Annotated in this window: 119 protein-coding genes (2 of these 119 cut by a window edge); 43 read left to right on the top strand and 76 right to left on the bottom strand. The window is 63.0% G+C overall.

Annotated features, from left to right (window positions below; genetic code table 11):
- Nucleotides 1-320, bottom strand: partial view of a TrmH family RNA methyltransferase gene (locus NKH71_RS05255; protein ID WP_352894611.1) — the beginning only. Its footprint begins 478 nt before the window's first position; only the first 320 of its 798 coding nucleotides appear in the window; the start codon lies at nt 318-320; its stop codon lies off the left edge, out of view.
- A gap of 299 nt (nt 321-619) precedes the next feature.
- Between NKH71_RS05255 and NKH71_RS05250 the strand changes: the two genes are divergently transcribed.
- A complete protein-coding gene (locus tag NKH71_RS05250; protein WP_352787793.1) occupies nt 620-1624 on the top strand; it encodes a L,D-transpeptidase family protein in 1005 nt (334 codons plus the stop codon).
- An 80-nt stretch (nt 1625-1704) separates the two neighbouring features.
- Here the strand turns inward: NKH71_RS05250 and NKH71_RS05245 are convergent, their stop codons facing one another.
- The 4 genes from NKH71_RS05245 to NKH71_RS05230 all read right to left on the bottom strand — a co-directional run bounded on the left by NKH71_RS05245 (nt 1705) and on the right by NKH71_RS05230 (nt 4356).
- Nucleotides 1705-2043, bottom strand: coding sequence for an ArsR/SmtB family transcription factor (locus NKH71_RS05245; RefSeq protein WP_023719268.1), 339 nt, complete (start codon nt 2041-2043; stop codon nt 1705-1707).
- Nucleotides 2044-2216: 173 nt separating this feature from the next.
- A complete protein-coding gene (locus NKH71_RS05240; RefSeq protein WP_198030492.1) occupies nt 2217-3023 on the bottom strand; it encodes a HugZ family pyridoxamine 5'-phosphate oxidase in 807 nt (268 codons plus the stop codon).
- Complete coding sequence (locus NKH71_RS05235) at nt 2995-3756, bottom strand: 3-hydroxyacyl-CoA dehydrogenase (protein ID WP_352642757.1); 762 nt, start codon at nt 3754-3756, stop codon at nt 2995-2997. Before NKH71_RS05235 ends, NKH71_RS05240 begins: the two co-directional genes overlap by 29 nt.
- 63 nt (nt 3757-3819) lie before the next feature.
- A complete protein-coding gene (locus NKH71_RS05230; RefSeq protein ID WP_352482039.1) occupies nt 3820-4356 on the bottom strand; it encodes a GNAT family N-acetyltransferase in 537 nt (178 codons plus the stop codon).
- A gap of 235 nt (nt 4357-4591) precedes the next feature.
- Here NKH71_RS05230 and NKH71_RS05225 point away from each other — a divergent pair, with 235 nt between their 5' ends.
- Nucleotides 4592-5617: a glutathione S-transferase family protein gene (locus NKH71_RS05225; protein ID WP_352787790.1), complete on the top strand. Its 1026-nt coding sequence runs from the start codon at nt 4592-4594 to the stop codon at nt 5615-5617.
- Between the two features lie 10 nt (nt 5618-5627).
- Here NKH71_RS05225 and NKH71_RS05220 read toward each other — a convergent pair whose 3' ends face one another.
- Both NKH71_RS05220 and NKH71_RS05215 read right to left on the bottom strand, forming a co-directional pair.
- Nucleotides 5628-6101 carry an ABZJ_00895 family protein gene (locus NKH71_RS05220; RefSeq protein ID WP_280940419.1) on the bottom strand — a complete coding sequence of 158 codons (474 nt, stop codon included), beginning with the start codon at nt 6099-6101 and terminating at the stop codon, nt 5628-5630.
- A gap of 93 nt (nt 6102-6194) precedes the next feature.
- Nucleotides 6195-6692, bottom strand: a complete 498-nt coding sequence (locus NKH71_RS05215; RefSeq protein WP_023719262.1) for an NUDIX domain-containing protein — start codon at nt 6690-6692, stop codon at nt 6195-6197.
- Nucleotides 6693-6745: 53 nt separating this feature from the next.
- On the opposite strand from NKH71_RS05215, the gene NKH71_RS05210 reads away from it, so the two are divergent.
- Nucleotides 6746-7690, top strand: coding sequence for a metallophosphoesterase family protein (locus NKH71_RS05210; protein WP_352494797.1), 945 nt, complete (start codon nt 6746-6748; stop codon nt 7688-7690).
- 76 nt (nt 7691-7766) lie between these two features.
- Here the strand turns inward: NKH71_RS05210 and NKH71_RS05205 are convergent, their stop codons facing one another.
- From NKH71_RS05205 to leuA, 4 genes are all read right to left on the bottom strand, one after another.
- A complete protein-coding gene (locus tag NKH71_RS05205; RefSeq protein WP_352494772.1) occupies nt 7767-8384 on the bottom strand; it encodes a hypothetical protein in 618 nt (205 codons plus the stop codon).
- Nucleotides 8385-8517: 133 nt separating this feature from the next.
- A complete protein-coding gene (locus tag NKH71_RS05200) occupies nt 8518-9321 on the bottom strand; it encodes an alpha/beta fold hydrolase (protein WP_352494773.1) in 804 nt (267 codons plus the stop codon).
- Between the two features lie 185 nt (nt 9322-9506).
- On the bottom strand, nt 9507-11297 hold the full coding sequence (locus tag NKH71_RS05195) for a tetratricopeptide repeat protein (RefSeq protein WP_352894607.1): 1791 nt from the start codon (nt 11295-11297) through the stop codon (nt 9507-9509).
- Between the two features lie 142 nt (nt 11298-11439).
- The gene (gene leuA, locus NKH71_RS05190) at nt 11440-13116 is read right to left on the bottom strand and encodes a 2-isopropylmalate synthase (RefSeq protein WP_352787878.1); all 1677 of its coding nucleotides are present in this window, start codon (nt 13114-13116) and stop codon (nt 11440-11442) included.
- A 591-nt stretch (nt 13117-13707) separates the two neighbouring features.
- Here leuA and NKH71_RS05185 point away from each other — a divergent pair.
- Nucleotides 13708-14022 carry a nuclear transport factor 2 family protein gene (locus NKH71_RS05185; RefSeq protein ID WP_352494774.1) on the top strand — a complete coding sequence of 105 codons (315 nt, stop codon included), beginning with the start codon at nt 13708-13710 and terminating at the stop codon, nt 14020-14022.
- 19 nt (nt 14023-14041) lie between these two features.
- On the opposite strand, the gene NKH71_RS05180 is transcribed toward NKH71_RS05185, so the two are convergent.
- The 4 genes from NKH71_RS05180 to NKH71_RS05165 form a co-directional block, all read right to left on the bottom strand.
- Nucleotides 14042-15130 (bottom strand): AbrB family transcriptional regulator, encoded by a 1089-nt coding sequence (locus NKH71_RS05180; protein WP_352494775.1) that lies wholly within the window; start codon nt 15128-15130, stop codon nt 14042-14044.
- Nucleotides 15131-15400: 270 nt separating this feature from the next.
- Nucleotides 15401-15709 carry a putative quinol monooxygenase gene (locus NKH71_RS05175; protein WP_352494776.1) on the bottom strand — a complete coding sequence of 103 codons (309 nt, stop codon included), beginning with the start codon at nt 15707-15709 and terminating at the stop codon, nt 15401-15403.
- 49 nt (nt 15710-15758) lie between these two features.
- Nucleotides 15759-16556: an SDR family NAD(P)-dependent oxidoreductase gene (locus NKH71_RS05170; RefSeq protein ID WP_352787784.1), complete on the bottom strand. Its 798-nt coding sequence runs from the start codon at nt 16554-16556 to the stop codon at nt 15759-15761.
- Nucleotides 16557-16628: 72 nt separating this feature from the next.
- Nucleotides 16629-17081, bottom strand: coding sequence for a DsrE family protein (locus NKH71_RS05165; protein ID WP_352450551.1), 453 nt, complete (start codon nt 17079-17081; stop codon nt 16629-16631).
- Nucleotides 17082-17183: 102 nt separating this feature from the next.
- On the opposite strand from NKH71_RS05165, the gene NKH71_RS05160 reads away from it, so the two are divergent.
- Together NKH71_RS05160 and NKH71_RS05155 are read left to right on the top strand one after the other, a co-directional pair.
- Nucleotides 17184-18284: a hypothetical protein gene (locus tag NKH71_RS05160; protein WP_352787781.1), complete on the top strand. Its 1101-nt coding sequence runs from the start codon at nt 17184-17186 to the stop codon at nt 18282-18284.
- Nucleotides 18285-18308: 24 nt separating this feature from the next.
- Nucleotides 18309-18557 (top strand): antitoxin, encoded by a 249-nt coding sequence (locus NKH71_RS05155; RefSeq protein WP_023719250.1) that lies wholly within the window; start codon nt 18309-18311, stop codon nt 18555-18557.
- Between the two features lie 216 nt (nt 18558-18773).
- On the opposite strand, the gene NKH71_RS05150 is transcribed toward NKH71_RS05155, so the two are convergent.
- Together NKH71_RS05150 and NKH71_RS05145 are read right to left on the bottom strand one after the other, a co-directional pair.
- Complete coding sequence (locus NKH71_RS05150) at nt 18774-19703, bottom strand: cation diffusion facilitator family transporter (protein WP_023719249.1); 930 nt, start codon at nt 19701-19703, stop codon at nt 18774-18776.
- A 32-nt stretch (nt 19704-19735) separates the two neighbouring features.
- Entirely contained in the window at nt 19736-21925 is a 2190-nt protein-coding gene (locus tag NKH71_RS05145; RefSeq protein WP_352494779.1) for an anthranilate synthase, read from the bottom strand.
- A gap of 319 nt (nt 21926-22244) precedes the next feature.
- Here NKH71_RS05145 and NKH71_RS05140 point away from each other — a divergent pair, with 319 nt between their 5' ends.
- Complete coding sequence (locus NKH71_RS05140; RefSeq protein WP_023719246.1) at nt 22245-23015, top strand: isocitrate lyase/PEP mutase family protein; 771 nt, start codon at nt 22245-22247, stop codon at nt 23013-23015.
- Between the two features lie 14 nt (nt 23016-23029).
- Here the strand turns inward: NKH71_RS05140 and NKH71_RS05135 are convergent, their stop codons facing one another.
- The 3 genes from NKH71_RS05135 to NKH71_RS05125 all read right to left on the bottom strand — a co-directional run bounded on the left by NKH71_RS05135 (nt 23030) and on the right by NKH71_RS05125 (nt 26054).
- Entirely contained in the window at nt 23030-24079 is a 1050-nt protein-coding gene (locus NKH71_RS05135) for a M14 family metallopeptidase (RefSeq protein WP_023719245.1), read from the bottom strand.
- 140 nt (nt 24080-24219) lie between these two features.
- Nucleotides 24220-25596: an FAD-containing oxidoreductase gene (locus NKH71_RS05130; protein WP_352591699.1), complete on the bottom strand. Its 1377-nt coding sequence runs from the start codon at nt 25594-25596 to the stop codon at nt 24220-24222.
- Complete coding sequence (locus NKH71_RS05125) at nt 25593-26054, bottom strand: DUF4126 domain-containing protein (protein WP_352482058.1); 462 nt, start codon at nt 26052-26054, stop codon at nt 25593-25595. The genes NKH71_RS05130 and NKH71_RS05125 overlap by 4 nt, the downstream gene beginning before the upstream one ends.
- Before the next feature lie 146 nt (nt 26055-26200).
- Between NKH71_RS05125 and NKH71_RS05120 the strand changes: the two genes are divergently transcribed.
- The gene (locus tag NKH71_RS05120; protein ID WP_023719242.1) at nt 26201-26758 is read left to right on the top strand and encodes a sugar O-acetyltransferase; all 558 of its coding nucleotides are present in this window, start codon (nt 26201-26203) and stop codon (nt 26756-26758) included.
- A gap of 6 nt (nt 26759-26764) precedes the next feature.
- Here NKH71_RS05120 and NKH71_RS05115 read toward each other — a convergent pair whose 3' ends face one another.
- Entirely contained in the window at nt 26765-27751 is a 987-nt protein-coding gene (locus NKH71_RS05115) for a helix-turn-helix domain-containing protein (RefSeq protein WP_352894603.1), read from the bottom strand.
- A gap of 128 nt (nt 27752-27879) precedes the next feature.
- Between NKH71_RS05115 and NKH71_RS05110 the strand changes: the two genes are divergently transcribed.
- Nucleotides 27880-28527 (top strand): cysteine hydrolase family protein, encoded by a 648-nt coding sequence (locus NKH71_RS05110; RefSeq protein ID WP_352482061.1) that lies wholly within the window; start codon nt 27880-27882, stop codon nt 28525-28527.
- 71 nt (nt 28528-28598) lie between these two features.
- Here NKH71_RS05110 and NKH71_RS05105 read toward each other — a convergent pair whose 3' ends face one another.
- From NKH71_RS05105 to NKH71_RS05065, 9 genes are all read right to left on the bottom strand, one after another.
- Nucleotides 28599-30278 (bottom strand): formate--tetrahydrofolate ligase, encoded by a 1680-nt coding sequence (locus NKH71_RS05105; RefSeq protein ID WP_023719240.1) that lies wholly within the window; start codon nt 30276-30278, stop codon nt 28599-28601.
- 303 nt (nt 30279-30581) lie between these two features.
- On the bottom strand, nt 30582-31706 hold the full coding sequence (locus tag NKH71_RS05100; RefSeq protein WP_023719239.1) for a DUF2333 family protein: 1125 nt from the start codon (nt 31704-31706) through the stop codon (nt 30582-30584).
- A gap of 15 nt (nt 31707-31721) precedes the next feature.
- Nucleotides 31722-33026, bottom strand: coding sequence for a DUF6638 family protein (locus NKH71_RS05095; protein ID WP_023719238.1), 1305 nt, complete (start codon nt 33024-33026; stop codon nt 31722-31724).
- A 109-nt stretch (nt 33027-33135) separates the two neighbouring features.
- The gene (locus tag NKH71_RS05090) at nt 33136-33552 is read right to left on the bottom strand and encodes an endonuclease domain-containing protein (RefSeq protein WP_084642682.1); all 417 of its coding nucleotides are present in this window, start codon (nt 33550-33552) and stop codon (nt 33136-33138) included.
- 137 nt (nt 33553-33689) lie between these two features.
- Complete coding sequence (locus tag NKH71_RS05085; RefSeq protein ID WP_352591707.1) at nt 33690-35600, bottom strand: AAA family ATPase; 1911 nt, start codon at nt 35598-35600, stop codon at nt 33690-33692.
- A gap of 24 nt (nt 35601-35624) precedes the next feature.
- Nucleotides 35625-36770 (bottom strand): hypothetical protein, encoded by a 1146-nt coding sequence (locus tag NKH71_RS05080; RefSeq protein WP_352894600.1) that lies wholly within the window; start codon nt 36768-36770, stop codon nt 35625-35627.
- A gap of 35 nt (nt 36771-36805) precedes the next feature.
- Nucleotides 36806-37894 carry a hypothetical protein gene (locus tag NKH71_RS05075; RefSeq protein ID WP_352894599.1) on the bottom strand — a complete coding sequence of 363 codons (1089 nt, stop codon included), beginning with the start codon at nt 37892-37894 and terminating at the stop codon, nt 36806-36808.
- Nucleotides 37895-38099: 205 nt separating this feature from the next.
- Nucleotides 38100-38489 carry a c-type cytochrome gene (locus NKH71_RS05070; protein WP_352787766.1) on the bottom strand — a complete coding sequence of 130 codons (390 nt, stop codon included), beginning with the start codon at nt 38487-38489 and terminating at the stop codon, nt 38100-38102.
- A 120-nt stretch (nt 38490-38609) separates the two neighbouring features.
- A complete protein-coding gene (locus tag NKH71_RS05065) occupies nt 38610-39221 on the bottom strand; it encodes a thymidine kinase (RefSeq protein ID WP_023719232.1) in 612 nt (203 codons plus the stop codon).
- Nucleotides 39222-39314: 93 nt separating this feature from the next.
- Between NKH71_RS05065 and NKH71_RS05060 the strand changes: the two genes are divergently transcribed.
- From NKH71_RS05060 to choV, 4 genes are all read left to right on the top strand, one after another.
- Nucleotides 39315-39443, top strand: coding sequence for a hypothetical protein (locus NKH71_RS05060; protein ID WP_280940418.1), 129 nt, complete (start codon nt 39315-39317; stop codon nt 39441-39443).
- Between the two features lie 15 nt (nt 39444-39458).
- Nucleotides 39459-40394 (top strand): choline ABC transporter substrate-binding protein, encoded by a 936-nt coding sequence (choX, locus tag NKH71_RS05055; protein WP_352894596.1) that lies wholly within the window; start codon nt 39459-39461, stop codon nt 40392-40394.
- 117 nt (nt 40395-40511) lie between these two features.
- Nucleotides 40512-41366 carry a choline ABC transporter permease subunit gene (gene choW, locus NKH71_RS05050; protein ID WP_023719230.1) on the top strand — a complete coding sequence of 285 codons (855 nt, stop codon included), beginning with the start codon at nt 40512-40514 and terminating at the stop codon, nt 41364-41366.
- Nucleotides 41363-42544 (top strand): choline ABC transporter ATP-binding protein, encoded by a 1182-nt coding sequence (gene choV / locus NKH71_RS05045; RefSeq protein WP_023719229.1) that lies wholly within the window; start codon nt 41363-41365, stop codon nt 42542-42544. The genes choW and choV overlap by 4 nt, the downstream gene beginning before the upstream one ends.
- 235 nt (nt 42545-42779) lie before the next feature.
- Here the strand turns inward: choV and NKH71_RS05040 are convergent, their stop codons facing one another.
- Both NKH71_RS05040 and NKH71_RS05035 read right to left on the bottom strand, forming a co-directional pair.
- Nucleotides 42780-44189 (bottom strand): ATP-binding protein, encoded by a 1410-nt coding sequence (locus NKH71_RS05040; protein ID WP_352787763.1) that lies wholly within the window; start codon nt 44187-44189, stop codon nt 42780-42782.
- The gene (locus NKH71_RS05035) at nt 44186-44902 is read right to left on the bottom strand and encodes a response regulator (RefSeq protein ID WP_023719226.1); all 717 of its coding nucleotides are present in this window, start codon (nt 44900-44902) and stop codon (nt 44186-44188) included. The genes NKH71_RS05040 and NKH71_RS05035 overlap by 4 nt, the downstream gene beginning before the upstream one ends.
- Nucleotides 44903-45139: 237 nt before the next feature.
- Here NKH71_RS05035 and NKH71_RS05030 point away from each other — a divergent pair, with 237 nt between their 5' ends.
- From NKH71_RS05030 to clpS, 3 genes are all read left to right on the top strand, one after another.
- The gene (locus NKH71_RS05030) at nt 45140-45484 is read left to right on the top strand and encodes a hypothetical protein (protein ID WP_023719225.1); all 345 of its coding nucleotides are present in this window, start codon (nt 45140-45142) and stop codon (nt 45482-45484) included.
- A 36-nt stretch (nt 45485-45520) separates the two neighbouring features.
- Nucleotides 45521-45736, top strand: coding sequence for a hypothetical protein (locus tag NKH71_RS05025; RefSeq protein ID WP_023719224.1), 216 nt, complete (start codon nt 45521-45523; stop codon nt 45734-45736).
- Between the two features lie 254 nt (nt 45737-45990).
- On the top strand, nt 45991-46296 hold the full coding sequence (clpS, locus tag NKH71_RS05020) for an ATP-dependent Clp protease adapter ClpS (RefSeq protein ID WP_023719223.1): 306 nt from the start codon (nt 45991-45993) through the stop codon (nt 46294-46296).
- Between the two features lie 40 nt (nt 46297-46336).
- Here clpS and NKH71_RS05015 read toward each other — a convergent pair whose 3' ends face one another.
- Genes NKH71_RS05015 through NKH71_RS05000 form a run of 4 tightly spaced genes read right to left on the bottom strand, consistent with a single transcriptional unit; the run spans nt 46337 to nt 53165 of the window.
- Nucleotides 46337-48424, bottom strand: a complete 2088-nt coding sequence (locus NKH71_RS05015; protein WP_023719222.1) for a membrane protein — start codon at nt 48422-48424, stop codon at nt 46337-46339.
- 3 nt (nt 48425-48427) lie between these two features.
- Nucleotides 48428-51250: a DUF4159 domain-containing protein gene (locus NKH71_RS05010; RefSeq protein ID WP_352894592.1), complete on the bottom strand. Its 2823-nt coding sequence runs from the start codon at nt 51248-51250 to the stop codon at nt 48428-48430.
- Nucleotides 51247-52161 (bottom strand): DUF58 domain-containing protein, encoded by a 915-nt coding sequence (locus NKH71_RS05005; protein ID WP_352546818.1) that lies wholly within the window; start codon nt 52159-52161, stop codon nt 51247-51249. Before NKH71_RS05005 ends, NKH71_RS05010 begins: the two co-directional genes overlap by 4 nt.
- A complete protein-coding gene (locus NKH71_RS05000) occupies nt 52161-53165 on the bottom strand; it encodes an AAA family ATPase (RefSeq protein ID WP_023719219.1) in 1005 nt (334 codons plus the stop codon). Before NKH71_RS05000 ends, NKH71_RS05005 begins: the two co-directional genes overlap by 1 nt.
- 145 nt (nt 53166-53310) lie before the next feature.
- On the opposite strand from NKH71_RS05000, the gene NKH71_RS04995 reads away from it, so the two are divergent.
- The 3 genes from NKH71_RS04995 to NKH71_RS04985 are packed head-to-tail and all read left to right on the top strand — an operon-like array spanning nt 53311 to nt 55851.
- Nucleotides 53311-53940, top strand: a complete 630-nt coding sequence (locus NKH71_RS04995) for a DUF1285 domain-containing protein (protein ID WP_023719218.1) — start codon at nt 53311-53313, stop codon at nt 53938-53940.
- 13 nt (nt 53941-53953) lie between these two features.
- Entirely contained in the window at nt 53954-54586 is a 633-nt protein-coding gene (locus NKH71_RS04990; protein ID WP_023719217.1) for a CoA pyrophosphatase, read from the top strand.
- Entirely contained in the window at nt 54583-55851 is a 1269-nt protein-coding gene (locus tag NKH71_RS04985; protein ID WP_352482077.1) for a CCA tRNA nucleotidyltransferase, read from the top strand. Before NKH71_RS04990 ends, NKH71_RS04985 begins: the two co-directional genes overlap by 4 nt.
- A 3-nt stretch (nt 55852-55854) precedes the next feature.
- Here the strand turns inward: NKH71_RS04985 and NKH71_RS04980 are convergent, their stop codons facing one another.
- From NKH71_RS04980 to hemF, 3 genes are all read right to left on the bottom strand, one after another.
- A complete protein-coding gene (locus NKH71_RS04980; protein ID WP_023679490.1) occupies nt 55855-56040 on the bottom strand; it encodes a DUF1059 domain-containing protein in 186 nt (61 codons plus the stop codon).
- A gap of 286 nt (nt 56041-56326) precedes the next feature.
- On the bottom strand, nt 56327-56587 hold the full coding sequence (locus tag NKH71_RS04975; protein ID WP_023679489.1) for a DUF1344 domain-containing protein: 261 nt from the start codon (nt 56585-56587) through the stop codon (nt 56327-56329).
- 258 nt (nt 56588-56845) lie between these two features.
- Nucleotides 56846-57760, bottom strand: a complete 915-nt coding sequence (hemF, locus tag NKH71_RS04970) for an oxygen-dependent coproporphyrinogen oxidase (RefSeq protein ID WP_352787757.1) — start codon at nt 57758-57760, stop codon at nt 56846-56848.
- Nucleotides 57761-57865: 105 nt separating this feature from the next.
- On the opposite strand from hemF, the gene NKH71_RS04965 reads away from it, so the two are divergent.
- Nucleotides 57866-58123 carry a hypothetical protein gene (locus tag NKH71_RS04965; RefSeq protein ID WP_352787754.1) on the top strand — a complete coding sequence of 86 codons (258 nt, stop codon included), beginning with the start codon at nt 57866-57868 and terminating at the stop codon, nt 58121-58123.
- Here the strand turns inward: NKH71_RS04965 and soxR are convergent.
- Both soxR and NKH71_RS04955 read right to left on the bottom strand, forming a co-directional pair.
- On the bottom strand, nt 58120-58566 hold the full coding sequence (soxR, locus tag NKH71_RS04960) for a redox-sensitive transcriptional activator SoxR (protein WP_023719213.1): 447 nt from the start codon (nt 58564-58566) through the stop codon (nt 58120-58122). The two genes, NKH71_RS04965 and soxR, sit on opposite strands and share 4 nt — an antisense overlap.
- Before the next feature lie 170 nt (nt 58567-58736).
- A complete protein-coding gene (locus NKH71_RS04955) occupies nt 58737-59195 on the bottom strand; it encodes a tRNA (cytidine(34)-2'-O)-methyltransferase (RefSeq protein WP_023719212.1) in 459 nt (152 codons plus the stop codon).
- Between the two features lie 283 nt (nt 59196-59478).
- Here NKH71_RS04955 and NKH71_RS04950 point away from each other — a divergent pair, with 283 nt between their 5' ends.
- Genes NKH71_RS04950 through NKH71_RS04935 form a run of 4 tightly spaced genes read left to right on the top strand, consistent with a single transcriptional unit; the run spans nt 59479 to nt 64156 of the window.
- The gene (locus NKH71_RS04950; protein ID WP_352482080.1) at nt 59479-60021 is read left to right on the top strand and encodes a hypothetical protein; all 543 of its coding nucleotides are present in this window, start codon (nt 59479-59481) and stop codon (nt 60019-60021) included.
- A gap of 26 nt (nt 60022-60047) precedes the next feature.
- The gene (locus NKH71_RS04945) at nt 60048-61937 is read left to right on the top strand and encodes an ABC transporter ATP-binding protein (RefSeq protein ID WP_352482081.1); all 1890 of its coding nucleotides are present in this window, start codon (nt 60048-60050) and stop codon (nt 61935-61937) included.
- Entirely contained in the window at nt 61934-63817 is a 1884-nt protein-coding gene (locus NKH71_RS04940) for an ABC transporter ATP-binding protein (protein WP_352546823.1), read from the top strand. Before NKH71_RS04945 ends, NKH71_RS04940 begins: the two co-directional genes overlap by 4 nt.
- A gap of 24 nt (nt 63818-63841) precedes the next feature.
- On the top strand, nt 63842-64156 hold the full coding sequence (locus NKH71_RS04935; RefSeq protein WP_352846587.1) for a DUF6665 family protein: 315 nt from the start codon (nt 63842-63844) through the stop codon (nt 64154-64156).
- A gap of 27 nt (nt 64157-64183) precedes the next feature.
- Here the strand turns inward: NKH71_RS04935 and NKH71_RS04930 are convergent, their stop codons facing one another.
- Nucleotides 64184-64528, bottom strand: a complete 345-nt coding sequence (locus NKH71_RS04930; RefSeq protein ID WP_352787749.1) for a cupin domain-containing protein — start codon at nt 64526-64528, stop codon at nt 64184-64186.
- A 280-nt stretch (nt 64529-64808) separates the two neighbouring features.
- Here NKH71_RS04930 and petA point away from each other — a divergent pair, with 280 nt between their 5' ends.
- From petA to NKH71_RS04910, 4 genes are all read left to right on the top strand, one after another.
- The gene (petA, locus tag NKH71_RS04925) at nt 64809-65369 is read left to right on the top strand and encodes a ubiquinol-cytochrome c reductase iron-sulfur subunit (RefSeq protein ID WP_023719206.1); all 561 of its coding nucleotides are present in this window, start codon (nt 64809-64811) and stop codon (nt 65367-65369) included.
- A gap of 16 nt (nt 65370-65385) precedes the next feature.
- Nucleotides 65386-66687: a cytochrome b gene (locus tag NKH71_RS04920; RefSeq protein WP_352516104.1), complete on the top strand. Its 1302-nt coding sequence runs from the start codon at nt 65386-65388 to the stop codon at nt 66685-66687.
- An 89-nt stretch (nt 66688-66776) separates the two neighbouring features.
- Entirely contained in the window at nt 66777-67649 is an 873-nt protein-coding gene (locus NKH71_RS04915; RefSeq protein WP_023719204.1) for a cytochrome c1, read from the top strand.
- A 214-nt stretch (nt 67650-67863) separates the two neighbouring features.
- On the top strand, nt 67864-68409 hold the full coding sequence (locus NKH71_RS04910) for an adenine phosphoribosyltransferase (protein WP_023719203.1): 546 nt from the start codon (nt 67864-67866) through the stop codon (nt 68407-68409).
- A gap of 43 nt (nt 68410-68452) precedes the next feature.
- Here the strand turns inward: NKH71_RS04910 and NKH71_RS04905 are convergent, their stop codons facing one another.
- The 8 genes from NKH71_RS04905 to NKH71_RS04870 all read right to left on the bottom strand — a co-directional run bounded on the left by NKH71_RS04905 (nt 68453) and on the right by NKH71_RS04870 (nt 74599).
- Nucleotides 68453-68923 carry a MaoC family dehydratase gene (locus NKH71_RS04905; protein ID WP_023719202.1) on the bottom strand — a complete coding sequence of 157 codons (471 nt, stop codon included), beginning with the start codon at nt 68921-68923 and terminating at the stop codon, nt 68453-68455.
- Complete coding sequence (locus NKH71_RS04900) at nt 68920-69381, bottom strand: MaoC family dehydratase (protein WP_023719201.1); 462 nt, start codon at nt 69379-69381, stop codon at nt 68920-68922. Before NKH71_RS04900 ends, NKH71_RS04905 begins: the two co-directional genes overlap by 4 nt.
- Nucleotides 69382-69516: 135 nt before the next feature.
- A complete protein-coding gene (corA, locus tag NKH71_RS04895) occupies nt 69517-70491 on the bottom strand; it encodes a magnesium/cobalt transporter CorA (protein ID WP_023719200.1) in 975 nt (324 codons plus the stop codon).
- Between the two features lie 214 nt (nt 70492-70705).
- Nucleotides 70706-71809 (bottom strand): redox-regulated ATPase YchF, encoded by a 1104-nt coding sequence (gene ychF, locus NKH71_RS04890; RefSeq protein ID WP_023719199.1) that lies wholly within the window; start codon nt 71807-71809, stop codon nt 70706-70708.
- Nucleotides 71810-71886: 77 nt separating this feature from the next.
- Nucleotides 71887-72450, bottom strand: coding sequence for a hypothetical protein (locus tag NKH71_RS04885; protein WP_352894586.1), 564 nt, complete (start codon nt 72448-72450; stop codon nt 71887-71889).
- A 3-nt stretch (nt 72451-72453) separates the two neighbouring features.
- Nucleotides 72454-73179 (bottom strand): aminoacyl-tRNA hydrolase, encoded by a 726-nt coding sequence (pth, locus tag NKH71_RS04880; RefSeq protein WP_352496088.1) that lies wholly within the window; start codon nt 73177-73179, stop codon nt 72454-72456.
- 23 nt (nt 73180-73202) lie between these two features.
- Nucleotides 73203-73847, bottom strand: a complete 645-nt coding sequence (locus NKH71_RS04875) for a 50S ribosomal protein L25/general stress protein Ctc (protein WP_023719196.1) — start codon at nt 73845-73847, stop codon at nt 73203-73205.
- Between the two features lie 257 nt (nt 73848-74104).
- Nucleotides 74105-74599, bottom strand: a complete 495-nt coding sequence (locus NKH71_RS04870; protein WP_352787747.1) for a DUF2938 domain-containing protein — start codon at nt 74597-74599, stop codon at nt 74105-74107.
- A gap of 94 nt (nt 74600-74693) precedes the next feature.
- Here NKH71_RS04870 and NKH71_RS04865 point away from each other — a divergent pair, with 94 nt between their 5' ends.
- A complete protein-coding gene (locus NKH71_RS04865) occupies nt 74694-75371 on the top strand; it encodes an ArsR/SmtB family transcription factor (RefSeq protein WP_352787744.1) in 678 nt (225 codons plus the stop codon).
- Nucleotides 75372-75471: 100 nt separating this feature from the next.
- Here the strand turns inward: NKH71_RS04865 and NKH71_RS04860 are convergent, their stop codons facing one another.
- Nucleotides 75472-76713 (bottom strand): MFS transporter, encoded by a 1242-nt coding sequence (locus NKH71_RS04860; RefSeq protein ID WP_352482090.1) that lies wholly within the window; start codon nt 76711-76713, stop codon nt 75472-75474.
- 129 nt (nt 76714-76842) lie between these two features.
- Here NKH71_RS04860 and NKH71_RS04855 point away from each other — a divergent pair, with 129 nt between their 5' ends.
- Nucleotides 76843-77724 (top strand): AraC family transcriptional regulator, encoded by an 882-nt coding sequence (locus tag NKH71_RS04855; protein ID WP_023719192.1) that lies wholly within the window; start codon nt 76843-76845, stop codon nt 77722-77724.
- Between the two features lie 99 nt (nt 77725-77823).
- Here the strand turns inward: NKH71_RS04855 and NKH71_RS04850 are convergent, their stop codons facing one another.
- The 6 genes from NKH71_RS04850 to lgt form a co-directional block, all read right to left on the bottom strand.
- Nucleotides 77824-78759 (bottom strand): ribose-phosphate pyrophosphokinase, encoded by a 936-nt coding sequence (locus NKH71_RS04850; RefSeq protein WP_023678427.1) that lies wholly within the window; start codon nt 78757-78759, stop codon nt 77824-77826.
- Nucleotides 78760-79012: 253 nt separating this feature from the next.
- Nucleotides 79013-79633, bottom strand: a complete 621-nt coding sequence (locus NKH71_RS04845) for a hypothetical protein (protein WP_352591747.1) — start codon at nt 79631-79633, stop codon at nt 79013-79015.
- Nucleotides 79634-79687: 54 nt separating this feature from the next.
- Nucleotides 79688-80839 (bottom strand): M24 family metallopeptidase, encoded by a 1152-nt coding sequence (locus NKH71_RS04840; RefSeq protein WP_023678425.1) that lies wholly within the window; start codon nt 80837-80839, stop codon nt 79688-79690.
- The gene (gene pgeF, locus NKH71_RS04835) at nt 80839-81627 is read right to left on the bottom strand and encodes a peptidoglycan editing factor PgeF (RefSeq protein WP_352787741.1); all 789 of its coding nucleotides are present in this window, start codon (nt 81625-81627) and stop codon (nt 80839-80841) included. Before pgeF ends, NKH71_RS04840 begins: the two co-directional genes overlap by 1 nt.
- Nucleotides 81628-81796: 169 nt before the next feature.
- Nucleotides 81797-82885, bottom strand: coding sequence for a class I SAM-dependent methyltransferase (locus tag NKH71_RS04830; protein ID WP_023719189.1), 1089 nt, complete (start codon nt 82883-82885; stop codon nt 81797-81799).
- Nucleotides 82882-83733: a prolipoprotein diacylglyceryl transferase gene (lgt, locus tag NKH71_RS04825; protein ID WP_352483082.1), complete on the bottom strand. Its 852-nt coding sequence runs from the start codon at nt 83731-83733 to the stop codon at nt 82882-82884. The genes NKH71_RS04830 and lgt overlap by 4 nt, the downstream gene beginning before the upstream one ends.
- 130 nt (nt 83734-83863) lie before the next feature.
- Here lgt and NKH71_RS04820 point away from each other — a divergent pair, with 130 nt between their 5' ends.
- The 3 genes from NKH71_RS04820 (at nt 83864) to NKH71_RS04810 (ending at nt 85362) form a co-directional block, all read left to right on the top strand.
- Complete coding sequence (locus NKH71_RS04820; RefSeq protein ID WP_023719187.1) at nt 83864-84166, top strand: accessory factor UbiK family protein; 303 nt, start codon at nt 83864-83866, stop codon at nt 84164-84166.
- A gap of 329 nt (nt 84167-84495) precedes the next feature.
- A complete protein-coding gene (locus NKH71_RS04815) occupies nt 84496-84996 on the top strand; it encodes a type III secretion system chaperone family protein (protein WP_023678420.1) in 501 nt (166 codons plus the stop codon).
- Between the two features lie 6 nt (nt 84997-85002).
- A complete protein-coding gene (locus tag NKH71_RS04810; protein ID WP_352483084.1) occupies nt 85003-85362 on the top strand; it encodes a tRNA-binding protein in 360 nt (119 codons plus the stop codon).
- Between the two features lie 11 nt (nt 85363-85373).
- Here NKH71_RS04810 and NKH71_RS04805 read toward each other — a convergent pair whose 3' ends face one another.
- From NKH71_RS04805 to NKH71_RS04790, 4 genes are all read right to left on the bottom strand, one after another.
- On the bottom strand, nt 85374-86396 hold the full coding sequence (locus tag NKH71_RS04805) for a glycosyltransferase family 4 protein (RefSeq protein WP_352483085.1): 1023 nt from the start codon (nt 86394-86396) through the stop codon (nt 85374-85376).
- Between the two features lie 204 nt (nt 86397-86600).
- Complete coding sequence (locus tag NKH71_RS04800) at nt 86601-88016, bottom strand: ATP-binding protein (protein ID WP_023719184.1); 1416 nt, start codon at nt 88014-88016, stop codon at nt 86601-86603.
- A 51-nt stretch (nt 88017-88067) separates the two neighbouring features.
- On the bottom strand, nt 88068-88787 hold the full coding sequence (locus tag NKH71_RS04795) for a response regulator (RefSeq protein ID WP_023719183.1): 720 nt from the start codon (nt 88785-88787) through the stop codon (nt 88068-88070).
- The gene (locus NKH71_RS04790; RefSeq protein ID WP_023719182.1) at nt 88774-89301 is read right to left on the bottom strand and encodes a MarR family winged helix-turn-helix transcriptional regulator; all 528 of its coding nucleotides are present in this window, start codon (nt 89299-89301) and stop codon (nt 88774-88776) included. The genes NKH71_RS04795 and NKH71_RS04790 overlap by 14 nt, the downstream gene beginning before the upstream one ends.
- Nucleotides 89302-89550: 249 nt before the next feature.
- Between NKH71_RS04790 and NKH71_RS04785 the strand changes: the two genes are divergently transcribed.
- The 3 genes from NKH71_RS04785 to NKH71_RS04775 all read left to right on the top strand — a co-directional run bounded on the left by NKH71_RS04785 (nt 89551) and on the right by NKH71_RS04775 (nt 91727).
- The gene (locus NKH71_RS04785; RefSeq protein ID WP_352483089.1) at nt 89551-90444 is read left to right on the top strand and encodes a branched-chain amino acid aminotransferase; all 894 of its coding nucleotides are present in this window, start codon (nt 89551-89553) and stop codon (nt 90442-90444) included.
- A gap of 145 nt (nt 90445-90589) precedes the next feature.
- Nucleotides 90590-90904: a hypothetical protein gene (locus tag NKH71_RS04780; protein WP_023719180.1), complete on the top strand. Its 315-nt coding sequence runs from the start codon at nt 90590-90592 to the stop codon at nt 90902-90904.
- A 181-nt stretch (nt 90905-91085) separates the two neighbouring features.
- Complete coding sequence (locus tag NKH71_RS04775) at nt 91086-91727, top strand: MBL fold metallo-hydrolase (RefSeq protein WP_023719179.1); 642 nt, start codon at nt 91086-91088, stop codon at nt 91725-91727.
- Nucleotides 91728-91807: 80 nt separating this feature from the next.
- On the opposite strand, the gene NKH71_RS04770 is transcribed toward NKH71_RS04775, so the two are convergent.
- The 3 genes from NKH71_RS04770 to NKH71_RS04760 all read right to left on the bottom strand — a co-directional run bounded on the left by NKH71_RS04770 (nt 91808) and on the right by NKH71_RS04760 (nt 93063).
- Nucleotides 91808-92218 carry a BA14K family protein gene (locus NKH71_RS04770; protein WP_352815419.1) on the bottom strand — a complete coding sequence of 137 codons (411 nt, stop codon included), beginning with the start codon at nt 92216-92218 and terminating at the stop codon, nt 91808-91810.
- A gap of 190 nt (nt 92219-92408) precedes the next feature.
- Nucleotides 92409-92621, bottom strand: coding sequence for a cold-shock protein (locus NKH71_RS04765; protein ID WP_006202521.1), 213 nt, complete (start codon nt 92619-92621; stop codon nt 92409-92411).
- 229 nt (nt 92622-92850) lie between these two features.
- Complete coding sequence (locus tag NKH71_RS04760; protein ID WP_006202520.1) at nt 92851-93063, bottom strand: cold-shock protein; 213 nt, start codon at nt 93061-93063, stop codon at nt 92851-92853.
- A gap of 507 nt (nt 93064-93570) precedes the next feature.
- Between NKH71_RS04760 and NKH71_RS04755 the strand changes: the two genes are divergently transcribed.
- A complete protein-coding gene (locus NKH71_RS04755; RefSeq protein WP_352894579.1) occupies nt 93571-93969 on the top strand; it encodes a Kazal-type serine protease inhibitor family protein in 399 nt (132 codons plus the stop codon).
- Between the two features lie 10 nt (nt 93970-93979).
- Here the strand turns inward: NKH71_RS04755 and NKH71_RS04750 are convergent, their stop codons facing one another.
- The 4 genes from NKH71_RS04750 to NKH71_RS04735 are packed head-to-tail and all read right to left on the bottom strand — an operon-like array spanning nt 93980 to nt 94924.
- Nucleotides 93980-94204, bottom strand: a complete 225-nt coding sequence (locus tag NKH71_RS04750) for a hypothetical protein (RefSeq protein WP_292661267.1) — start codon at nt 94202-94204, stop codon at nt 93980-93982.
- Between the two features lie 35 nt (nt 94205-94239).
- Entirely contained in the window at nt 94240-94377 is a 138-nt protein-coding gene (locus NKH71_RS04745; RefSeq protein WP_023719175.1) for a hypothetical protein, read from the bottom strand.
- Between the two features lie 38 nt (nt 94378-94415).
- Nucleotides 94416-94661, bottom strand: coding sequence for a hypothetical protein (locus NKH71_RS04740; RefSeq protein WP_023719174.1), 246 nt, complete (start codon nt 94659-94661; stop codon nt 94416-94418).
- On the bottom strand, nt 94658-94924 hold the full coding sequence (locus NKH71_RS04735) for a hypothetical protein (protein WP_352815424.1): 267 nt from the start codon (nt 94922-94924) through the stop codon (nt 94658-94660). The genes NKH71_RS04740 and NKH71_RS04735 overlap by 4 nt, the downstream gene beginning before the upstream one ends.
- Nucleotides 94925-95258: 334 nt before the next feature.
- On the opposite strand from NKH71_RS04735, the gene NKH71_RS04730 reads away from it, so the two are divergent.
- The 3 genes from NKH71_RS04730 to NKH71_RS04720 all read left to right on the top strand — a co-directional run bounded on the left by NKH71_RS04730 (nt 95259) and on the right by NKH71_RS04720 (nt 97524).
- A complete protein-coding gene (locus tag NKH71_RS04730; RefSeq protein WP_023719172.1) occupies nt 95259-95441 on the top strand; it encodes a hypothetical protein in 183 nt (60 codons plus the stop codon).
- 9 nt (nt 95442-95450) lie between these two features.
- Nucleotides 95451-95717 carry a DUF1488 family protein gene (locus NKH71_RS04725; RefSeq protein WP_023719171.1) on the top strand — a complete coding sequence of 89 codons (267 nt, stop codon included), beginning with the start codon at nt 95451-95453 and terminating at the stop codon, nt 95715-95717.
- 172 nt (nt 95718-95889) lie between these two features.
- Nucleotides 95890-97524 (top strand): tetratricopeptide repeat-containing sulfotransferase family protein, encoded by a 1635-nt coding sequence (locus NKH71_RS04720; protein WP_352815426.1) that lies wholly within the window; start codon nt 95890-95892, stop codon nt 97522-97524.
- A 117-nt stretch (nt 97525-97641) separates the two neighbouring features.
- Here the strand turns inward: NKH71_RS04720 and NKH71_RS04715 are convergent, their stop codons facing one another.
- The 7 genes from NKH71_RS04715 to NKH71_RS04685 form a co-directional block, all read right to left on the bottom strand.
- Nucleotides 97642-97995: a DUF1428 domain-containing protein gene (locus tag NKH71_RS04715; RefSeq protein WP_352894576.1), complete on the bottom strand. Its 354-nt coding sequence runs from the start codon at nt 97993-97995 to the stop codon at nt 97642-97644.
- A gap of 71 nt (nt 97996-98066) precedes the next feature.
- The gene (locus tag NKH71_RS04710) at nt 98067-98495 is read right to left on the bottom strand and encodes a VOC family protein (RefSeq protein ID WP_352894575.1); all 429 of its coding nucleotides are present in this window, start codon (nt 98493-98495) and stop codon (nt 98067-98069) included.
- Nucleotides 98496-98623: 128 nt separating this feature from the next.
- Entirely contained in the window at nt 98624-98797 is a 174-nt protein-coding gene (locus NKH71_RS04705; RefSeq protein WP_023678401.1) for a hypothetical protein, read from the bottom strand.
- 104 nt (nt 98798-98901) lie between these two features.
- Complete coding sequence (locus tag NKH71_RS04700) at nt 98902-100431, bottom strand: ABC-F family ATP-binding cassette domain-containing protein (protein ID WP_352894572.1); 1530 nt, start codon at nt 100429-100431, stop codon at nt 98902-98904.
- Nucleotides 100432-100759: 328 nt separating this feature from the next.
- The gene (locus NKH71_RS04695; RefSeq protein ID WP_352894570.1) at nt 100760-101029 is read right to left on the bottom strand and encodes a hypothetical protein; all 270 of its coding nucleotides are present in this window, start codon (nt 101027-101029) and stop codon (nt 100760-100762) included.
- A gap of 241 nt (nt 101030-101270) precedes the next feature.
- On the bottom strand, nt 101271-104426 hold the full coding sequence (uvrB, locus tag NKH71_RS04690) for an excinuclease ABC subunit UvrB (RefSeq protein ID WP_352894568.1): 3156 nt from the start codon (nt 104424-104426) through the stop codon (nt 101271-101273).
- 113 nt (nt 104427-104539) lie between these two features.
- On the bottom strand, nt 104540-105793 hold the full coding sequence (locus NKH71_RS04685; RefSeq protein WP_352894566.1) for a hypothetical protein: 1254 nt from the start codon (nt 105791-105793) through the stop codon (nt 104540-104542).
- 142 nt (nt 105794-105935) lie between these two features.
- On the opposite strand from NKH71_RS04685, the gene NKH71_RS04680 reads away from it, so the two are divergent.
- A complete protein-coding gene (locus NKH71_RS04680; RefSeq protein ID WP_352894564.1) occupies nt 105936-106973 on the top strand; it encodes a CapA family protein in 1038 nt (345 codons plus the stop codon).
- A gap of 73 nt (nt 106974-107046) precedes the next feature.
- Nucleotides 107047-108018 (top strand): hypothetical protein, encoded by a 972-nt coding sequence (locus NKH71_RS04675; RefSeq protein WP_352640800.1) that lies wholly within the window; start codon nt 107047-107049, stop codon nt 108016-108018.
- Nucleotides 108019-108033: 15 nt separating this feature from the next.
- Here the strand turns inward: NKH71_RS04675 and NKH71_RS04670 are convergent, their stop codons facing one another.
- Complete coding sequence (locus tag NKH71_RS04670) at nt 108034-108531, bottom strand: YegJ family protein (protein WP_023719161.1); 498 nt, start codon at nt 108529-108531, stop codon at nt 108034-108036.
- Between the two features lie 118 nt (nt 108532-108649).
- Between NKH71_RS04670 and NKH71_RS04665 the strand changes: the two genes are divergently transcribed.
- Nucleotides 108650-109740, top strand: partial view of an FAD-binding oxidoreductase gene (locus NKH71_RS04665; protein WP_352483104.1) — the 5' portion only. Its footprint extends 532 nt past the window's final position; 1091 of the gene's 1623 nt are visible here — the first part of the coding sequence; the start codon lies at nt 108650-108652; the stop codon falls past the right edge of the window.

Below are 109740 nucleotides of genomic sequence, written 5' to 3'. Positions count from 1 at the left end.
ATGGCCGCACCTTTGCGGCCGATCGCCAATATGCCGCGATGCATGTGGAATCCGGCGATCCTGTCCATGATTTCGCTGGATGCGACATAGATCGGGAGCCCGGCAGGCGCCTTGCGGAGGACGTCATCGAGGCCGGCCAGCCGGTTTTCGAGTACCAGCACCGATTCTGTCTCGAAGCGCCGGGCGGCGAGCAGCGTGTCGAGCACCACCTTGCCTTCGGCGACGAAACGGCCTTGCCGGCCGGCAAGATCTCGCTCCCGGATGTCGAGATAGGCGGCGACGCGGGGATCCTGCGGGTCGTCTATGCGGATCGGATTCATGGCTTCCTCGGCCGACCATGGCATCGGCCGCGAATCGGGATTCGGTTTCGGAAGGCATGATGCCGGATCCGAAGCTCGGACCGTATCTCAGCGTCCAAATGGATGCACGCCGTTCGAACGGTCAAGCCCAATCACTGGACGCCGGGCCGAGGCCCCCTGGCGACGAGAAATACTTGATTCCGCGGCACGGCCCTTCGGCCAAGCCGCTTCAATTCAGAATTTCGATCGGGCGAAGGAACCACACAGGGCCATGCCGCGTCATAGAAGCGGGCTCCTGCTGCAGTCCTGGGAGGACATCGATGATCAGGCTCCTCCTCGTCTTCGCCGCCACGCTTGCCCTCGCATGCGGCGTGGCTCGCGCAGCCAAGCTCGATCCAGCCACCGTCAATCAGGCCCAATTCACTATCGGCGAACCGAAGGGTGTCGATCCGATGCTGCTGAAGGCGCAGATCCTTCTGGATCGCGCCCGCTTCTCGCCGGGCCTGATCGACGGTCGTCTTTCCCAGAACTTCGCCAAGGCCGTCGCCGCGTTTCAGGCGGCAAACGGACTTCCGCCCGACGGCAAGCTCGATCCACAGACCTGGAGCAAACTCATCGCAACCTCCGCCAGGCCGGTGCTGGTGACCTATGAGGTGATGCGCAAGGACGTGCGCGGACCTTTCACCAAGCGTATTCCGGCCCGCTTGGAGAGGATGGCCCGCTTGCGGCGGCTCGGTTACCGCAATGCGGTGGAGAAGTTGGCCGAGCGCTTCCATATCAGCGAACAATTGTTGAGAATGCTTAGTCCTGGCACCAGTCTCAGGAAACCAGGCAGGACGTTGGTGGTGCCTGATGTCGGCAGGGGCGACCCTGCCGCCGGGGTTGCCGCCGTCGAGATCGACAAGGGCGCTCGCCTGGTGCGTGTGCTCGACCGTGCCGGCAAATGGCTGGCGGTCTACCCCGCCTCGATTGGGAGCGATGAGAAACCGGCGCCAAGCGGCACGGCAGAGGTCAAGCGCGTGGTGCACAACCCTACCTATCACTACGATCCGGACTTCGCTTTCAAGGGGGTCAAGACCAAGCGGCCCTTCACCATCGCTGCCGGGCCGAACAATCCCGTGGGATTGGTCTGGATCGATCTCTCCATCGAAAGCTACGGCATCCACGGTACGCCCGAACCGGGCAAGATCGGCACGACCTTTTCGCATGGCTGCATCCGGTTGACCAATTGGGATGCCGAAGACCTTGCTTCCATGGTGCAGCCGGGCACGAAGGTCGAGTTCAAGGACGAGATTGCGCAGGCCGCCGACGAGCGCGCTGAGTAGCAGGCGGACTTGGCAGCAAAGCGGACTTGCCGGCCAAACGGACTTGGCGGGGCATCCTCCGCTCCGGCCGCCCCGGCCAATCAGGTCCCGGCGCGACGCAGCCGGTGAGCCATCTGCGACAGTTCACCTTCGCCGAAAATGCCGTCCAGCATGTGCAGCAGTTCGCGTACCGCGCCGGATTTGCAGGAATAATAGATCATTTGCCGGTCGCGACGGGTCTCGACAAGGTCGGAAGCCCTGAGCTTGGCCAGATGCTGCGACAAAGCGGATTGGCTGAGCGACACTTTCTCGGCTATGGCGCCGACCGACATTTCGCCCTCGGCCAGATAGCTCATGATCAACAAACGTTTTTCGTTGCCCATCAGCGTCAGAAACGCGGCCGCGGCTCCGGCGTTGGCGACTAGCTTGTTCGAGACCATAGATCCCCCATGCCTTCCTGCTCATCCGCCGCTATGGGGGCAATAGCGTCGGATTCCATAGACTTTCCCTATAGATGCACGCCAGCGATTCAGCGTCACTCGCAAAGGTAGAACATTTCGCTCAAATCTCAAGGCTTGCTTTCCATGCAAGCCGATTAACTGTGCGGCTGTGATCAATTTGCCGATCGGGCAGCCTTTGCCATGTCGACCAGGACAGGCCTGAGGTCGCGTGCCGCCTGCAGCGGATTGGGAAAAAAGACCCGGCAGACATTGTCGCCGGATACGAGATCCATCCCGTCGGCGTCGAAGCCGGTGACGATCCAGCCGTCGCGCTCGGCCCCGCCGAAATGACTTGCGTAGAGGGCAATCGCATCGAGATGGTCGGCGTTCATGTGGTCGAGTGCCGATTGCTCGCCGGCGGCAAGCTCTTCAACGATTGCTCCCGTCGCGACCAGATCGGCGCGTTCGAGCAGATAGGCCTTGCCGAAGCCGCCGTTCAGGCTGGCGCGCTCCGGTTCGAGCCGGAAGATCGAGAAGTCGCCGAGCCCGGCATAGAGCTTCGCCTTGGGATTGCGGTTGAGGTAGCGCCGCTCGGCGCGGGCGTGTTCGTTCGATCCGCGTTCGAGCCGTACGGCGCGGCAGACGAGCGTCAATCGCGGATGCGCCAGCGGATCGCCCTTGCCGGGTTCGCCGACGAGCAGCGAGCAGCGCGGGTCGGCAAGGATAGCGCCGGTATGGGCGGACAGCATCGACACCAGGATCAATGGCGTGCCGTCGATGTCGGTGGCGACACCGACCCTGCTGGCCAGCGGCGAACCGGTTCCTGGCTCGAGCACTGCCAGCGCGCCGAAACGGGCGCTGCGGATCAGCGTCTTTGCCAGCCTGATCGCCTCGGCGTCGGTCGCGCGGATCACGTCTTTCCTGGGTTCGTCCAAAGCACCACCGTCGCGTTTACTTCGGCGCCATGCGGATGGCGCCATCGAGGCGAATGGTCTCGCCGTTGAGCATCTGGTTCTCGATGATGTGCAAGGCAAGTGCGGCATATTCCGAAGGCTCGCCCAAACGGGAAGGGAAGGGCACTGCCGCACCGAGCGAATCCTGCACCTCCTGCGGCATGCCGGCCATCATCGGCGTCCTGAAGATGCCGGGCGCGATGGTGCAGACGCGAATGCCGGAGCGGGCGAGATCGCGCGCCACCGGCAGCGTCATGCCGACGACGCCGCTTTTGGATGCCGAATAGGCCGCCTGGCCGATCTGGCCGTCATAGGCGGCGACCGATGCGGTGTTGACGATGACGCCGCGCTCGCCGCCCTGCAGCGGCTCGAGCTTCGCGGTCCGGTCGGCAACCAGGCGGATCATGTTGAAGGTGCCGATCAGATTGACCTCGATCACCTTGCGGTATTGGTCGAGCGGATGTGGTCCGTCCTTGCCGATCGTCTTCATGCCGATAACGATGCCGGCGCAATTGACCAGGATGCGCGGCTCGCCGAGCGTCTCAGCCACTTCCGCGACAGCAGCGGCACCGCTTTCCGCGTCGCTCACATCGCATCGGACGGCAATGCCGCCGATGTCGGCCGCCACCTTGGCCGCCCGCTCGATGCCGAGATCGAGGACGGCAACCCTGGCGCCGCCGGCGGCAAGAGCGCGCGCCGTCGCCTCGCCAAGGCCGGAGCCGCCACCGGTGACGATCGCAATCTGGCCGTTCGGGTTCATCTCGACGTCCTCCTCCGAGCCCAGACTATTCTGCCAAGCCACCGTACGACAGCGCCGGCATGGTCACGCCATCGCCGCGATGTGCTCGCCAATCCTCGCCTGGTCGGCGTGGCAAACCTCGCCCACCAGCCTTGCCACTGCGCCCGGCACGATCTCGTGCGCCAAAAGCCGGTCGAGGTCGACCGGACGCGGCATCGAGATCTGCCCACGCGGCAGCCTCTTGAAACCGAGCGGACCGTAATAGGGTTCGTCGCCGACCAGCATCACGGCCGGCGCGCCGGCTTTGGCAGCGGCTTCGAGCGCGATTGCCACCAGCCGGCGGCCGATGCCGAGGTTCTTGAAGGCCGGCTGCACGGCGAGCGGCCCTAGCATCAGCGCGCGGCCGGCGCCCGCGGCGATGCGTGTCATCCGTACCGAGGCGACGACGGTTGCGCCGTCGACGGCCACGAAGGACAAAGCCCGTTCATGCGGGCCACCTTGGCGGATCCTGTAGGCAGCAAGCACGAAACGGCCCGGCCCGAAGGCTTCGTCATTGATGGCTTCGATTTCAGGATCATGCGCCGGAGTTTCCGGCAGGTATTTCACGTCGGCAAGGCTCATGGTCTTTGCGTTCCGGTATGCGAGGAAAGGTTTGCTGCAAGCGGCAGCGTTCGCCAGTCAGCGCTTCATCAAGCGCGGGCGCTCTTTCGTCGTCGGTCGAACCGGATCAGGGCAAAGTCGAACATGCGGATTGTCCGCTAGCACCAATTTTCAGCCGCCGCAATCGGCCGGTTGCGCTCGACGACGCAGCTGTTGACGATCTGTTCAGCGCTGGCGATTTCGGCAGGTCCATTTCATGCCCTACATCAGGCAGGAACGCGAAAGGACATTTCATGGGTTGCTAGTCGAAGGCCAATGGCAGGACCGCTGGTACGATACCGGGGAGAGCGGCGGCAAATTCGTGCGGGCGCAGTCGCAGTGGCGCGACTGGGTGACCCGCCACGGCTTCCCGGCCGAAGGGCGAAAACGTGGCTTCAAGGCCGAGCCCGGCCGCTATCACCTCTATGTCTCGCTCGCCTGCCCGTGGGCGCATCGGACGCTGATCTTTCGCGTGCTCAAAAAACTCGAGGACGTGATTTCCGTCTCGGTCGTCCATCATTTCATGGGCGCCGACGGCTGGACGTTCCTGGCCGAGGACGGCGCGACCGGCGACACGCTCTACGGCCTCGATTTCCTGCACCAGATCTACACCAGGGCCGATCCCGGCTATTCGGGCCGGGTCACCGTTCCCGTGCTGTGGGACAAACGCGAGCAGACCATCGTTTCCAACGAATCCTCCGAGATTATCCGCATGCTCAATTCGGCCTTCGACGAATGGGGCGATGCCAAGCTCGATTTCTATCCGCAACCGCTGCGCGGCGAGATCGATGCGGTCAATGCGCTGGTCTATCCCGCGGTCAACAACGGCGTTTATCGTGCCGGCTTCGCCACCACGCAGCCAGCCTACGAGGAGGCGTTCGGCGAATTGTTCTCCACGCTCGACATGCTGGAGGACCGTCTGTCAAGGCAGCGCTATCTCGTCGGCGGCCGCATCACCGAGGCGGATTGGCGGCTGTTCACGACACTGGTCCGCTTCGACCCGGTCTATGTCGGCCATTTCAAGTGCAATCTGCGCCGCATCGCCGACTATCCGAACCTGTCGAATTATCTGCGCGACCTCTACCAGGTGCCGGGCGTCGCCGGCACGGTGAATTTGCACCACATCAAGTCGCACTATTACGGCAGCCACGAGACCATCAACCCGACGCGCATCGTGCCGGTCGGGCCTGAGCTCGACTATGGCGCGCTGCACGACCGCAACAGGTTCAGGAAGGCGGCGTGAGACCGGCGCCCTAGCGGAAGGTTTCTGAGTCCATCTTTGCCCTTCTGACGAGATCAGCTTTCAATGTGGTATTTCCAAATCGATTGGAGTAGCCGAGCGACGTTGCCAGGAACGCCACGATGCCGCCGATCATGACGATCTGGACCGACATCTGGAGCGGGATTGCGCGAAACGATCCCGACAGCAGAAGCACGGCCATTCCCAAACCCATTTCTATCAGGCTTGAGAAGCCGACCATTTTCCAGAATTCAGTGCGAGTAAAAAGCCGAGCATGTCGCTTTATAAAAACGAAATATGTCACGAATGCCGCAAAAAGTTGTATTGCGAACTGGATGCCTCTTCCACTTTTTTCCAACCTGGATGGATCTATCCCAAGGACCATTGTCGAAATTAAGGCTGTAGCAAGAATTGTTGTCACAGTAATTACCGTGTAAAGTGAGATATATAGTACGATTCTAAGCCTGTCGTTTTGGCTATGTTTCATTTTTCTCTTATCGCCTAATATATATATTTCTCTCGGAGAACAATGGATGTTGCCGGCCTAAACCGAAGCAGCCAAAGCTGTTGGAGAGATGATCTACCAGTAAGGCGATGCCGAATTCCCCTCAAAAACTTCGGCAATCCGCCGCAGCGTCGCCGGTGTCGTGCCTTCCGGCAAGCGGTCGAGCGGAAAGAAGCCGGCTTCGGCGATCTCGCGGTCGGGCAGCTTGGGTGCTGGCTGATCGAACTCCTCGACCAGATAGAGACCGACATGATCGCGGCGGCTGGCGCGGCGGTTGAAATGCAGGGACTTCAGCACCGGCGGTCCGGTCAGCGCGATGTTGCCTTCCTCGAAGACTTCGCGCGTCAGCGCTTCGATCATCGTCTCGCCCAACTCGACGCCACCGCCGGGCAGGTGCCAGCCAGGGACATAGGTGTGGCGGATGAGGAAGATGGAATTGGAGGGGCGGTCGTGGATCAAGCCGCGCACGCCGAGCGTCATCGGCCGCCGCAGTACGAAGTACAGGTGAAACAGCCTTGCCCTGAAGCCTGGCCAGCCGGTCTGGCGCAGGGCTTGCTCCGGATCCGGCGTCATCGTCCGCGAAACCGTGAGTGGAAAGCCGCGCGCGCCTCGCCTATGAAGAAAAGATGTTCAGGCTCGCGCATATTTCCGATGTCCATCTGGGGCCGCTTCCCGATGTAACCTATCGCGATCTCGCCTCCAAGCGCGTGGTCGGTTACGTCAATTGGCAGCGTAACCGCCGCCGCCACATGCACGACGCCGTCATCGACACGATCGTCGCCGACATGAAGGCCAGCGGGCCGGACCATCTCGCCATCACCGGTGACCTGGTCAATCTGGCGCTCGACGGAGAGATCGAGATGGCCAAGCACTGGCTGGAGACGCTGGGCTCGCCGAATGACGTGTCGGTCGTGCCAGGAAATCATGATGCCTATGTGCCGGGCGCCTTCGACAAGACCTGCCGGTCCTGGGCAGCATGGATGACCGGCGACGGCGTCAATACGCCGGTCGACCGCAACACCTTTCCCTATCTGCGCGTGCGCGGCGATGCTGCGCTGATCGGCGTCTCCACGGCGCGCGCCACGGCTCCGTTCATGGCCAACGGCTTCTTTCTGGAAGGCCAGGCGGAAAGGCTGCGCGACATGCTCGACGCCACAGGCAAGCGCGGCCTGTTCCGGGTGATCATGATCCACCACCCGCCGGTGCGCGGCGCCGTTTCGCAGAACAAGCGGCTGTTTGGCATCTCGCGCTTCCACAAGGTTCTTCACCGGCACGGCGCCGAGCTTGTGCTGCACGGCCATTCGCATGTGCCGTCGCTCTTCTTCATCGGCGCCCGCAAGGCCAAAATCCCGGTGGTCGGGGTCGCCGCCGCCGGGCAGGCCCCCGGCAGTTCGCATGCGCCGGCGCAATACAATCTGCTCGACATCGACGGTGAAAAGGACAATTGGCGGATCAAGCTGACGCGCCGCGGCCTGACCGGGCCGGCATTGCCGCCCAGCGACCTGCAGACAATGGAGCTTGGCGTCGAGGCCGAGGCGTCGATGGCTAGAGTAATTCCAGGAAAAGTGTGAAACGGTTTTCCGTCCGGAATTGCGTCAAAACAAAGAGATAGAGCCGTTCAGCGTTTCCGTGAAACGCTGAATGGCTCTAGAAGCTGATTTTCATTGCGACGATGCGGTCCCAGAACAGCACGAGCGAAATCGCCAGGCCGACCAGGGCGCCGGCGGCGATCAGGCCCAGGCCCGAGAAGAAGGCCGACCAGCCGTTGCTGCGCGCAGGGACATGCAGCGGCGGCTCGGCCTCCGCCACCAGGGCGCGTTTCAGGCCGGCGACGGCCTGCTCGATGCCGCCTTCCATCATCCTCTGGCGTTCGACGACGCGCTCGGCGACATAGCGCGTCACCTGATCGGCAACGACCTTCATCTCGGTCGACTCGGCGAGCACGACGCGGCCGATGCGCGTGTCCTTGAGAAAGCGGTAGGTGCGGCGGTCGCGTCCCATGGCGACATGGCTGACGGCGTCGATCCACAGCCTTGGCTGCAGGCCGGACGAGACGGCGAAGTCGAAACTGTCCATGTCGGTGGGTACGTCGCCGAACACCGGCGCGAGTTCGGCGGCAAGCAGATCGAGCCGCATACGATGCGCCTCGCGCATGTCGACGACGACATCGTCGCGGTCGGCGAAGGCGTTCTTGACGTCGCGAATGGCATCGGACAGTTTTCGCGACTGATCGATCTGGGTGATGTTCTCGCCTGCGTCCTTCATCGGCGTAGCCTCGCGGGTTTGGTTAACACCGAATTAACACAGCCGCCAGCAAAATGCACTTGCGAGATCGATGGGTGGGCAAGGGTTCGCTGGAGCAGCACCAGCGCCGCCGCCGTGCCTGTGCGAAGACCGATCAGCTCGCCGCAGCGGCGAATCCCGGACGAAGCCGCCTGCCGCGGCGCCTCATATTGCGACGGACGGCTTCGACGATCAGGCCGGGCGCTTCCTCGACCAGCATATGGCCGGCTTCCAGCACGTGGTGCAGATGAAAACGCTTCGGCAGGCCGTCCGCTTGGCTGACAGGCAGCACCGCGTCGTCCGTCCCCCAAACCACCATCACCGGCATGTTCAGCGTTTCAAGCCGTTCGCTCGGGATGACACCTTGCCGATCATCCCTGGTCATTGCGGCTGCGAGCTCGACAAGTGTCCCCAACTGGCCGGGACGCTGGCGCATCTCGTTGAGGAGATCGACCCGGTGCTGCGGGGGCTGGCTTTGCGGTCCCGACATGGCGGCAAGGCAGGCGCGGATTTCGTCGGTGCCGGCAGCGGCGGCGTAGCGGCGCAGCAGCGGGCCATTGATCTCAGGACCAAGACCGCCCGGTGCCAGCAGCGTCAGCGAGGCCATTCTTTCGGGCTCGCTCAATGCCATCAGGGCGGCCACGGCGCCGCCCATCGAATGGCCGACGAGATGGGCCCGCTTTATCCCGCGTGCGGAAAGGTCCGCAAGGACGGCACTGGCTGCGATCCTGGCCGGACCGCCGCCCGGAAAATCGAACGACAAGCCATGACCCGGCAGATCATAGGCCAAGGTCCGCGCGCCCGGAGCCAGAGGCGCGACCACATCGCGCCAGTCGTCGTGGCAGCCACCGAAGCCATGCAGGAAGACAATCGTCGTCGGGCCGGTGCCCCGTTCGGCAGCGTAAAGGGATCGGGTCATGCAAACTTAATGGGTTTGTGCCGGGATCAGTCCGGATGCCGGGGGGATCAGTCTTTGTGCCGCGATTGGTCTTTATGCCGCGATGGGTTTGGGGCGGTTCAATCGTGTCTGAATTGCGCTTTGGCCGTGCGGATGGCCAGTAAAATTTTCGCGATCAGCTGACGTCGTTCGCGCGCCGGAAGACGTCAGCTGGCACCGCCAAGCCCGGCGGCGCGCAGGGCCTCTACCAGTCGGTTGGTCAGATCGGCGGGATATCTGCGCTCGACGAACGTTGCACGCGGATCGGCTGCGAATTTCGGGAATTTTGTGGTCAATTCCTGCAGCAGCCTGCTTGCCAGCTTTTCGCGGCCGGCAGCGTTGGCACCGATCAGCCGCGCCGCCAGATAATGCGATTTCATTTCCGTCGTTCGCAAGCCGTCGCTGGCAAGCGTCGCCTTGTTCATGTCGCCCATCATGAACTCTCCTGCGAACAGCCCGTAATCCCACCATGTCGGATGGGCGCTGGCGATATCCACCGCGTGAGCAAGGATCGGGGTGCCCTCGCTGTACCTGTCGGCGAAAACGAGCCCGTAGCCATAGGCGGCGGCCATTGCGAGATCGTAAGGATTGAGTTCGTAAGCCTTGCGCATCCAGCGGATCGATTCCTCGGAATTGCCGATGCGCGAATTGAGATAACCAAGGGCGCGGTGCGCATAGGGGCTGGTGGGGCCCATCTGGATGGCGCGATGGGCAAACATCATCGCCTTTTCCATCGTCGCGTCGGCGGGGTAGGGATAATGGTCGGTGACCGCCTCCAGATGCAAGGACGCGAGTTCCGAATAGACGAGCGACGACTTCGCCTCCCGGTTGGCAAGATCTTCGAGGCAGCGGTAGGCGGCTTCGTGCGTCTGCGCGTTCTGGTCGAGATAATATTTGCCGTTGAGCACCAGACACGCCGTCAGCCCGGTCTGGATGCCGCTCTGCTCGATGTAATTGTAGATCGTGCCCGAGGCGGGAAGAGCCGAGCTCAAAATGCCGGAGATTTGGTCCTCGATAGCGGTGTTTGCGCTGTCGCCGGCGGTCAGGTTGCGTGACAGCAGCACGCGGCCGGTCGCCACGCTCTGCAGCTCGAGCATAATGTCGCCGCTGCGCGGCCCGGGCAGGACATCGAACACGAAGCTGGCGGCGTCGGTAAGTGGATCGGGCGGGCTGTCGGCATCACGACCGATGAAGTTGATGGTATCGAAGCCGCTAAGGCCGGCGCGCAGTGATGCAGCGACACGGCGAGCCACGTCGCTGTCGGCCTTGATGGCAATGTAAACCTGGGGGAGGGTTTCAACCGGAGGCGCCGCTATGCTGCCGGTCGCCACCGCGGTCTCGACCGCCGTGTCGCCGCCGGTCAGCAACACCACGCTGCCCTGGCGAAGGATCAGCACACCCAGCATGAGGATGACCAGCGCGATCGCCAGCCAGAAGAACTGCAAATGGCGCTGCAGCGACGGTGCAGCGGGGCTGAGCGCTGGAACGCTCAGCAATGCAGCCGGATGTGCCCGGTTGCGGGCATCCTCCGAGGATCCAGGCGGGGCGCTCGTCGCCGCCTCCTCTGTCGCCGGCTGCGGCTTGCTCTCTGCCTCGGCCTCCGCCGGCAAGCGAATGGCATTGAGTTCGTAGGATGGAACATAGCCGCCGCGCGGAATGGCGATGCGGACCGGTTCGGCAACGCCCTCGTTGGCGAAGTACTGCTGCAGCAGCTCGCGCAGCCTGCCGGCCTGCACCCGCACCACCGCATCGGTCGACGGATCGAAATCGCCGTCCTTGCCAAAAACGTCCATCGCTATGGAGAAGCCCTTGAGCCGGTCGGCTTCGCCTGCCTGCTCGCGCTCGACCAGGTAGCGGAGCAGCTTGCGCGCGCGCTCGGATCGTCCGAACGTTTCGCTGGCCAGCAATCGCTCCAACGTTTCGCGCACTGCGGGGGCGGCAGGCGTGGTATGCTGCAAGTGTCGATCCCTTCGAATTCGGCACAGGTTGAGGTACGATCATATAGCGCTGGCGCCGCCTTACAAGCATGTGCTTATGGTGCGATAGCGTACCCACCGGATAAATATCCGGTGGCTGATGGCGCGGGCCTGGCAGTTTCGGCTAGCCGCCCTTCCGGCCGACGATGCGGTTGGCGGCCGAAACCACGGCTTCGAGCGAGGCGGCGACGATATTGGTGTTGATGCCGGCGCCGAACAGCTTGCCGCCCGGATGTTCCATCTCGACATAGGAAATGGCCGAGGCATTCGAGCCGCGCTGCATGGAATGCTCGGAATAATCGAGCACCGACATCGGCACCCCGACGTGGCGCGACAGCGCATCGACGAAGCCGTCGATCGGGCCAGTACCGGTGCCGGATATGGTCACCTCCTTGCCCCCGTCGAGGATCACCGCTTCGACCACGCGCCGGCCCTTGACCTCGGTGTCGGGGTAGGTGTGGTGGTCGAGGAACTTCAGCCGCGCGCCGGGCTGGTCGACATAGGTGTCGAGAAAGCGCTCGTAGATGCGCTTGGCCGGCACCTCCTTGCCTTCGGCGTCGGTGATCGCCTGGATGGCCTGGCTGAACTCGATCTGCAGGTTGCGCGGCAGGTTGAGGCCGTAATCCGCATGCAGCACATAGGCGATACCGCCCTTGCCGGACTGCGAGTTGATGCGGATGATGGCTTCGTAGCTGCGGCCGACATCGGCCGGGTCGATCGGCAGGTAGGGCACCTCCCAGTGCGGCGTGTTGGCCTTGCGCAGCGCCTTCATGCCCTTGTTGATGGCGTCCTGGTGCGAGCCGGAAAAGGCGGTGTAGACGAGCTCGCCAACATAGGGATGGCGCTCGGGGATCTTCAGCTGGTTGGAGTATTCGTAGACGTCCTTCATGCGGTTGATGTCGGAGCAGTCGAGCCCGGGATCGACGCCTTGCGTGTACATGTTGAGCGCCAGCGTGACGATGTCGACATTGCCGGTGCGCTCGCCATTGCCGAACAGCGTGCCTTCGACGCGGTCGGCGCCCGCCATCAGGCCGAGTTCGGTGGTGGCGATGCCGGTCCCGCGGTCGTTGTGCGGATGCAGCGAGATCAACAGGTTCTCGCGGTTGTCGAGATTGCGGCACATCCATTCGATGCGGTCGGCATAGACGTTGGGCGTCGACATCTCGACCGTGGAGGGCAGGTTGATGATCAGCTTGTTTTCCGCCGTCGGCTGGACGATTTCGGTGACGGCGTTGCAGATCTCCAGCGCCACTTCGAGCTCGGTGCCGGTAAAGCTTTCCGGCGAATATTCAAAACGATAGCCGCCGCCGGCCTTCGCCGCCATGTCGGTGATCATCTTGGCCGCATCGGTGGCGATCCGCTTGATGCCGGCGACGTCTTTCTCGAAGACGACGCGGCGCTGCAGCTCGCTCGTCGAATTGTAGAAATGGACGATCGGGTTGGTGGCACCCTTGAGCGCCTCGAAAGTGCGGGTGATCAGTTCCGGCCGGCACTGCACCAGCACCTGCAGCGAGACGTCGGCGGGCACGTTGCCTTGTTCGATGCACCAGCGGGCGAAATCGAAGTCGGTCTGCGAGGCCGACGGGAAGCCGATCTCGATCTCCTTGAAGCCCATGTCGAGCAGCAGGGCGAACATGCGCGCCTTGCGTTCCTGGCCCATCGGATCGATCAGCGCCTGGTTGCCGTCGCGCAGGTCGACCGAGCACCAGATCGGCGCCTTGTCGATCACTCTCGAAGGCCAGGTGCGATCGGCAAGGCCGACGGTCGGATAGGGCTGGTATTTGCGGGCGGCGTCCGGCATGCCCTTTACCGCAGGCTTGCTGATTTCCTCTACATTCAGACGGATATCTTCTCGTGCGTTCATCGTCATTTCTCCCGGCGGCTCGCGGATCCAGCTTCAGCCGGATTGGTGGCGAGCGGCGCCTTTACCAGAATTTCGTTCGCTTGATGTGACGTGCCAATTTGTGACTGGCCAAGGAGCGTGCGCGTGAGCGGCAATTCGACCGCCGGGCGCTCCTTCAGCGAACCCGGCGATCGCCGATAAGGCCGAGAAGCAGCAGGGTGGAGGCAAGCGCGCGAACGGTCTGGCCGGCAATGCCGGTCGGGCGGGACGCAAAAGAGGTGGCGCGCGGGCTCATGGCGGATTTCATACAGGAGCGGGCAAAGCGAGGCAAGTGGGAGCCTCGCCGTCGCAGAAGCTGCCGATCTCCCCCCGCAAGGGGGAGATTGGATGTCGCCTTGGTTTTCGCCAACATTCAAAGTTGAGGGTGGGGCAACTTTGTTCTTGCTTTGTGCCGGCAGCTATGCTACTAATCTGGCTATGGTGCTGATTGGCGCCGAGGACCCGCCGTCGAGGCGGGTTTTTTATTTCCGGCACCTCCCAGGAGGAAACATGACCACACCCGATCCGATCCGCCGCTTTGTCGAAGCCACCAATGCCGGCGATAGCGAAGCCTTCCTGGACAGTTTCACGCCCGACGCCTTCCTGAGCGACTGGGGCCGGTCGTTCAAGGGCCGCGAGCAGATTGCGCGCTGGAACCAGTCGGACAATATCGGCGTGCAATCCAGACTCCGCATCCTCGGCATCGCAGCGAAGGACGGCACCTACCGCGTTCGCATCGCCGTCGAAGGCAACGGTTTCAACGGCGACGGCGATATGGTCTTCACGCTGGACGGCGAGCGTATATCGGGCCTGGTGATCAGCTGACGCACTGCCCGGCTGGTCTTTACTCCCGCAGGCTTCTCGCCACCAGCCGCGCCACGCTTGGGCCGACCAGAAGCACGATCAGGAAGCGTGCCGATTGCAGCGCCATGACGAAGGAGATGTCGACATGCTGCGCGGCGGCGGCGATGATGGCGACGCTGTCCATGCCGCCGGGGCTGGTCGCCAGATAGGCGGTCAGCGGATCGATGCCGAGCAGGCGGCTGATCAGGAAGGCGAGGCCGCCGCAAAAGACGATCAGGGCAATGATCGAGCCGACGATCTGCGGCAGCGCGCGGGCCGCGTGGCGCAAGATGGCCCTGGTGAAATTCAGGCCGATGCTCCAGCCGATCATCGTATAGCTCAAGGCGAGCAGCCAGGGCGGCAGCTGCATGGTCACGCCGAGCCCGAGATGGATCACGGTGCCGAAAATGAAGGTGCCGAGGAAGAACGGCGACGGCAGCCTGAAAAGCTTTCCGGCGAGGCCGCCGACCAGCGCCACGCCGAATGTCGCGGCCAAGCCTTTCGGGTCGACCGGCGGAAACCAGACGATGGCCGGCACCTCGATGCCTGAGGTGTCGACCCAAAGCTTGGCCACCAGGGCCGCCGTCATCGAGACGCAGATGACGCGCAGATAGAGCATGAAGGCGACGAGGCGCTGGTCGGCGCCGAAGGCACCGGCCATCAGCACCATGGCGGTGGCGGCGCCCGGCGACGAACCCCAGACGGCGGTGGTGCCGGGCAGGATGCGCCAGCGGCTGATCAGCCAGCCAAGCAGGCTGGATGCCGCGACCGTCGCCATCACGACGCCGAGGAACAGCGGCCATTCCTTGTAGAAGACGGGAAAGATATCGGCCGAGATGGAACTGGCGACCAGGCAGCCGACGACCGCCTGGGCGGAGCCGAACAGAACCCGCGGCACGCGCACCGTGGCGCCGTTGGTGCCGGCAGCGATGGCAGCCAGCATCGGCCCGATCAGCAGTGCGGCGGGCAGGGCGGCGAGTTCCAGCGCGCCGGCAAACAGCACCGAGACCACCACCAGGACCGGCCACTGCCAGCCCTTGTGGATCCGCCCCAGGTGCTCGATGGCCGGCGGGTTCGGGGAAGAATCCATAGATCGGCTCTTAGACCGGTCGCGAAAAAATGCGAACCCTTTTTGCGGGGGAAAAGGGCTTGGGTGGTAATGGCACCAGCCATCCGTAGCGATCCTTCGCGCCCCCCTCTGTCCTGCCGGACATCTCCCCCTCTAGTGGGGAGATTGGATGTCACGTCGGCCTTCGCCAATCTCCAAAAAGAGAGCTGTCGGCGAAGCTGCCAATCTCCCCACTTGAGGGGGAGATGGCCGGCAGGCCAGAGGGGGGGCGCTGTCCCGCCGGCCTCTCCTCTATCCCGCCTTCACCGCCGGCAACCCAAACCCACCAACCGGACGCGTCTCCACCTGGAACTCGAAGCCGGCGATGATCGGCCGTGCCTTGGCGATTGCCGCCTGGACTTCGGGCAGCTGCAGCGAAGCTTTATGGCTTTCGGCGTCGGTCCACACTTCGGTCACCCAGATCGCGTCGGCGTCGGCCGGGTCGGTGGCGATGATGTAGTTCAGGCAGCCGGGCATGGCGCCGGTGCTGGCGAGCAGGACCTCCATGACCGCGTCGCGCTGGCCGCGCGTCGCCCGCATCTTGCCGATCAGTCCGTACATTCGCTTTGCTCCGTTGAGATTACGCAACCAGGAGTATGCAGTTCGCCGTCTACGGCATCAACTGGCCGCCATTCACCTCGATCACCTGGCCGGTGATGTAGCCGCTCAACAGAGCGGAGGAGAGGAACAGATAGGCGCCAACGCAGTCCTCGGCGGTGCCGGCGCGGCCCTGCGGGATGGTGGCGATCATGCCTTTCATCTGGTCGTCGGTCGAGTAGCGCTCGTGGAAAGGTGTCGCGATCGTGCCGGGCGCCACCGCGTTGACGCGGATGTTGAAACCGATCAGCTCCTTGGCCATGCCGCGCGTGACGTTGGAGACGAAGGCCTTGGCGGAGCCGTAAAGGCCGGCGCCGCCACCGGCGCCGTTGCGCGCGGCGATCGAGGAGGTGTTGACGATGAAGCCGCCCTGCCGCTTCAGCCATGGGATCGCCTTGCGCGAAGCTGTCAGCACGGAACGCGCGTTGAGGTCCATCACCGCGTCGTAATGCGCCTCGGTCTGCTCGGCATAGGGCACGCGGCCGAGCATGCCGCCGGCATTGTTGACGAGGCCGTCGAGCCGGCCGAAATGTTGCGCACTGTCCTCGACGACGCGCTCGACATCGGCGGGGATCGAGAAATCGCCCTGGGTCAGGAACAGGTCGCCGCCACCGTTGCGAATGGTCGCCGCCAGGTTTTCGGCAGCCACCCGGCTCGAATTGTAGTGCAGTGCGACGCGACATTTCTGCGCGGCGTAGGCAAGTGCAAGCGCCGCGCCGATGCCGGTCGACGCGCCGGTGACCAGCACCGCCTTTCCGGCAAGGTCGGGGATGACCAGAGAGGGGCTGACAAGGGTGGTGGTGGCTGGCACGTCTATTCCTCCGGGGGACTCGGCCTGCTCTTCGTAGGCCCTCGCAGTCCTCGCGTTCAAGTCCGTAAAAGCCTATGGCCTGAGATAGGCGTAGCCCTGGCGCTGCAATTCGGCGAGCTTGACGACACCGCCTCTGTCGGCGGCATGGAAGCCGTCGAGCAGGTCGGCCAGGCCGATATCCATGCCGTGCATGGTGTTGGCGCAAGCGTGCGGGCTGAGCCCATCCTGGACAAGGCCGGCGAAACGCCCGGAAATGGCCGCGGATATGCCCTTCGACTTGAAGGCGGCAAGTGCTGGGCCGTGCACGACAAGCGCGATGTCGACCTTGCCGTCGGTGCCTTCGAAGTGGTTCTTGATGTTGCCGAGCACGAAATTGACCTTGTCGAGATCGCTGAGGTGATAGGCGACCTTTTGCCTTTCCTCTTCGACGGCCTTGACTTCAATGGCTGCCGCCTTGGTGGGGCGCAGCCCGAAAAGCCCGGCGGCCCCGGCAAGACCGACGCGGAAAATATCGCGGCGTCGCATGGCTTCATCTCCCATTTAGCCGGCCCGCGCAAATTGCGTGGCCTCGGCCTCGATCCTAGCATAAATTGACGTCACGTCTTGTCGGGGCAATGGAGGGGTAGCATGACGTCGAGGACCATAACGGGGACCATTGTGGGCGCCGGGCTTGGGGCTGCCTTGCTTTCCGCCGTCGGCGGCGCTGCTTTCGCCGATGACACGCTCAAACTCACCGAGCTCAGCCCCGACGGCAAGGACGCCTGTTTCGGCCGCGTCTACGACGCCGCGCATCTCAAGTCGCATCCGCACCAGAAGGTGGCGCGCATCTTCTTCTATTACGGCCGCGATCCGGTCAGCCGGCCAAACGAGGAGCCAAGCACCGGCATCGATTCCTCCTACAATGGCTTCATGGCGACGACGGTACGCGGCGCCAAGGCGCCGGAATGGCTCGGCGGTTGGTGCAGCCATGAATCGGAGGACGGCAAAACCGGTCCGATCCCTTGCGGCATGGACTGCGATCGCACCATGGCTTCGCTGAAGGTCGACGACAAGGGCCGGCTGATCGTCTCGGACGTGCAGCCCGATCTTTATCTCGATGCCGGATCGGAAGACGAGCTCGGCAAGGCGGAGTACGAACGGCAGGCGTTGGGCAAGGACGACAACGGCTTCAGGCTCGATCCGATGCCGGCCGCGACCTGCAAGGCGGAGTTCGCCCGCATCGACCCGATCGATCCGGCACTTGGCCCGCCATTGCGCGAGCGGCTGAAGCCGGACCAGGCCTTCTGCTACGGGCGTGACTATGATGCCGCGCATCTCGGCTCGCATCCCGATCAGCTGACCCAGACGATCCGGGTTTTCCGCGGACCGGTCGAGCTGGCATCCTTCGCCAAGGGCGGCGACCTCGCCAATTGGCCGAGCGGCGCAGACATCGCCGTTTCGGTTACCACGCGGCAGAAATCGGCCAAGGTCACGCAGGTCTATAACTGCCAGGGCGAGGGCGACCAGTGGCGCTGCGCGGCGAGCGCGAAGACGGGTGGTGCCTCCTGCGATATCGCGCAAAAGGAGATTTTCCTCCGCCGCGGCGCCAACGGCACGATGATGCTGGCCAACCCAAACAGCGGCCTGCCGATCGTCGATCTGTGCTCGAAGGCGGCGGAAGGCGACACCAGCTCCGACGACAAGGTCTACCGGCTGGAGCCGATGCCGCAGGCCGCCTGCGGGCCTTGATCATGTGACGAGGAGGTGGATGCCATGCGCAAGACAAGGGTGTTTTGGTCCGGCCGCTCGCAGGCGGTGCGCTTGCCAAAGGAGTACCGTTTCGACACCAAAGAGGTTTTCATCAGCCGCCACGGCCAGAGCGTCATTATCGAGCCTCTTGCGCAGGACTGGGCTTGGCTGGACAGAGTGATCGGTCCGCTTGATGACGATTTCGCGGAGGCGGCTCTGGAAAGTCCGTCGGATCAGATCCTCGAATCCATGGCGCGCAGCGGCTCGGAATGAGGGCTACAGCGATCCTTCGCGCCCCCCTCTGTCCTGCCGGACATCTCCCCCACTTGGGGGGAGATCGGCAGCTTCCTCGCGTCACTCACTCCTGCGACTATGGCTATTGGCAAAAGCCGCGGTGACGGCCAATCTCCCCACTTGTGGGGGAGATGTCCGGCAGGACAGAGGGGGCGCGAAGGGTCACGACTGAGCGATTTTTCTGCGCGAATTGCTTCACGCGAACGGCACGGCCGTCGTGCCCTTGGGCAGTTTCGCTTCGTCGTCGGGCTCGACATGGATGATGACGCGAACCGAAGGAATCTCTGCCCGCAGCGCGTCCTCGATGCGGTCGCAGATGACGTGGCTGGCGCCGACCGACATGTCGGCGTCGACGACCAGATGGAACTCGATGAAGGTGGCGCGGCCGGCGATGCGCGTCTTCAGGTCGTGGACCTCGAGCGCGCCCTTGCAATTGGCAGAGATGATGTCGCGGATACGGATATGTTCCTGGGTGTCGACGGCGCGGTCCATCAGCCCGTTCATCGACGAGCCGATGACGTGCCAGCCCTGCCACAGGATGTTCAGCGCCACGATCACCGCAAGAGCCGGATCGAGAACCTGCCAGCCGGTCAGCACGGCGCCGACCAGGCCAATGAAGACACCGACCGAGGTCGCTACGTCGGTCATGATATGCCTGCCGTCGGCAACCAGCGCCGGTGATTTTTCACTCCGTCCGGTGCGGATCAGCGTCAAGGCCCAGACGGCGTTGATGACGGTTGCGACGCCGTTGACGGCAAGGCCGGTCCATGGCTGTTCGAGCGGGGCCGGATGCTGCCACGACCACCAGACCTCGTTGAGGATGAGCAGGGCGGCAAGCACGATCAGCACGCCTTCCAGGACGGCCGAGAAATACTCGGCCTTGTGGTGGCCGAACGGATGGTCCTGGTCGGCTGGCTTGTAGCTGACCTGGATCGCCCAATAGGCGGCGGCCGAGGCAATGACGTTGACGATCGATTCCAGCGCGTCCGAATAAAGCGCAACCGAACCGGTGACGTACCAGGCCACCAGCTTGAGGCCGAGCACGACGAAGGCGACGACGATCGACCAGAAAGCGAGGCTGGCGACCTTCTGCCTGGCGGCTGCTTTGATTTCTGCCGCGGTCACTGGGGAAGAAATCCCAACACTGAGCCCTCGAATTAAGCGGCCTTTTCCTTGGCCTTGCGCGGCAGGTGCGCGACGATGTTCTCGATGATGCGCATGCCGGCATTGTGGCCGAGCGTCATGATCGATTCCGGGTGGAACTGCACAGCGGCGATCGGCTCCTTGCGGTGCTCGAAGGCCATGATGATGCCGTCCTCGGTCTCGGCGGTGACGACAAAACCATCGGGCAGCCGCACCGGATCGGCGAAGATAGAATGATAGCGGCCGACCGTCACCTCCTTGGGCAGGCCGGAGAAGATGATGCCCGGCTTCGACACGCGGATGCGCGACGGCTTGCCATGCATCGGGATGTGCAATTGCCGCAGCTCGCCGCCATAGGCCTCGGCCAGCGCCTGCAGCCCAAGGCAGACGCCGAAGATCGGCAGGTCGCGCGCACGGGCTCGCTTGATGGTGGCGGCGCAGTCGAAGTCCTTCGGCGTGCCGGGGCCGGGCGACAGCACGACCAGGTTTGGCTTCAGCCGGTCGAAGACCTCGTCCGGCACCGGCGTGCGCACCGTCGAGACATTGGCGCCGGTCTGGCGGAAATAGTTGGCCAGCGTATGGACGAAGGAGTCCTCGTGGTCGACCAGCAGGATGTTGACGCCATCGCCGACCCGCGCGGTGCTGCGTTCGGTGCTGGCGGCATTGCCTGACTTGGCGTCGCGGATGGCGGAGATCATGGCGGATGCCTTCAGTTCGGTTTCGGCTTCTTCTTCTTCGGGTATGCTGTCGAAGAGCAGCGTGGCGCCGGCGCGCACCTCGGCAATGCCGTCCTTGATGCGGATGGTGCGAAGCGTCAGGCCGGTGTTCATGTCACCGTTGAAATTGACCATGCCGATCGCCCCGCCATACCAGGCGCGCGGGCTCTTCTCGTTCTGCTCGATGAAGCGCATGGCCCATAATTTCGGCGCGCCGGTGACGGTGACGGCCCAGGCATGCGACAGGAAGGCGTCGAAGGCGTCCATGCCTTCGCGCAGCCGTCCCTCAATGTGGTCGACGGTGTGGATCAGGCGCGAATACATCTCGATCTGGCGACGGCCGATGACGCGCACCGAGCCCGGCTCGCAGACCCTCGACTTGTCGTTGCGGTCGACATCCGAGCACATGGTGAGTTCGGACTCGTCCTTCTTGGAATTGAGCAGCTTGAGGATCTGCTCGCTATCGGAAATGGCATCGTCGCCGCGCTTGATAGTGCCGGAGATCGGGCAGGTCTCGACGCGGCGGCCGTTGACGCGAACGAACATTTCCGGCGAGGCGCCGATCAGATATTCGCCCTCGCCGAGATTGATGAAGAAGGAATAGGGCGAGGGATTGATGCTCTTCAGCTTGCGGGAAATCTCGGAGGGCTGGGTTTCGCAGCGTTCGTAGAACATCTGCCCCGGCACCACTTCGAACAGGTCGCCGCGCTCAAAGCTCTTCATCGCCTTGCGCACCAGCTTGGCATATTCGCCGGGCTCGTGGTCGCCGCGCGGCGGGATCCGGTCGGCGGTCCTGAACGGCTCGACGATTTCGTCGCGCGGCAGGCCTTCGGTCGAAAAGCCGTCGCCGGAATAGTCGTAGCGGTCGGTCCAGGCCTTGGTGGAATAGTGGTCGACGACGAGGATCTCGTCGGGCAGGAACAGCACGAGATCGCGCTGGCTTGGCTTGCGCTCGAGCTTGTAGTCGACCGGATCGAACTGGAAGGCGAGGTCGTAGCCGAAGGCGCCATAGAGGCCGAGATTGGCGTCTTCCTCGGTCTTGAACAAAGCAGTGATGGCGCGCAGCACGGTGAACACGGAGGGAACGCGGCTGCGTTCCTCTTCGGTGAAGACACGGCCGGGCTTGGCGACCTCGAGGCGGATGAGTTTGTTCGACGTCTCGGCGATCGTGACATCGTCAAGGCCGGCAAGCACCGTACCGATCACCGGCAAAAGCACCTCGCCACGGCGGTTCAGCGCCTCGATGCGCATGGCGCGGCCGCGTGCCGAGATCACCAGCGGCGGATCGATGATGGCGGTATCCCAGCGCGTATAACGGCCGGGATATTCGTAATTCGAGGAAAACACGGCGCCGCGGCGCGAATTCAGGCCATCGACATAGCCGTCGATCGCGCCCTCATATGGCCGGTCATGGCGCTGGCGGGTAATCGCCACGCCACCCGCGGTGACGAAGCGCTCGGCGCCATTCTCCAGAATTTTCGTCGTCATTGCCGTCTCCATCAGCGTCTTTGGGGCAACGGACCCGGGAATGGCTTGAAAAAACAAATGGCCGCCCGGACATTCCGCTGCGGCCACCTTCTATTGTCACGCGAACGCGTTCGAACAGGCCGCTGTCAGCGAGCCCACCACCAAATGGTCTTGATCGAACGCATATTCATGGCGAAATCCATAGCCGCGAAAAGCGGTATGCGCAACAGGTTTGAAAGTCTGTGGGGTGGCTGCTGCTTTCGCAACCCATGGCACATGGCCAAGACCGGCAGTCCTGCCTAGACTCTGCATCAAACAGCAGGAAGACGGGAAAACATCGATGACCGAGCAGATCGACCGCGCACGGACGTTCCATTCCCTCCATGTCAAGGGCAACCCGATTGTCCTCTACAATGCCTGGGACCCAGGCTCCGCCAAGATCATCGCGCAAGCAGGGGCCAAGGCCATCGCCACCGGAAGCTGGCCGGTCGCGGCCGCTTTCGGATTCGCCGATGGCGAGAAAATCCCGTTGGAACTGGCGCTCGAAAACATCAAACGCATCGTTGCGGCGGTGGATCTGCCGGTAACCATGGACCTCGAGGGCGGTTACGGGGTCGCTCCGGAGGTTGTCGCCCGCAGCGTGGGGCTCGCCGTGCAGGCTGGAGCCGTCGGCTTTAATTTCGAGGATCAGATTGTCGGCGGCAGTGGGCTGCACGACATCGCCATACAGGTGAGGCGGATCGAAGCCGCCGCGGCGGCCGTGAAGACCTCGGGTATTCCGGCCTTCATTAACGCCCGAACCGACATTTTCCTGAAGGCGAAACCGGATGCGCACGACAAGGCTCTCCTCGATCAGGCGATCGAGCGGGCGCACGCCTACGAAAGGGCCGGAGCGCATGGCTTCTTTGCGCCGGGGCTTGCCGATGAAGGCCTGATCGAGGCGCTCTGCCAGGCAACGGCATTGCCGGTCAACATCATTGCACTGGCGCATGTGCCGCCGCGCCAGAGGCTTGCCGAACTCGGCGTCGCCCGCGTGAGCCATGGTCCGGTGCCTTACCGGCAGATGGCCGAATGGCTGGAGTCCAAGGCGCGACAGGCGATTTCGGGGTAGCCTGGCGGGTTGCGTCAGTCCTCCAGCGTCCCCGACCTTGCATCGGCACTCTTCCTGTCGCCGACCAGCTTCAAGAGGTCCTCGCCGGCGCGAATTATGCGGCGCGAGCGGCGTGTCAGGATGAGGCCGGCCTGGGGCGCCAACACTTCCGTGCGGCCGTCGGGCTCACCCGGCGCGTGGACGATGGTGGCAAGGCGCGCACCCTTGGTGACGCGGTCGCTCGGCTTCACGTGGTAGAGGATCGCGCCCGAACGGGGCGCCGGCATCATCTCGATATTTTCGATCGGCGCGACGAGTCCTCCGAAGCTGCCAGACGCGGGCAGCGTCTGATCCCGGATGACGCCGCGCGCCACCAGCAGCCGGTAGAGCCCTTCGGCGTCGGCGCTGGCGAGGGCGCCGTCGACGTCGAGTATGCCGCGATATTCGACGGTGGTGGCGACGCGCCGATCGAGGCGCGCGACGTCGGCGGGAACGTTCTGATACGGCATGATCGAGGCGCCTTCGAAGGTGCCGTCGGGATCTTCGTGCCACAGCATCACCGCATCGACGCCCATAGCCGCCGCACAATCCGCCATGGCCGGCCACAGGCTGGTGTGGACGTAGAGGTAGGCGAGGCCTTCATCGTCGCAGTGCAGGTCGAGCACGATGTCGTGGCCGATGGAGAGCTGCAGCAGCCGCGTCTTCAGCCGCTGATCGACCGTGCCGTGCGCCGGCAGGAGCGTGAGGTCGGGCGCGGCGAGCCGCGGAAAGCCGCGATTGAAATTGGTGCGCGTCCCCAGATGGAAGCGGCCCTGATGGTCGCCATAGAGATATTGCGCGCGGCCGATCGGATTGGCCCAGGGCACGATGGTCATATTGCCGCTGATGCGGCCTTCGGCTTCCGCCCTGCTGAGCATCGGCATCAGCGCATCGATGGCAACGACGCCCGGCAATTCGCCGGCATGAAGTGCCGCCTGCAGATAGGCCGAAGGCGCTGTCTTGTCCGTTCCGGTGAAGCGGAAGACGGGGAATTCGTAGGAAACGCCCTCGCTGTCGCCGGCGATGCGTTCGATGGATTTCTGCATGGACTGTCTCCAGGAAACGAGACCGAACACATGCCCTTTCGCCAATACACTGTCGATTGGTCCAGCTTTTCGCGCTATGGGCGCACGGCTCTATCCGGGCTTGGCGCTCAAAGGATCGCGAGATAACGCCTGCGCCCGGCCTATGCCAGCGGCTTCAATTCCTGGGCGATGGTCGGCAGAAGCTCCGAGACGTTCGGGTGGATGTGCACCGCGCGCGCCAGCGTACTGACTGGCGCCTTGGCATACATCAGATCGAGCACGCAGTGCACTGCCTCGTCGCCACCCGGGCCGAGCACCGAACAGCCGAGGATTTCCTTGGTGTCGGCATCGACCAGGATCTTCATGAAGCCTTGCGTCTCACCTTTTTCGACGGCACGGCTGACGCGGGTCATTGGCCGCTGGCCGACAAGGGCGCGGCGGCCGGATTTCCTTACCGCGGCTTCGGTCATGCCGCAGCGGCCGAGTGGTGGGTCGATATAGAGCGCATAGGCCTCGATGCGGTCGCTGACCTTGCGCGGATCGTTGTCGAGCAGGTTGGCGGCGACAATCTCGTAGTCATTGTACGAGGTGTGGGTGAAGGCGCCCTTGCCGTTGCAGTCGCCCATCGCCCAGATGCCGGGCACGCTGGTGCGCAGCTGGTCGTCGACGACGATGAAGCCGCGTTTGTCGACCTCGACGCCGGCTTTGTCGAGGCCGAGATCGTCGGTATTTGGCGTGCGGCCCAGGGCCAGCAGCACATGCGAGCCGACCGCAGCCGCCTTGCCTGGCGAGAAGGTCACGGCGATTTCGTTGCCTCGCCTGGCGAAGCGGATATCGTCGGCGCCGAGATGGACGGCAATGGCTTCGTTTTCGAGGATCGACAAAATGGCGTCCGAGACGTCATCGTCCTCGCGGCCGATCAGGCGCGGGCTCTTTTCGATGACCGTGACTTCGGAACCGAAGCGGCGGAACATCTGCGCGAATTCGAGCGAGACATAGCTGCCGCCGACGACGATGAGATGGCGCGGCAGCACGTCGAGATCCATCATCGACGAATTGGTCAGGTAAGAAATGCCGTCGAGGCCGGGCAGGTCGGGCACCGAGGCGCGGCCGCCGGTGTTGAGGAAGATCTTTTCGGCGCTCAGCAGATCGTCGCCGACGCGCACCGTATTGGCGGTCACGAAGCGCGCATGGCCGCGATAGAGCGTGCATTTGTCCATGCCGGCAATCCAGTCTTCGAGATTGCCGCGGGCATCGTTCGAGACTTTGTCCTTGCGCGCCTTGATCGCCTTGTAGTTGACGCCGATGGGACCGGAGAGCGTCACACCGTAGTCCGCGGCGCAGCGGGCGAGATGCGCGGCATAGGCGCTTGCCACCATCGTTTTGGTCGGCGTGCAGCCGGTATTGACGCAAGTGCCGCCGACCAGCTTTCGCTCGATCAGCGCCACGCTCATGCCGGCCGCATTCAGCCGGCCGGCGAGCGGTGGGCCGGCCTGCCCGGCACCGACGATGATGGCGTCGAATGTCTTTGCCGTCATGCCACCGCCGCCACGATCAGAAGCCCGCCGACGATCGCCACCGCGTCCTCGATGAAGGCGGCGGGCGGGTCCTTGCCGAAGGCGGTGGCCAGGCGTTTACGCGCCTCGGCGCCGCCCAACGTGCCGATCACCGCGCCGACGGCGCCGGCGATCAGGCCGCCGATGGTGGCGCCGCCGGTGGCGCCGATCACCGCGCCGGTGAAAGCGCCCAAGACGATGCGCGTGCCGAATTGCTGCGGCACCTTGCGGCTCGGCGCCGATGGCAGCTGGTCGGTGACCAGTTCGGCGATGGCCAGGATGGTGAAGATGCCGACGGCGATCCAGTGACCCATGAAACTCGCCCAGGTGCCGGTGACCGGCAACCAGCCTAGCCAGGCGCCCCAGGCGACCGCGGCGGGCGCAGTCATGGCGCGAAGCCCGGCAACGATGCCAATCAGGAGTGCAAGAATGTACAGCATGATTGATCCCTCGATGGCCGGCTTGGGACAGGTCCGAGAGAGCAAGCTACCATAGGTCCGGTATTTGACCAGAGGTGGTGTCGCCGCCGGCGCTTCCGTATTTTCACCAGTTGTGCTTGGCAAAGATTGAGACTGGAGTTGCGGCCATGACGGGGAGCGAACGCACGAAAATGGCGGCGGGCGAGTGGTATTGCTGCCTCGACCCGGAACTGGAGGCGCTGCGGATCACGGCACGCGACGCGGTGTTCGAGCACAACAGCCTGCCACCACGACAGCGCGGCGATATCGGGCCTGCCTTGCGGGCGCTGCTCGGCGCTGCAGGCGAGGGCGCCCGGATCGAAGCGCCGTCCCACTGCGCTTATGGCTTCAACATCTTTCTCGGCGACCGCGTCTTCCTCAATGCCGGCTGCACCATTCTCGATACGGCGCAAGTCCGCATCGGCAAGGGAACGCTGCTCGGCCCGAATGTGCAGATCTATTGCGCCGAGCACCACAAGCAGGCTGCCGGGCGGCGGGCAGGGCTGGAGATCGCCAGGCCGGTCGAGATCGGCGACAATGTCTGGATCGGCGGCAGTGCCATCATCCTCGGCGGGGTCAGGATCGGTGATGGCGCCATCGTCGGCGCCGGTGCCGTGGTGACGCGCGACGTGGCGGCGAACACCACGGTGGTCGGCAATCCGGCACGGGTAATCAGGAGCGGGTGAGCCGGATCAGCGTGAAGCGCCGCGTCTATCCAAATCGACACTCCTCGAGAATTCGCGCCGGTATTGCACGGGCGAGGTTCTGAGCCGCGCTGCGAAATGCTGGCGCAGCGAGGTGGCGCTGCCGAAGCCGGCCTCGAAGGCAACCGTATCCATCGATTTTTCCGTTGCTTCCAGCAGCCGCTGCGCCAGTTGCACACGCTGGTCGGTCAGCCAGTCGCCGAAACTGGTGCCGATCGTTTTCTGGAAACGGCGCGTGAACGTCCGGCGAGTGAGGCCGGCGAGACCGGCAACGCTGTCCAGACTGTGCGGATCACTCAGGGTTTTGCGCACCGTTTCGAGAGCCTGGGTGAAGCGGTCCGCATTGCCGGTCCTGGCGATGGGACGTTCGATGAATTGCGCCTGCCCGCCCTGCCTGTGCGGAGAAAGCACGATCTGCCGGGCAAGGCGAAGCGCTGCCTCCGCGCCGTAACGAGCCCGTACGACGTGCAGGCAGCAGTCGAGCCCGGCGGCGACGCCGGCGGATGTCACGACATCGCCATTGTCGATGTAGAGCACTTCCGGTTCGACGAGAATGTCGGGATAGAGTTCCTGCAGCTGATCCGCGTAGGCCCAGTGCGTCGCGGCTCGCCGCCCTGAAAGCAATCCGGTCGCCGCGACAGCGAACGTTCCCAAGCACAGTCCGACAATCAGCGCGCCGCGCTCGTGCGCGCCAAGCAACGCCTCGATCAGTGTCGTCGGCGGTGAGATCCCGAGATCCTTCCAACTCGGCACGATGACGATGTCGGCATCATCGAGCGCTGAAAGCCCGTGCGGGACGCTGATGGTCAGCCCGGCATCAGTGCGGATCGGCCCGTTCTCAATCGCGCAGACCCGGAAGTCGAAGCGCGGCAGGCCGAGCGTCGTGCGATCCGCGCCGAACACGAGACATGGCACGGAGAGATGAAACGGGCTGATGCCATCGAAGGCGATGGCGGCAACGACAGGATCGGCCATGGGAGCTCCAGCAAAGGGTGACACCGATTGTCCCAATTCTTTCGAACAATGTCAATCGGGACACTTTTTGCGATCCGGCGCCGCGCTTATCGTCCACCCATCAATGCCAAACGGGAAAGGAAAACCCCATGTCGGACCCAGCCAAAGGCAAAGCTCCACGCCGCGCCCTCATCGTCATCGATGTTCAGAACGACTATGACGGCGGCAACCTCGCCATCCAGCATCCGCCGTTCCGCGAGAGCGTCGTCAATGTGGCGCGAGCGATGGACGCGGCCACCGAGGCAGGCGTCAAGGTGGTGGTCATCAAGCAGTTGGCACCGGAAACCTCATCGGTCTTCGCCAAGGGCAGCCATGGCGCCGAGTTGCACCCGGAAATCGCCAGGCGAAACCGCGACCACTACATCGAAAAGAACTTGCCCAGCGCCTTCACCGGCACGGATTTAGAGGAGTGGCTGCGCGCCAACTCTATCGATACGATCACGGTCATCGGCTACATGACGCATAATTGCGATCTGTCCACGGTCATCCATGCCGTGCATATGGGTTTTGAGGTCGAGTTCCTGTCGGACGCGACGGGGTCGTTGCCCTACGCCAACAGCGCCGGCTACGCTTCGGGCGAGGAAATCCATCGCGTCGTGACGATCGTATTGCAGTCGCGCTTCGCGGCCGTTCTCAAAACCGCCGAATGGATCGATTGCCTGAAGACCGGCGTGGTACCCCAGCACGACACACCCTATGCCTCCAACCAGCGCGCGCTGGCGCGAAGCGCGGCGTAGGAGACTATTGCGAGCAGGCAGAGGGGCGCCGCAGCGTTGCGGCGCCCTTTGCCGTTCGAGCGTTGATATCCTTAGAACAGGCCCTCGATCTGGCCCATTTCGTTCAGGAAGATCTTTTCCGAGGATGGCGCTTTGGGCAGACCGGGCATGGTCATCACCTCGCCGCAGATGATGACGACGAAGCCGGCGCCGGCAGACAGCCTGACCTCGCGCACCGGCACGGTGTGGCCGGTCGGCGCGCCGCGCAGATTCGGATCGGTGGAGAAGGAATATTGCGTCTTGGCCATGCAGACCGGCAAATGACCGTAGCCGGCGTGCTCCCAGGCGTGGAGCTGGTCGCGCACCGATTTGTCGGCGATCGCTTCGGAACCGCGATAGATGCGCTGGACGATGGTGTTGATCTTCTCGAACAGCGGCATGGCGTCGGGATAGAGCGGGGCAAATTGCGACGCGCCGGATTCGGCCAACGCCACGACTCTTTTGGCCAGTTCCTCGATGCCGGCCGATCCCTGAGCCCAGTGCTTGCACAGGATCGCCTCTTCGCCCATCGAGGCGACATAATCCTTCATCGCCTGGATCTCTGCCTCGGTGTCGGAGTAGAAATGGTTGATGGCGACCACGGCCGGCACACCGAACTGGCGGATGTTCTCGATGTGGCGGCCGAGATTCGCACATCCCTTCTTGACCGCCTCGACGTTCTCCTTGCCGAGTTCCTCCTTCTTGACGCCGCCATTCATCTTCATGGCGCGAACCGTGGCGACGATGACCGCCGCTGCCGGCCTCAGGCCGGCCTTGCGGCATTTGATGTCGAAGAACTTTTCGGCACCGAGATCGGCGCCGAAACCGGCTTCGGTGACGACGTAATCGGCAAGCTTCAGCGCCGTCGTGGTGGCAACGACGGAGTTGCAGCCATGCGCGATGTTGGCGAAGGGGCCGCCATGGACGAAAGCCGGGTTGTTCTCCAGCGTCTGCACGAGATTGGGCTGCATGGCGTCCTTCAAGAGTACGGCCATCGCGCCGTCGGCCTTGAGGTCGCGTGCATAGACGGCCGACTTGTCGCGGCGATAGGCAACGATGATGTCGCCGAGGCGCTTTTCGAGGTCCTTCAGGTCGGTCGACAGGCACAGGATGGCCATGACTTCCGAGGCGACTGTGATGTCGAAACCGCCCTCGCGCGGGAAACCGTTGGCGACGCCGCCGAGCGAACAGATGATCTCGCGCAGCGACCGGTCGTTCATGTCCATGACGCGGCGCCAGACGACACGGCGGGTGTCGATGCCGAGCTCGTTGCCCCAATAGATATGGTTGTCGATCAGCGCCGACAGCAGATTATGGGCGGTGGTGATGGCATGGAAATCGCCCGTGAAGTGGAGGTTCATGTCCTCCATAGGCACGACCTGCGCGTAGCCGCCACCGGCGGCACCGCCCTTGACGCCGAAATTCGGTCCGAGCGAAGCCTCGCGGATGCAGACGATGGCCTTCTTGCCGATGCGGTTGAGGCCATCGCCCAAGCCCACCGTCGTCGTCGTCTTGCCTTCGCCGGCCGGTGTCGGGTTGATGGCGGTGACGAGGATCAGCTTGCCGTCCTTGTTGCCCTTCACCGACTTGATGAACTCGGCCGAGATCTTCGCCTTGTCGTGGCCGTAGGGCAGAAGATGTTCGCTCGGAATGCCGATCTTCTGGCCGATCTCCTGGATCTGCTTCTTCCTGGCGCCGCGCGCGATCTCGATGTCGGACTTCACTTCGGCCATGACGGCTTCCCTCTGAATTGAACGGATTCGATTACTGTGGTCGCAAGCCCGGCACTGCAGGCGCGGGCATGTTCTACCCCTGTCGCTGCCGCGGCGTCAACTTTCATGCAACTATGTTTCCTACGAAGAAAGTGCCTCTGCGGTCGGCTGCCCTGCTACAGGTTCTTTTTTCGCGCCGGTCGCCGCGCCGTATAGAAGCCAGAGCAGGCGCGGTTCCGCCGTCTCAAAACAGCCGCGTAATACGCGAAAAGCGACAGAAGCAACGGCGCAAATTCACCAGCGCCGGCTGCGCGGAACGATCCGCTACTGCGTCAGCACGTTGCTGATCTCGACCATGTTCGAGCGGACCCTGAGTATGTAAAACCCCATCGTCGTCAGATGTGTCGGCAACAGCCAGCCGTCCTCGCGGCCATTGGCGATGATGAAGGGCTGGATGCGCAGCGCCGAGACGAATTGCGCGTCCATCGTATCCCACAGGTTCTGCAGGTGCTTTTCCTTGATGACGTCCTCGAAGTCGGCCTGCGCGCCCTTCATCAGCCCGTAATAGGCATAAAGCTGGCCATAGGCGAACCAGAAGCGGTCGTCGGCACGGGTGTCGAACCAGCCATTGTTGTGGTTTTCGGCACGCTCCTTGAGGATCGCCGAGGTCGAGCCGATGTCGGACGAGATGCGGTCGATATACTGCTTGAGATTGTCGGCGCGGGCATCGAACGTGGCCTGGCAGGCTGCCAGACGGGCGTTGAAGGAACGCAGCTTGCGCACCGCGTCGCGATAATAGCTCGGCGTCGGCGTCTTGGGACCAAACGGGTTCAAGCCGAAGTACCAGGTTTCCTCATCGAACTGCAGATTGCCGCGGGCGTCCTGCAGGTCGGCGTCGATCTGCGAGGTGGTGCGGACGCGGCCGAGATTGTCGGCAAGCTCGGTCGCCGTGCGCCGCACCGCCTGGTTGATGCCGCGCTGGAACGAAGCCTTGTTGTCCATGAACGGCGTGTGGTCCCAGTCGATGCCGAACAGGCCGAGCTTGTAGAGGATCATCGACGACACCCAGGCATTCTGGTTGACGTTGAAGTCGGTCAGGTCGGCCGCAACCTGGGCAATGGCTGAATTTCCGCAGGTCTTGGCCGTGTCGGTGCCGGCGCCTGCAGAGACCTGTTCACCGGCGGAGCTGTTGCGCTTTTCGAACGTGTATTTGTCGACGTAATTCGGGTCGAAATTGTTCCACCACTGGGTGGCGTAGAAGAAATTAATGTAGAGGCCGATCAGCACGACGACAGCCAGGCCGAGCACCGCCTTCAGGATCCAGCCGCGTTGCGTGTACCAGCGCCCCGCCCACAGGAACGGCCACAGGATCGCGCCGATGAGCAAGCCGATGCCGCGGCCAATCCACTGGAAAATCCGGGTGAAGAAATTCACGATCGGATCAAGCATGGCGATGTCACCCCCTCAGTCAGTCAAGCCGTAGAGGCGTGTGCGAAACGCCACCTTGTCCTTCAAATATGTGGTTTTCAGAACGTCCACAACATGCGATCGCCAAGCGTCGCTGAAGCCGTCATAATCCCTGTAGAAGCCCGGCTTGTTGAAGACGTAACGCGAGACGAAGTCCTGCGGCACGAAGTCCGAGATCAGCTGGTTGGTCAGCCAGGCGTCTTGATGGTCCGGCTTGGCGCGGATCACCAGGAAGCGCTGCTGCGGGAACACATCCTCTATCTTGAGATGGCCAAGTTGGGCGATCTCGCGCTTGGCGGCGTTGAGGAAGGGAAAATTGCCGTCCCTGGTGATCAGATCGGCGTGGCCGTGGATCCAGGTCTGCAGCCAGACCTTATCGACGTCGGTCAGATTGCGGTCGGGCTCGGCGTCGCGGATCAGGGCGCGCACCACCATTTCGGCGCGATGCTCGAGATAGCCGGAGGTTTCGATCCATGAGGCGCGAGGCAGCTCGATGCGGCCGGTCGAAGCGAGGAACTTGAACACCTTGTCGGCGTCATGGATCGAGAGATAGCTCACCTGCCACGGCCGCGAGCGGCGGAAGCCGGGCGCTGCCGGGTCGCTGATCACCGTCGTCACGTCCGGATCGACGAACACATAGAGCCCGCCGAAATGGCTGGTCCAATAGGCGTTGTGGCGGAAGATCACCTGGTCCGGCACCAGCGCATTCTCGCGGATGTCGCCGCAGACCTTCGCCAGCTCGACCATGTGTGCAAGCATGGCATTGTCGCGCCAGGCATCCGGTTCCTGCTTCAGCCGGTCGACCAGCTTGCCGAGCTCGGCGGCCTTGCCCAGCACGTCCTCGGCCGACAGCACCTTGAACTCGACCTGATTGATCGACAGCAGATCCTCGATGTCGTCGACCTTGGGGACTGAATCCTCGATCTCGCCGTAGATGACGTCCTTGATTGTCAGCGCATCGATGGCGCGCTGGTTCTTCGACATGAACTCGTACATCAGCAGCGAGGTGTTGGAGAAAGCCGTGTGCACCACCGGCAGGTCGATCTGCGACGGCGTCAGGATGATGAAGCGGCGGTTGACCTCGTTCGGATCGAGGTAGCTGTAGTCGCCGCATTCCTCGGCGACCTGCGGCGAAAAGCCGGTACGGTCGATCTCGAAGCTTTTCAGCTTGGTCGGCTTCAGCCCGAAGGCGACCATCGCCTTGTTGTAGCGCTGGATCAGATGCGGCTCGTCGACCGTCAGCAGCCGGCCGTAGATCAGCTCGTTGTCGCGTAGCAGGTCGGGTTTCTTGGCAGGACTCATGCGCGTAGTCCCAACGGATCTTGCGCTGGATGACCGAGCTCCAACGCTGACGCCCCCCTCTCCCCGTTCTTCACGGGGAGAGGGTAAGGGTGAGGGGCAGCGCAAACGGTCAAGGACATGTCTCTCCATAGCCTTTGGCGGCGACAAATCGAAGATCACGCGTTTCGATATGGCGTTCGAGGCGCCCTTCGATCGCAGCCACCACTGTTTCAAGGACTGCTTCCCGCTCCTTCAATACGTCTACGTTCCAAAAGCGAAGGATAGACCAGCCATCGGAGACGATGAAGCGATCTCGGATTCGATCATATTGGCTGCCGACATGCTGACTGCCATCGACTTCGACGACGAGCTGGCAGTCTCTGCAGGCGAAATCGACGAAGTAAGAGCCTATCGGCAACTGCCGTACGAATTTATGGCCGTTCAGTCTGCGGTCGCGCAACTCCAGCCAGAGCGCGGTTTCTGCATCGTTGTCGGATTGACGCAGGCGCCTTGCGCGCTTGGTTGTGTCTATTTCTGGCCCACGCATGCGCTGCCCCTCACCCTTACCCTCTCCCCGTGAAGAACGGGGAGAGGGGGGCGTCAGCGTTTGAGCCACGTCTTTCAGCGTTGCTGTGGGAGCTTATGCATCGCACCGGAAACAGTGCTATCCGGTGAGAAGGAAGATCACGCATTCCACATTCCCTTCTTCTTCAACTCCTCGATCTCGCGGACGGCACGCTCCCGCAGACGGGTGTCGCGGATCATCTTGGTCACCGCCGCATCGTCCGACTTGTCGGAATAGCGGAATTCGGAATCCGCATAGCGGTTGATCTCCTGCATGACCATGTCCATCGAGAACGGCCCTCGCAGTTCCTCGATCATCGCCTTCTTGTCGTCGTAGCTTTTGTGCATGAAGGCTTCCGGCTTCTCGAACCACTCGTCGGGCAATTCGATGTCCATGGCGCGCATCTTGATCGCGTCGGTGACGTTCTTGATGGCGCGTCCGGTGAAACGCGGCTCGGCATCCTTGATCAAGTGCAGATAGGTGCCGATATCGGCCATCGACTTCGGCGCGCCGTTCTCCTTCATGTAGCGCTCATAGACCTTCATCAGCCCGTCTTCCTGCGGCTTCTCATGCTCCTCGTAAGCCTCCATCACCGCGCGCTGGATTTCCTGAGCGGCATAGAGCTTGTGGTCGCCGAGCGGGATCTTGTGGTTCTTGCCGGCGAGCAGGACGAAGATGTCGATGTAGTCGTCGCGGCTCTGCGGGCCGTCGACCAGCCAGCGGGCGCCGGCGCGCTGGCGCAATGCGTCGTCAACGTTTTCGGGATAGTTGGAAAACATGCCGAACGAGCAATTGCCGCGCACCACGGTTGCCGCGCCGGCAAATGCGTCCATCAGCACACCGGTGATTTCCTGCTGGCCGGCCGAGGCGCGGTCGTCTGAGCGGCGTGCGGCGACCTGGTCGATATCGTCGATGGTGCCGAAGCCGATGACGCGCGGGTTCAGCACATTGTTGATGAACTGGCGGCAGTTCTGGCCGGACTTGCCCTGGTAGGAGGAGATCTGGTCGACGCCGAAATTTTCGTAGGCGAAGGGATAGCCGGCGACTTGGCAGTAGCCGTTGAGAAGGCCGGCGATCATCTGGATCAGCGTCGTCTTGCCGGTGCCGGGCGCGCCGTCGCCGATAAACGTGAACAGGAAGCCGCCAAGCTCGACGAATGGGTTCAGCTCGCGCTCGAAGTCGTACGCCATCAGCATCTTGGCGAGCTTTACCGACTGGTACTTGGCGATGTGGTTGCCGACGACCTCTTCCGGTTTCTTGAAGGTCATCACCAGCGGTTTTGCCCGCTTGCCAGGGGCGACGTCGAAACCATCGAGGGTAAAATCGTCGACGTCGATGCGGATATGGGCGTTCTCGAATGGGCCGATGCCGTCGAAGCGGCCCTTTCGCGCCAACAGCCCGTCGATGGCTACGCGGGCAAAGGCGCGGGCGCGGGTCATCAGGTCGGCGTCGTCCTTCGAACCTGCTATCGCCCTGTCGAGCCCGGCCACGATCGACTTCACCGCATCCTGCGGGGTGTCGAACAGAAAGTCCGGCTCGGGCGTGTCGTTCGGCGCCTCGCCGTCGCTGTCGATCAGCTGGAACAAATAGGAGGCGAGGCTGAAGGCGGAGATGTAGGCAGAGGCCGACAGCAGCTTCTTGAAGGTGGCAGCTTCGTCGCCTTCGAGCGGCGCGCGGGCGTTTTTCGCCTGCAGGCTTTCGAGGTCCGAGCCTTCGGCGAAGACATCCGATATGGCTAGCGCTATTGCCGCCCCGCGCCGAGCGCGAAACAACAGCATGTGCTGCGGTATGGTCAGCAATTGGTCGTCGGGATGGACGGCGGCGACGGTTTTGGCGAGCTCGACCTCGCGCGTGCGGCGAACCGAGCCGACCGAGACGGTCGAGACGAAGCGGCGGTTGGTGCCGGCAAGCGCTGTGCCGGACTCGCGCGATGGGTCTTCCAGCACGACGATGCGGGTGATGAAACTTTGCGCAGTGGCGCGGTGCTTTTCAATTGCCGCTTCCGGGATGGTGGTCAGGCCGGTGTCCATGGAAGATGCTCCGCGATTTGACGGTCAGACGTCGCTGATGACCTGCCCTTTGGACAGGATGTGGACCTTGTAGCCCGAAAAGATCTTCTGCGCCTCGCCGGCGGCATAGAGCGCCTGATAGGCCTCGTGCGGGATCAGCGCATGGTTCTCATAGCTCGACACGCCCTGGCGCGCGGCCTCGAGATCGTCGGTATTGATGAAGAATTCCTGCGTCGTCTTTTCGCTCGAGAACAGCCCCTTGCGGCCTGGCTTCTCGGCCTTGGAAAAGACCTCCTGGATGGTCCAGGTCAGCAGCCAGGCGTTTTCCGGCTTGCGCACCTTGGCCAGCACTTCGCTTACCGTCGAATTGTTGTCGGTAATCCCTGCAGAATAGAACGGGCCGAGCACGACGCGACGCAGCTGCTTGGGATGCAGCGGTTCGAAATCCTTGTCGAGGTTGACCGCGATGGTCGCCGGCGACAGCGTGTAGGCGGAATTCTTCTCGGTGAAATCGTCGAAACGGTGGGCGAGCTCGGGATTGAGCAAGCCGTCGACCGGCAGCGGAATGTCGACCCTCTCATTAAGCTTGCCGCCGGCGTCGACCAGCTGCCGGATCATGTCGTCGGAGGAATCCTCGACCGTCAGCATATAGACCAGCGGCAGGTTGGCGCTGCCGTCGAAGCAGGCCCAGTGGACCAGATAATAGGGCCGCAACGTCTTCGGATTGACCGAAACCTTGGCCGTCTGGGCCAGCGTGAACGGGCCAAAGGTGGTCTCGCTCTTGACGTCTTCGAGGTAGAGCCGCTCGGCCATCGACTTCTGCAGCGCTTCGGGGAATTCCTTGTGGCGCAGGATGAAGTCCGCCATTTCCTCGCGCAGCTCGTCGGCCAACGGGAGGTTGGCGAGGCGCGCATCGGCCTGGCGGCGGTCGTTTTCCAGCTCGAGCAGGTTCTGGAAGACCGGAAAACCGCTTTCGGCGCGCGAGATGCGGAACGTCTCGGTGAAGCCCAGCCGGTTGCGCCAACACGAGAACGACTTGTCGAGCCGCGCGATGTATTCGGCGACGATCTTGGCGACGATGCCATGCCGGTAGAGCGGCGAGCGATCGTCGCGCATGAACACTTCGAGGCCGCCAAGTGCCGCCGCGATCGCCGAGAAATAGCGCGCCGCCGCTTCGTTTTCGGGGGTCATGCTGCCAGCCCTTGGGAGCAGTGCACGTGCAGCAATTACGACTGCACGTAATTTGCCGAATTGTGCTTCTTCATCACATCGTCGAAGCGGCGGGCGAAGGCATCGTCGGCGAGCTTCTTGCGGCGCTGGATGTCGGCGGTGGCGACCATGTTCTTCTCGTGCATTTCAAGCAGATCGCCAATGTGCTTCTGCGAGGCAGCACCAATGCCAGCCATGGTCTCTTCGGCGGTGTTGTCGACCTGGCTGCCCAGCGTGTTGATCTTGTGGGCCACATCCTGTTGGGCGGCGGTCTTCAGCGAATCTTCCAGGGCCTTGTACAGCACGATGCGCTGCTCGGTATCGATGGTCAGCTTGTTGATCAGCGTCGATTGCGCCGCGATCTGGTTGTTGAGCGAATCGACGAAGGTCTGGAACATCGAGGTGTAGCGCTCCAGCGTCTGGCTTTCGGCCAGCAATTCCTGCTCCTTGGCCTGCTTCTCGTTGTATTCCGTGGCCAGTTTCGAACGCCCGCCTTCAAGCTGCGTGCGCTCCTTCTGGCTGGTCGAGGCGGCGATCTTGTTCTCGATGTCGAGCAGCATCGGGTTGAGCTCCTCGATGCGCTTCTGCACGGTCTCGAGATTGGACATGGTGGTCTTGCGGCGCTCGATCACCTGCGACAGGCTGGCCTCGGAGGTCTTGTAGCGCGTATCGAGAACCTGCTTCTGCGCCTTGAGGATGCCGACGATGGTGTCGGACTTCGCCAGCAGCTCCTGCAAATTGCCGGCCAGCGACATGTTGCGGACGCGGTCGGTGCGCATGCGCTGCTTGCGCTGGCTGGAGAAGACGCCGACGAAACTTTCCCAGCCGGTGTAGTTCTTCATGCTCTCGAATTCGGCGCCGAAGACGTTGGTGGCGTCCTCGAGGCCGATGATCAGGTCGGCGATATTGCCTTCCATCACCTTCTGCTGCTTCAACACATCCTCGATGCGGGCATTCTCGATGTCGAAATTGGCGTCGCCGATCTTCTCGTCGGCGGTGGCGAGCGTGTCGAGCACGGCACCGGACTGCTCAATCTTGGTGCGCATGTCCTGCACGACCTGCTTGGTCTTGGCAATCTCGGCATCGAAATTCTGCAATGTCGCCATTGGGGCCTCCCGCTTCGGCATCGGTTTCGTTTCGCAAACCGCCGCGAATATATGTGCCGGGTTTGGCGAATGAAAGACGGAAGACATGGGATTACAGGAAAACAAAGAATTTCGGGAGGCGACTGCAGGATAATCAAGCCATGATTACGCTGTAACGGTCAGGCACCGCTTCGACCTCGGCTGGACTTTTGCTTAGGAGCGACGCTCAGGGCTTGGGATCGGATTTGAGGTAGGCGATGACGTTGGCGATGTCATCGTCGCTGGTCAGGCCGGAGAAGGCCATTTTGTTGCCGGGGACCTTCTGCCGGGGCGCGCGCAGGTATTCGGCAAGGTTTGCTTCGTCCCAGACCACGCCGGCGGCGCCGGCATCCTTCATCGCCTGCGAGTAACGGCTAAGATAACTGTCCGCAGTGCCGGCGGTGCGGCCGACGACACCAAGCAGATGCGGGCCGACCTTGTCGCGGTCGCTCGTTGCCTCGTGACAGACCATGCATCTGTTGAAGACCTTCTTGCCGAGAGCAGCATCGCCGTCGGCATGCGCGGCAACGATGCCGGCAATGAGGAAAGCAGTTGCAGACGAAATTACTCGAAGCATGGGAACTCCCGACGGCTCTGGCAGTGGATCAAAATAGGCAGCACGCTCAACAAAGGCCGCAATGGCGCGATTGCGGAACGAATGTCAGCCGGGAGGTCGGATGAAAGCAATAGCGCTGGTTTAGGCTTTGGTGAAGCCGATGAAATCGTCTGGGGCGGCGCGGCCCATTTCCTCTTCCCAATGGCGGCGGCAGAGCGAGACATAGACGTCCTTGCCGATCGCCACTTGTTCGCCCTGTTTGGCCACCTTGCCGTCGGCGCCGAGGCGCACCACCATCGTCGCCTTGCGGCCGCAGCGGCAGATGGTGCGCACCTCGCGCAGGTCGTCGGCGATCGCCAGCAGGGCGCGCGAGCCGGAAAACAGCTTGCCTTGGAAATCGGTGCGCAGGCCGTAGCACATGACCGGGATGTTCAGCCGGTCGGCGATGCGGGCGAGTTGCCAGACCTGCTCCTCTTCGAGGAACTGCGCCTCATCGATAAAGACACAATGGACCGTGGCGTGGTCATGATGTTCGGCGACCCGGGCGAATAGGTCGTCGCCGTCGCGGAACATCTCGGCTTCCGTCTCCAGGCCGATACGCGACGAGATCAGCCCGGTATCGCCCTTGCGATAGTGGCCGGCGATGAACAGCATCGTCGTCATGCCGCGCTCGCGGTAATTATACGAGGCCTGCAACAACATCGTCGTCTTGCCGGCATTCATCGTTGCATAGTGGAAGTACAGCTTGGCCATGCCGTCCTTTTAAGCCGAGTTGCAACAAAGCGGGGAGGGGGAGCGCCTACATTCCACCGGGAAAAGACGACTTCCATCCGGAAAGCGGCGGGCGTGTCGTTGATCGACCAGCCTGCGCCGTTGATCGTGGTTGCCTTAGTGCTTGAAACCGCAGCAGAATGGTGTTTGGCTGACGGAACAAAGGTGGAGATAAAACCGCCACTTCGCTTCACCGAGAACTGAAATGGGAGAATTTTGATGTCGCGCATGAATTCATTCGTCGCCGGTCTCGGCCTGGCGGCTTTTCTATCCACGACTGCGGCCTTCGCCGGCGATCCGGAAAGCTGCAAGACGGTGCGCATGTCCGATGTCGGCTGGACCGACATCCAGGCGACAACCGGCATAGCCTCGGTGCTGCTCACCGCGCTCGGCTACGAGCCGCAGGTAATCCAGCTTTCGGTGCCGGTGACGATGGCGTCGCTGAAGAACAAGGACCTCGATGTCTTCCTCGGCAACTGGATGCCGTCGATGACCAACGACATCAAGGACTACACCGCAGAAGGCTCGATCGAGACCGTGAGCGAGAATTTGAGCGGTGCCGGCTACGGCATCGTCGTGCCGACCTATGTCGCCGACGCCGGCGTCAAAACGCTGACAGATCTCGGCAAGTTCAAGGACAAGTTCGACGGCAAGATCTACGGCATCGAGGCCGGCAATGACGGCAACCGCATCATCCTCGACATGATCAAGAACCCGGCCGACAATCTCGAAGGCTTCGAGCTGGTCGAATCCTCCGAAGCCGGCATGCTCACCCAGGCCGAGCAGTCGATCAAAAACAATGAATGGATCGCTTTCCTCGGCTGGACGCCGCATCCGGTGATGGGCGCCATGAAGATCACCTATCTCGACGGCATGGGCGACACTGGCTTCGGCGCCGCCGCCGTGCATACGATCGTGCGCAAGGGCTATACGACCGAGTGCCCGAATGCCGGCAAGTTCATCACCAACCTGAAGTTCAACCTGGACATGGAAGGCGAGATGATGGACGCGATCCTGAAGGGTGGCGACGCCAATACGGTCGCGACCGACTGGCTGAAGAAGCACCCGGACGCGGTTGCTCCCTGGATCGCCGGCGTCACCACCTTCGACGGCGGCGACGCGGCGGCAGCGGTGAAAACAGCGCTCGGAAGCTGACCTGACCGCTTGCACGACAAGACGAGGGGCAGCCACGGTAGAAATGGCTGCCCTTTTTCATATCCTGTGACAAGATGACCGTCCGGCAAAGGACGGCGCCGGCAGAAGAGGGGCTAGATGGATCCGATCTCCAAATTCCTGGTCAGCTACAAGATCCCCATTGGCGCGTGGGGGAAGGCGTTTTTCGGCTTTCTCACCGACAATTTCGACACCGTCTTCAGGGCTTTCTCCAACAGCCTCAACTTCCTGCTCGATGGCATCGTCGACGGGTTGCTGTTGCTGCCGCCGGTTCTGCTGATCGCCCTGATCGCTTTGCTCGCCTATTTCCTGCAGCGTTCGAAAGGCCTTGCTTTGGCGGTGTTCATCGGGTTGCTGTTCATCCTCAACCAGAACCTGTGGAAGCAGACAGTGGAGACGCTGGTGCTGGTCGTTGCCGCCGCCGCCGTCTCGATGGCCATTGGCGTGCCGCTCGGCATCTGGGCCGCGCACAAGCCGAAGATCTATCGCGTCATGCTGCCGGTGCTCGACCTGATGCAGACGCTGCCGACCTTCGTCTACCTGATCCCGGTGCTGACCCTGTTCGGCCTCGGCAACGCGCCCGGCCTGATCGTCACCATCATCTTCGTCATCCCGACCTCGGTTCGGCTCACCCATCTCGGCGTCACCTCGGTGCCGAAATCGATCGTCGAGGCGGGCGAAGCGTTCGGCGCCACCAAGCGCCAGCTGCTGTGGAAGGTCGAGCTGCCTTCGGCACTGCCGACCATCATGGCTGGGCTGACCCAATCGATCATGTTGTCGCTGTCGATGGTGGTGTTCGCCGCCCTGATCGGCGCCGGCGGCCTCGGCACAGAAATCAACCGGGCGCTCGGGTCGCGCCGGATCGACCTCGGGCTTGAGGCAGGTCTGGCCATCGTCGTGCTCGCCATCGTGCTTGATCGAATGACGCGCATCGGCGTGGGAGGCAAGAAATGACCGTCGCCGTCGATTTCAGGAATGTCGACATCGTCTTTGGCGCCGACCAGGCCGGTTCGCTGGCGCTGATCGACAGCGGCGCCACCCGTGCCGAGATCCTCGAACAGACCGGTAACGTGCTGGGCTGTGCCGGTGCCAGCCTCACCGTGCACGAGGGTGAGATTTCGGTGCTGATGGGCCTGTCCGGCTCCGGCAAATCGACGCTGCTCAGAGCCGTCAACCGGCTGAACGTCGTCTCGCGCGGCCAGGTGCTGGTCAAGGACGGCGATGGTACGGTCGACGTCGTCACCTGCGACGAGGCGACGCTTCGGCGGTTGCGGCAAAAGCAGGTGGCAATGGTGTTCCAGCAGTTCGGCCTGCTGCCTTGGCGCACAGTGGAGGAAAATGTCGGCCTTGGCCTCGAGCTCGCCGGCGTACCGGAAGCCGAGCGCAAGGAGCGGGTGAGCAAACAGCTGAAGCTGGTTCATCTCGACCAGTGGTCGAAGAAATACGCGCATGAGCTTTCCGGCGGCATGCAGCAGCGCGTCGGCCTGGCGCGCGCCTTCGCCACCGAGGCGCCGATCCTGCTGATGGACGAGCCGTTCTCGGCGCTCGATCCGCTGATCCGGACCAAGCTGCAGGACGAGCTGCTGCAGCTTCAGGCCGAACTGAAGAAGACCATCATCTTCGTCAGCCACGACCTCGAGGAGGCGCTGAAGATCGGCACCCACATCACCATCATGGAGGGCGGGCGCATCGTGCAGACCGGCGCGCCGGAAGACATCGTGCTGCGGCCTGCCAACGACTATGTCCGCGACTTCATCGCCAATGTGAACCCGCTCTCGGTGCTGACCGCCTGGAACGTCATGCGCGACCGCCGCGACCTCGAACATGGCGAAAACGGCTGGGTGTGGCTCGACCGCCGCAAGACGACGCGCTTCAAGATCGACGAGCATGGGCTGGTGGCGGCGGCCGAGCGCGACGGCAAGCCGGCGGTGTGGGTCTCCTGCGCCGACGTCGAGGCTCAGCCGGAGGAGACGGCGCAGGTGTTCTGGGCCAATCCCGGCACCTCGCTGAAGACGGTGATGCTGGCCATGCATCGCTCACAGACAGCACCCGTGGCGCTATTCGACGACCAATCGCGCTTCGTCGGCGCCATCGGCGTCAGGGATGTGCTGAGCGCGGTGTTGCGGCGGTAGTTTTTCTCCTTGGGGAGAGAACCAAGACCAACGCCGAGTTCTGTCGCGTCCCCCTCTGTCCTGCCGGACATCTCCCCCACTTGGGGGAGATCGGCGGTTTCGCAGACGGCTCTCACACTCCAACGTTTGTAGTTGGCGAAATCGGCGACGACAGCCAATCTCCCACCTGTGGGGGAGATGTCCGGCAGGACAGAGGGGGGCGCGAAGGAACGCCAGCTTAGCCCGATACCGCAAGCTAAACCGCCAGCGGCAGGCGCAGCTCCGTCAACAGGCCGCCATCGGGATGGTTGGACAGGCTGACTTCGCCGCCGGCGCCGCGGGCGATATTGCGGGCTATGGTCAGGCCGAGGCCGAGGCCGCCGGTCTGGCGGTTGCGCGACTGGTCCAGGCGTACGAACGAGCCGAACACGGCGTCGAGCTCGGCCTGCGGTATGCCCGGCCCCTCGTCGCGGATCGCCAGCGCGATGATCCTGTCCGATTGGCGCAGGTTGAGATGCGCCTTCTTGCCATAGGTCACCGCGTTCTGGACGAGATTGGTGACGCAGCGCCGGAGCGCGACTGGGCGCGCTATGCAGATCAGGCCGCGCGAGCGCGCATCGTCATTGTCGAACGAGACCTCTTCGAAGCCGTCGGCGACCGATTCGACGAGCGACCAGAAATCGATCCTCTCGCTCTTCTCCTCGGTCACCTCGAAAGTGGCGAAGTCGATGACCGAGCTGGCAATGCCTTCGATGTCGGCGAGGTCGTGCCCCAGTGCGGCGCGAATGGTCGAATTCCTGAGCAGTTCGAGGCGCAGCCGCATCCTGGTCAGTGGCGTGCGCAGGTCGTGCGCGAGCGCCGCAGCGAGGTGCTCGCGGTCCTCGACATAGGCGCGCAGCCTTGCCTGCATGGCATTGACCGCCTTCGCCGCGGTACGCACCTCGCGGCTGCCGCTCTCGGCGATCGGCGGGCTCTTCAGGTCCTCGCCGATCCGCTTCACCGCGGTCTCCATCATCCGGTAGGGCGCCGTCAGCCGGCGCAGCGACCAGATCGAGGAAGCCACCACCAGCCCGGCGATCAAGGCATAGAGTGGCAGGCTATCGAAGCTCAGTATCGGCCCGGCCGGCGTGTTCGGTTCGGTGAAGTTCAGCCATTGGCCGTCGGCAAAGCGAAGCGAAGCGGTCAGCTTGTCGCTCTGGGCGAAATCGGCGGCCAGCACCAGCAGGTCGCGCTCGACCTGGCCAATATCGGGACCTGCGACCGTCCCACCGGGAGCGTCGGCTTCGTGCGTTGCCGGGTCACGGCGGACCCGCGCGTCGGTGATGCCGAACTTCGATAGCCGACCGACCAATATGTCCTCCAATTCGGCCAGCTCGTCGTCGCCGGCTATCGACGAAGTGACGGCGGGCGTGCCGGAGACGGTGAGCGCGTAAGTGGCGTTGAACAGGCCGGAGGCCGTCGCCTTGCGCTGTTCCGGCGTAGCATCATGCATCAGCTGTACCAGCGAGAAGGCGCGGTCGTTGAGCCGGTAGAGATCGACGACTTCATTGGCGGCGGCACGGTCGCGCGAGACGATGTAAAGGGTCGCGATCTGGCTGATCAGCAGGCCGGCGATGACGATGAGCAGCACCCAGGCCGGCAGCGTTTGCGGCAGAATGCGTCTCATTCGGAGGTCGTCTCAGGCAGGAACTGATAGCCGCCGCTGCGCACCGTCAGGATCAGCTTCGGCGTTTTCGGGTCGTCCTCCATCTTGCGCCGCAGCCGGCTGACCAGAATGTCGACGCTGCGGTCGAAGCTGTAGCCGCTGTCGCCGCCGGACAGCTCGATGAGCTGCTCGCGGCTCAGTACGCGTTGCGCGCTCTTGACGAAGGTCTGCAGGAGATTGAATTCGGCCATCGTTAGCTCGATCCTGACGTCGCCGGGCGCCATCAACCGGCGGCGCGAACAGTCCATCGTCCAGCCGGCGAAATGGTAGATCTGCCGCGAAGCGGCACGTCGCGGTTCGGCGGTGCCATTACGCCTCAAGACGGCACGAATGCGTGCGAGCAGCTCGCGCGGATCGAAGGGTTTCGGCACGTAGTCGTCGGCGCCCATCTCCAGGCCGACGACGCGGTCGGTGGTCTCGGTGACCGCGGTCAGCATGATGATCGGTGTCGAATAATTGGCGCGCAACTCGCGGCAGAGCTCCAGGCCGCTCTTGCCGGGCAGCATGACGTCCAGAACGATCAGGTCGACCTGGGCGCGGCGCAGCACGGTCTCCATCTCGGTGCCGTCGGCGGCGACCGATGTATGCAGCCCTCGCTTCTGGAAAAATTCCTGAAGCAGGTCGCGAATGCCCTTGTCGTCGTCGACGATCAGTATGTGGGGGTCGGATTTCACAGGAAACCTGTCATTTGTGGATCGCCCAAGCGGTGCTTCGGCCGTCAGCCAGACGATAGAATTCAGGCCATAAGTTGGCCAGTGGAGATCGGCAGCTCGATCCGGGCCGCCTAGAAACAATCCAGAAACAAAATTCTACAATCCGGAAAAACTGCCGAAAAAAATCAAAGGCATAAGTGGTGCCGTGGCGGTCAGGTCATCGGCTGCGACACGCGTTACGGGATTACGGACAGACCAATGCAAAGGTTCTCGATCAGTCTGATGGGTGCGTTGCTTTCCATTTCGCTCGTCACGGCTGCGGTCGAACATGCCGATGCAAAGCTGGCCGATGCAAAGGCGGCCAATTCAAAGGCGGCCGATGCAAAGGTGGCGACCACCCGCAGCGAGCGTTGCATCGATCTGAACCGCCAGTTTGACGAAGCCCTCGAAACCCATGCCGCGGCAACGCAGGTCACCGCGGCGAAAGCACTTCAAAGAAAGGGAAACCGGTTCTGCGCCAACAAGAAACAGGCACAGGGAATCCGGATGCTCGCGAACGCTTTGAAGCTGCTTGGAGTGACACCGATCGATCCCGTTCAGTGACACTCAATCCGATCTGCACAAAAAGGAAGTGAAGCCATGAAAAAGTCCCTCCTCTCCGCCCTCGGTCTCGCCATCGCGCTGGCCCTCTCGATGCCGGTTCTCGGCGCCAGCAGCGCCAATGCCGCGACCACCACCCCGGCTGCGACGACAACGACGACCGCTGCGCCGGCCAAGGCCGTGAAGAAGGTCGCTGCCAAGAAGACCGTCAAGAAGCACAAGAAGCACGCGGTCAAGGCAGCTCCGAAGGCCTGATCAAGCGACATCTTCTGCCGTATGAGAAGACCGCTCCAGTTGCGATTTGCCTGGAGCGGTCATCTTTTGTTGGCGTGCAGACAGTACGGCCGGTCCCGGCCCACACCGCCGGTTGAACGCCAAACGGCAGTTCCCACATAGGACGGATTTGTGAACTGCGCTCGCCGGGAAGCCGATCGCGCGCGGTTGAATGGACGACCGGTTTTGCCCATGTCAAAATGACCGCAAAGCTGTCGTACGCAATTGCCGGACCAATGCCTGAAATCACGACAAAACCCCGTACCAGCACGAAGCCGAAGGTCGAACGGCCGAAGCTCTACAAGGTCATCCTGGTCAATGACGATTTCACGCCGCGCGAATTCGTCGTGACGGTGCTGAAGGCCGAGTTCAAGCTCAGTGAAGACCAGGCACATAGGGTTATGATCACCGCGCACCGGCGCGGCGTCTGTGTCGTTGCGGTCTTCACCAGGGATGTCGCCGAGACCAAGGCGGCGCGGGCAACCGATGCCGGCAAGGCCAAGGGCTACCCGCTGATGTTCACGACGGAGCCGGAGGAATAGAGCTCCTCCCTCGCCCCGTTTGCAGGGGGAGAGAAGGGAACTACCGTCCTTCGCGGTACCACATCGAGCCCATCGCCAGAAGCAGCAGGCCGAGGCCGAGGAAGCCGCCGAACAGCGGCACGCGCGAGACGGCCTTGAGCACGCTGTCGTCGGTGGTGCGCAGGCCGATCCAGTCGTTGCCGGAGGCAGCGCCCGAGGCACGAACCGGGACGATGGAGGGCAGCGTGACCGTGCTGGTGAGATTGCCAATCGCCGAGGCCGGCGCCAGCCGGCGAACGCTGCCGCCGGTTGCCTCAGCCGGTGGTTTGAGCCGGTTCTCGGTGGAGACGACGTCGGTGAATTCCGGCGCATTGACCGGTCCGACATGGGCCAATGCCGTCAGGTCGCCATTGCCGACCTGATAGAGACCGATTTCGCTGGTCTCGACGCTGCCGAGGAAGACGCCTGGCTCGGATTTCTCGAGCCTGACGATCAGTGCCTTGCCGGACGGCGTGATGACTTGCGCCGGGCCGGGGTCGTCGCTCATCGTCTGGCGGCGGATTTCCAGCACCATGCCGCGGCCGTCGGCGGTCAGCCGCTCCTCCTCGAGTTCGGGCTCCTTCATCAGCCAGTGGGCGATGCGCCGGTAGAGTTGGACATGCGGGCCGCCGCCCTCGAAGCCGCGCGCCCACAGCCAGCCCTGATCGGACAAAAGCATGCCGACGCGGCCTTCGCCCTTGCGGTCGAGCAGCAGCAGCGGCCGGTTGTCGGCGCCCTTCATCACCACCTCGCCCTCGGGGTTCTCGACGCCGATGGTGCGGAACCAGCGGCTCCAGTGCGGCGGCTCGGTCGCGGAGCCGTCGAGCCCGCGCGTTACCGGATGACGCTGGCCGGTATCGGTGAGGCGTGGGTAGAAGGCCTTGTCGATGACCTCGCCGGTCGGCATTGCCGGCAGCGCCGACATCAGCGGCGTGCGGGCGATCGAGCTTTCGCCGGCATATTCGGGGCCTGCCGCGATTAGCAGCGCGCCGCCTTTTTCGACATATTCGGAAATGTAGTCGTAATAGAGGATCGGCAGCACGTCGCGGTGCTGATAGCGGTCGAAGATGATCAGGTCGAAATCCTTGATCTTCTCGACGAACAGCTCGCGTGTCGGGAAGGCGATCAGCGACAACTCGTTGATCGGCGTGCCGTCCTGCTTTTCCGGTGGGCGCAGGATGGTGAAGTGCACGAGGTCGACCGAAGCGTCGGATTTCAGCAAATTGCGCCAGGTGCGCTCGCCGGCATGTGGTTCGCCGGACACGAGCAGCACGCGCAGATTTTCGCGGATGCCGTCGATCAGCGCGATGGCGCGGTTGTTGGTATCGGTGAGTTCGCCCGGTTCGTGGTCGATGGCGAGTTCGACGATGTTGCGCCCGGCGCTGGGAATGGTCACCTGCAGCGGCATCGCCTGGCCGATGTTGGCGTGCTCGACCGATACCTGCTCGCCGTTGACCGATACGCGGACATCGACCGGGCCGGTTTCGTTGTTGGTGGCGATGACGCGATAGGTCATGTCGAGCGGCTTGCCGACGAGGCCGAAGCGCGGCGCATTCTCGAAGCGGATGCGACGGTCCTTTTCATGGTCGTTGCCGGTAATCAGCGCATGCAAAGGGGCATTGAAGTCGGGTGCGCCAAGCGGCGCGTCATGCACCTCGCCGTCGGTGATCATGATGGCGCCGCCAATGCGCGACGGCGGCACGTCTCGGAAAGCATTTTCGAGCGAGGAAAACAACCGCGTCTCGGTGCGCTCGTCGGCGGCTTCGGACTTGCCGGCTTCGACGACACGGACGTCGAACTGCTTGAAGCGGCCGAGACGCTGCTGAAGCCCGGCCAAGGCCGCGTCGGTCTGCTTGGTGCGGTCGCCTATATCCTGGCTCTGGCTGCGATCGACGACGACGGCGACGATACTTTTCAGCGGCTCGCGCTCTTCGTCGAGGAATACCGGATTGAGCAACGCCGCAGCCAGCGCAATCAGGGCTGCCAGGCGGAAGATCGCGCCGCGCTGGCGAAACCAAAGGCCGACCAGCGCCAGCAGCAGCAGCGGCAACAGAACCACGGCGAGCAGCGGCCAAGTGATGAGCGGTTCGAAGGCGAGCGACCAATTCATGGTCTATTGCCCCAGCCGTTCGAGCAGCACCGGGACGTGCACCTGGTCGGATTTGTAGTTGCCGGTCAGCATGTACATCATGATGTTGACGCCGGCGCGCAGCGCATAGATGCGCTGCATCGGATCCGACGGCACGGTCGGCAATAGCGGGTCGCCATTCTCGTCGACCGCCCAGGCGCCGGCGAAATCATTGGCGGTGATCATGATCGGGGAAACGCCGTCGCCGGTGCGCACCGGGCGGTGCTCGGTGTTGCTGGCTTCGAGCGATGCCTCGACCCAAAGCGGGCTGCCGGCAAAGCGGCCGGGAAACTCTGGAAGGATGTAGAAGGATTTGGTCAGCACGTGGTCCGAAGGCACCGGTTCCAGCGGTGGCACGTTGAGGTTGCCGAGGATGTCGCGCAGCCGCTCCGTTGCGGGGCTGGTCGAATCCGCACCAATGCCGTTGGCGAACTGGTCGCGGGTGTCGAACAAGACCGTTCCGCCCTGCTGCATATAGGCGTCGATACGGGCGATGGCGGCCTCGCTCGGCATCGGGGCGGCGGGATCGATCGGCCAGTAGATCAGCGGGTAGAAGGACAGTTCGTCCTTCGAGATGTCGACGCCGGCCGGTGCTCCGGGTTCGAGCGCGGTTTTTTCGATGAGAAAGCGGGTCAGGCCTTCGAGCCCGGCGCGGCTGATCGAGTCGACACCCGGCTCGCCGGTCAGCACATAGGCGATCCGGGTCTTTGAAATGTCCCCGATCGCCTCCGTATCTCCCGGTTTGGCGTCGTCGGCACGCGCGACGTCCGCGTGGCCAATCAAGGCGCCGAGCGCAATCAGCAGGACGGCTGCCGTCGCCGCAGCACCGGGACGGCGCGGGCGGCGCGACAACAGGCCGCCCATCCAGAATACGGCAAGCGTGTCGAGCACCATCAGCACCAGGGTGGCCGTGACAAGCGGACCTTTGAGGTTGCGCTGCTCGTCGAAGGCATACTGGACGGTGGTGACCGGCACGGTGATCTCAGGCCGGGCCAGCGGCGTGAATGCGCTGTCGCCACCGAGCAGATTGTGAGCGAATACCCCCGTCTCGGAGCCGTAGAGGCCGGGCGGGTTTTCCAGCGTCACCGGCAGCGGGCCGGCGCCGGGCACCAGCGGCCTGGCGTCCGGCGTCGGCGGCACCAGCGTGCCGTCGGCGGCGATCATGCGATAAGGTGCCAGCGACGTGGCGGCGGCTTCGGCATTGGCGACCGCCGCTCCCTGGTTGCGCGACAGTTGCACGATGCGCCGCAGCATCTCGACGAAGCTGCCGGAGATCGGCAGGTTGGACCATGTCGCCTCGGGGGTGACGTGGAACAGCACGAGCGTACCCTTGTCCTTCTTCATCCCGGTCACCAGCGGCGTACCGTCGGCAAGGGTGGCCCAGGTGCGCTCGACGATATCGGGCGTCGGTTCGGCCAGCACCTGCCTGGTGACGGTGACCTCGGTGGGCGGCGCGAGGTCGGCGAAGGGGCCGGTTTTCGGGAATTCGGTGACCGGCTGCGGCGCCGTCCATGACAGCGCGCCGCCCAGCGAGCGCTCGCCTGTGCGGAGCCGGACCGGCAGCAGGTCGTCGTCATTGCCGGCAGCGGCGAGCCGCGAACCGGCAAAACGCACCAGCGTGCCGCCCTTGTCGACCCAGTCGACTAGCCTTTCCCGGGCCTGTTCCGGAATGGTGCCGACATCGGCCATGACGATCATCGCCGGTTTCTGATCGAGCAGTTGCGGGATGGCATCGGCGAGATCGACGCTGGACGGCTCGACGAGATCGGCGAAGGGCTGCAGGGCGCGGCGGATGTAGTAGAGCGGCGACAGCAGCGGTTGCGCCTGGTCGGCCTCGGCCTGCGACAGCAGCCCGACGCGGCGGCGTTTCGAGCTCTCATCGAGCACGCGGACGGCACCGGCCTGGCGTTCGCCATCGAGCGCGATGTAGGCGAAGTCGTTGCGGAGTTCGAACGGCACCGCCATCGTGGCGGTGGCGGTGGTTATGCCCGGGGCAAAGGTCAGCGTCGCGTCGGCGATGCGGCGGCCCTTGTCGTCGAAGGCGCCGGCCGTCACCTGTGCAGGTGCCGGATCGCCCGGTGCGCGGATGGCGGTCAGGGCGAAGCCGTCGACCTGGTTATCGGCGCCGGTCAGGCCGGTCAGCGACAGTCGGTCGGAGACGGCCCAGACGACGCGTGCTGCGTTCTTCGACAACAGCGTGTTGAAGGCGGCTTCGTCGCCTTGCGCCGCCAGGCCATCGGCGAGCACGGCAACGCTGGTGCCCGGCAGCGACTCCAGGGCTGATGCGACGCGGGCATAGACGGCGGGGCGGTCGGTCGGGATCGGGCGCGGCTTTGCCGCGCGCAGCCGGTTGAGCGCGGCAGCGGCATCGAAGGGACCGATCTCGGCATTCGGCTTCTCGGCGGTGAAAGCGATGAGCACCGGCACACCGTTCGAATTGGCATCGGCGATCAGCCGCTCGGCGGTGGCGACGCGCTTACCCCAGTCGGCGGCACTTGCCCAGTCATTGTCGATCATCAGCGCCAGGGCAGCGCCCTCGGCCGGCAGCTTTTCGCGCGGGTTGAAGACGGGCTCGGCAAGTGCTGCCACGATAAGCGCGGCCATCAGCAGCCTGAGCAACGTCAGCCACCACGGGCTCTGCTGCGGCGTTTCTTCGCGCCTCAGCACGCGGGCGAGAATCCTGAGCGGCGGAAACACCTCGGTTTGCGGCCTGGGCGGGGTCAGCCGCAGAAGCCACCAGATCACCGGCAGCGCCAGCAGGCCCCACAGCACCATCGGCGCCCCGAAGGAGAGCGGCAGCCAACTCATGCGCGAGCCCTCCCGGCAAAGGCGCCCTCGGCGGTCATCGCCATGTGGATGCGCACCAGCGCCTCGGAGGCAAGGCGGTCGGTATGATTGACGGTAAAGCTCCAGCCAAGCCGTTTGCACCACGCGGCCAGTTCCTGGCGGCGGGCGGCATAAAGCAGGCGATATTCTTCGCCCAGCATTTCGGCGCGGCCGGCGGTCAGCTTGTCGCCGGTCTCAGGATCGGTGAATTCGGTGCGCCCCGCATAGGGGAAGCTTTCCTCGGCCGGATCGGCGACCTCGATCAGATGGGCGCGCACGCCGTGGCGGGCGAGCACGTCCAGCCAGGCTATGGTGTCCTCAACCGGGTCGAGGAAATCGCTGACGATGACGATGTCGCAGAAGCGGCGGATGCCGGACAGGTCGGGCTTTGCCGGCAGGTCGGCGGCGTGCATCAGTTGCGCCGCGATGCGCTCGGCGCCATTGCGGGCGGTGAACGGGTCGGTCAGGCCCGGCCAGGCAATGCGCTCGCCGCTGCGCGACAAAAGCTCGGCCATGGCCAGCGCCAGCACCAGAGCGCGCGACTCCTTGGAAACGCTGGCTCCGGTCGATTTGTAGAGCATGGAAGGCGAGGGGTCGGCCCACAGCCACACCGTATGGGCGGCCTCCCATTCGCGGTCGCGGACATAGGTGTGGTCGTCGCGCGCCGAGCGGCGCCAGTCGATGCGCGAGGAATCGCCTTCGACATAGGGCCGGAACTGCCAAAAATTCTCGCCGATGCCGCGCTTGCGACGGCCATGCCAGCCGGCAATCACCGTGTTGACGATGCGGCGCGCCTCGACCAGCAGGTCCGGCACCAGGGAAGCCCGCAACCGGCCTCTGGCGAGCGCATCGCGCGTCGCTGTCGGTGCCTGCGCTTCACCGATGCGCGCCATCAAATCCCTTTCGCGAGCTTCGCCACGACGTCGCGTACCGTGGTGCCCTCGGCGCGGGCGGCGAAGGTCAGCGCCATGCGGTGCTGCAGCACCGGCTCGGCCAGTGCGCGGACATCGTCGACCGACGGCGCCAGCCGGCCGTCATAGAGGGCGCGGGCGCGGGCGCACAGCGTCAGCGCCTGACTGGCGCGCGGGCCCGGGCCCCAGGCGACGTGCTTGTCGGTATCGGCGTTGCCCTGGCCGGGACGCGCCGAGCGCACCAGCTTGAGGATCGCCTCGACGACGCTTTCAGGCACCGGCATGCGGCGGATGAGCGTCTGGATGTCCTTCAGCCGCGTCGGCTGCAGCACGTTTTCGGCCTTGGCATCCTCGATGCCGGTGGTTTCCAGCAGGATGCGGCGCTCCGCCTCGATCTCGGGGTAAAGGATGTCGACCTGCATCAGGAAGCGGTCGAGCTGAGCCTCGGGCAGCGGATAGGTGCCCTCCTGCTCCAGCGGGTTCTGCGTCGCCAGAACATGGAACGGCGCCGGCAGGTCATGGCGCACGCCGGCAATGGTGACGTGGTATTCCTGCATCGACTGCAGCAGCGCCGACTGGGTGCGCGGCGAGGCGCGGTTGATCTCGTCGGCCATCAGCAGTTGCGCGAAGATCGGTCCGGAAATGAAGCGGAACGAACGCTTGCCGAATTCATCCTGCTCCATCACCTCTGAGCCGAGAATGTCGGATGGCATCAGGTCGGGCGTGAACTGGATGCGGCGCGAATCGAGGCCGAGCACGATGCCCAGCGTTTCGACCAGCTTGGTCTTGGCAAGGCCGGGCACCCCGACCAGCAGTGCATGGCCGCCTGCCAGCAATGCCACGAGCGTGCGCTCGACGACGCTTTCCTGGCCGAAGATGACCCGGCCGACGCCGTCGCGGACCCTCGAAATGTCAGCCAGCGCCTTCTCGGCCTGCGCCACCATGTCCTTTTCGCTGATCGGGCTTTCCTTGATCATAACGCTCATGCAGCATCGATCCTTCTGGTTGGAAATACCGCTTGGCACCTTGGGGGCCGCAGAATGCCGCGATTCGGCCTCGCATGGCGCCTGCAAAGAACTTAAATCACAGACTTAGGCTGACAAGCGGAACAACAGTGACTATTTCGTGACCATGACAGAAGCCGCCGAGCATCGTGAAGAGAGCCTGACGGCCGCGACCGAGGCGCGTGGGCTAGAGGCGCTGGTCTCGCGCGCGACGCGCGCCGGCAAGGGGCCGGCGCCGGTGGAACGCTGGAATCCGGCATTTTGCGGCGATCTCGACATGGAGATCAAGCAGGACGGCACCTGGTTCTATCTGGGAACGCCGATCGGCCGGATGCCGCTGGTGCAGCTTTTCTCCTCGGTGCTGCGCAAGGACGACGACGGCAAGACCTATCTGGTGACGCCGGTGGAAAAGGTCGGCATCCGCGTCGCCGACGCGCCCTTCATCGCCGTCGAGATGGATGTGTCGGGCGCCGGCGACGGGCAAATCATCACCTTTCGTACCAATGTCGGCGATGTGGTCGAGGCTGGGGCGGAGCATCCGCTGCGATTCGTCGACGAGGACGAGACAGGTGGCCTGAAGCCCTATGTGCTGGTGCGCGGGCGGCTGGAAGCGCTGGTGGCGCGGCCAGTGATGTACGAGCTGGTCGAGCACGGCGAAGAGATCGACATCGGCGGCAAGACGATGTTTGCCGTCCGTTCCAAAGGCGAGGTCTATCCGATCATGCCGGCTGAGAAACTGAAACGGCTGAGCGCATGATGGACCGCCTATGATGGATCAGGTGACGCCGGTGCCATTTTCCGCCGCCGAGTTTCGCCAGCGCGTCGTGGCGCAGCCGCAGGCGCATGCCGGTGACGATTTTGGCGACCACCGCTTCAATCCGGGTCATCCCAGGCTGAAACTGGCCAAGGCGCTGCGCGATGCCGCCGTGCTGATCCCGGTGGTCGACCATGGCCACGAGGCCACGGTCCTTTTGACCCGGCGGGCGGAAAAGCTGCGCAACCATTCGGGGCAGGTGGCTTTCCCCGGCGGAACCATCGATCCAACCGATGTGAGCCCGGAAGCGGCGGCATTGCGCGAGACGTTCGAGGAGATCGGTCTCGATGGGGATCATATCGAGATCCTCGGCCGCATGCCGGACTACGTCTCCGGCAGCGGCTATCGCATCGCCCCGGTGCTCGGGATTGTGCGGCCCGGTTTCAGCCTGACGCTGAATTCCGACGAAGTCGATGCCGTCTTCGAGGTGCCGCTGGGCTTTCTGATGGACCCCGCCAACCACACCAGGGACAGCCGCATGTGGAACGACCTCGAATGGTTCTTTTACGAGATGCCCTATGGCGGCCAGCGCATCTGGGGCGTTACTGCGGGCATCATCCGAACGCTTTATGAAAGGCTCTATTCGTGAGCGATCCGGTGTCGATCGCGGGCAAGGCCGGCTGGCTCGACGAAAGCCACTTGCAGCGCCTCCTCGCCGCGCTGACCGACGGTGGCGAGGAGGCGCGTGTCGCCGGCGGTGCCGTGCGCAATGCGCTTATCGGACAGCCGGTTGCCGACATCGACATCGCCACCACCACAGTGCCCGAGGAAACCATCCGGCGCGCCGAGGCGGCAGGCTTCAAGACGGTGCCGACCGGCATCGAGCATGGCACCGTCACCGCGGTCGCCCACGGCAAGGCTTATGAAATCACCACGCTTCGTGCCGATATCGAAACCGACGGCCGCCGCGCCAAAGTGTCGTTCGGCCGCGACTGGAAAGCCGACGCGGAGCGGCGCGATTTCACCATCAATGCACTCTACGCCGAAGCTGACGGAACTGTCGTCGATCTGGTCGGCGGTATCGCCGATATCGAAGCGCGGCGGCTGCGCTTCATCGGCGATCCGGAAGCGCGCATCCGCGAGGATTATCTGCGCATCCTGCGTTTCTTCCGCTTTTTCGCCTGGTATGGGGACGGCAGGCCGGATGCCGAAGGGTTGAAGGCTTGCGCCCGGCTGAAGCAGGGGCTCGACCAGCTCTCGGTCGAGCGCGTCTGGTGGGAGTTGAAGAAATTGCTGTCAGCGCCAGATCCGTCGCGGGCGCTGCTGTGGATGCGCCAGGCCGGCGTTCTGACCGGCGTTTTGCCGGAAAGCGAGAAATGGGGCATTGATGCCATCCACGGGCTGACCAAGACCGAGAAGGATCTGGCCTGGGCGCCGGACCCGCTGCTCAGGCTGGAAGCCATCGTGCCGCCGGATGCCGCGCGCATGAAAACGCTTGCCGAGAGATTGAGGCTTTCCGTGAGCGAGGCAAGCCGCCTGCGGTACTGGGCGATGACCGCTGCCATCGATCCGAAAACAACCGAAGGAGAGTTGGCGAAAAAGCTCTATTCTGGCGACCGCCAAGGCTTTGTCGATCGGTTGCGGCTGTCGCTCGCTTCCGCTCGAGCCCGCGCGGTCGAAGACAATGACGCACTGCTCGAAGCCGGCGGCTTCTCGCGCCTGCTTGCCTTCGCCGCAAAATGGCAAAGCCCTGTTTTTCCGATCAAGGGCGCCGATCTGACGACACTTGGCGCCTCACCGGGGCCGAAGCTTGGTGCAACGTTGAAGAATCTTGAAAAGGAATGGGTCGAGTCCGGTTTTGCGCTTGATCGCGGCGCGCTGCTCAAGCGCGCCGCAGAGGCACTCCAATCCTAACCATCACGCTGCGTCGCGGACCTTTTCGATGCGCGAGCGGATCGCCTCGATCATCGTCTCGCGGATCACCGTCTCGCCATGCGTCTCGCGCAGATGCTCGACGGCACGACGCATGACCTCTGCCTCCTCCTCGGCGCGTGTGTGCCACTCGCAGCCGGGTACGAGCGACCCGCAATGGAATTCCTTCATCGGCTTCTCCTCATTTCCTCCTTGGAGCGCCGCGCAGCGCACTGACGCGGAAGCTCCAGACCTTTGATCTCGCGCATGATCTCGAAACCGGGTTCCGGCATTCGGGTTATACGCTGGCCAGCTAAGCATAACACGATCGAACGGTTTTGGTTGCCTTAGAGCGCCGCGCGTCCAAGCCGACAAGCGGCGTTCTAGTGTACGGGTTTGCGAAAAGGCGGAGCATCGCTGCTCCGCCCTCTACGCTACCTCCGAGGCAAGACGTTGTCTTGCTCCAGCGGGCAGGCCATCACTTCACGATCTTGACTGCCTCGGCAATTTTGTCCTTGCCGCTCATATCCCACGTGACGCGGACCTTTTCGCCGACCTTCAGGCCAGGATCCTTGAAGGTCTGGGGCAACGTAAAGGTGGCTCCGTTATCCAGAACTAGGCTCATCGCCGTTCCATCAAAGCTTTTGATCGTGCCGGTGGTGTGCTTGACCGCGGCGAATGCGGCGGTACCAGAGGCGAGAACGGCAGCAGCGGCTGCGGTCATAATAAGCTTGCGCATGGCATGCTCTCCTGGAAAATGCGGGCACCTGCTTGGGAGAGGTACCCCACTTAATCATGGGCCGTCCGGTCACGTCGGGTCGCAGCTCTCGGGGGGTAAGAACCGCCGGCGTTTCCCGGCCCGACGCGACAAATAGCCCAATATTTTCAATAGTATATTAGACGAAAAAGATATTTTCTGGCGCGCCTTGCGCCACATTCGCCGTCAAATTCTCGGGATTTGGACCCGATTGCGGCTCACGTCGCGCTCACCGAGATTTTACGGCCATTTCACCTCTGGCGGCAGGCTGGACAGGATCGAGGCGACATTGCCGCCGGTCTTCAGCCCGAAGATGGTGCCGCGATCGTGAAGCAAGTTGAATTCGACATAGCGGCCGCGGCGGATGAGCTGCTCGTCACGGTCGCCATCGGTCCAGTTGTCGTTGAAGTTGGCGCGCACCAGATGCCCGTAGACGACGAGAAAGGATCGCCCGACATCCTGGACGAAGTTGAAATCGGCGTCCCAGCCGCCTTTGTCCTCGCCCGAATGCAGCCAGTCGAAGAAGATACCGCCGGTGCCGCGTGGCTCGTCGCGGTGCGGCAGGTAAAAGTACTCGTCGCACCAGGCCTTGAATTTCGCGTAGTCGGCGATCGCCGCGTTCTTCTCGCAGGCAAATTGCATCGCCCTGTGGAAGGCGATCGTGTCGGGGTCGTCCTGGCTGCGGCGGCGGTCGAGCACCGGTGTCAGGTCGGCGCCGCCGCCGAACCACTGGCGCGAGGTGACGACCATGCGCGTGTTCATATGCACGGCCGGCACGTTGGGGTTCCACGGATGGGCGATCAGCGAAATGCCGCTCGCCCAGAAGGACGGGTCCTCTTCGGCGCCCGGCATCTGCTTCCTGAATTCGGGCGAGAACTCGCCATGGACGGTCGAGGTGTGGACGCCGACCTTCTCGAAGACGCGGCCGTGCATCATCGACATGATGCCGCCGCCGCCCTTGCCGGCATCGCGTTGCCACGGCGTCTTTTCGAAGCGACCGGGCGACCAGCTGGCCTGCGGCCCCTGCAGGTCCTGCTCGATCTGCTCGAAGCTGGCGCAGATGCGCTCGCGCAACGTCTCGAACCACAGCCGTGCCTTCGTCTTCTTCTGTTCGATGTCGGCTGGCAGCCCCGCCGGTATCTCGGGTCGTTGCAAATCCTGTCTCCGGTTGCGGGGCGTACCCCGACAAATGACTCGTCTTTTCCGGCCGCGATCCCTAATCTCTTAGGTGCAAGGGTCAAGTGTGAATGGAGGTCTTTCGTGCGCACCCCGGCAAGACCGCCGCTGGATGGCCTGAAGAAGAGGCTCGACCGTTCACGCGCCGAGAACGCGCGCATGCCGCGCGACGGATTTCTGCGCGAGACCTTCGTGCTGCCGCGCTCCGACGCTCGTCTCAAGGCGAAGGAATGGTTCGAGCGCTTTCCCAAGCAGGCCTATTGGACCGAGATCGAGAGCTGGTTTGAGCGGCCGGGCGACGTCATCGAATTCACCATCAGGCGGCTGCCGGGGGCGGATTAACGCTCGATCAACAGCCGTCTCGCTCCCGGCCCCCGGGTGCTCAGCCGGTCGCCCTTGTTCCGCAGCGGGCATTTGTCAATCGACATGCAGCCGCAGCCGATGCAGTCGGTCAGCCCGTCGCGCAGCTTCTTGAGCTGGGCAATCTTCTGGTCGAGCTCGTCGCGCCAGGCCGTCGACAGCAGATTCCAGTCCTCGCGCGTCGGCGTTCGGCCTTCAGGCAGTGATCGAAGTGCTGTGCCGATCTCGGCCAACGAAATGCCGACCTCCTGCGCCACCTTTATGATCGCCACACGCCTCAGCACGTCGCGGCCGTAGCGCCGCTGATTACCGGCGGTACGGTGGCTGCGGATCAGCCCGCGCGCTTCGTAGAAATGCAGCGCCGACACCGCGACGCCGCTGCGCATCGCCACCTGGCCGACTGTCAATTCCGTTGCCGCAGCCATCTCCGATTTTCCGCTTGACCTCAAGTTAAGTTGAGCTTGTAACGAAGAAATTCTGGATAGGCAAACCGCAGGAGAAGGCGATGTGCGCCTGGGTTAGAATGACAAGAGAGGGCGCAGTCGTCGACCAGAAAGCGGCCGTACTCGCCGCGCGCGCTGACGGTCTGCAAATCCTATCCAAGCTGCCGCATCGCCTCGCCAGCCACCATGGCGACGGAAAGCGCGACGTTGATGCTGCGCGCGGTGCCCTGCATCGGGATGGTCAGTCGCGCATCCGCCGCCTCGTGGACATGATCCGGAACGCCTGCGGATTCGCGGCCGAACAGAAGAACGTCGGCGCCGGTGAAGACGAAATCCGTATAGGCGCTCGCGGCTTTGGTCGACAGCAGCACCAGCCGCCGCGCTTCGCCTTTACGCCAGTCCTCGAAGGCGTGCCAGTCGACATGCCGGGTCAGCGCCGCCATTTCGAGATAGTCCATGCCGGCCCGTTTCAGCGCCCGGTCGGAGAGCGGGAAGCCGGTCGGTTCGATGATGTCGACCCCAAGGCCGAGGCAAGCGGCGAAGCGCAGGATAGTCCCGGTATTGCCGGCGATATCCGGCTGGTAGAGCGCAATGCGGAGACGGTCGTTCATTTCCGCGTCTTTCTAATAAGTGGCAGATCAGCCACAGAGCTCTCGCGGTTTTGGAAATTCCTGGACTGGCGGGTGGTCATTTTCTGCGAAGTCGGTTATACGGCCAGCATTGTCAACCCGAACCGATGAAGGGGTAATTCATGATGGCCATGCACATCCACCACCCCTCTCGTGGGCTTACCAGCCCGACGGCGGTTTCGGTACGACGATTCTCCTGAACTTCTAGACTTCAATCGCACCGATTCCCGCCGAAACCTTTTTCGGCCTTCGAAGGAATCCGGCGATGTTTTTTAAGCTGTCGAAGGGGCTGAACGCCCCACCTGAACGTGCTTCGACCGATATCACCCTTGCCGCGCGGCGCGTGCCCACGGTCCGGGTTGGTTCACCCTTCTATCTGCATCTTCAACTGGAGGACGGACCGATGTTCGATCCCTGTAGAATACCCGGCTCAAGAAGCCTGCACGAGCGCAAAACCGCGACTTGGGCGCTTTTAATCGGCGAGACCTACTCGTCGGCGGTTCACGCCGAGACCCGCCAGCGTCCGCATCGCGGCATGCTGCCGGACGTCGATTTCTCGCATGCCGTTCCGGACTATAGCCGGCCGTCGCTGGTGCGCCGGATCATCAGGCTCATCCGGCCTGGTGCAAAAACCGGCGCGAAAATCCGGATCGTCAAAACGTCGTCAGCATCGTCAAACGAAACTGTCGGCGAAAGGCCCGCGACAACCTATATAGCGCGAAGCAGGACCGGCGAGGCGGACGATTCCGTATCGCCGGTCCTTGACGCCATGCGGTCTGGGCACGTCGTCCGTTCCCGTGCCGCGTGAGCGGAAACAATATTGTGAGCATCACTATGTTTAGCTGGTTTGAAAAAAGGCTCGATCCGTTTCCGGCTGCGGAACCGGTCGAGCCGCCGAGGACGCTGATCGCCTTCTGCGTGCATTATACGCGCGGCGCGTGGCCCTACATCGCTCTCGATGCGGTGCTGGTGACGGCCATCGCGCTGGCTGAGGTGTGGATGTTCGGCTTCATGGGCCGGATCGTCGACTGGCTGTCGGCGCAGAATCGCGAGACGTTCCTGCAGACCGAAGGCTTGAAGCTGGCCGGCATGGCCTTCATCGTGGTTTTCGCGCTGCCGGCGACGGTCTGGTTCCATTCGCTCCTCAACCAGCAGACGCTGATGGGCAACTATCCGATGCGTATCCGCTGGCAGGTGCATCGCTATCTGCTCAAGCAGTCGATGAGCTTCTATCAGGACGAGTTCGCCGGACGCATCGCGACCAAGCTGATGCAGACTGCGCTCGCGGTGCGCGAATGCGTCATCAAGCTCATCGACGTGCTCAATTATATCGTCGTCTATTTTCTCGGCATGCTGTTCATCGTCGGCTCGGCAGACTGGCGGCTGGCGGCGCCGCTTGCCGTCTGGCTTGCCGGCTATGTCCTGCTCTTGCGCTATTTTATCCCGCGGCTGGGCAAGGTCGGTGAGGAGCAGGCCAATGCGCGCTCGACCATGACCGGCCGTGTCGTCGACAGCTACTCCAACATCCAGACGGTCAAGCTGTTCTCGCATGCGCGGCGCGAAGCGTCCTTCGCCCGGGAAGGCATGGCCGGCTTTCTCGATACCGTCTATCGGTCGATGCGGCTGGTGACGCAGCTCTACGGCCTGCTCTACATCCTGAATTCGCTGCTGTTGTTTTCGGTCACGGCGATCTCGCTGTGGCTGTGGCTCGGCCAGGCCGTGACGATCGGCGCCGTCGCCCTAGTCATCGGCCTCGTGCTTCGGCTGTGGGGCATGTCGCAATGGATCATGTGGGAGATGTCCACGCTGTTCGAGAATATCGGCACGGTGCAAGACGGCATCAGCTCGATCTCGCTGCCCCGCCTCGTCGAAGACAGGCCTGGGGCCAAGGATATTGCCGTGACCAAGGGCGAGATCCGTTTTGAGGACATCCGCTTCCACTACGGCAAGCAGAAGGGCGTGATCGAAAGCCTGTCGCTGACGGTGAAGCCGGGCGAGAAGGTCGGCATCGTCGGCCGTTCGGGTGCCGGCAAGTCGACGCTGGTCAATCTTCTGTTGCGCTTCTACGACCTTGAAAGCGGCAAGATCCTGATCGACGGCCAGGACATCGCGGCGGTGACGCAGGACTCGCTGCGCGCCCAGATCGGCATGGTCACGCAGGACACCTCGCTGCTGCATCGTTCGGTGCGCGAGAACATCCTCTATGGCCGGCCGGACGCCAGTGACGAGATGCTGGTCGAGGCGGCACGCCGCGCCGAAGCGCTTGATTTCATATCAGGGCTTTCGGACGCCGGTGGCCGCAAGAATTTCGACGCGCATGTCGGCGATCGCGGCGTCAAATTGTCCGGCGGCCAGCGGCAACGCATTGCCATTGCCCGCGTTATGCTGAAGGACGCGCCGATCCTCATTCTCGACGAGGCGACGTCCGCGCTCGATTCCGAGGCCGAGGCGGCCATCCAGGAGAACCTCTACAAACTGATGCAAGGCAAGACCGTCATCGCCATCGCGCACCGGCTGTCGACGATCGCCGCCATGGACCGGCTCGTCGTCATGGACAAGGGCCGCGTCATCGAAGAAGGTTCGCATGAGGAACTCGTTGCCAGCGGCGGGCTCTACGCCCAGCTCTGGCAGCGCCAGTCGGGCGGCTTCCTGCTCGACGACGGCCCCTCTGCCAACGATGCAGCCGCCAACGATGCACTCGCCAAGGGTGAAGCCGCCGAATGATGACTGCCATCTACCGCTGGTTCGAGAACTGGGTCTATCCGTTCCGGGAGCCCGCGGACCTTCGGCCACCTGCCGGCGTCAGGGGTTTCCTCTGGCACTATGTCGGGCAGGCGAAGATCGCTTTCTTCGCCATGCTGGTGATCGGCGGCATCGCGCCGTTGGTCGAGGCCGGACTGTTCTACTTCGTCGGGCGGCTGGTCGACATCCTCGACCAGCTTCCTGGCGAACGTAGCTGGCATGCCTTGTGGACTGCCGCCGGCCCCGAACTTGTCTTCATGATCGCCGTGGTGCTGGTCATCCGCACCATCGTCGTCGGCCTGTCGGCGCTGGTCGACGAGCAGACGATCACGCCGGGTTTCTATAATCTGGTGCGCTGGCAGGCGCATCGCCATGTGTCGCGCCAGTCCTACGCCTTCTTCCAGAACGATTTTGCCGGACGTATCGCGACCAAGGTCTGGCAGGCGGGGCAGGCGACCGGCGATCTGATGGAAAGCTTCATCGAGGTCGTCTGGTTCATGGTCGTCTATACGGTGACGACGCTGGCGCTGGTCGCCGGGCTCGATCTCAGGCTGGCGGTGCTGGTGGTGATCTGGATCTCAGCCTTCGGCCTGCTGGCCAGACGCTATTTGCCGGCGATCCGCAAGCATGCCGAGGCCACCGCCGAAGCCGGCTCGATGATCACCGGCCGCATCGTCGATTCCTATTCGAACGTGCAGACGCTGAAGCTGTTCTCGGCCGATGGCGACGACCGCTATATCAGGAACGGCTTCGACATCTATCTCGACGCGCTGCGCCCGTTCACCCGCCGGCTGACCGGCGTGCGCATGGCGCTGACCATGCTGTCGGGGATCATGATCACGGCGATCGCCTGCTTTGCCGTCTATCTCTGGGTCGAAGGCTCGATCACCGTCGGCGCCGTCGCCTTCACGCTGTCCTTGGTGCTGCGGCTGAACATGCTGCTCGGCCGGCTGATGATGCAGCTCAACAGTATTTTGCGGAACCTCGGCGTGCTGGAAAACTCGAAGGCGCTGATCTCGAAGCCGCTCGGCCTGACCGATGCGCCCGACGCGAAAGAGCTTCTCGTTGGCGGTGGGCGCATCGACGTCAGAAACGTCGAGTTCCATTACGGCAAGGGGTCCGGCGTGCTCAACGGCATCGACCTCGTGGTGCGGCCGGGTGAAAAGGTCGGACTGGTCGGGCCGTCCGGCGCAGGCAAGACGACGCTGGTCAACCTGATCCTGCGCCTCTACGACCTCGAGAGCGGCAAGATCACCATTGACGGGCAGGACGTCTCCAGGGTCACGCAGAATTCGCTGCGCGCTAATATCGGCGTCGTCAGCCAGGATACGGCACTTTTCCACCGTTCCTTGCGCGACAACATCAAGCTCGGCATGTCGGAAGCAACCGACGCCGAGGTGATCGCGGCAGCGGAGAAGGCCGAGGCGCAGGAGTTCATCCTCGGCCTGCGCGACAGTCGCGATCGTACTGGCTATGAAGCCTTTGTCGGCGAGCGCGGCGTCAAGCTCTCGGGCGGCCAGCGCCAGCGCGTGGCGATCGCCCGCGTCTTCCTCAAGGACGCACCGATCCTGGTGCTCGATGAGGCGACCTCGGCGCTCGATTCCGACATCGAGGCGGCAATCCAGGAGAATCTGGCAAGGCTGATGGAAGGCAAGACAGTCATCGCCATCGCGCACCGGCTGTCGACCATCGCGGCACTCGACCGGCTGGTGGTGCTCGACGAGGGCCGCATCGTCGAACAAGGCACGCATGACGAACTGGTTGCGCTCGACGGGCTCTATGCACGGCTGTGGAAACGGCAGTCCGGCGGCTTCCTGTTCAACGAAGAGAGCGCGTTGGCCGAGACCCGGCCGGCGGAGTAGTTTTCCATAGACCGGAGTGAAATCATGGCGGTGAGATTGCCATCGAATTTTGGACGGTCCGGCGCGCAGGAGAGCGCGTTGGATCTGCTTGGCCATGAAATCCTCGGCGAAAAGGCGGCAGCGCTCGGCCGCGCCGGCCGGCGCGTCGAGAAAACACTGACGAGGCTGCGCGAGAATGGCGACAGCGACGATCGACCCCGGCTGCTCAAGGACGCAGCCGACGCGGTGCACGGCTATTTCATCCAGCGCGAACTCTGCGGCCTGCGCAAGCACGACGCGGTGATCCGGGAATACAATATTCCCAAGGCCGTGCTGGCCAGGCTCGGCGCCAGCGTATGATCCAAACCGGAATCGGTTTGGGAGGCGTTATTCCAGCCACTCGGTGATGAAGCTGCCGTTCTCGTGTATGTCGGTGGTTTCCAGCGGGCCTGGCCCGAGATTGGTGAATTTGTGCGGCGTGTCCGGCGGTACGATCAGGATCTGGCCGGCCGTGGCCTCGATCTGCCGGTCGCCGACGGTGACCAGGCCGGTCCCGGTCCGGATGATAAAAATCTCGCAATAGGGATGGCTGTGCAGCCTGGGGCCGCCGCCGATCTCAGGCAGGTAGTTGAAGATCAGGCAGCTGTTGGAGCCGTAGGCGCCGCATTGCAACTCGTCCTGCCAGTGGTCGGGCGCCTCGGCCCATTTGTCGCGGTCTATAACATGCGCCATAGGGCGAGGATAAACCGCGCCAGCGCCCGCTGTCGAGGCGAACGCAGTCGTTTGGTTTTCCTGCGATTTTCCAATCATTCCATCGGGCAAATTACGTCCCCGCGACAATCTGCCCTTGTGCCTTCACCCGTCTGGACAAAAACAGGCTTCACGCATAAACCCAAGTCCCAAATGCCGGAGGAATTCGCTAGCCTGTTCGCCATGCGCTGTCGGGCCGGCGCGATTGAGCGGGAACAAGGCTCGGCCGCCGGCATGGAAGAGGCGAAAGGATCAGGCACCCGTGAGCGCAACCGACACCCAGGATCCCAACCGTCGTGATTTTCTCTACGTCGCCACCGGCATGGCCGCGGTGGTCGGCGCGGGCGCCGTCGCTTGGCCGTTCATCGATCAGATGCGTCCGGATGCCTCGACGCTGGCCCTTGCCTCGGTTGAGGTCGACGTCTCTTCGCTGACGCCAGGAATGTCGCTCGTTGTGAAGTGGCGGGGCAAGCCGGTGGTCGTGCGCAACCGCACTGAGCAAGAGATGAAGGACGGCGAGGCGGTCAATCTCGCCGAGCTCAAGGATCCAATTGCCCGCAATGCCAATTTGCCGGCCGACGCGCCGGCGACCGACGCCAACCGCACCACGCCGGGCAAGGAAGCGTGGATGGTGATGGTCCAGGTCTGCACCCATCTCGGCTGCATCCCGCTCGGCCAGGAAGGCGATTTCGGCGGCTGGTTCTGCCCGTGCCACGGTTCCGTATACGACACCGCCGGCCGCATCCGGAAGGGGCCGGCACCCGAGAACATGGCGGTACCGGTGTTCCAGTTTATTTCCGACACCAAGATCCGTATCGGCTGAGGCAAGGGATATTTCGATGAGCGAGGGACACTCGACCTATACGCCCAAGACCGGCATCGGACGCTGGTTCGATTCGCGCATGCCCCTGCCGCGGCTGGTCTATGACAGCTTCATCGCCTATCCGGTGCCGCGCAATTTGAATTATGCCTGGACCTTCGGCGGCATCCTCGCGCTCATGCTGGCGGCGCAGATCCTGACGGGTATCGTGCTGGCCATGCACTACGCGGCCGACAGCACTCTCGCCTTCGATTCGGTCGAGAAGATCATGCGCGACGTGAATTCGGGCTGGCTGCTGCGCTACCTGCATTCGAACGGCGCGTCGTTCTTCTTCGTCGCCGTCTACATCCATATCTTCCGTGGCCTCTACTACGGCTCCTACAAGGCGCCGCGCGAGCTGCTGTGGATCCTCGGCTGCATCATCTACCTGCTGATGATGGCGACCGGGTTCATGGGCTATGTGCTGCCTTGGGGCCAGATGAGCTTCTGGGGCGCCACCGTCATCACCGGCTTCTTCACCGCCATACCGCTGGTTGGCGACTGGATCCAGCAGCTTCTCCTCGGCGGCTTCGCGGTCGACAATCCGACGTTGAACCGCTTCTTTGCGCTGCATTACCTGCTGCCGTTCATGATCGCCGGCGTCGTCGTGCTGCACATCTGGGCGCTTCACGTCGTCGGCCAGAACAATCCGACCGGCATCGAGGTCAAATCGAAGACCGACACGCTCGCCTTCACGCCTTACGCGACCATCAAGGACGGGTTCGGCATGATCGTGTTCCTGTTCGTCTTCGCCTATTTCGTGTTCTACCTGCCGAACTATCTCGGCCATCCGGACAATTACACCGTGGCCAACCCGCTGAAGACGCCGGCCCACATCGTGCCGGAATGGTACTTCCTGCCGTTCTACGCGATCCTGCGCGCCATCACCTTCAATATCGGGCCCATCAACTCCAAACTCGGCGGCGTGCTCTGCATGTTCGGCGCGATTGTAATGCTGTTCCTGGTGCCGTGGCTCGACACCTCGAAGGTGCGCTCGGCTGTCTACCGGCCCTGGTACAAGCTGTTCTTCTGGCTGTTCATGGCCGACGCCATCCTGCTCGGCTGGCTGGGCTCGCAGCCGGCCGAGGGCAGCTATGTGTTCATGGCGCAGATGGCGACGCTGTTCTACTTCGCCTTCTTCCTGGTAGCGCTGCCGGTGCTTGGGCTGATCGAGACGCCGCGGCGGCTGCCGAATTCGATCACCGAGGCGGTGCTCGAGAAGAACAAGGGTGGCGGTGGACATCCTGCCGGCGCCACGGCCGCGCCGGAAACCAAAGGCTGAGCATGATCCCGAAAAGTGGAAACCGGTTTTCGGACAAGATCATGCTCGGGACGATGACCGCGCGTCAGAGAATCTCAAGGGGATATGGCATGAAGAAGATTCTCGCCTCGTTGGCGCTGCTTGGCCTTGTGGCCGCGGGCATTGGGGCCACAGGCACTGGAGCGAGCGCCCAGGAAGAGGCGCACAATGAGGCGGCGCCGACGCATTTCCCGATTGACGAACCGAAGGAAATGGACTGGAGCTTCGCCGGGCCATTCGGCACCTACGACAAGGCCCAGCTGCAGCGCGGGCTCAAGGTCTACAAGGAAGTCTGCTCGGCCTGCCATTCGATGAATTTGGTGGCGTTCCGTACGCTGGAAGGCCTTGGCTATTCGGATGCGCAGATCAAGACGCTGGCGGCCGAATATACGATCCATGACGGCCCGAACGATGCCGGCGACATGTTCGATCGTCCCGGCAAGCCGTCCGACCATTTTCCGCCGCCGTTCCCCAACGAGGAAGCGGCGGCGGCGGCCAATGGCGGTGCAGCACCGCCCGACATGTCGCTGCTGGCCAAGGCGCGCGGCGTCGAGCGCGGCTTCCCGCGCTTCGTGTTCGACATCTTTACGCAATATGCCCAGGGCGGCCCCGACTACATCCACTCGCTGCTGACCGGCTACGACCAACAGCCGCCGGCGGGCATGGTCATACCAGAAGGCACGCACTACAATCCGTACTTCCTGTCCGGCGTGTCGCTGAAGATGCCGAAGCCGCTCTCCGACGGCCAGGTTACCTATGATGACGGGGCGCCGCAGACGGTCGACCAGTATTCTCGCGACGTGTCGGCCTTCCTGATGTGGGCGGCAGAACCGCACCTCGAGGACCGCAAGAAGACCGGCTTTCGCGTACTGGTCTTCCTGCTGCTGTTCGGCGCACTGGTCTACCTGACCAAGCGCAAGGTGTGGGCCGGCGTGGCGCACTGAGCCCTGCGATATAAGAGAATGCGAGGGCGTCGAAAGGCGCCCTTTTCATTGCAGGCATGTCGATTCATCGCAGCCGGCGCTGAACAAGGCCCTTTGCCGGACAATTTTCCGTCAGGCGTCACATGGCGGTAGCCGGACTTGGCTGCACCGGGTTACGATTGGCCAATTCCTTTCACGTCTTTAGCCGAATCTGAATGGCCCGGAGAGCCGCTTGATGAAGTCCTCGCTCGAAGAGACGCTGCTTGCCGCGATCCGCACCATTCCGGATTATCCCAAGCCGGGCATCCTGTTTCGCGACATCACCACGCTGCTCGGCAATGCGCGGGCCTTCCGCCGCGCGATCGACGAACTGGTGCATCCCTATGCCGGCCTAAAGATCGACAAGATCGCCGGCATCGAGGCGCGCGGCTTCATCCTCGGCGGCGCCATCGCCCACCAGCTCTCAGCCGGCTTCGTGCCGATCCGCAAGAAGGGCAAGTTGCCTTACGAGACGGTGCGCGTCGCCTACAGCCTGGAATACGGGCTGGACGAGATGGAGATGCACAAGGACGGTGTTTCTCCGGGCGAGAAGGTAATCCTCGTCGACGATTTGATCGCCACCGGCGGCACGGCGGAGGCGGCCGTCAAGCTATTGCGGCAGATCGGCGCCGACATTCTCGCCGCCTGCTTCGTCATCGACCTGCCGGACCTTGGCGGCCGCGAGAGGTTAGAGGGGCTCGGCGTGCCGGTGAGGACGCTGATCGGGTTTGAGGGGCATTGAGCGTTTCTTCCTTCTCCCCCGTGGCAGAAGGGAAGAATTCCGCTCACCCCACCTTCACCAGCACGGCACTTTCGAATTCGATCACCTTGTCGCCCGTCGAATCGAAGGCCTCTGAGCGGAGCGTCAGCAGCCGCCAGCCCGGTCGCGAGGCAATGGGGCGGTGGGCCAGCGCCGTGCGGGTGAAAGTCACGGTTTCCCCGGCATAGACAGGTTTGGGCCATTTGAGGTTCTTGAAGCCGGGCGAGGGGCCGAATTCCGGCACCGGCCCGGGGCCGGGCCAGCGGGCGACCTCTGCCTCTATGCCAGCCTGGAGGTTCAATTTCATCCAGGTGGCGGCGGTGTGCCAGCCCGAGGCGCAGAGCCCGCCGAATATGCTGTTCCTCGCCGCCTCTTCATCGATGTGGAAAACTTGCGGATCGTATTTGCGGGCGAACGCCTTGATCGCCTCCGGTTCGAATCGATGCGAACCGAGCGTGACGGTGATACCGATGCAGAAGAATTCGTCGAGGCTCACGCACTGCCCTCGCGGGTGAGGAACATGACGGCGTTTTCGAGCTCGAAAACACCTTCGCCGCGCTGGTTGAATAACTCGCTGCGCATGGTCACCAGGCCAAGCCGGGGCTTCGATCTAGACAGGCGCTTGGCAAGGACGGTGGTGCTGCCGCTCAACAGGTCGCCGGCCAGGACCGGCCGTTTCCATTTGACCTGGTCGACGCCTGGCGCGCCCTGGGAGGTCGAGTCGAGCAGGAAGGCATCGCACAGCATGCGCATGAACATGGCGCAGGTGTGCCAACCCGAAGCCGCCAGCCCGCCGAGGATGCTGGCCTTACCCGCAGCCTCGTCGAGATGCATCGCCTGGGCATCGAACTCGCCGGCGAATTCTATGATTTCGGCGGCGCTTACCAGCTTGGTGCCGAGGTCGAGCGAAGCGCCCTCGACAAAATCCTCATAAGCCCAGGTCTTTGCGGTCATGGTCTGGAAATCCTGTTCAGGATTGTACGATCGCTGCGGGTCGGGGTCCCGGATGCAGGCAGCGCGGCATTTGGTCAAGCAATTTCTAGTGCGCCAGCCTGCGGCGCCCAAGCCGCAGCGGAGGTATTGATGACCCTACAGCCAGCCGCGGCGGCGGAAATACCAGAAGGGCAGGATTGCCGAAAGCACCATCATGCCGATGGCGAAGGGATAACCAAAGTGCCATTTGAGCTCGGGGATGATGTCGAAATTCATGCCGTAGATTGAAGCGACAAGCGTCGGCGGCAGGAAGATGACAGCGGCGACGGAGAAGATCTTGATGATGGCGTTCTGCTCGATCGAGATCATGCCGAGCGTCGCGTCGAGCAGGAAGCTGATCTTCTGCGACAGGAACGTGGCGTGGTCGGCGAGCGACAGCACATCGCGCGACAAGGTCTTGATGCGGGCGCGGGTATCCTTGCTCATCCTGGTCTGCGTGGAGGCATGGGCGAGGAAGCCGGCAAGGCGCTGCAGCGAGATCAGGCTGTCGCGGACCGAGGAGGCGAGATCCTCCTTGCGGCCAATGCCTTTCAACAGCTCCTGGAAGTCGCGGTTGCGCTTGGAAACCTTGGTCGAGCGTGCCTCGAAGATGTCGCGCGAGATCGCCTCGACGTCGCGGCCGGCGCGCTCCAGAATGTCGGCGAGGCGGTCGACGATCGCCTCCAGTAGTCCGATCAGGATGGTGTCGCCGCTGGTGCAACCGGTCGCCACCTTCTCGGCGCGCTGCGGAAAGGTCTTAAACGCCTTCGGTTCGTGGTACCGCACGGTGATCAGCCTGCTGCCGGCGAGCACGAAGGTAACCGGCGACATCAACGGATCGTCCACCTCGGTCTGCGCAGGCAGAATGGCGGTCATGAAGTAGGCGCCGTCCTCGACGTAGAGACGGCTCGAGATCTCGATCTCTTCCATCTCTTCGCGGGTCGGAACGGCGATGCCGAGCCAGGTCTCAATTGTCGTCTCTTCTTCCTTTGTCGGGTTGAAGAGGTCGACCCAGACCACAGTGTCGCTGTTCTGCAGGAGATCGTCGACCAGGCGCAGGCGATCATTGTCGACGACGAAGGCCTTGATCATCGCCGGGTCTCCCTTGCTGTTGCCAAAGAGCGTTCGTTGGAGGGGCGCGTCAGTCAGATCGCACGGACACGGGCAGGTGAGGCGCGAGGCCGGTGCAAAGGCCCCTTAGACCCCGCACGACGGCCCGTCAAGCAGCGCAAGAGGCACCGCGACCCCTGCTTTGAAGTTTGGCATCGAGCGGCGGCAATGGTGGCCGCTGGGCTCCCTCGCCTGGTTAGGTGTTGAACTTGAACAGCATGATGTCGCCGTCCTGGACGACATACTCCTTGCCTTCGTCGCGCGCCTTGCCGGCCTCCTTAGCCGCCACTTCGCCGCCCAGCCTGACGAAGTCGTCATAGGCGATGGTCTGGGCGCGGATGAAGCCGCGCTCGAAATCGGTGTGGATAACGCCTGCCGCCTGCGGCGCCCTGGCGCCCTTGTTCACGGTCCAGGCGCGTGTCTCCTTCGGCCCGACGGTAAAGTAGGTGATGAGCTGCAGCAGCTCGTAGCCGGCGCGGATGACCTTGTTCAAGCCGGGTTCGTCCAGGCCGAGCGTTGCCAGGAATTCCATTTCCTCTTCGTCCGAGAGCTGGGCGACCTCGGCCTCGATCGCCGCCGAAATCACAACGGTGCGGGCACCTTGCGCGGCCGCCATCTGCTCGACCGCCCTGGTATGGGCGTTGCCGATGGCGGCATCGGCTTCGGCGACGTTGCACACGTAAAGCACCGGGTGCGACGTCAAAAGGTTCAGTCCCTGCAGGATGCGCAGATCCTCAGCCGAGATGCCGTTGAGCAGGATGCGGGCGGGCTTGCCGGCCTGCAGTAGTTCAAGCGCCGCTTCCATCATGGGAAGTACGGTCGCTGCCTCCTTGTCCTTGCCGGCGGCACGCTTGCGGATCTGCACGATGCGGCGCTCGAGGCTGTCGAGGTCGGCAAGCATCAATTCGGTTTCGACGGTCTCGGCATCGGCGACAGGATCGATGCGGCCCTCGACATGGGTGATGTCGTCATCCTCGAAACAGCGCAGCACATGGACGATGGCGTCGACCTCGCGGATGTTGGCGAGGAACTGGTTGCCCAGCCCTTCACCCTTCGAGGCGCCGCGCACCAGGCCGGCAATGTCGACGAACGAGATGCGCGTCGGGATGATCTCCTTCGACTTGCCGATCGCGGCGATCTTCTGCAGGCGCGGGTCGGGCACCGCCACCTCGCCGGTGTTCGGCTCGATGGTGCAGAACGGATAATTGGCGGCCTGTGCCGCCGCCGTCCTGGTCAACGCATTGAAGAGCGTCGACTTGCCGACATTGGGCAAGCCAACGATGCCGCATTTGAAACCCATTTTTGTCTGGTCCTATCGGGAAATCGAAATTTGATCAGGGCTATGGGCGAAAGCGCCGACGATCGTCAAGGCGCAATTCAATTCAGACGCTGCGCGATGTCATCGGTGCCTATCGCCAACGCGTGAACGCCGGACCTGCTCAGTATTTGCAGAAGATGCCAGAACGCGTCGACATCCGCGGTTCCGAAATCGATCGTCAGTTGCCCCTCGAGCAATTGCGCACTGTGAATGATGCTTCCTACGGTCTCCGATGTTTCACGCTCGCCATCGATATCGAGCCAGCCGCGAAACCATTCGTCGAAGAGATCGCCGTCAAGCTCATTTACGGGGAATTTGAAATGAACCTCGTCCCACTTGAACGGTGAGATGAGGACATCCATTCCACCGATCCCGGCGTGAATATCCGGAGAGAATTTCACATAGGTATCGCTATTGATGAACTGCGGATTTGGCTGTCCGTCATTGCCGACGAAATCAACCGCGATGAGATTTCGATAGAAGGAATCGACGTTCGAAAACTTGACCTCGGTCGCATGCGATCCTTGGCCGTTGCGAGCAAGTTCGCCGGCAGCGGCGACGAAATAATCAACATACTTCTGCCTTACGCGGCGAACCAATTGCTGGACGTCATCCATATTCATGGCTCAGTCCTTGCCGCCAAAAAGCTTCTTCAGCATCGCCGCCATCGGGCCGGTTTCGGGCAGCTTGGCCGCTGGCTGCTGCGGCCGCGCCTGGCGGACATGGCTTTGCACCTTTGGCGCCTTGGGTGGCGGGCGGTCGTCGTCGCCCGTCGGCGTGAGCTTCTCGCGCAGCGCCAGCGTCACGCGATTCATGAACGAATTGTCGTCGCCCTTGGCAAGCAATCCGGCACCATCGGCGATTGCGTCGAGCAGCACGTCCAGCCATTCGCGGTCGCCCTTGGCGAAATCGCCGAGCACATGGCCGTGCACCATTTCCTTGACGCCGGGGTGGCCGACGCCGATGCGCACACGGCGAAAATCCTTGCCGACGTGCTGGTCGAGCGAGCGGATACCGTTGTGGCCGCCGGAACCGCCACCGACCTTGACCCGAACCTTGCCGGCGGCAAGGTCGATCTCGTCATAAAAGACAGTCAGCGCCGAAGGGCCGAGCTTATAGAAGCGCAAGGCTTCGCCGACCGATTGGCCGGACAGGTTCATGAAGGTCTGCGGCTTGATCAGGATCACCTTGTCGCCGGCAAGCGTGCCTTCGGCGATCAGCCCCTGGAATTTCTTCGACCAGGGCGAAAAGGAATGGCGGCGGGCGATCGCGTCCGCCGCCATGAAGCCGACATTGTGCCGGTTGTTGGCGTATTTCGCGCCCGGATTGCCGAGGCCTGCAAAGACAAGCATCGTCGCCTCCGGGCGGGAAGGGGTTACTTCTCTTCGGCGGCAGGAGCCGCTTCGGGCGCAGCCGCTTCAGTCGTCTCTTCTACGGCCTCCGGCTTCATCGCCGAGGAGCCGGCAATGGTCGCGATAGTGAAGTCACGGTCGGAGATCACCGGCTTGACGCCGGCCGGCAAGGTGACGGCCGAAATGTGGATCGAATCGCCAATATCGGTGCCGGTGAGATCGATGGTGATGAAATCCGGGATCGCATTGGCCGGGCAGTGGAATTCGACCTCGTGGCGCACGATGTTGAGCACGCCGCCGCGCTTGATGCCGGGCGACTTGTCTTCATTGATGAAGTGCACGGGCACGTCGACATTGACTTCGGTGTCCTTGCCGATGCGCAGGAAATCGACATGGACCGGGAAATCCTTGACCGGGTCGAGCTGGAAGTCCTTGGGCAGAACCTGGATCTTGTTGCCGTCGACATCGATCGTGGCGACCGTGGTCAGAAACCCGCCGCCATGGATCTTGTAGTAGATGTCCTTATAGGTCAGCGCAATCGCCAGGGGAGGCTGCTTGTCGCCGTAAATCACTGCAGGCACTTTACCGTTGCGGCGAACTGCACGGGCGGACCCCTTACCGACCTGTTCGCGCGCTTCGGCCTTGAGCTCGTAAGTATCGTGGCTCATGGCATTTCCTTTCGCGTTGTTCTGGAGCGTTCGCGGCCGGCAACGTGCCGGGCCGTAAACGTCGAAAGCCGCCAGGCCTGGATGTCCGAAAGCCGGCAGCCGCATGAGCGGACCTTTGTTCGGGATCATGCGGGAAGGCGGCCTTCCGCCGCGTTGCCTCCAAGGGTGTCTACGCGGGTGGCGGCTCTATAGCGGAAGGCGGCGCGAGGTGCAAGCGGGGCGGAAGGTGCCCAGGGACGGACCGTGTCCCATCAATGTCAGGCCGGAAACAGCAGTGCCGAAAGCAATGCTGCAATGTACAGTCCGACGCCAAAGGACAGATGGGTCATAAGGCTGCGCAGGCGCGCAGTGCGCGGATTGGGAACTTTCGAAGCCGCGATGCCGATCCCAAAAGCCGGTTGCATCACGAAGAACGGGGCGACGATGGTGCAGACGCCGACCAACAGGGCCGGAAGCACTGTCGGGTGCCGTGCCCAGTCGAGGCTCCACACTCCAATCAGCGCCGCGGCAAATACGATGCCGGTCGCGTAATGTGCGCTCCATCCAATGGCGGTTTCGCCGCGAACGCGAGCAGCTTGCGCGATATTCGCGTGCGCGAAACGGCCACGCGGAAAGTGTCCGATCCAGCGGCCGACCCAGGCGTAATCAAGCGATGGAATCGCGAGCATTCGCTTCAGAAACCATCCCCAAAGGTCCATCAGGGCTGTCGCGCCGATACCAATGACGGCCGCACGGACAACGAACTCCAACATTTTTGCTCTCCTGTTTCACCCGTCAGACATTAACCAATTAGAATCAATCATTCAACATATTGATTGATTGATTGATTAATGCTAGCCAAGTCATATGAAAAGCACGGACGTTCACCACCCGATCTTCGACGAAGTAGCGGATCTCGCCCGCACCTTGGGGCATGCCCACCGGCTGGTTCTGCTGCGTCACATTGCCGATGGCGAACTGGCCGTCGAGCAGCTGACGCAGCTTTCGGGGATCGCATTGGCGAATACGTCGCAGCATCTTCAACATCTCAAGCGAGCGGGCCTGGTGCAGACCCGGCGAGACGGAAAACGCGTTCTGTACCGGCTTGCAGATGGCCCAATCGAAAACGTGTTCGCGGCGCTGCGAAGCCTTGCAAACCATAGACGCGAGCAGATCCGTGAGTTTATCAACGACAGCATTAGCCAGCCGGACAGGCTGGAAAACATCTCGCGCGAGGAACTCGTGCGCCGCATGCGAAACGACGAAGTCGTGCTGCTCGATGTCAGGCCGCAGAACGAATTCGCGACGGGGCATTTGCCGGGTGCGATCAACATTCCCGCTGATGAGCTGGAGCAGCGGCTTGCGGAGCTTCCACGAGAGAAGGTCGTTGTCGCCTATTGTCGTGGGGTCCAGTGCGTTCTGTCGGCCGACGCTTTGGCAATCCTGAGGGCACGAGGCTGGGCCTCGCGCCGGTTCGAAGGCGGCTTGCCCGAGTGGGCAGCTGCAGGCCTGGGTGTAGAGGGAACGAACTACGAAAGCGGCTGACGGCCGCCAAATCGGCGTCGCCGGGCCTGGCCCAAATAACCGCAGGCGGCTGGACGGGCGCGTCGGAAGAGGGGATTCGCTTAGAAACCGAACCCGGGCTTCACCCGACCGTGGTCACCTTCCTCGCTTCCTTCATGTTAGGCAGAAAAACCGTCAGCAGCCCGAGTAGCGGCAAATACGAGCAGACCTGGAAGACGAAATCGATGCCTTTCATGTCGGCGACGACGCCAAGCACGGCGGCCGCGATGCCGCCCATGCCGAAGGCGAAGCCGAAAAAGATGCCGGCGATCATGCCGACCCGGCCGGGCACGAGTTCCTGCGCGAAGACGACGATGTTCGAGAAGGCCGAGGACAGGATCAGGCCAATCAGCACGGTGAGAACCATCGTCCACTCGAAATTGGCATAGGGCAGGGCCAGGGTGAAGGGCAGCACGCCGACGATCGAGAACCAGATCATCGCCTTCTGCCCGTAGCGGTCGCCGAACGGGCCGCCGAGCAGGATGCCCAGGGCCGAGGCGCCGAGGAACAGGAACAGCATGACTTGCGACATCTGGACTGAAACGCCGAATTTATGGATGGAATAGAAGGTATAATAGCTGGCAAGGCTGGAAATATAGGCGTTCTTGGTCAGTACCAGCAGCGTCAGCACCAGCAGCGCTCCCATCACCTTGCGGCGCGGGAAGGGCGAGACGAAGCCTGCCGCCTTGCGGGTGCTCTGCGCGGCACGCAGGCGGCTGTACCAGCCGCCGACCTGCCACAGCACGATGATGCCGATCAGCGAGCCGCCGGCGAACCAGGCGATGCTGGTCTGGCCGAAGGGCACGACGATGAAGGCTGCCAGCAGCGGCCCCATGGCCTGGCCGAAATTGCCGCCGACCTGGAACAGCGACTGTGCCAGGCCGAACCTGCCACCAGAGGCGAAGCGCGCGATGCGCGAGGATTCCGGGTGGAAGATCGCCGAGCCAATGCCAATCAGCGAGGCGCCGATGAGGAGCAGCGAGTAATGTCCAGCATAGGCCAGCACGACCAGGCCGATCAACGAAGAGGCCATGCCGTAGGGCAGCGAATACGGCATCGGCCGCTTGTCGGTAATCATGCCGATCACCGGCTGCAGCAAGGATGCCGTCACCTGGAAGGTGAAAGTCAAAAGGCCGATCTGCCAGAAATCGAGACCGTAATTGTCCTTCAGCAGCGGATAGATCGCCGACAGCAGCGACTGCATGATGTCGTTGATGCAATGGCAGAAGCTCACCGCCAGGATGACGGTGAAGGCCGTCGCCTGAGCTGAAATGTGGCTGGCCGCTGCCGGCTTGGCGTCGGCGGTTGCTGTGGTATCGGTCAAGGCAGGCTCCGTGGTCTTTTTGGCGGGCGCTCCCGCAGGCGGTCTTATGGGCCGGCTGCCTTATACGTTGCTTGTCATGCGACTTCTTTCGTGGTTTGGTCCAATAGTTTCGCAAGTGGGCCATAGCTGATGCCGCATGGCAGGGAAATGTTCAGAGCGGGCGATACCGATCTTGGGCTGTTGCATGAGCGTCGCTGGCAATGGCTGGAGCAGGCCGTCGGGCCGGCGGTGGCGCTGCCGACCGAATATCCGGACGGCTATCACGTGCCGCGGCACCATCACAGCCGCAGCCAGTTGCTGCACGCGCTGGTCGGTGTCGTGCTGGTGACGACGCGGCATGGGCGCTGGATGGTGCCCCCCGACCACGCGATGTGGATCCCAGCCGGCACCGAACACTCGGTTGAGATGCTGGGCGACGTCAGCATGCGCTCCGTCTATGTGATGCCGGAGGCCATTCCCGGCCTGCCGGACGGGTTGCGCGTCGTCGGCATCACCGACCTGATGCACAGCCTGATCGTGGAATCGGAAAAGCTGCCGCAGGGCGCCGAGCTGGAGGGGCGGGGCGGGCTGATCATGAAGCTCCTGCTGCACGAAATCCCGAACCTGCCGCAACGGCCACTCGGACTGCCGTTCCCGTCCGACGCAAGGCTGGCAGCGCTGTGCCGGCGCTTCGTCTCGGCACCGTCACCGCACGCGACGATCGATGAATGGGCCGCTATCGTCGGCATGAGCCGCCGCTCTTTCACCCGCGCCTTTCATCGCCAGACCGGATTGTCGCTGTCGACTTGGCGCCAGCAGGCCTGTCTGTTCGCGGCGCTGCCACGGCTGGCCGACGGCGAGCCGATCACAAGGGTGGCGCTCGATCTCGGCTATGACAGCGTGCCGGCGTTCATCACCATGTTCAAGCGCATGCTGGGAGCCTCGCCACGCGGTTACATGCGCGGCGCCCGTGATGCTGGTGAAGGTGTGCGGCGAATAAGCGGTCCGGCTCGGCCTGAGTCGCAGCCCTAAAGCGCGTCGCGTTCGACCGGTCTCATGCGACGCGCTTTAGGGTCTTGTTTTATGCATGTCGTTGTCGCAAAACCGCTGCTCACTTTTGCGCGACATGTATTAATCGAACAGGCTCGACACCGATTCCTCGGTTGCCGTGCGGGAGATCGCCTCGCCCATCAGTTCGGCGATGGAGATGACGCGGATATTGGCGGCGTCCAGCACTGCCTGGGTCGGCTGGATGGAATCGGTGATGACCAGTTCCTGCAGTTTCGAGGCGCCGATGCGGGCGATGGCGCCGCCGGACAAAACGCCATGGGTAGTATAGGCGGTGACACTGGTGGCGCCGTCGGCAAGCAGCGCATCGGCCGCATTGCATAGCGTGCCGCCCGAATCAATGATGTCGTCGATCAACAGGCAATCCTTGCCGCGCACGTCACCGATGACGTTCATGACTTCCGATTCGCCGGGGCGCTCGCGACGCTTGTCGACGATGGCCAACTGGGCATCGATGCGCTTGGCGAGGGCACGGGCGCGGACCACGCCGCCGACATCCGGCGACACCACCATGACATTGGCGAGCTGCTTGTATTTCGCCTTCACGTCACGCGCCATCACCGGCACGGAAAACAGATTGTCGGTCGGGATGTCGAAGAAGCCCTGAATTTGCCCGGCATGCAGATCCAGCGTCAGCACCCGGTTGACGCCCGCCCGCGTGATCATGTTGGCTACCAGCTTGGCCGAGATCGGTGTGCGGCCGGAGGCGCGGCGGTCCTGCCTGGCATAGCCGAAATAAGGAATAACCGCAGTGATACGCTTGGCCGAGGAGCGCATGAAGGCGTCGATCATGATGAGCAGTTCCATCAGATGATCGTTGGTCGGGAACGAGGTGGACTGCAGGATGAAGACGTCCTCGCCTCGCACGTTCTCCTGGATCTCGACGAAGATTTCCTGGTCAGCGAAGCGCCTGACGCTGGCCTTGCCCAGCGGAATGTTGAGGTAGCGGGCGACTGATTCGGCCAGCACCCTGTTGGAATTGCCCGCGAAGAGCTTCATGCACCGTTCCTGGCGAAGGATTGAGAGACTCCGATAGCACTCCAGCCTCTTAGTCGGGCTTTTAGCGGCCCGCGCCGGTATTGCAAGCGTCGTGAATGGGAATCCGCCGGCTAATCTCAATAATCGCTTACGGCTTGACGATGCGGCGATAGGTCCACTTCGATGCCGACAGAATCGGGATAGCTTCTATCTTTCAGTCTGAGCATGCTCTTTTCCGAAAACCGGATTCCACTTTTCGGAATCATGCTCCAGGTCAGCCGGCGCCGCCGCCAAGCCAGGTGGCGAACTGGTCGATTGTCTGGTCGGCAATCGCCTGCATGGTCGCCGGCGCGACCGCCGCCCAGCCTTCGCCGCCACCGACGGAGGGCGCCTTCTGCTGGCCGTTGATGCGATGCAGCCGGTTGCCGGCCGGGTCATAGATGTCCCAGACATAGATGACGGTGGTGTCCTTGCCTTCCGTCATAGTCGAGAAATAGCCCTTGAGCACGTGCGTTGGGGTCTGGTCGGTGCTGCCGGCCAAGGTGATGCCACGCTGCCTGGCGCGTGTCTGAAGCTCGGCGGTCAGCGGTGTCGCGGCTTCTACCGAGGCGCCGACGATCGGCGCCACCTGCAGCCGGGTTCGCGCAATGGCAGCGGCGCTTTTGGCGGGCGGCACGGCTGCTGCCGCCGGAGGCTGCGCTGTATCTGCAGTTGGCGCGGTGCCGGAAGACGGCGCCGCAGTTGAGGGGGGCGTTGCGGCGCCGCCGGCTCCGGGCAGGGATTGGGTCGATTGCGGGGCGATGGCCGAGGGTTCGAGAACGTCCTTCGCATTGGTGCAAGCCGCCAGCGCCAGCGCCGCGAGCAATGACACGGTCGTCACATGCGATCGTCTCATTAGCCTGAAAACTCCTTGGCGACGAACGCCCCTCACACTTTTTCCATTATGGATTCACTGCACGATCAAGTCGAGATCATGGCGGGACAGCGGCTTCGGCTGGGATTCGGTCGTCAGGTAGGTGCGGCCAAGGGTCATCGCCGTTTCGGTTTCGGAGTCCATGATGATCATATGGGCGAACAGCGTCATGTTCGGCGCAATCGGTTCGGGATTACCCTGATAGAACATCGGCATATCCATCCAGGACGGGGTGAAGCGGGCGCCGAGCGAATAACCGCAGGCATTGAGCCGGTGCTTGGTCAAATTGTGGGCTTCGAGCGTGCGGGCATGGGCGTCGAACACGTCGCCGAACGTATTACCAGGTGTCATCGCCTTCTCGACTGCAAGTAGCGCGGCGCGGGCGGCATCGAACAATTCCTGGTGGCGTTTCGATACCTTGCCGGTCAACACCGTGCGCATCATTGCCGCATGGTAGTGATGGAAGACACCGGCCCATTCGAGTGTCAGCTGGTCGTTCTTGGTGAGCTTGCGGCGACCGGCCTTGTAGCGGCAGAGCAGGGCGTCGACGCCCGAGCCGATGATGAACTCGTTGGCCGGATAATCGCCGCCGCCGGCAAAGATCGCGCCTTGCATGGCGGCGAGGATCAGCGCCTCATCGCCGCCCTGCTTGATCAGCGGCAGTGCTGCGTCCAGCGCGTCGTCGGCCAGATTTGCGGCTTTTTCCGCCTTGGCGATTTCGGCCGGGCTCTTGAACAGCCGCAGCCGGCTGACAATGCCAGAGGCATCTGCGATCTGCCCGAAGGTCTGCAACTGCTCGTCGAGGCGCCGGCCATTATATGCCGTCAGGCCGTGGGTGTCGTATTCGACGCCGATGCGGGCGCCGAGCAGGTCAAGCTCGTTGAGCAAATTGCGCAGGTCGACCGCCGGATTGGCGCCGTTGCGATCCGTCCACAAAACGATGTTGTCGATGATCGAGGTGTGGCGTGCCTGGCGCAAATCGGCCGAACGCGTCAGCAGTACCATCGAGCCGTCGGCCTTGACCACCAGGCACTGGAAAAAGCAGAAGCCGAACGTGTCGTAGCCGGTTAGCCAATACATGCTTTCCTGCGCAAACAGCAGGACGGCGTCGAGCTTCTTTTCGGCGATCTCGATCATCAGTCGATCGCGCCGCGCGTCGAATTCCGAGCGTTCGAAATGCAGCGCCATCAGTCAGTCTCCAAAACGATTGCCGAAACCTGCCGTCCGTAGTCGGGCTCGTTGCGATGCGTGCTGCGCCGATAGGAGTAGAAAAGCTCTTCCTCGGCATAGGTGCAGCGGCCGAGCCCTTCGGCATTGACGCCAGCCTTGGTCAGCCGGTCGACCGTGTAGCGGTTGAGATCGAACATCGCGTGTCCGGCATTTGCGGAGGGCGCGAAATAGCGGGCATTACCGGCATCGGCGTCGACGAAGCGCGCGACGAATTCCGGTCCGACTTCGTAATTCTGTGGGCCGATGGAAGGACCGAGCACTGCGACGATGCGGTCACGCCGGGCGCCGAGGCTTTCCATTGCCGCGATGGTGTTTTCCAGCACTCCCGTGAAAGCGCCTTTCCAGCCGGCATGGGCGGCTCCGATAATGCACGCCTCGGCGTCAGCGAAGAGGACCGGTCCGCAATCGGCGGTCGAGGCCCCGATGGCAATGCCCGGCCGGTCGGTGACGATGGCGTCGGCCTTGGGACGCTCGCCGGTAAAAGGTTCCCTGGCGATGACGACGTCCGGCGAATGAACCTGATGAGCAGTCAGCAGATGGCTTGCCGCCACGCCCATCCATTCGGCGACGCGGCGGCGATTCTCGCGCACCAGCGTCTGGTCGTCGCTCGATCCGGTGCCGATGTTGAGGCCCCGGTAGATGCCGCTGGAAATGCCGCCGACGCGTGTGAAGTAGCCGTGGCGGATGCCTTGCGCCGTTTCCAGCAAGGGCGACCGAACGGGATCCGGTTTGGTCTGATTCAGCATGGCGGCTTTGTTGTCCGTATGGGCGATTTCGTCAAGCGCGTTGAAGGCGGCGAGTTGAAGGTAGGCAAGTTGAAGGTAGGCGAGTTGAAGGCGGGCGCAGTTGAAGGCGAGTGCAGTTGATGTCGGGCGCAGCCGGAGAGGGGAGAGTGGTAGAGGCGACAGCGAAAAGTCAATCCGCGCTTGCGAACGGCGGAACGGCAATGCCGGGAGGAAGGATGGCAAGCACCTTGAAGAGCTCGCCCATGGCCTGCTGACCGGCGAGGCGCTCGACGTCGGCCGCGATCTTTTCACGAGCTGCCTCATCGGCATTGGCGCCGAGCCGGCCAGCTCGTTCGAGAAGCCCCATCTTGAGCAGGAATTCACCTTGCGTGGAGAGGTGGGCATCGAGGCTGTGTGCCCGAACGGTTGCAGCGAGGGCAGCGAAATCGACATGGGCGGTGAGGTCGGCCTCCCCCGGATTCGCCAGCACGTCCTCATGACCGTGCTTGCGCAAGGCCTGCAAGGTGTCGCCGATGCCGGGCTGGAGGTGACCGTAGTCGAGAAACAGGCCGGCGCCGCCAAATCCGGCAAGTCGCCCGGCGATGGCCGCCATCAGGGCGGCGCGGGCTGGCGCCACCTCGACGATCGCACCTTGCGGCGCATTCTCGGCATCCTCCGGCAGCAGCATCGGGTCGAGCGAGCCGGCGCCGACGAAAAAGCGAAGCTGGTTCGCATCGTCGAGACCGATCATCCGTTCGCGCCAGCCGGCTCCGGCGCGGACGAACTGGCGAATAGGCACCGCGTCAAACAGCTCGTTGCCAACAATCAGAAGCTGCCCCTGCGGTAGTGTGTCGATGGTTTCATTCCAGGCGATGGTGGCCGACGTCCCGGCAAGCGTCCGTTTCTGGACCTCGGTCAACCGCGGACTGGTCTCGATCAAGGCGAATGATGCGCTGGCGGTAAGCGTCGGATCGAGCCGCGAAAGCGTGCGCAGCATATCTCTCATCAGCGTGCCGCGGCCGGGGCCTATTTCGGCGATGGCGACCGGCGTCGGCCGGCCGATCGCCAGCCATGCCTGGTAGAGCCAGACGGCGACCAGCTCGCCAAACATCTGGCTGATCTCCGGCGCGGTGACGAAGTCGCCGGCGGCGCCGAACGGCTCGCGTGTCGTATAATAGCCGTCCTGCGGATCGAACAGGCAGAGCGCCATGTATTCGCTGATGGGGATCGGTCCCACCGCACCGATCAGCTCGGCGATGCGTGTCTTCAGCGGCGTCATGCGGGCTGCGGTTTTGTCACCGGCTTGGCTGTAGCCATCGCCCAGATGCCGGCCAGCACCATCGGCAGCGACAGCACCATGCCCATGGTGAGCCAGCTCGTGCCAAGGAGATAGCCGAGCTGCTGGTCGGGCTCGCGGAAGAATTCGACGAAGACGCGCGAGGCGCCATAGCCGGCAATGAAGGCGCCGCCGACGAAGCGCGGCGTCTTCAGCTTGAGCCGCGAATGAGTGAGAAAGCGCAGGACAAGGAACAACACCAGCCCTTCGAGCAGCGCCTCGTAGATCTGGCTCGGATGGCGTGCAAATGGGCCGCCATTGGGGAATTCGAATGCCCATGGAACGTCGGTCGGTCGGCCCCATAGTTCGGAATTGATGAAGTTTGCCAGGCGAACGAGGCCAAGCCCCACCGGCACGCCGGCGGCAACAACGTCGAACAGCGACCATGTGCGGATGCCACGCGCCCGGGAAAACAGCGTCATGGCGAGAATGACGCCGAGCAGGCCGCCATGAAACGACATGCCGCCCTGCCAGACGGCGACGACATCGAGCGGATTGGCGATGTAACGCGGCAGGTCGTAGAACAACACGTAGCCGGTGCGTCCGCCGAGCACCACGCCGATGGCCGCCCAGACGATGAAGTCGTCGAGATCCACGGGCTTCATCGGCAGGGTGCCGTCGGGCCAGAGTTTCGGGTTGGTGACGAGGCGCTTGGCATACCACCAGGCGAACAGGATGCCGACGATGTAGCCGACGCCGTACCAATGCACCGCCAGCGGTCCGATCCGGACGATGACCGGATCGATGTTGGGGAAGGGCAGGGCAGCCAGCGGCAGCAAATATTCGCTCAACAGGGTCTCCCGGTTCCGGTCACGTTCGGGCGCGGACCATGCGGCAGGGTTTTGGCAGGGTCAAGGCGAGCACATGCTTGCATTCCGCATCGTGCGCCACTACGTCAATTCGACCAAGCGAGGATTTGCCATGGCGACCGGACCGAACCGCATTCTCGATGAATTCGCCAAGCTGATGACCGACGCAGCCGGTGCCGCGCAAGGCGTGCGGCGCGAGGTGGAGACCGCCTTCAGGGGCCAGGCCGAGCGGATACTCAACTCCATGGACGTCGTGCAGCGCGAGGAATTCGAGGCCGCTCGCGACATGGCGGCGAAGGCCAGGGAAGAAAACACCCGCCTCGCTGCTCGCATCGAAGCGCTCGAGGCCAAGCTTGCCGAAATGACCGGTCAGGCAGCGCCTGCGGCTTCGGCAAAGCCGCGTGCAAAAAAATAATAAAAATATTCGTTAAACTTTTCCACAAAGCCGGATCGCAAAAAGCGCTTTGTCGTGAATCGCTTACCGGTACTGCGTGGATCTTTCCGACAGCGCCTTTCCACATGCGAATGACGCAGTGCGAAAAATTGGGCTGGTCACGCGACTCCCGATCAATAGACTGAATTTGTTGCATGATTCGGAGCAGGGTCATGCGCCGGGCGGTGGGGTCCGGTCCGGGGTCTTTGCGTTGACGAAGTCCTGGCCGTCCGAGTTCTAGGCAGAATTGTTCGAGTGTGCCTCTCCCGCGGAGCGTGTGGTGGCGCTCCCAGAACGACAGGAAGCATTTCATGGAACTTCTCGAACTCGAATTCTCCCGCGAAATCCATCCGGTGGATGTTATCGAGCAGGTGGCGCACAACAACGATTGGTCCTTCGAGCGGGCCGGCGATGACGAGATCTCGATCTCGGTCGCCGGAAGCTGGACCGACTACCACGTTTCATTCTCCTGGATGGAGGACTACGAGGCGCTGCACCTGGCCTGCGCTTTCGACATCAAGGTGCCTGAGGCGCGCGCGCTCGAGGTGATGCGGCTGCTTTCGCTGATCAACGAACAGATGCTGTTTGGGCATTTCGACCTCTGGGAGCAGGAAGGCGCCATCATGTTCCGCCAGTCGCTGCTGCTGGCCGGTGGGGTTGAGCCGTCGAGCCAGCAGGTCGAGGTGCTGCTGTCGTCGGCGCTGGAAGCCTGCGAATGCTATTTTCAGGCCTTCCAGTTCGTCGTCTGGTCGGGGACTTCGGCCAAGGACGCGCTGGCCGGCGTGCTGTTCGAAACCTACGGAAACGCCTGACCGTCGATGGGTTCGAGCAACGCGAGAAAAACCGAGATCAGCTTCGCCGATTTCGACCGCGTCGACATCCGCGCCGGCACGATCGTCGAGGCCGAGCCTTTTCCCGAGGCGCGCAAGCCGGCGATCAAGTTGAAAATCGATTTCGGTCCCGTGATCGGGGTGAAGAAATCCTCGGCCCAGATCACGAAATACTATACACCTGAAAGCCTGATCGGCCGGCAGGTGTTCGCGGTGGTCAATTTCCCGCCGCGTCAAATCGGGCCATTCATGTCGGAAGTGCTGACGCTCGGTTTTCCCGATGAAGAGGGCGCCGTCGTCCTCGGCGCGATCGAGCACAAGGTGCCGGACGGCGGCAGGTTATTCTAACTGCGCTTTGCTCAGGCGGCCAGTTTACGCGTGGTACCCAGCGCTTCTTCGACCGTTTCCATGAACATTTCGGCGCAGGCTTTCCAGCTGTAGCGCATAGCACGTTGCCGCGCCTCGGTGCGGTCGACGAGAAGCGCGGCGAGCGCTGCTTGCCGAAGGTCGTGCGAGACCGCGCCGCCGATGCTGTCACCGACGATATCGATAGGCCCGGTGACGGGATAGGCTGCGACCGGCGTGCCGCTGGCCAGCGCCTCGATAATGACGTTGCCGAATGTGTCGGTGCGGCTGGGGAAGACAAAGACGTCGGCCGAGGCGTAGATCTCGGCCAGTTCGTCGTTCGGGCGATGGCCGAGGAAATGGGCATCGGGATATCTGACCTTCAGCTTCGCCAATTCCGGCCCTTCGCCGACAATCACCCTGCTGCCGGGCAGGTCCAGATCGAGGAAGGCCGGCAGGTTCTTCTCGATCGCGACGCGGCCGACGCAGAGGAAGATCGGTCCCGGAAGCCCCAGGTCCTTTCTCTTATCCGGTCGAAAATGATCGGTATCGACGCCACGCGTCCATGGCCGAAGCTTGGTGAAGCCGCGTGCCGCAAGATCGTCGGCAAGCGACTGGGTGGCGACCAGCGTGCCCTGTCCTGAATTATGGAAATCGCGCAGCCAGCGATAGGCCCATGCTTCCGGCACCGGCAGACGCGCGCTCAGATATTCCGGAAAACGTGTGTGATAGCTGGTCGTGAACGGACGGCCGGCGTTGCGGCAGTAGCGCCGCGCCATAATGCCGAGCGGTCCTTCGGTGACGATATGGATGTGATCCGCCTTGCGTGCCTCGATCAGCTGCGCCACGCGGTGCGGCGTCGTCAGCGCCAGCCTGATGTCGGGATAGGTCGGCAGAGGCAAGGTGCGAAAGATGTTCGGCGTCAGGAAGTCCGTCTCGACATCGAAGGATTTCAGGGTCTCCGAGAGGCGCTCCAGCGTGTGGACGACGCCGTTGACTTGCGGGCGCCAGGCATCGGTGACCATCAGGATGCGCATGGCGGTCCCTTGGCGGAGAGCTTGATTGCTTTGCCGCGATGCCTGAACGGCGACCACGCCGCCGCTCTGGCCTCCCACCAGCGCACCCGGGCAGGCGCGGGGTCGAAATGAGGCCGCAGGGCCGAATCAATCAGGATCGCGCGCTTCATTGGCGCTCTTCACCATGGTTTCATGACGGGCGGATGAAGGCCGGCCTCGCTCCCGTCAAGCCGGAACCTTGATCACCGCCCGCAGGCCGCCGAGCGGGCTGCGTTCGAGGACGATGTCGCCGCCATGGCTGCGGGCAATGTCGCGTGCGATGGAAAGGCCAAGGCCGGTGCCGCTGGCGTCGAGGTTGCGGGCCTCGTCCAACCGCACGAAAGGCTTGAATACATCCTCCCGCTTTTCGGGCGGAATGCCCGGACCGTCATCGTCGATAGTGACGAGCAGCGAACCGCGTCCATGATTGGCATTGATCTCCACCGTCTTGGCATAGCGGAATGCATTGCCGACGACGTTGGACAGCAGCCGGGCAAAGGCATTGGGGCGCACATGGACATGCGGATCGCCGGCAAGCACGGTCGACAGCTTGCGCTTGCGCAGCGCGGCTTCCTCGCGAAGCTTGTCGAAGAAGGCTTCGAGGTCGAACCGGCCGGCGTCTTCCGATGCTTCGCCGCGTGCAAAGGCAAGGTAGCCTTCCAGCATCGACTGCATGTCGTCGATATCCTGGTCGAGTGCCTGGGTGTCGGCCGCCTTGGTCCCGGCCAGCGCCAATTGCAGCTTGAAGCGGGTGAGGATGGTCCTCAGATCGTGGCTGACGCCGCTCAGCATGGCGGTGCGCTGCTCGAGCTGGCGTTCGATGCGTTCGCGCATCTGGATGAAGGCAAAGCCGGCGCGGCGGACTTCCTCGGCGCCGCGCGGGCGAAAATCGCGAGGCATCGGCCGGCCTTTGCCGAAGCTCTCGGCCGCCTCGGCCAGCGTCAGAATCGGCCGGATCTGGTTGCGCAGGAAGGGAATGGCGATCATCAGCAGCACCAGTGAGGTGCCGACCATCCAGATCAGGAAAATATGGGTGTTCGATGCATAGGCCTGGCTGCGGCGCACGAAGACCCGCAGCACCTTGTTCTCGAGCTGGACGCGGACCTCGACGATATTTGAATTGCCGACCGTATCGATCCAGAACGGACGGTTGATCTGGCGGGTGATCTCGGACGAAAGGATCTCGTCGAGGATCGAGAAGAACGGCTTTGGCCCGGGTGGCGGCAGCGGGTCTGGCGGCAGGAGGTCGACCTTCAACTGCATGCGATCCTGGGCGATGCGGATGACGTTGGCGTAGTCGGCGTCGTGCGGATAGGTCTCTATCAGGTCGATGATGGCGGCGATGTCGCGCACCGTGGCCTGCGACAGGCGCTGCGTCACGGTCTGCCAATGGCGCTCCATGAAGACAAAGGCGACGACCGACTGCAGCATGATCATTGGCGCGATGACGATGATCAGCGAGCGGGCATAGAGCCGCTTCGGCATGTAAAGCGACACCAGGCGCCAGAAACGGTTCCAAGCGCGCGGCACGGCCTTGAGCGCCCGCGTCGCGCGGGCGCTCAAGCCGCCATCTTCCGGCCGTTCGAGTTGCGTGGTCGCCATTCGTCTTTTCGCTCACCGGCGGCCCAGCAAAGGACCGCTGTCGGCGGCATTCTATTCCACGCTGAGCCGATACCCAATACCGCGCACGGTCTGCAGCCAGACCGGATTGGACGGATCGCGTTCGATCTTGCGGCGCAGCCGGTTGATCTGGACGTCGATCGTGCGCTCGCCGACCTCGGACTCGTCGCCGACAAGCTCATGCCGCGGTATCGTTTCGCCGGCACGCGCAGCGAAGATCGCCAGGATTTCCTGCTCGCGGTCCGTCAGCTTGAGCGCCTCGCCGCCGCGCTTCAGCTCACGCCTGGCGATCTGGAAGGTATAGGGGCCGAAGACCAGCTGTTCGACCTTGGGCGTCGTCGCGGGGCCGCCGCGGCGCAAGATATTGTTGATTCGCAGGATCAGCTCGCGCGGGTCGAACGGTTTTGGCAGATAGTCGTCGGCGCCGGCCTCGAGCCCGGTGATCCGGCTGTCGGTTTCGGACAGTGCGGTGAGCATCAGGATCGGTACGTTCTTTTCCGCCCGCAGCGCCTTGGTGAGATCGACGCCGCTTTCACCCGGCATCATGACGTCGAGCACGATCAGATCGAAATCGAGGCCGGTGAGCTTGCGCCGCGCCTCGCCGGAATTTCCGGCAACGGTGACGCGAAAACCGTTTTCGGTCAGATACTGTTTCAGAAGATTGCGGATTCGGGTGTCGTCGTCGACCACCAGCAGATGCGGCGCGTCGTCTTCCGGTGCTGTCGGATGATCAACCCTCTCAATGGTCTCCATGGCTTTTCCCTGACATCTTTGCGGGCACAATGTCGATCTGCGCCCTTAGTTCCGGATTGACCATCGCCTCAAGGAACCGTTCGATAACGGCGCGTTCGGTGGCTCCGGAATCCTCCAATGCAGCATGGATGCGGCGCGACTGTGGCCGCGCCAGTGCCAGCGCCAGCGCACGGCCCTTGGCCGTCGGATAAAGCTCGCGCTGGCGGCGGTCGCGAGGGCCCTGCAATTGCACGATATGGTCGGTGTCGATCAGTTGCTTGAGCACGCGCGCCAGGCTCTGCTTGGTGATCTTGAGCACGTCGAGGAGCTCGGCGACCGTCAGGCCGGGCCGGCGATTGACAAAATGCAGAACCCGGTGATGAGCACGGCCAAAACCGTAGTCGGCCAGGATCTGGTCCGGATCGGAGGTAAAGTCGCGATAGGCGAAGAAGAACAACTCGATGATGGCGAAATCGATGCCATCCTCGTCGGTGATCGCCGTCCTGATCGGCTCTGCGGCTGCGTGGCTCGTCATCTTTTCTCCGTGTGAAGCAGGAAATTATGTCAGCACTATTGACGTATTTTCCGCGCGATGGTAATTTTTGGCAAGCTTTTCGGCGGATTGCGAACGAAAAGGCAAACGAAGCCCTTTTTTCCGGAACTTCCTGAGTTTGCCAGACCTTAAATATCCGCCTACGCTTTGAGACAATGGCCGCCCGCGGCGGCCGAGGCGAAACACGCAACGACACAATGATGTGCGGGCTGCCGCCCGCGGGAGGTTACCATGGCATCCGTTCCCTTCGACCAACTGGACGGCTTTATCTGGATGAACGGCGAATTCGTCAAATGGGCCGCCGCCAAGATCCACGTCTTGACCCACGGGCTGCACTACGCCAGCGCGGTATTCGAGGGCGAGCGCGCCTATGGCGGCGAAATTTTCAAGCTGACCGACCACACCGAACGCCTGCATGAGTCGGCGCGCCTGCTTGGCTTCAAGATACCCTACTCGGTCGCCATGATCGACGACGCCTGCCGCACGCTGTTGAAGAAGCAAGGTTTCCAGGACGCCTATGTCCGGCCGATCGCGTGGCGCGGCAGCGAACAAATGGGCGTTTCGGCGCAGAACAGCCGGATCAACTGCGCCATCGCCATCTGGCAGTGGCCGAGTTATTTCGACCCGGCGCAGAAGCTGAAGGGCATCCGCCTCGACATGGCCGAATGGCGCCGCCCCGACCCGCGCACCGCACCGTCGAAATCGAAGGCGGCCGGCCTCTACATGATCTGCACCATGTCCAAGCATGCCGCCGAGGCCAAGGGCTATGCCGACGCCATGATGCTCGACTGGCGTGGCCAGGTGGCGGAAGCGACAGGCGCCAACATCTTCTTCGTCAAGGACGGCAAGATCCATACGCCCAAGCCCGATTGCTTCCTCGACGGCATCACCCGCCGCACGGTCATCGGCCTTGCCAAGGACCGCGGTTTGGAGGTGATCGAGCGCGCCATCATGCCGGAAGAGCTTGAAGGCTTCCAGCAGTGCTTCCTCACCGGGACAGCGGCCGAGGTGACGCCGGTTTCGGAGATCGGCCCGTACCGATTCGAGGTCGGTGAGATCGCCAAGACGCTGATGAATGACTATTCTGCAGCCGTTCAACCCAACCACGCGATTGCTGCAGAATAACGAAAGTCACAGCTTTTTTATCAAGTAGGGGCGGTTTTCGGGCCGCCCCTTTTATTTAAGCGTTTGCGCATTTGACTTTCGTCCAATTCGGCGTCTCATGATGGCGTCGGCCCGGGAGGCTGGCAGCTATGGAGGGATTGGAAATATGGATATGAACACGCTTCTTCCGATCATTATTCAGGTGATTACGGGTATCATCGGTGGTCAGGCGGTGGGCGCGGCTATCAAGACGGCGGCGATGGGTCAGCTTCCCAAAATCCTGGGCGGCGCTGTTGGCGGCGTCGGCGGGGCGGCCATCCTCAGCAGCCTGCTGGGCGGTGGGGCGGTCGATCCGGCAGCAGCCGCCACGGCGGCAGGGGCCGGCAGCGCGTTGAACATTCCCAACATCGTTGGCGGTGCCGGCGGCGGCGCCATCCTGACCGGCATCATCGGTGCGGTCATGAACGCGATGAAGAAATAAGCTTTCGACGTTTCAGGCTTTTCAAATGGGCGGCTTCGGCCGCCCATTTCGTTTGCCGTTTGCGGGAGCGGTGGACGCCGTCCGCGTGTGTCTCTACATCAGGGCCTGATTCAACAAGGTTAGAGCTTTCCTGACGCGTTCGAGGGGACGCGCGGAGCTCCGACAGTGTGAAAGGACAAATATGGGTCAGCTCAACGCCGGCATCGTGCCGGTCACGCCGTTCCAACAGAACTGCACCATCCTCTTCGACATGGACGACAGACAGGGCGTCGTCGTCGATCCGGGCGGCGACATCGACAAGGTGCTGGCGGCGCTCAAGGACAATGCGATCACTGCCGGCGCGATCTGGATCACGCATGGCCATATCGACCATGCCGGCGGGGCCATGGAACTGAAGGAGGCGCTCGATATCGAGATCATCGGCCCGCATGCCGCCGACCGTCCGCTGCTCGCCAATCTCCAGAACCAGGCAAAGCGCTACGGCATCACCGATCCCGTGCGCAACTGTGTCCCCGACCGGTTCCTCGCCGAGGGCGAGACCGTTTCGTTTGGCTCACAGGTGTTTGAGGTATTCCATTGTCCGGGCCACGCACCCGGCCACATCGTCTACTATAACCGGGCGGCGAAGTTCGCCCATGTCGGCGACGTGCTGTTCCGCGGTTCGGTCGGCCGCACCGACCTGCCGGGCGGCGACCACGCCGCGCTGATCGCCTCGATCAAGGAGAAGCTGTTGCCGTTGGGCGACGACATCGGCTTCATCTGTGGCCATGGTCCCGGCGGCCGTTTTGGTGAGGAGCGGCGGAGCAATCCTTATTTGGTCTAAAGCCGGCCTGGTCTGAAACCGCGAAAAACAAAAAGCGCCACCCACCGGGCAGCGCTTTTGTTCAGGACAGGAAAACTGTCTTAATTGGCGGTGCAAAAATGCTGTTCGCCGTCATAGCCGGTGAACGTGCCGGTACGCGCGTTGAAGCTCTGGTAGCGGTCCGAGCAGTATTCATACCAGCCGCGGGTCCACGGCTCCGCATAGCTTTCGGCATAGGCCACTCGCGGTTGTACGTAATACCGACGCACCGGGGCAGGCCGGTAGTATTCATCATCATAGGCCGGGTCGTAATAGCGGGGCTGCGGGCTGGCGAGCGCACCGCCGATCAGGGCACCGGCCGCAAGACCAAGGACGCCGGCTGCAACGGCGTCGCCGTGGCCGTGGTGGCGGCGGTGATGGCGCCATTCATCGGCACTGGCCGCAGGCAAGGTCGCAAGCGTGGTCGCAACGATCGCGGCGGACAGGATGGCAGTCTTGAAAATTCCGTTCATGTCGGTCTCCTTCGTGCCGGCCCGGGTCGTTTTCGGGGGGATGCGGTCCGGCTTTAACGAAGATTAATATGCGACCGTGGCTGAACGGGGGCTGAACGAAATTTGACCAAGCGGTTCATTTAACTGGGGTTCAAACATGCGGCAAACACCGCAGGCCAGACCGGCCACGTCCATTCTGTCCGGGGCTGGTTCAGCCGATCGACAGGTTGACGGCTTTCGGACCCTTGCCGCGCTTGTCCGGCTCGGTGTCGAATGTCACTTTCTGCCCATCCTCAAGACCGGGAAGACCCGACGCCTGCACGGCCGAAATATGGACGAAGACATCCTTTGCCCCGTCGTCCGGCGTGATGAAGCCGAAGCCCTTGGCGTGATTGAAGAATTTGACGGTGCCGGTCTGCGGCATGGGAAGCTCCTTTGATCCCACAAGTCCAGTCTCGGGCCGGCAAATGCCCGGACGGAAATTTGTCCTTTATTTTAGTGCCATCGGCAAGAGAAAGTTTTGCGGGTGCCGGCAAGCATCCCGGAACACAAAAGGCGCGACGAAAACCGCCGCGCCTTTATAAAATTCGAGTTCACACCAAAAGCCTTGCAGCATCCTCACACACCCGAAAGGACGCGCGGCACGCCGCCGTTCAGGCGGCGCGGAGATTTACCGCTTTCGGACCCTTACCCATACGGTCGGGCTCGACATCGAAGGTGACCTTCTGACCGTCGACGAGCGTGCGCAGCCCGGAAGCCTCTATCGCCGAGATGTGGACGAATACATCCTTGGCGCCGCCATCGGGCGTAATGAAGCCGAAGCCTTTGGTAGCGTTGAAGAATTTAACGGTGCCGGTCTGGGCCATTGGGGAAACTCCTTCACCCGTGTCAGTCTTGGTGGTTCCGCCCGCCGCCTGGCGCCGTGGGCAAGTCCCGGTGGTTGCTTCGGCAGTCATGCATTGGCGCATGGTAAAACCCCCCGCCGAAAACGGGGCTGTCAGAGATTCACAGTATCGGGGAAAGGTCGTCCAAAACGTTCCGCTCTCCGGGTCGCAAATGCCCGAACACAAAATTTATCGCACGGAAACGTGATGCTTGCAAGATAGAGCCGCGGGCGGCCCAACAGGCGCATCCCGACGCATCGCACCGATAGAACTGGTTCTCCGCGCGGTCATCGGCCAGACGCAACCCAGGCATGGTCCAGCAAGCTGGGCCGGTGCTGTTTTGGACTTGCGCCGGCAACCCGCCTTGGTTTGCATGCGCCAGGCTACAAACGGGGGTTGCATTTGGCAGCAGAATGGCGAGATTGACGAGGATCAGCCCGATGCAGGCGCGATTATGCGGGGGCGGGAGTTTCGAGGGAGGGAATATTCATGCGGCTTCTTGCGGCAATCTTCTCGCGGCAGGGTTTTTCCATCTTGTTCCTGTCGGCAATTCTTGCGGCCTGCACCGTCGTGGTCGACGAGGGGCCAGGGCCGCGCCCGCCACGGCCGGGGCTGCAATTCTGCACCAAGCAATATGACCCGGTCTGCGCCCGGCGCGGCGGCGACCGCCAGACCTTCGCCAATGCCTGCCTTGCCGAACGGGCCGGATACCGCATCATTCGCGAGGGCGAGTGCCGCGGCGGTGGTGGCGGCGGTGAGGAGCAGACATTCTGCACCCGCGAATACCGCCCGGTCTGCGCTCGTCGCCATGGCGAGCTGCGCACATTCCCCAACGAATGCGAAGCCCGCGCGGCGGATTATCGGGTGGTCGATGATGGGCCGTGCTAGCGCACCGGCCTCACTGTTCGTCCGGATAGGCACCATCGGCGGGGCCGACGTAGAGCTCGGCGCCGTCCTCGTTGGAGATGCGCAGGCGATCGGGGATCTGCGGCATCATCAGCGTGTGAAGCAGCGTGGCGGCGCCTTGCAGGGCGGCGCGCAGGTTCGGTGCCTCCAGCGACACTCGATCGAGTATCGCTTCGTCGGCATCGCGCGAGCGGTAGAACTCGATGACGAAGTTCAAGCACGCCTCCAGGCAGATTGTCGTGCGATCGAACCCTAGCCTTTGGACTTGGGTTTCACAGCGGTCTCCGCCTGCTTGACCGCCGAGCCGAAGGGCGAGGCCGGTTTTGCCGCCACCTTGTCCTTCTTGGGCTTGCGTGTCTCGCGATTGCTGCGCTGTTGACCCTTGGCCATTTTCTGATCCCTTATACGTGTTGCGGATTGCTTTCGGCTCAGTTGGCCGGGTTGTCGACCGGTTCGAGATTGTCTTCCGTGGTGACCCGCTCATAGGTCTCCTGATCGCTGCGAATGCGATATTGCGGCGAGCCGTCCTTGACCGGCAGCCGGCTCTTTATCTGGAACAGCTCCGCGGTCTTTTGGGCAAGGCCGGTGCGGCTCTTCATGCGAACAGTCTGGCCGACGGTGAAGATATGCGAGGGCGTGTCCGTGCGCCGCGCACTCTGCTGGAAGCGGATCATGTGGCATTCTCCTGGTCGTGCCGAAGCGCTGCTTCGAGTTCGGCGTAGTCGACGGCGACAAGCCGGCCGGTCGGGCTTTTCACCGTCCTTGCCGGCAGATGGATGAAGGTGGCGACGCGGCGCCAGGCAAGCCACGACATGCCGTCGATCAGTTCCTCGTCGTGGTCGATGTCATAGTCGCCGGCCGGCTGCATGCCATCCAGGCCGCCAAGCACGAAAGGTGCCGCGAAATGCGCGATGGAATGAGTGGTGCGGGCAGACATTCTCGTGCCTTGAAGTTTCTTTCCGGCCTGGCTCCGGAAGCGGAGCCTGCATTGCGGTACCAGGTGTCGGCGATTTGGATCAGTTTGGCGGGCCGAGAACCCTGACGCCGCGAGGGCCCAAGCATGACCCAAAAACGGTTTCATACCATTAGTCCGAAAATGCGGCTTATTCAAGAAGATTCCGGCCTCTTACCCCTACCAACGCAAAATTACTTTTCTATAGTTATTTGCAGAACGATGATACGATCCCGGTGCACCTCAAAAATTGTTTGAAGAACTTCCGGAAAAATTCCTCCGGCATTTGTATTTATTTAGGTGTGAAAGGAAGAGAGTCATGAATTCCGCAAGAACACCGGATGTCCCGACAGTTGCAGTCAATCCCGTCGCAAAGCCGATAAAGGTTATGTCGCCACGCCTCACGATAAGAAGCGACGAGGCGGCAAGGCGAAGGCTTGCCGATACCGACGGCACGGTGCGGCGGGCGCGCCAGCTTGCCGAAAGCAACCGCCTGATTTGACGCGCAGCCATGACACTCAATTTTCCCAATCCCAGCCGCTCCTACGACGCGGCGGCCAAGCGCATTCGTTTCGTTGGCCATGACGGCATGTTCGAAGTCCCGTTCTTCGTCGAGGTTGCGGCACTTTCGGCGGCAAACCCGGCCGCAAGCGGAGCCGAGGCCGAATTTCTCAGTGCCTTCGACGCCAAGCGTTCGTCGATCCACGATATTGCGCGCGAAGCCTACTCGCATGGCCGCAGGAACATGTATGTGCTGACGCCGGCCGACTTCCGCTAGTTTGGGGTTTGCTCCATAGTGCCCGTCGTCTGCTCTTGCACGCGCCGCAGCGATGGCCTAGATCGCGGCAGGCGGACAACACGGCAGGTTTCCCATCAACAGAAATCCGAGACAACCGGCAGGCGCACGTTACGGCTCAGGCGGGCAGCCGCCGCTGGGGCTCGACCAGTACGTGCAGCAGGCGCTGCAGCTGCACCAGGCGGGGCGCCGGCAGGAGGCCGAGGCGCTTTACCGTCAGGTGCTGGCGCAAAAGGCTAACCACTCGGCCGCCGCGCATTTCCTCGGGCTTCTGCTGCACCAGACCGGGCGCAGCGCCGAGGGGCTGGCGCTGATCGAACAATCGGTTCGGCTGCAGCCGAACAATCCGGATTTCCTCAACAATCTCGGCACCGTGCTGCGCGACCTCGGCCGGGTCGCGGCCGCAGCCGATCTCTTCCGCAAGGTGGTGGCAACCAGGCCGGACCAACTGGCGGCGCGCGACAATCTCGGCTCGTCGCTGAAGCAGCTCGGCCAATTCGAAGGCGCCGAGGATATTTATCGCGGTACGATCGGTCGCAACCCGTTCCATGTCCGCGCCCGTGTCGGGCTTGCCGAGACGCTGCAGGAAGCGGGCCGGCTGGATGAGGCATTAGCTGTTTTTCGCGAGGCGCTGACGATCCGGCCGAAGGATGCCGATCTTTTGCATGGCCTGGGTGTCGGGCTGATGGAAAAGGGCAGTCTCGACGAGGCTGCGGATCTTTTCAGGCAGGCGCTGGCGGTGAATCCCGGCATGGCAAGGGCCTGGCTAATGCTCACCCAGGTCAAGCGCCAGAAGGAGCGCGACGCCGAGCTTGCCCGCATGGAGGCGGAGCACGCCAAGGCGCCGCAAGGCAGCCTGCCGCGCATGCAGCTTTCCTTCGGCCTCGGCAAGGCCAATGACGACCTCAGGGATTATGGTCGCGCCTTCGACTATTTCGCCGAAGGCAACGCGATCCGCCGCCAGGGCATCGACTACGACGCCGGCAAGACGCGCGGCGAGTTCGAGGCGATGAAGGCGGTGTTCGACAAGGCCTTTTTTGAAAAGCACAGGCCGAGCGGGATTACCGACGACACGCCGGTCTTCATTGTAGGCATGCCTCGTTCCGGCACCACGCTGGTCGAGCAGATCATCGCCAGCCATCCGAAGGTCTACGGCGCCGGCGAGCTCGGCATATTGAAGACGGCGGTCGGCAAGCAGTTTCCGCTCAGCATGAAGGGCGGCTTTCCCTGGGGCATCGCCGACATGTCCGATAAGGCCTATGCCGAGGCCGGCCAGGCCTATCTCGATATGCTGCACGCCCGCTATCCCGGGTTCCGGCACGTCACCGATAAGATGCCCGGCAATTTCCTGTTGGTCGGTTTCATCCACATGATGCTGCCGCAGGCCAAGATCATCCATTGCGCGCGCGATGCGGCGGCGACCTGCCTGTCGATCTACAAGGTGCACTTCCGCGGCGACAGCCACCGCTACGGCTACGATCTCGGCGAACTCGCCGATTTCCACAATCTCTACACCGACATCATGGCGCACTGGCACGCCGTGCTGCCTGATGTCGTGCACGATGTTCGCTACGAGGATTTCGTCGCCGACCAGGAAGGCCAGTCGCGAGCACTGATCGCCCATCTCGGCCTGCCATGGGACGACGCCGTGCTGTCGTTTCACCGGACCGACCGGCCGGTGCGCACGGCGTCGGCCGCGCAAGTGCGGCAGCCGATGTATCAGGGCTCGGTCGATCTGTGGAAGCGCTATGGCGACCGGCTGAAGCCGCTGCTCGACAGGCTGGCTTAGAGCGCCGCCGCGCCTAAAGCGCGTCGCGCTCGATCGGCCTCATGCGACGCGCTTTAGATCCTTGTTTTTATGCATGTCGTTATCGCAAAACCGCTGCGCAGTTTTGCGCGACATGCATCAAAGCTCCATAAACGGCTGAAAGCCGCCAAAGATCATGCGCTTGCCGTCGAACGGCATGGTCGACCAGTCCGACTTGAGGCGTGGGTCGGCCATAACCTTGGCCATCACCGCGTCGCGGCTCTGGCGCGATTCATAGACGATCCATGAGAAGACGACGATCTCGTCGTCCTTGGCCTGCACGGCGCGCGGGAACGAGGTGATCTCGCCATAAGGGACGTCGTCGCCGACGCATTCGACATAGGCAAGTGCACCGTGCTCCTTCCAGACGGCGCCGGCGGTTTCCGCCAGCTTCTTGTAGGCATCGAGCTTTGCCTTCGGCACGGCAAGTACGAAACCATCGACATAAGACATCTGATTTCCTCCATGCGATTGTTTTCCGCCCTCTTGAGCGGTGATTTCAGGTACAAACCTGTGTGGGGATCCTAAGCTTTCTTCACCGGCGCGTTCATTGCCCATTCGACGCCGAACGGATCACGCATATTGCCCCAGCGGTCGCCCCAGAACATCACCTGCAACGGCACGACTTCCTCGCAGCCCGCCTCGATGGCCCGCTTCCACCAGGCGTCGATGTCGTCGCTGCCGAGATGGAGCTGCATGGTGTAGCCCTGCGGCTTCACAGCGGGCATTCCATGCTCGGGATAGAAGTCGGAAAGCATCAGCGTCGAACCGTTGATGTGGAGATGGATATGCATGGTACGGCCCTGTTCGTCCGGCGGATAGGCAAAGACCTGCTCGGCACCGAAGGCCTTTTGGTAAAATTCGGCGGCTTTGAAAGCGCCGTCCAACTGAAGGTAGGGCGTCAATCCGCCAAGCACTTTGGCGGCGGGCTGGGTCTGCGCCTGGTCATTCATGTCATGCTCCTCTTTGCGTCTGGTTTGCCTTTGCGAACCACAGGACGAACGAAATGGCGACGATCCTACACGGCCGATGGTTTTTTGGATTCGAAATGGCACCTGCCGCGATGGCCAACTGCCACCTTTCACCCTTCGATGCGAATCCGCGGGCTGTTTTGCGCGTCGACGACGATTTCCGGCCAGCCAATATCTTTGCGCAGCTCGATCGGCAATGAAAGTATGGCGCGTTCGCTGCGATAACGGGCGCGAGCCGCCGAGTAACGCGTTACGGCGTAACCTATGGATGACAGAATAGACATGATGCTTTCTCCTCGATTGGCGCCGGCATCACCGTGTCGGCAACCCAAGGACGTGGCATGCGATCATCATCCGACAGAGCGCCGGAATTTTTTTCCACAATTTTTCAACCGTCGGCCTCGGCAACCTCCCGGAAGAAAGCTTCCGGGTCGTCGACCTCGGTCAGCCGCCGTTTCTCGATCAGCCAGAAGCGGTTGCCAACCGCGCGGATGAAGGAGCGGTCGTGCGAGGCAAGCAGGCAGCTTGCTTGATGTTCCAGCAATTCCGCTTCCAGTGCCTCCTGGCCGTCGATGTCGAGGTGGTTGGTCGGCTCGTCGAGTAAATAGAAGTTGGGATTGGCGAGCCTGAGCGCCAGCATCATCAGCCTCGCCTTCTGTCCGCCCGACAGCACGCTGATCCTGCGCTCCTGCATGTCGATGCTGACGCCGGCGCCCGCGAGCAGCGAGCGGGCGCGCTGCTCGCCAACGTCGAATCCGCGCGAGAGCATCGCCAGCGGCGTGTCGTCGCCGCCGATGCCCGACAATGCCTGGTCGCTATAGCCGAGCACGGTCGACGGCGTCACCTTCAGGCTTTGCGCCGCCGTTTCCGGCTCGACGATGGCGTTCCGGATCAGGCCGATCAGCCGTGATTTGCCGACGCCGTTACGGCCGAGCAGGACGATGCGGTCGCCTTGGCAGATGTGGCGCTTGCCGGTGCTGAACAGAACCGTGCCGTCAGGCGTTCCGACCACCAAATCGTCGAGCGTGATCAGCACTTTGGCATGGCTGCCGCGATTGGTGAGCTTGATCGTGCCCGCCGATCTTTCGCGGTGTGCCGGCGCCGCCGCTTCTTCCAGGCGCTCTGCCCGCTGGTTGAGCTGCTTGGTCTTGACCGTCAAAAGATCGCTGCCGGAATTGATGCCGATATTGTTGAGCTTGGCCGCCTGCCGGCGCAGCTGCTGCGCCACTTTCATGTCGCGCTGGAACTTGCGCTCGGTCGAAGCGTCGACCTCGTCCAGCGCAAGCCTCGCCCGCGAATAGGGCAGCGAGAACACCGGCGACTGGTCGGGGCGCAGGAACAGCGTGCGGTTGGTTGTCGCGTCGAGGAACGCCCTATCGTGGCTGGCGATCACCAGCGGCACCTCACGCGGCAGCGCGTTCAGCCAGGTCTCGAGCTGGCTGATCTTGCCGAGGTCGAGATGGTTGGTCGGCTCGTCGAGAAGCAGGACGTCGGGATCGGTGACCCAGACGCGGGCGATCAGCGCCAGCCTTTGCCAGCCGCCGCTCAAGGCCCGCATCGGCCGCTCGCGCATCGGATCGGGTACGTCGAGCGAATCGAGGACCACATCGACGCGCAACAGCTCGCTTTCGGCCTGCTCGGCCGGCAAGGCGTCGGCCACCACCTCGTGAAAGCTGCGCCCGGCCAGCGCTGCGGGGATGACCTGCTCGACATAACCGACGCGCAGGCCGCGCGTGCGGGTGATGTCGCCTGATGTCGGCTCCATTTCGCCGGTCAGGCACTTCAGCAAGGTAGATTTGCCGCGGCCGTTGGCGGCGACGATGCCTAGGCGGTCGCCGGTGCCGATGGTGAGGTCAAGGTTGGAGAAGAGCGGCGCACTCATGGTGACGCCGAGGGATTTGAGGCTGATCAGGGCCATGTTGGTTTCTCTGGTCTTCCCGGAATGAAATTCCGGTTCGATGCACTTTGACGGTGCGCATGCCGGCCATCAGAACAGCCGTTGCGGCACCACGAAGGGCAGACCAAAAAATCGAAGCGGGAGAAAACCCGGACCGTCCCTGGTCAGCCCTGCAAGCAAGCTCGCAGGGCAGGGACAGGGCCGCGCTGACGGTGGTGGTCGATATGCACGCAGCCCTCCTTTCAGACGTTCGAGTGTGGCAACTGGCTACACCAAGGGTGAGGCCGATGGCAAGTGCCGTGTTCAGCTGGTCGCGCCAGTTGATTTCAACGGCGGTGGGTTGCGCTTTCTAGACGCCTTTGGTCACCCAGGTCTCACGAATACGATGATTAGTGTTGCTTAGCGCAATATCGCCTTCGCTGGTGGAACTATCGCCAGCAAAATAGGCAATCCCGAGTGCCGCTCGCTGGCCGTCGTAGAGCCCAATTTCTTGCATCACAGCAGAAGCGTCGTGCCACGGCAGCGGTTCGTTCTGAATGAGAGCTCGTGCGCAGCGAAGCATTGGCTGCTTTAGTGGATGATCAGGCCCGAGCGACCATTCCTCAACAAGCTCAAGCATTCTTTCCTTCGAAACTGCCTGCCCAACTGGTGGATGACATAGCTCATGGAGCACACAAAAGGCTGCGTTGAGTGAGATCGACCATCCTCGCGCGATTATAGCGGAAGCAGAACTTGCGTCTGCATATGGAAAGCGAGCATCGATCGACGGCTCAAATGAGGCTTCAGTGGAGCTGTCTTGAAGTAGCATCACATCATTGTCTCATAGAAAACGGATCCACTAAACGCTCGGTTGCAGGCCTCTACCGCCCGGGCCGACCGGTCTTGCCGGGGCGGCGTTTTTCGCGGCGGGCGTCGGCGGGGTCTTCGTAGGAGCCGATGCCACTGCGCTGGCGGACAATGGGTTTCGCGGAATCGTCGCGTTCCTTCGCGCCCCCCTCTGTCCTGCCGGCCCCCACCAGGGGGGAGATCGGCTGTGGCTTGGGCGGCACTTTTCCCTCGACCGGCTTTTCCGTGCGCCGCACCGTCATCTCGTCGAGCGAGTTCTTCTTGAACAGCGGTTTGGCCGGTTCGCCGGGAATACCGAAATCGGAGCCGTGCGCCTCCTGCGCCGACTGCTTCTTGAACAGCGAGCGGGACACTGCGCCTGACGGCGTCGTCATGTCGGTACCCGGCCCCATATCGTCCAGTGACGGCTTCGAAAACAGCGGCTTCTTCACCGGCACGGCGCCGTCGGCGCCCATCTCGTCGAGCGCCGGCTTGCGGAAGAGGTTGGGCCGGGCCGCCGCTTCGGCGGCACGTGCCGCGTCCAGTTTGCGGAAACGCTCTTGTTCGTCTGATGTACGATGTTTGGCCACGCCCTTGTTGTGCTTGCCCTTTTCGCGGCCCGAAACCGGGCTTTCCATGTCGGCATATTTGGCCAGCGGATCGTCGGAGATGGACAGCTCCATCTCGCGTAGTCGCTTGATCTCGTCACGGATGCGGGCTGCCTTCTCGAAATCGAGATTGGCGGCGGCGTCGCGCATCTGCTTGTCCATCGCGTCGAGATGGGCTTTCAGATTGTTGCCCATCATCGCGCCGGCGCTGTCGGTGAACTGCGAGATGTCGGCGCGCACGTGGTCCTTCTCGTAGACCGAGTCCAGGATGTCGGAGATACGCGACTTGACCGATTCCGGGGTGATACCGTTGGCCGCGTTCCACTCCATCTGCTTTTCGCGACGGCGGTTGGTCTCGGCCATCGCCCGCTCCATTGAGCCGGTGATCTGGTCGGCATAGAGGATGACCTTGCCGTCGACGTTTCTGGCGGCGCGGCCGATGGTCTGGATCAGCGATGTCTCGGAGCGCAGAAAACCTTCCTTGTCGGCATCGAGAATGGCGACGAAGCCGCATTCGGGAATGTCGAGGCCTTCGCGCAACAGGTTGATACCGACCAGCACGTCGAAGGCGCCGAGGCGCAGGTCGCGCAGGATCTCGATACGCTCCAGCGTGTCGATGTCGGAGTGCATGTAGCGCACGCGAATGCCTTGCTCATGCAGATATTCGGTCAAATCCTCGGCCATGCGTTTGGTCAGCACGGTGACCAGCGTGCGGTAGCCGGCCTTGGTGGTCTCGCGGATTTCGCCGACAACGTCGTCGACCTGGCTCTTGGCCGGGCGCACTTCGACCGGCGGGTCGATCAGGCCGGTCGGGCGGATGACCTGTTCGGCGAAGACGCCGCCGGACTGCTCCATCTCCCAGCCGCCGGGCGTTGCCGAAACCGCGACGGACAGCGGGCGCATGGCGTCCCACTCCTCGAAGCGCAGCGGCCGGTTGTCCATGCAGGACGGCAGGCGGAACCCGTACTCGGCCAGCGTCGCCTTGCGGCGAAAGTCGCCGCGATACATGCCGCCGATCTGCGGTACGGTGACGTGGCTTTCGTCGACAAAGACCAACGCATTGTCGGGGATGTATTCGAACAAGGTCGGCGGCGGATCGCCCGGCTGGCGGCCGGTCAGATAGCGCGAGTAATTCTCGATGCCGGCGCAGGAGCCGGTCGCCTCAAGCATCTCCAGGTCGAAGCGGGTGCGCTGCTCCAGCCGCTGCGCCTCCAGCAACCGACCGGCCCGTTCGAGTTCGACCAGCCTATGCTTGAGTTCTTCCTTGATCGACTTGATGGCCTGGTTCAAGGTCGGGCGCGGCGTCACATAGTGCGAATTGGCGTAGATCTTGACGCTCTTCAGCTCGCCGGTCTTTTGGCCCGTCAGCGGATCGAATTCGGTGATCGCCTCGATCTCGTCGCCGAACAACGAGATGCGCCAGGCACGGTCCTCGAGGTGAGCCGGGAAGATCTCGATCGTGTCGCCGCGCACCCGGAACGAGCCGCGGACGAAGTTTATGTCCTGGCGCTTGTATTGCTGGGCGACGAGGTCGGCGAGCAACGCGCGCTGGTCTAGGCGGTCGCCGATCTGCATCTGGAAGGTCATCGCCGTATAGGTCTCGACCGAGCCGATACCGTAGATGCAGGAGACCGAGGCGACGATGATGACGTCGTCACGCTCGAGCAGCGAGCGCGTCGCCGAGTGGCGCATGCGATCGATCTGCTCGTTGATCGAGGATTCCTTCTCGATGTAGGTGTCGGTCCGGGGCACATAGGCCTCAGGCTGGTAATAGTCGTAGTAGCTGACAAAATACTCGACGGCGTTTTCCGGGAAGAATTTCTTGAACTCGGAATAGAGCTGCGCGGCAAGCGTCTTGTTGGGGGCCAGGATCAGAGCAGGGCGCTGCGTCTCCTCGATCACCTTGGCCATGGTGAAGGTCTTGCCGGAGCCGGTGACGCCGAGCAAAACCTGGGTGCGGTCGTTGCTGTTGACGCCCTCGACCAGATCCTTGATCGCCGTCGGCTGGTCGCCGGCCGGCTCGAAATCCGAGACCATCTTGATGGCGATGCCGCCTTCGGATTTCTCCGGTCGGGCAGGGCGGTGCGGCGTCCACAGCACGCCGTCCTTGTGCAGCGGATTGCCGGATTCGATCAGCGCCGACAGCGCCGCGACGGTGGCGGTGACGCCGCCCGAAGCCATGGTCTCGGCCTCTTCCAGTGAGACATCGAGGCCGGCGACAGGATTGAGACCGGCCGCGGTGCGCTCCCGCGCCGAAGCCGCGCCGCCCATCGAGGTGCCGCGTGCCGTACGGCCGGGGGAAGACGAGCGCTCGGGGATCTTTTTCGCCGGCTTCGCTAATTTGCCGCCGACTTTGCCGGAAACGCGCCCTTCCTTCTCGGCTTCCTGCTCGATCTGCTCGGCCCAGTCGGCGATCGAGCCGGTTAGCGGCGCGCCGGTGAGCTCGGCCTGCGGCGCTTCGGCAAAGCCGTGCAGTGGCTCCGAGGCATCGAGGAAATCGGTCAGCGGGCTGCGCCGCTTGGGCGGCGAAGCGCGATCGTCATTCGCCGGCGGCGGCGTTTTCTTGTCAGAGAGTCTGGCCATGGCCCGAATATGGGAGGTATCGGCCAAAATGGAAAGAGCGGAGTGGTGAGGGGTGCTGCGCGCAATTTGGCTGCTGACAGCAGGGTGTCAGGAGCACCGTCCAAGCTTCCCGCTCAATTAAACCACAACGCGAACGTCAGAAACCCGGCGCCGCCGAATTGGCGCTGGATCTGGTCGAACTCCTCGCTGGTGAGAATCTTGCCGCGCTCGAGATAGGGCGCGATGGCCGGGCCGGTGATCGACAGCACCAGGTCGAAGGGCTTCGGCTCGTCGAAGAAGCGCTTCATGTTGATGCCTTTGTCGGCGATGCGGAAATGCGGCAGCAAGGTGCGGCCTTCCAGAAGATCCTCGGCCATGGCCAAGGCGGCGAGCCAGGCCTGCACCTGCTGCTCGCCGACGTCGAGGCCGGTGAGCGGGCTGGCGCCTTTCTGCTGCGGCCCGGGCAGCCATTCACGGTCATTGTCGGTTTCGGCGCGGATGGCTTTCCAGTCCTCGCGCGACAGCCGGATCATTTCCATGAGATGGCGGCGTGCCGCTTGCCGGCGTTCCGGCTCGACCACCGGCCAGTTGACCAGATGCACCAGGGAGATGAAGTCGGCGATGCGCCATTCGGACGTCAGGATGCCGCCGCTCATGCCGCCGTCCGGCGGAACGAGCGCGTCCTGCAACGGCAGTTTGGCGCGCGGGAACAGCATGTGGAACGAACCGTCGAAGGCGTTCCTGAAATCATGCGCCAGCCAGAAATCGGCCTGCGCCATCAGGAATTCGGCATAGCCCTGCAGCCAATAGCCGTCGGCGCGGTCGAAGCGGAAGGTGAGGGCGGGTGCGGCCGCGTCTGGCGCACCGCCGCCGCGTGACAGGGTCGCCATGATCGCGGCGGCACTTTCGTCCGGGGCGATCTGGCCGTCCTCGTTGAGATCGATACCGAGACGGGTGAGGTCGACCTCCATGCCGATGTCGGCATCGGCAGGCACGGACCCAAGTGTGGCGGCGGATTTCTGCAGCCGGTCGCGGAAGGCAACCAGGATGGCGCGGAAGTCGTCGTAGGTCAGCGGCTCGGGATTGGGATTGTCCGGCACCGGCAGCCGCATTAGCGGCAGCATGAAGGATTGCGGGCTCTCGAAACCGTGGCGGTGCAGGCCGCCGGCCAGGATCTCCAGCGCGGTGAAGAATTCGCCGGCGCCGGCGGCGTAGGTCGCGGCCGGATCGCCGGGCGCGGCGGCTTCCAGAGCGGCAAGAGTGCTGTCGCGTTTAGCTACGGTTTTTCCCTCGAACAGGGCCGCCGGTTCGGGAGCCGCGGCTCCGGCCGAGGACAGCGGCAGGAGAAGAACGATGGCGCCTGCCATCAGCCTGGAAAAACGCTTCATCGTGATCGCCCCTTTTGTCGCTCCGCAGTGGATCATACACGCATTTGGTTCGCGCGCCTGTAGCCCTGTGGTTCACCGATAACAGTCGAAGCTTCAATCAATCCGGCGGACGGTCTACACAGGGCAAACGATTGGGCGTCGCGTGTCGAATTATCCGCTTTCCTACAAACTGTCCTGGCTTCCCCGTTTCCTCCGGCCTTCGCTCGGCGGCGCTGCTCGCGGCTTCGCTCCGATGGCGGCAACCCTGCTCGAACCGGCGCCGGTGCGGACGGTACGGCTGGCTTTCGTCGGCGACATCTCGGCGGTGGCCAATCGCAGCGCGCCGGAATGCGATCCGGCGATCGCGGCGCTGCTCGCCTCGGCCGATCTGGTAGTCGGCAATTGCGAAAGCCCGGTGGTGGAACGGCCGAGCGCCGTTTGGGGCACAAGGCTTGGCACGCACCATGCGATGAGCGAGCGGTTTCTTGCCGAGGCGCTGGCCGCCGCCGGCATTTCGCCGGAAAGACTGGTGCTGTCGCTGGCCAACAACCATGTGCTCGACCAGGGCATTGCCGGCTTCGACGAAACCGTTGCCGTGCTGGCGCGGCTCGGCATCCGTACTGTCGGTGCTGGGGCTCCAGTCGAGCGGTTTGCAGTCGGGGCGCTGACCATCGGCCTTGCCGCCTTTACCTTGTGGCGCAATGCCGACGCGGTCCAGTTCGCGGGCCGTGTCTCGATGGCAAGCGACCCGGGACAATGGCCGCGCGATACAGTTGAGAGTGTCGACCTCCTCTGCGCGGTACCGCATTGGGATTGGGAGTTCCGGCATTTTCCGCGTGCGAAGACGCGGGCACTGGCGCGGCTTCTGGCCGAACATGGCGTCGGCTTGGTCGCCGGGCATCATGCCCACGTCGTGCAGCCGATCGAGCGGATCGGCAAGACGCTCGTTGCCTGCGGGCTCGGCGATTTCTTCGGCACTGCCTTCGCGCGCCAGCCATGGCCGGGCCGTATCGGCGCCATTCTCGTCGTCGACATCAGCGCCGATCCCGGCACGCGCGGGGCCATCGCCGCCTACCGGCTGCATGCCTTCATGCGGCTGCGCACCGGCGATCATGAGCGGCTGGTGCCGGTTGAAGCGCTGGCGGGAAAATCGAGGCAAAGGGTTCTGGCCCGCCTTGATGCGATCTTCGCCGCGCGCTGACGGCTGCGCTGACGCGGTCCACAAAACCGGCTATCATGCGCTACGCGGGCAGGCTTGTGGCGGCGGGTGGGCGATGGAAACAGCGGATTTCATGCCGAGCGAAGCGGTGATCGCCGGCATCAGGAAGAACATCGAGGCCTACGAGGCCGAAAGAGCTTCGGCCCATCGCCAGACGCGCTGGCGGGTGCCGATGTTCATCGGACTGCTGCTGGTGTTCGTGGCGCTTGTGGCCTGGCTTTTCAACGGGGTTGCCGACCCGAACGAGCAGTGGTTCTCGACCCCGCATGTGTTCCTCTATATCGGCGGCTTCCTGGCGGCGATCCTGCTCTATTTCCAGGCGATCAAGCCGGCGGGCAAATTGCAGCAGTCGTTCCGCAGCACGCTGCTGCCGATCGTCTTCGGCTTCATCGAGGACATGCGGTACCGGCACAATATCAAGCCGAATTCGTTCGACCGGCTGCCGCGCGAGACGGTTGGCCCGTTCAACCGGCAGTCTTTCGACGATGTTTTTTCCGGCCGCTATGAAGGGTTTCCGTTCGAGCTTTACGAAGCAGATCTCCGGGAAGGGACGGGCAAGAGCACGACGGCAGTGTTCAAGGGCGTCATCGTCGCCTTCGAGACGATCGTGCCGTTCCCCGGCACATTGGTCGCCGCGCGCCGGACCAACAAGGTCGTCGGCTTCTTCCGCGGCATCTTCGGCAGCAAGATGCAGGAATTGTCCAGCGGCGTGCCGGAGCTCGATGCCGCCTACGAGTTCCGCACCGACAATATCGAGGCGGCGCGGCCGCTGGTGACCGGCCGGCTGGCGCAGGCGCTGCAATGGCTCGGCGAAACCCGGCCGAACGATCCGGCACGCGTTGCGCTCAGCGGCAGTGACGGTTTCCTGCTGCTGCCGCAGGAAAGGAATTTCTTCGAGCTGCCGGATATCTCCACGCGTCTCGACTACACCAAACACGTCGCGCCGATGATCGCCGACATGGGCGCGATCCTGGCGACCGCGGCACTGGTACGAAAGATCGGCGTGAAGGATGTAGAAGCCGGTTGAACTGGAATTCAGCCGTCAACAATCGAAGCCATAGTTCTGGCGATAATAGTCGGCGTCATCCTTCGACATCTTTTTGAAGAGAACGCAGACAGTGAAACTTCCCACCCGGCGGCCGTTCTTCATATAGCCCCAGTCGGAAATATCGTCCCGGCTGAATTCGATCTCCTGGCCTGCCACGACGTTGTGAACGGTCTGCGGCTCGTTGTCCAAGGTTCCCGCAAATCCGGCCGCCGTACGGTGGAAGGGAATGACCCAGAAATGTTCAGTGGCGTCCCCATCCCTGACCATGACTTTCAATTGGAAGTCGGCCGTTCCGGATGGCGGCGCGTCGGCCAATGCCAGGAAGTCGTCGAGACCGGCACGCGCCTGCTCGATAGCGGCCGCCATCTCCGGATCGTCGCCAGCTACGCTGACGACCTTGTCGTCGCCTTGACCAGGAGTCTGCGCGCCGGCTGATGATGCCGGAGCAAACGCGAGCAACATGGCAAGTGCGGTACGGGCTGCAAGCTTCATGGTGAGACTGCTTTCGACATTTCCGCCAGACAAACCGGATCATCATTCGCCGAACGTCTGATTGGCAACTGGTTTTTGTCTCCATCCGGCGCTATTCCTGGGACAGTGGGGTGGGGCTATGATCGAGGAACGCAAGGGGTTTCGCCTGTCGCGGCGGTTGCTGCTGGGTGCGGCGGTGGTCGGCGGCGCGATGGTCTGGGGCGGCACGACCGTGGCGCGGCTGGCCCGCGGCCCGTCGGCGCAGAAGAATTCCGGGCGCATTGCCGACATTGACGGCATCGACCTGGCGCTGAAGCCGCTGGAGAACGCGCCAGCCTACGATCCGTCGCTGCCATGGCTGACCAAGGGCGGCGACATCAACGATGCCAGCGGCCTTTCGATGACGCCGGTCTACGGCGTTATCGAAGTCAGCGAGGAAAACCACATTGCGAGCGCGTTGGCCTTTGCCCGCACCAATGGCCTGAAGGTCTCGGTCGCGGCGGTGCGCCACTCGATGGGCGGCCACGCCTTCGACGATAACGCACTGGTCCTCGACATGCGCAAATTCAACAAGATCAGCGTCGATGCGGCGGCGAAGGCGATGACCTTGCAGCCGGGCGCGCGCTGGCACGACATCCAGAACCTTTTGCACCCGCGCTTCGCGGTGAAGGCGATGCAGTCGACCGACATCTTTTCGGTCGGCGGCTCGCTGTCGGTCAACGCGCATGGCATGGACCATCAGGCCGGCTCGGTCGCCGGCTCGATCCGTTCGATGCGGGTGATGCTGGCCGACGGTTCGGTGACGACCTGCTCACCGGCCGAAAACACCGAGCTGTTCCGCCACGTCGTCGGCGGCTACGGCCTGTTCGGCGTGGTGCTGGAGGCGACACTCGACATCGTCGACAACGCCGTCTACCGCACCTCGCGCGAGATCATCAAATCGGACGATTTCCCGACGTTCTTCGCCGAGGTGCTGGAGCCAAACAGGGCGATTGGTCTGTTTTATGGGCATCTGTCGACTGCGCCGGGCAATTTCCTCGAGGATATGATCGTCTATCGCTATGACAAGGTCGCCGACCAGCCGCCGGCCGACCAGCCGGCAATCGGTGAACCGGGCTCGGTTGGGCTCAAGCGGGTGATCATCAACCTGGCGAAATGGGGCAGCCTGTTCCAGGAGCTGAAATGGTTCACCGAAAAGACGCTGGAGCCGCAATTCGAGAGCTGCACGGT

The organism is Mesorhizobium sp. M0983 (genome assembly GCF_040318975.1).
GTDB lineage: Bacteria > Pseudomonadota > Alphaproteobacteria > Rhizobiales > Rhizobiaceae > Mesorhizobium.
The sequence above is the reverse complement of the archived record's forward strand: the minus strand, read 5'-3'. Positions and strand labels throughout refer to the sequence as shown.

Coding starts and splice junctions, on each gene's coding strand:
- NKH71_RS05250 (WP_352787793.1), top strand. CDS start 620: ATGATCAGGCTCCTCCTCGTCTTCGCCGCCACGCTTGCCCTCGCATGC.
- NKH71_RS05245 (WP_023719268.1), bottom strand. CDS start 2,043: ATGGTCTCGAACAAGCTAGTCGCCAACGCCGGAGCCGCGGCCGCGTTT.
- NKH71_RS05240 (WP_198030492.1), bottom strand. CDS start 3,023: ATGGCGCCATCCGCATGGCGCCGAAGTAAACGCGACGGTGGTGCTTTG.
- NKH71_RS05235 (WP_352642757.1), bottom strand. CDS start 3,756: ATGAACCCGAACGGCCAGATTGCGATCGTCACCGGTGGCGGCTCCGGC.
- NKH71_RS05230 (WP_352482039.1), bottom strand. CDS start 4,356: ATGAGCCTTGCCGACGTGAAATACCTGCCGGAAACTCCGGCGCATGAT.
- NKH71_RS05225 (WP_352787790.1), top strand. CDS start 4,592: ATGCCCTACATCAGGCAGGAACGCGAAAGGACATTTCATGGGTTGCTA.
- NKH71_RS05220 (WP_280940419.1), bottom strand. CDS start 6,101: ATGAAACATAGCCAAAACGACAGGCTTAGAATCGTACTATATATCTCA.
- NKH71_RS05215 (WP_023719262.1), bottom strand. CDS start 6,692: ATGACGCCGGATCCGGAGCAAGCCCTGCGCCAGACCGGCTGGCCAGGC.
- NKH71_RS05210 (WP_352494797.1), top strand. CDS start 6,746: ATGTTCAGGCTCGCGCATATTTCCGATGTCCATCTGGGGCCGCTTCCC.
- NKH71_RS05205 (WP_352494772.1), bottom strand. CDS start 8,384: ATGAAGGACGCAGGCGAGAACATCACCCAGATCGATCAGTCGCGAAAA.
- NKH71_RS05200 (WP_352494773.1), bottom strand. CDS start 9,321: ATGACCCGATCCCTTTACGCTGCCGAACGGGGCACCGGCCCGACGACG.
- leuA (WP_352787878.1), bottom strand. CDS start 13,116: ATGCCGGACGCCGCCCGCAAATACCAGCCCTATCCGACCGTCGGCCTT.
- NKH71_RS05185 (WP_352494774.1), top strand. CDS start 13,708: ATGACCACACCCGATCCGATCCGCCGCTTTGTCGAAGCCACCAATGCC.
- NKH71_RS05180 (WP_352494775.1), bottom strand. CDS start 15,130: ATGGATTCTTCCCCGAACCCGCCGGCCATCGAGCACCTGGGGCGGATC.
- NKH71_RS05175 (WP_352494776.1), bottom strand. CDS start 15,709: ATGTACGGACTGATCGGCAAGATGCGGGCGACGCGCGGCCAGCGCGAC.
- NKH71_RS05165 (WP_352450551.1), bottom strand. CDS start 17,081: ATGCGACGCCGCGATATTTTCCGCGTCGGTCTTGCCGGGGCCGCCGGG.
- NKH71_RS05160 (WP_352787781.1), top strand. CDS start 17,184: ATGACGTCGAGGACCATAACGGGGACCATTGTGGGCGCCGGGCTTGGG.
- NKH71_RS05155 (WP_023719250.1), top strand. CDS start 18,309: ATGCGCAAGACAAGGGTGTTTTGGTCCGGCCGCTCGCAGGCGGTGCGC.
- NKH71_RS05145 (WP_352494779.1), bottom strand. CDS start 21,925: ATGACGACGAAAATTCTGGAGAATGGCGCCGAGCGCTTCGTCACCGCG.
- NKH71_RS05140 (WP_023719246.1), top strand. CDS start 22,245: ATGACCGAGCAGATCGACCGCGCACGGACGTTCCATTCCCTCCATGTC.
- NKH71_RS05135 (WP_023719245.1), bottom strand. CDS start 24,079: ATGCAGAAATCCATCGAACGCATCGCCGGCGACAGCGAGGGCGTTTCC.
- NKH71_RS05130 (WP_352591699.1), bottom strand. CDS start 25,596: ATGACGGCAAAGACATTCGACGCCATCATCGTCGGTGCCGGGCAGGCC.
- NKH71_RS05125 (WP_352482058.1), bottom strand. CDS start 26,054: ATGCTGTACATTCTTGCACTCCTGATTGGCATCGTTGCCGGGCTTCGC.
- NKH71_RS05120 (WP_023719242.1), top strand. CDS start 26,201: ATGACGGGGAGCGAACGCACGAAAATGGCGGCGGGCGAGTGGTATTGC.
- NKH71_RS05115 (WP_352894603.1), bottom strand. CDS start 27,751: ATGGCCGATCCTGTCGTTGCCGCCATCGCCTTCGATGGCATCAGCCCG.
- NKH71_RS05110 (WP_352482061.1), top strand. CDS start 27,880: ATGTCGGACCCAGCCAAAGGCAAAGCTCCACGCCGCGCCCTCATCGTC.
- NKH71_RS05105 (WP_023719240.1), bottom strand. CDS start 30,278: ATGGCCGAAGTGAAGTCCGACATCGAGATCGCGCGCGGCGCCAGGAAG.
- NKH71_RS05100 (WP_023719239.1), bottom strand. CDS start 31,706: ATGCTTGATCCGATCGTGAATTTCTTCACCCGGATTTTCCAGTGGATT.
- NKH71_RS05095 (WP_023719238.1), bottom strand. CDS start 33,026: ATGAGTCCTGCCAAGAAACCCGACCTGCTACGCGACAACGAGCTGATC.
- NKH71_RS05090 (WP_084642682.1), bottom strand. CDS start 33,552: ATGCGTGGGCCAGAAATAGACACAACCAAGCGCGCAAGGCGCCTGCGT.
- NKH71_RS05085 (WP_352591707.1), bottom strand. CDS start 35,600: ATGGACACCGGCCTGACCACCATCCCGGAAGCGGCAATTGAAAAGCAC.
- NKH71_RS05080 (WP_352894600.1), bottom strand. CDS start 36,770: ATGACCCCCGAAAACGAAGCGGCGGCGCGCTATTTCTCGGCGATCGCG.
- NKH71_RS05075 (WP_352894599.1), bottom strand. CDS start 37,894: ATGGCGACATTGCAGAATTTCGATGCCGAGATTGCCAAGACCAAGCAG.
- NKH71_RS05070 (WP_352787766.1), bottom strand. CDS start 38,489: ATGCTTCGAGTAATTTCGTCTGCAACTGCTTTCCTCATTGCCGGCATC.
- NKH71_RS05065 (WP_023719232.1), bottom strand. CDS start 39,221: ATGGCCAAGCTGTACTTCCACTATGCAACGATGAATGCCGGCAAGACG.
- choX (WP_352894596.1), top strand. CDS start 39,459: ATGTCGCGCATGAATTCATTCGTCGCCGGTCTCGGCCTGGCGGCTTTT.
- choW (WP_023719230.1), top strand. CDS start 40,512: ATGGATCCGATCTCCAAATTCCTGGTCAGCTACAAGATCCCCATTGGC.
- choV (WP_023719229.1), top strand. CDS start 41,363: ATGACCGTCGCCGTCGATTTCAGGAATGTCGACATCGTCTTTGGCGCC.
- NKH71_RS05040 (WP_352787763.1), bottom strand. CDS start 44,189: ATGAGACGCATTCTGCCGCAAACGCTGCCGGCCTGGGTGCTGCTCATC.
- NKH71_RS05030 (WP_023719225.1), top strand. CDS start 45,140: ATGCAAAGGTTCTCGATCAGTCTGATGGGTGCGTTGCTTTCCATTTCG.
- NKH71_RS05025 (WP_023719224.1), top strand. CDS start 45,521: ATGAAAAAGTCCCTCCTCTCCGCCCTCGGTCTCGCCATCGCGCTGGCC.
- clpS (WP_023719223.1), top strand. CDS start 45,991: ATGCCTGAAATCACGACAAAACCCCGTACCAGCACGAAGCCGAAGGTC.
- NKH71_RS05015 (WP_023719222.1), bottom strand. CDS start 48,424: ATGAATTGGTCGCTCGCCTTCGAACCGCTCATCACTTGGCCGCTGCTC.
- NKH71_RS05010 (WP_352894592.1), bottom strand. CDS start 51,250: ATGAGTTGGCTGCCGCTCTCCTTCGGGGCGCCGATGGTGCTGTGGGGC.
- NKH71_RS05005 (WP_352546818.1), bottom strand. CDS start 52,161: ATGGCGCGCATCGGTGAAGCGCAGGCACCGACAGCGACGCGCGATGCG.
- NKH71_RS05000 (WP_023719219.1), bottom strand. CDS start 53,165: ATGAGCGTTATGATCAAGGAAAGCCCGATCAGCGAAAAGGACATGGTG.
- NKH71_RS04995 (WP_023719218.1), top strand. CDS start 53,311: ATGACAGAAGCCGCCGAGCATCGTGAAGAGAGCCTGACGGCCGCGACC.
- NKH71_RS04990 (WP_023719217.1), top strand. CDS start 53,954: ATGGATCAGGTGACGCCGGTGCCATTTTCCGCCGCCGAGTTTCGCCAG.
- NKH71_RS04980 (WP_023679490.1), bottom strand. CDS start 56,040: ATGAAGGAATTCCATTGCGGGTCGCTCGTACCCGGCTGCGAGTGGCAC.
- NKH71_RS04975 (WP_023679489.1), bottom strand. CDS start 56,587: ATGCGCAAGCTTATTATGACCGCAGCCGCTGCTGCCGTTCTCGCCTCT.
- soxR (WP_023719213.1), bottom strand. CDS start 58,566: ATGGCTGCGGCAACGGAATTGACAGTCGGCCAGGTGGCGATGCGCAGC.
- NKH71_RS04955 (WP_023719212.1), bottom strand. CDS start 59,195: ATGAACGACCGTCTCCGCATTGCGCTCTACCAGCCGGATATCGCCGGC.
- NKH71_RS04950 (WP_352482080.1), top strand. CDS start 59,479: ATGTTTTTTAAGCTGTCGAAGGGGCTGAACGCCCCACCTGAACGTGCT.
- NKH71_RS04945 (WP_352482081.1), top strand. CDS start 60,048: ATGTTTAGCTGGTTTGAAAAAAGGCTCGATCCGTTTCCGGCTGCGGAA.
- NKH71_RS04940 (WP_352546823.1), top strand. CDS start 61,934: ATGATGACTGCCATCTACCGCTGGTTCGAGAACTGGGTCTATCCGTTC.
- NKH71_RS04935 (WP_352846587.1), top strand. CDS start 63,842: ATGGCGGTGAGATTGCCATCGAATTTTGGACGGTCCGGCGCGCAGGAG.
- NKH71_RS04930 (WP_352787749.1), bottom strand. CDS start 64,528: ATGGCGCATGTTATAGACCGCGACAAATGGGCCGAGGCGCCCGACCAC.
- NKH71_RS04920 (WP_352516104.1), top strand. CDS start 65,386: ATGAGCGAGGGACACTCGACCTATACGCCCAAGACCGGCATCGGACGC.
- NKH71_RS04915 (WP_023719204.1), top strand. CDS start 66,777: ATGAAGAAGATTCTCGCCTCGTTGGCGCTGCTTGGCCTTGTGGCCGCG.
- NKH71_RS04910 (WP_023719203.1), top strand. CDS start 67,864: ATGAAGTCCTCGCTCGAAGAGACGCTGCTTGCCGCGATCCGCACCATT.
- NKH71_RS04900 (WP_023719201.1), bottom strand. CDS start 69,381: ATGACCGCAAAGACCTGGGCTTATGAGGATTTTGTCGAGGGCGCTTCG.
- corA (WP_023719200.1), bottom strand. CDS start 70,491: ATGATCAAGGCCTTCGTCGTCGACAATGATCGCCTGCGCCTGGTCGAC.
- ychF (WP_023719199.1), bottom strand. CDS start 71,809: ATGGGTTTCAAATGCGGCATCGTTGGCTTGCCCAATGTCGGCAAGTCG.
- NKH71_RS04885 (WP_352894586.1), bottom strand. CDS start 72,450: ATGAATATGGATGACGTCCAGCAATTGGTTCGCCGCGTAAGGCAGAAG.
- pth (WP_352496088.1), bottom strand. CDS start 73,179: ATGCTTGTCTTTGCAGGCCTCGGCAATCCGGGCGCGAAATACGCCAAC.
- NKH71_RS04875 (WP_023719196.1), bottom strand. CDS start 73,847: ATGAGCCACGATACTTACGAGCTCAAGGCCGAAGCGCGCGAACAGGTC.
- NKH71_RS04870 (WP_352787747.1), bottom strand. CDS start 74,599: ATGTTGGAGTTCGTTGTCCGTGCGGCCGTCATTGGTATCGGCGCGACA.
- NKH71_RS04865 (WP_352787744.1), top strand. CDS start 74,694: ATGAAAAGCACGGACGTTCACCACCCGATCTTCGACGAAGTAGCGGAT.
- NKH71_RS04855 (WP_023719192.1), top strand. CDS start 76,843: ATGCCGCATGGCAGGGAAATGTTCAGAGCGGGCGATACCGATCTTGGG.
- NKH71_RS04850 (WP_023678427.1), bottom strand. CDS start 78,759: ATGAAGCTCTTCGCGGGCAATTCCAACAGGGTGCTGGCCGAATCAGTC.
- NKH71_RS04845 (WP_352591747.1), bottom strand. CDS start 79,633: ATGAGACGATCGCATGTGACGACCGTGTCATTGCTCGCGGCGCTGGCG.
- NKH71_RS04840 (WP_023678425.1), bottom strand. CDS start 80,839: ATGGCGCTGCATTTCGAACGCTCGGAATTCGACGCGCGGCGCGATCGA.
- pgeF (WP_352787741.1), bottom strand. CDS start 81,627: ATGCTGAATCAGACCAAACCGGATCCCGTTCGGTCGCCCTTGCTGGAA.
- NKH71_RS04830 (WP_023719189.1), bottom strand. CDS start 82,885: ATGACGCCGCTGAAGACACGCATCGCCGAGCTGATCGGTGCGGTGGGA.
- NKH71_RS04820 (WP_023719187.1), top strand. CDS start 83,864: ATGGCGACCGGACCGAACCGCATTCTCGATGAATTCGCCAAGCTGATG.
- NKH71_RS04815 (WP_023678420.1), top strand. CDS start 84,496: ATGGAACTTCTCGAACTCGAATTCTCCCGCGAAATCCATCCGGTGGAT.
- NKH71_RS04810 (WP_352483084.1), top strand. CDS start 85,003: ATGGGTTCGAGCAACGCGAGAAAAACCGAGATCAGCTTCGCCGATTTC.
- NKH71_RS04805 (WP_352483085.1), bottom strand. CDS start 86,396: ATGCGCATCCTGATGGTCACCGATGCCTGGCGCCCGCAAGTCAACGGC.
- NKH71_RS04800 (WP_023719184.1), bottom strand. CDS start 88,016: ATGGCGACCACGCAACTCGAACGGCCGGAAGATGGCGGCTTGAGCGCC.
- NKH71_RS04795 (WP_023719183.1), bottom strand. CDS start 88,787: ATGGAGACCATTGAGAGGGTTGATCATCCGACAGCACCGGAAGACGAC.
- NKH71_RS04790 (WP_023719182.1), bottom strand. CDS start 89,301: ATGACGAGCCACGCAGCCGCAGAGCCGATCAGGACGGCGATCACCGAC.
- NKH71_RS04785 (WP_352483089.1), top strand. CDS start 89,551: ATGGCATCCGTTCCCTTCGACCAACTGGACGGCTTTATCTGGATGAAC.
- NKH71_RS04780 (WP_023719180.1), top strand. CDS start 90,590: ATGGATATGAACACGCTTCTTCCGATCATTATTCAGGTGATTACGGGT.
- NKH71_RS04775 (WP_023719179.1), top strand. CDS start 91,086: ATGGGTCAGCTCAACGCCGGCATCGTGCCGGTCACGCCGTTCCAACAG.
- NKH71_RS04770 (WP_352815419.1), bottom strand. CDS start 92,218: ATGAACGGAATTTTCAAGACTGCCATCCTGTCCGCCGCGATCGTTGCG.
- NKH71_RS04765 (WP_006202521.1), bottom strand. CDS start 92,621: ATGCCGCAGACCGGCACCGTCAAATTCTTCAATCACGCCAAGGGCTTC.
- NKH71_RS04760 (WP_006202520.1), bottom strand. CDS start 93,063: ATGGCCCAGACCGGCACCGTTAAATTCTTCAACGCTACCAAAGGCTTC.
- NKH71_RS04755 (WP_352894579.1), top strand. CDS start 93,571: ATGCGGCTTCTTGCGGCAATCTTCTCGCGGCAGGGTTTTTCCATCTTG.
- NKH71_RS04745 (WP_023719175.1), bottom strand. CDS start 94,377: ATGGCCAAGGGTCAACAGCGCAGCAATCGCGAGACACGCAAGCCCAAG.
- NKH71_RS04740 (WP_023719174.1), bottom strand. CDS start 94,661: ATGATCCGCTTCCAGCAGAGTGCGCGGCGCACGGACACGCCCTCGCAT.
- NKH71_RS04735 (WP_352815424.1), bottom strand. CDS start 94,924: ATGTCTGCCCGCACCACTCATTCCATCGCGCATTTCGCGGCACCTTTC.
- NKH71_RS04730 (WP_023719172.1), top strand. CDS start 95,259: ATGAATTCCGCAAGAACACCGGATGTCCCGACAGTTGCAGTCAATCCC.
- NKH71_RS04725 (WP_023719171.1), top strand. CDS start 95,451: ATGACACTCAATTTTCCCAATCCCAGCCGCTCCTACGACGCGGCGGCC.
- NKH71_RS04715 (WP_352894576.1), bottom strand. CDS start 97,995: ATGTCTTATGTCGATGGTTTCGTACTTGCCGTGCCGAAGGCAAAGCTC.
- NKH71_RS04710 (WP_352894575.1), bottom strand. CDS start 98,495: ATGAATGACCAGGCGCAGACCCAGCCCGCCGCCAAAGTGCTTGGCGGA.
- NKH71_RS04705 (WP_023678401.1), bottom strand. CDS start 98,797: ATGTCTATTCTGTCATCCATAGGTTACGCCGTAACGCGTTACTCGGCG.
- NKH71_RS04700 (WP_352894572.1), bottom strand. CDS start 100,431: ATGGCCCTGATCAGCCTCAAATCCCTCGGCGTCACCATGAGTGCGCCG.
- NKH71_RS04695 (WP_352894570.1), bottom strand. CDS start 101,029: ATGCTTGAGCTTGTTGAGGAATGGTCGCTCGGGCCTGATCATCCACTA.
- uvrB (WP_352894568.1), bottom strand. CDS start 104,426: ATGGCCAGACTCTCTGACAAGAAAACGCCGCCGCCGGCGAATGACGAT.
- NKH71_RS04685 (WP_352894566.1), bottom strand. CDS start 105,793: ATGAAGCGTTTTTCCAGGCTGATGGCAGGCGCCATCGTTCTTCTCCTG.
- NKH71_RS04675 (WP_352640800.1), top strand. CDS start 107,047: ATGGAAACAGCGGATTTCATGCCGAGCGAAGCGGTGATCGCCGGCATC.
- NKH71_RS04670 (WP_023719161.1), bottom strand. CDS start 108,531: ATGAAGCTTGCAGCCCGTACCGCACTTGCCATGTTGCTCGCGTTTGCT.